Annotated in this window: 99 protein-coding genes and 1 tRNA gene (1 of these 100 running past the window's edge); 31 read left to right on the top strand and 69 right to left on the bottom strand. The window is 66.7% G+C overall.

Annotation, left to right across the window (positions count from 1 at the left end):
• A protein-coding gene (locus tag ABU113_RS01620; protein WP_454557717.1) for a putative bifunctional diguanylate cyclase/phosphodiesterase crosses the window boundary here: on the bottom strand, window positions 1-622 show its start. It extends 1,472 nt beyond the left edge of the window; the window shows 622 of its 2,094 coding nt (coding positions 1-622); the start codon lies at window positions 620-622; its stop codon lies beyond the left edge, outside the window.
• A gap of 269 nt (window positions 623-891) precedes the next feature.
• On the opposite strand from ABU113_RS01620, the gene ABU113_RS01615 reads away from it, so the two are divergent.
• The 6 genes from ABU113_RS01615 to ABU113_RS01590 all read left to right on the top strand — a co-directional run bounded on the left by ABU113_RS01615 (window position 892) and on the right by ABU113_RS01590 (window position 7,103).
• On the top strand, window positions 892-1,257 hold the full coding sequence (locus ABU113_RS01615) for a hypothetical protein (RefSeq protein ID WP_454557716.1): 366 nt from the start codon (window positions 892-894) through the stop codon (window positions 1,255-1,257).
• 82 nt (window positions 1,258-1,339) lie between these two features.
• A complete protein-coding gene (gene moaA / locus ABU113_RS01610; RefSeq protein ID WP_454557715.1) occupies window positions 1,340-2,386 on the top strand; it encodes a GTP 3',8-cyclase MoaA in 1,047 nt (348 codons plus the stop codon).
• Window positions 2,387-2,460: 74 nt separating this feature from the next.
• Window positions 2,461-3,237 carry an NAD kinase gene (locus tag ABU113_RS01605; RefSeq protein ID WP_454557714.1) on the top strand — a complete coding sequence of 259 codons (777 nt, stop codon included), beginning with the start codon at window positions 2,461-2,463 and terminating at the stop codon, window positions 3,235-3,237.
• 190 nt (window positions 3,238-3,427) lie between these two features.
• Window positions 3,428-4,957, top strand: a complete 1,530-nt coding sequence (locus ABU113_RS01600; RefSeq protein ID WP_454557713.1) for a DEAD/DEAH box helicase — start codon at window positions 3,428-3,430, stop codon at window positions 4,955-4,957.
• A gap of 129 nt (window positions 4,958-5,086) precedes the next feature.
• Window positions 5,087-6,136: a GGDEF domain-containing protein gene (locus tag ABU113_RS01595; protein WP_454557712.1), complete on the top strand. Its 1,050-nt coding sequence runs from the start codon at window positions 5,087-5,089 to the stop codon at window positions 6,134-6,136.
• Between the two features lie 169 nt (window positions 6,137-6,305).
• Window positions 6,306-7,103, top strand: coding sequence for an enoyl-CoA hydratase-related protein (locus tag ABU113_RS01590; RefSeq protein ID WP_454557711.1), 798 nt, complete (start codon window positions 6,306-6,308; stop codon window positions 7,101-7,103).
• Window positions 7,104-7,119: 16 nt separating this feature from the next.
• On the opposite strand, the gene ABU113_RS01585 is transcribed toward ABU113_RS01590, so the two are convergent.
• From ABU113_RS01585 to ABU113_RS01575, 3 genes are read right to left on the bottom strand one after another with little or no spacing between them, the layout of a single operon-like run.
• Entirely contained in the window at window positions 7,120-7,461 is a 342-nt protein-coding gene (locus ABU113_RS01585) for a 2Fe-2S iron-sulfur cluster-binding protein (RefSeq protein ID WP_454557710.1), read from the bottom strand.
• Window positions 7,449-8,639 carry a cysteine desulfurase family protein gene (locus tag ABU113_RS01580; RefSeq protein WP_454557709.1) on the bottom strand — a complete coding sequence of 397 codons (1,191 nt, stop codon included), beginning with the start codon at window positions 8,637-8,639 and terminating at the stop codon, window positions 7,449-7,451. Before ABU113_RS01580 ends, ABU113_RS01585 begins: the two co-directional genes overlap by 13 nt.
• Before the next feature lie 10 nt (window positions 8,640-8,649).
• Window positions 8,650-9,771: a cysteine desulfurase family protein gene (locus ABU113_RS01575; protein WP_454557708.1), complete on the bottom strand. Its 1,122-nt coding sequence runs from the start codon at window positions 9,769-9,771 to the stop codon at window positions 8,650-8,652.
• 139 nt (window positions 9,772-9,910) lie between these two features.
• Between ABU113_RS01575 and ABU113_RS01570 the strand changes: the two genes are divergently transcribed.
• On the top strand, window positions 9,911-10,558 hold the full coding sequence (locus tag ABU113_RS01570; protein WP_454557707.1) for an alpha/beta hydrolase: 648 nt from the start codon (window positions 9,911-9,913) through the stop codon (window positions 10,556-10,558).
• A gap of 35 nt (window positions 10,559-10,593) precedes the next feature.
• On the opposite strand, the gene ABU113_RS01565 is transcribed toward ABU113_RS01570, so the two are convergent.
• A complete protein-coding gene (locus ABU113_RS01565; protein ID WP_454557706.1) occupies window positions 10,594-11,697 on the bottom strand; it encodes an anhydro-N-acetylmuramic acid kinase in 1,104 nt (367 codons plus the stop codon).
• Window positions 11,698-11,779: 82 nt separating this feature from the next.
• Between ABU113_RS01565 and tyrS the strand changes: the two genes are divergently transcribed.
• Window positions 11,780-13,003: a tyrosine--tRNA ligase gene (gene tyrS / locus ABU113_RS01560; protein ID WP_454557705.1), complete on the top strand. Its 1,224-nt coding sequence runs from the start codon at window positions 11,780-11,782 to the stop codon at window positions 13,001-13,003.
• Window positions 13,004-13,057: 54 nt separating this feature from the next.
• Here tyrS and ABU113_RS01555 read toward each other — a convergent pair whose 3' ends face one another.
• On the bottom strand, window positions 13,058-16,111 hold the full coding sequence (locus ABU113_RS01555) for a YhdP family protein (RefSeq protein ID WP_454557704.1): 3,054 nt from the start codon (window positions 16,109-16,111) through the stop codon (window positions 13,058-13,060).
• Between the two features lie 74 nt (window positions 16,112-16,185).
• Between ABU113_RS01555 and ABU113_RS01550 the strand changes: the two genes are divergently transcribed.
• From ABU113_RS01550 to ABU113_RS01515, 8 genes are all read left to right on the top strand, one after another.
• The gene (locus ABU113_RS01550) at window positions 16,186-19,071 is read left to right on the top strand and encodes a bifunctional [glutamine synthetase] adenylyltransferase/[glutamine synthetase]-adenylyl-L-tyrosine phosphorylase (protein ID WP_454557703.1); all 2,886 of its coding nucleotides are present in this window, start codon (window positions 16,186-16,188) and stop codon (window positions 19,069-19,071) included.
• Window positions 19,068-19,535, top strand: coding sequence for a thioredoxin-dependent thiol peroxidase (bcp, locus tag ABU113_RS01545; protein ID WP_454557702.1), 468 nt, complete (start codon window positions 19,068-19,070; stop codon window positions 19,533-19,535). The genes ABU113_RS01550 and bcp overlap by 4 nt, the downstream gene beginning before the upstream one ends.
• A gap of 2 nt (window positions 19,536-19,537) precedes the next feature.
• Window positions 19,538-20,362: a ferritin-like domain-containing protein gene (locus ABU113_RS01540; RefSeq protein WP_454557727.1), complete on the top strand. Its 825-nt coding sequence runs from the start codon at window positions 19,538-19,540 to the stop codon at window positions 20,360-20,362.
• A gap of 121 nt (window positions 20,363-20,483) precedes the next feature.
• Window positions 20,484-21,671, top strand: coding sequence for a peptidoglycan DD-metalloendopeptidase family protein (locus ABU113_RS01535; RefSeq protein WP_454557701.1), 1,188 nt, complete (start codon window positions 20,484-20,486; stop codon window positions 21,669-21,671).
• The gene (locus ABU113_RS01530; protein WP_454557700.1) at window positions 21,616-22,098 is read left to right on the top strand and encodes a bactofilin family protein; all 483 of its coding nucleotides are present in this window, start codon (window positions 21,616-21,618) and stop codon (window positions 22,096-22,098) included. Before ABU113_RS01535 ends, ABU113_RS01530 begins: the two co-directional genes overlap by 56 nt.
• 58 nt (window positions 22,099-22,156) lie before the next feature.
• Complete coding sequence (erpA, locus tag ABU113_RS01525; RefSeq protein ID WP_454557699.1) at window positions 22,157-22,492, top strand: iron-sulfur cluster insertion protein ErpA; 336 nt, start codon at window positions 22,157-22,159, stop codon at window positions 22,490-22,492.
• Window positions 22,493-22,520: 28 nt separating this feature from the next.
• The gene (gene xth / locus ABU113_RS01520) at window positions 22,521-23,294 is read left to right on the top strand and encodes an exodeoxyribonuclease III (protein ID WP_454557698.1); all 774 of its coding nucleotides are present in this window, start codon (window positions 22,521-22,523) and stop codon (window positions 23,292-23,294) included.
• A gap of 264 nt (window positions 23,295-23,558) precedes the next feature.
• The gene (locus ABU113_RS01515) at window positions 23,559-24,296 is read left to right on the top strand and encodes a THxN family PEP-CTERM protein (protein ID WP_454557697.1); all 738 of its coding nucleotides are present in this window, start codon (window positions 23,559-23,561) and stop codon (window positions 24,294-24,296) included.
• 133 nt (window positions 24,297-24,429) lie between these two features.
• Here the strand turns inward: ABU113_RS01515 and ABU113_RS01510 are convergent, their stop codons facing one another.
• The 9 genes from ABU113_RS01510 to ABU113_RS01470 all read right to left on the bottom strand — a co-directional run bounded on the left by ABU113_RS01510 (window position 24,430) and on the right by ABU113_RS01470 (window position 36,935).
• Window positions 24,430-26,289, bottom strand: a complete 1,860-nt coding sequence (locus ABU113_RS01510) for a diguanylate cyclase (RefSeq protein ID WP_454557696.1) — start codon at window positions 26,287-26,289, stop codon at window positions 24,430-24,432.
• A 105-nt stretch (window positions 26,290-26,394) separates the two neighbouring features.
• Window positions 26,395-28,110 (bottom strand): dihydroxy-acid dehydratase, encoded by a 1,716-nt coding sequence (gene ilvD, locus ABU113_RS01505; protein WP_454557695.1) that lies wholly within the window; start codon window positions 28,108-28,110, stop codon window positions 26,395-26,397.
• Window positions 28,111-28,184: 74 nt separating this feature from the next.
• On the bottom strand, window positions 28,185-28,916 hold the full coding sequence (locus tag ABU113_RS01500; RefSeq protein WP_454557694.1) for an N-formylglutamate amidohydrolase: 732 nt from the start codon (window positions 28,914-28,916) through the stop codon (window positions 28,185-28,187).
• A 22-nt stretch (window positions 28,917-28,938) separates the two neighbouring features.
• On the bottom strand, window positions 28,939-31,572 hold the full coding sequence (locus tag ABU113_RS01495) for a valine--tRNA ligase (RefSeq protein ID WP_454557693.1): 2,634 nt from the start codon (window positions 31,570-31,572) through the stop codon (window positions 28,939-28,941).
• Between the two features lie 81 nt (window positions 31,573-31,653).
• Window positions 31,654-31,995 carry a DMT family protein gene (locus ABU113_RS01490; RefSeq protein WP_454557692.1) on the bottom strand — a complete coding sequence of 114 codons (342 nt, stop codon included), beginning with the start codon at window positions 31,993-31,995 and terminating at the stop codon, window positions 31,654-31,656.
• Window positions 31,996-32,132: 137 nt separating this feature from the next.
• Window positions 32,133-34,202 carry a prolyl oligopeptidase family serine peptidase gene (locus tag ABU113_RS01485; RefSeq protein ID WP_454557691.1) on the bottom strand — a complete coding sequence of 690 codons (2,070 nt, stop codon included), beginning with the start codon at window positions 34,200-34,202 and terminating at the stop codon, window positions 32,133-32,135.
• Window positions 34,203-34,306: 104 nt separating this feature from the next.
• Window positions 34,307-34,822 (bottom strand): DUF2497 domain-containing protein, encoded by a 516-nt coding sequence (locus ABU113_RS01480; RefSeq protein WP_454557690.1) that lies wholly within the window; start codon window positions 34,820-34,822, stop codon window positions 34,307-34,309.
• 54 nt (window positions 34,823-34,876) lie between these two features.
• Window positions 34,877-36,232, bottom strand: coding sequence for a TolC family outer membrane protein (locus tag ABU113_RS01475; protein WP_454557689.1), 1,356 nt, complete (start codon window positions 36,230-36,232; stop codon window positions 34,877-34,879).
• Window positions 36,233-36,287: 55 nt separating this feature from the next.
• Window positions 36,288-36,935, bottom strand: a complete 648-nt coding sequence (locus tag ABU113_RS01470) for a protein-L-isoaspartate O-methyltransferase family protein (RefSeq protein WP_454557688.1) — start codon at window positions 36,933-36,935, stop codon at window positions 36,288-36,290.
• 180 nt (window positions 36,936-37,115) lie between these two features.
• Between ABU113_RS01470 and ABU113_RS01465 the strand changes: the two genes are divergently transcribed.
• Window positions 37,116-37,189: transfer RNA gene (locus ABU113_RS01465), tRNA-Cys, on the top strand.
• A 272-nt stretch (window positions 37,190-37,461) separates the two neighbouring features.
• Here ABU113_RS01465 and ABU113_RS01460 read toward each other — a convergent pair.
• From ABU113_RS01460 to fdhD, 9 genes are all read right to left on the bottom strand, one after another.
• On the bottom strand, window positions 37,462-37,791 hold the full coding sequence (locus tag ABU113_RS01460) for a PepSY domain-containing protein (RefSeq protein WP_454557687.1): 330 nt from the start codon (window positions 37,789-37,791) through the stop codon (window positions 37,462-37,464).
• Window positions 37,788-38,378, bottom strand: a complete 591-nt coding sequence (locus ABU113_RS01455) for a ferric reductase-like transmembrane domain-containing protein (RefSeq protein WP_454557686.1) — start codon at window positions 38,376-38,378, stop codon at window positions 37,788-37,790. The genes ABU113_RS01460 and ABU113_RS01455 overlap by 4 nt, the downstream gene beginning before the upstream one ends.
• Complete coding sequence (locus ABU113_RS01450) at window positions 38,375-39,058, bottom strand: Fe2+-dependent dioxygenase (RefSeq protein ID WP_454557685.1); 684 nt, start codon at window positions 39,056-39,058, stop codon at window positions 38,375-38,377. The genes ABU113_RS01455 and ABU113_RS01450 overlap by 4 nt, the downstream gene beginning before the upstream one ends.
• Complete coding sequence (locus ABU113_RS01445) at window positions 39,052-40,170, bottom strand: alpha-hydroxy acid oxidase (RefSeq protein ID WP_454557684.1); 1,119 nt, start codon at window positions 40,168-40,170, stop codon at window positions 39,052-39,054. The genes ABU113_RS01450 and ABU113_RS01445 overlap by 7 nt, the downstream gene beginning before the upstream one ends.
• A gap of 15 nt (window positions 40,171-40,185) precedes the next feature.
• On the bottom strand, window positions 40,186-42,639 hold the full coding sequence (locus tag ABU113_RS01440) for a TonB-dependent receptor (protein ID WP_454557683.1): 2,454 nt from the start codon (window positions 42,637-42,639) through the stop codon (window positions 40,186-40,188).
• A 15-nt stretch (window positions 42,640-42,654) separates the two neighbouring features.
• A complete protein-coding gene (locus tag ABU113_RS01435) occupies window positions 42,655-43,410 on the bottom strand; it encodes a TonB family protein (protein WP_454557682.1) in 756 nt (251 codons plus the stop codon).
• Window positions 43,407-43,832, bottom strand: coding sequence for a TonB system transport protein ExbD (gene exbD, locus ABU113_RS01430; RefSeq protein WP_454557681.1), 426 nt, complete (start codon window positions 43,830-43,832; stop codon window positions 43,407-43,409). The genes ABU113_RS01435 and exbD overlap by 4 nt, the downstream gene beginning before the upstream one ends.
• 4 nt (window positions 43,833-43,836) lie before the next feature.
• Complete coding sequence (gene exbB, locus ABU113_RS01425; protein ID WP_454557680.1) at window positions 43,837-44,613, bottom strand: tonB-system energizer ExbB; 777 nt, start codon at window positions 44,611-44,613, stop codon at window positions 43,837-43,839.
• Between the two features lie 264 nt (window positions 44,614-44,877).
• The gene (fdhD, locus tag ABU113_RS01420) at window positions 44,878-45,630 is read right to left on the bottom strand and encodes a formate dehydrogenase accessory sulfurtransferase FdhD (protein ID WP_454557679.1); all 753 of its coding nucleotides are present in this window, start codon (window positions 45,628-45,630) and stop codon (window positions 44,878-44,880) included.
• A 223-nt stretch (window positions 45,631-45,853) separates the two neighbouring features.
• Here fdhD and ABU113_RS01415 point away from each other — a divergent pair, with 223 nt between their 5' ends.
• On the top strand, window positions 45,854-47,176 hold the full coding sequence (locus ABU113_RS01415) for a protoglobin domain-containing protein (protein ID WP_454557678.1): 1,323 nt from the start codon (window positions 45,854-45,856) through the stop codon (window positions 47,174-47,176).
• 96 nt (window positions 47,177-47,272) lie between these two features.
• Entirely contained in the window at window positions 47,273-48,583 is a 1,311-nt protein-coding gene (locus tag ABU113_RS01410) for a UDP-glucose dehydrogenase family protein (RefSeq protein ID WP_454557677.1), read from the top strand.
• 95 nt (window positions 48,584-48,678) lie between these two features.
• Here ABU113_RS01410 and ABU113_RS01405 read toward each other — a convergent pair whose 3' ends face one another.
• The 10 genes from ABU113_RS01405 to ABU113_RS01360 form a co-directional block, all read right to left on the bottom strand.
• A complete protein-coding gene (locus ABU113_RS01405; protein WP_454557676.1) occupies window positions 48,679-50,061 on the bottom strand; it encodes an aspartate aminotransferase family protein in 1,383 nt (460 codons plus the stop codon).
• Window positions 50,062-50,223: 162 nt separating this feature from the next.
• Window positions 50,224-50,976: a gamma-glutamyl-gamma-aminobutyrate hydrolase family protein gene (locus ABU113_RS01400; protein WP_454557675.1), complete on the bottom strand. Its 753-nt coding sequence runs from the start codon at window positions 50,974-50,976 to the stop codon at window positions 50,224-50,226.
• A gap of 58 nt (window positions 50,977-51,034) precedes the next feature.
• Window positions 51,035-52,177 (bottom strand): ABC transporter ATP-binding protein, encoded by a 1,143-nt coding sequence (locus tag ABU113_RS01395; RefSeq protein ID WP_454557674.1) that lies wholly within the window; start codon window positions 52,175-52,177, stop codon window positions 51,035-51,037.
• Complete coding sequence (locus ABU113_RS01390; RefSeq protein WP_454557673.1) at window positions 52,174-53,061, bottom strand: ABC transporter permease; 888 nt, start codon at window positions 53,059-53,061, stop codon at window positions 52,174-52,176. The genes ABU113_RS01395 and ABU113_RS01390 overlap by 4 nt, the downstream gene beginning before the upstream one ends.
• Window positions 53,058-53,951, bottom strand: coding sequence for an ABC transporter permease (locus tag ABU113_RS01385; protein WP_454557672.1), 894 nt, complete (start codon window positions 53,949-53,951; stop codon window positions 53,058-53,060). Before ABU113_RS01385 ends, ABU113_RS01390 begins: the two co-directional genes overlap by 4 nt.
• A gap of 37 nt (window positions 53,952-53,988) precedes the next feature.
• The gene (locus ABU113_RS01380) at window positions 53,989-55,107 is read right to left on the bottom strand and encodes an ABC transporter substrate-binding protein (protein WP_454557671.1); all 1,119 of its coding nucleotides are present in this window, start codon (window positions 55,105-55,107) and stop codon (window positions 53,989-53,991) included.
• A 160-nt stretch (window positions 55,108-55,267) separates the two neighbouring features.
• Window positions 55,268-56,656, bottom strand: coding sequence for a glutamine synthetase family protein (locus ABU113_RS01375; protein ID WP_454557670.1), 1,389 nt, complete (start codon window positions 56,654-56,656; stop codon window positions 55,268-55,270).
• Complete coding sequence (locus tag ABU113_RS01370; RefSeq protein WP_454557669.1) at window positions 56,649-58,025, bottom strand: aspartate aminotransferase family protein; 1,377 nt, start codon at window positions 58,023-58,025, stop codon at window positions 56,649-56,651. Before ABU113_RS01370 ends, ABU113_RS01375 begins: the two co-directional genes overlap by 8 nt.
• Complete coding sequence (locus ABU113_RS01365) at window positions 58,022-59,326, bottom strand: NAD(P)/FAD-dependent oxidoreductase (RefSeq protein ID WP_454557668.1); 1,305 nt, start codon at window positions 59,324-59,326, stop codon at window positions 58,022-58,024. Before ABU113_RS01365 ends, ABU113_RS01370 begins: the two co-directional genes overlap by 4 nt.
• On the bottom strand, window positions 59,323-60,693 hold the full coding sequence (locus ABU113_RS01360) for a glutamine synthetase family protein (RefSeq protein WP_454557667.1): 1,371 nt from the start codon (window positions 60,691-60,693) through the stop codon (window positions 59,323-59,325). Before ABU113_RS01360 ends, ABU113_RS01365 begins: the two co-directional genes overlap by 4 nt.
• A 290-nt stretch (window positions 60,694-60,983) precedes the next feature.
• Between ABU113_RS01360 and ABU113_RS01355 the strand changes: the two genes are divergently transcribed.
• The 6 genes from ABU113_RS01355 (at window position 60,984) to ABU113_RS01330 (ending at window position 68,374) form a co-directional block, all read left to right on the top strand.
• Window positions 60,984-62,309: an aminotransferase class III-fold pyridoxal phosphate-dependent enzyme gene (locus ABU113_RS01355; RefSeq protein WP_454557666.1), complete on the top strand. Its 1,326-nt coding sequence runs from the start codon at window positions 60,984-60,986 to the stop codon at window positions 62,307-62,309.
• A gap of 164 nt (window positions 62,310-62,473) precedes the next feature.
• Complete coding sequence (locus ABU113_RS01350) at window positions 62,474-64,144, top strand: arylsulfatase (RefSeq protein ID WP_454557665.1); 1,671 nt, start codon at window positions 62,474-62,476, stop codon at window positions 64,142-64,144.
• A 174-nt stretch (window positions 64,145-64,318) separates the two neighbouring features.
• Window positions 64,319-65,842, top strand: a complete 1,524-nt coding sequence (locus ABU113_RS01345) for a fumarate hydratase (protein WP_454557664.1) — start codon at window positions 64,319-64,321, stop codon at window positions 65,840-65,842.
• Window positions 65,843-66,040: 198 nt separating this feature from the next.
• On the top strand, window positions 66,041-66,310 hold the full coding sequence (locus tag ABU113_RS01340) for a helix-turn-helix domain-containing protein (protein WP_454557663.1): 270 nt from the start codon (window positions 66,041-66,043) through the stop codon (window positions 66,308-66,310).
• Between the two features lie 28 nt (window positions 66,311-66,338).
• A complete protein-coding gene (locus ABU113_RS01335) occupies window positions 66,339-68,012 on the top strand; it encodes a SulP family inorganic anion transporter (RefSeq protein ID WP_454557662.1) in 1,674 nt (557 codons plus the stop codon).
• Window positions 68,013-68,149: 137 nt separating this feature from the next.
• The gene (locus ABU113_RS01330; RefSeq protein WP_454557661.1) at window positions 68,150-68,374 is read left to right on the top strand and encodes a hypothetical protein; all 225 of its coding nucleotides are present in this window, start codon (window positions 68,150-68,152) and stop codon (window positions 68,372-68,374) included.
• A 17-nt stretch (window positions 68,375-68,391) separates the two neighbouring features.
• Here the strand turns inward: ABU113_RS01330 and ABU113_RS01325 are convergent, their stop codons facing one another.
• Entirely contained in the window at window positions 68,392-70,410 is a 2,019-nt protein-coding gene (locus tag ABU113_RS01325) for a GMC family oxidoreductase N-terminal domain-containing protein (RefSeq protein WP_454557660.1), read from the bottom strand.
• 125 nt (window positions 70,411-70,535) lie between these two features.
• Window positions 70,536-71,042 carry a MarR family winged helix-turn-helix transcriptional regulator gene (locus tag ABU113_RS01320; protein WP_454557659.1) on the bottom strand — a complete coding sequence of 169 codons (507 nt, stop codon included), beginning with the start codon at window positions 71,040-71,042 and terminating at the stop codon, window positions 70,536-70,538.
• An 83-nt stretch (window positions 71,043-71,125) separates the two neighbouring features.
• Here ABU113_RS01320 and ABU113_RS01315 point away from each other — a divergent pair, with 83 nt between their 5' ends.
• Window positions 71,126-72,004, top strand: coding sequence for a branched-chain amino acid aminotransferase (locus ABU113_RS01315; protein WP_454557658.1), 879 nt, complete (start codon window positions 71,126-71,128; stop codon window positions 72,002-72,004).
• Window positions 72,005-72,185: 181 nt separating this feature from the next.
• Here ABU113_RS01315 and ABU113_RS01310 read toward each other — a convergent pair whose 3' ends face one another.
• The 16 genes from ABU113_RS01310 to murI form a co-directional block, all read right to left on the bottom strand.
• Window positions 72,186-74,285 carry a sodium-translocating pyrophosphatase gene (locus tag ABU113_RS01310; RefSeq protein WP_454557657.1) on the bottom strand — a complete coding sequence of 700 codons (2,100 nt, stop codon included), beginning with the start codon at window positions 74,283-74,285 and terminating at the stop codon, window positions 72,186-72,188.
• Window positions 74,286-74,505: 220 nt separating this feature from the next.
• The gene (locus ABU113_RS01305) at window positions 74,506-75,027 is read right to left on the bottom strand and encodes a hypothetical protein (protein WP_454557656.1); all 522 of its coding nucleotides are present in this window, start codon (window positions 75,025-75,027) and stop codon (window positions 74,506-74,508) included.
• A gap of 18 nt (window positions 75,028-75,045) precedes the next feature.
• The gene (gene thiL / locus ABU113_RS01300) at window positions 75,046-76,020 is read right to left on the bottom strand and encodes a thiamine-phosphate kinase (protein ID WP_454557655.1); all 975 of its coding nucleotides are present in this window, start codon (window positions 76,018-76,020) and stop codon (window positions 75,046-75,048) included.
• On the bottom strand, window positions 76,017-76,505 hold the full coding sequence (gene nusB, locus ABU113_RS01295; RefSeq protein ID WP_454557654.1) for a transcription antitermination factor NusB: 489 nt from the start codon (window positions 76,503-76,505) through the stop codon (window positions 76,017-76,019). Before nusB ends, thiL begins: the two co-directional genes overlap by 4 nt.
• A gap of 7 nt (window positions 76,506-76,512) precedes the next feature.
• Window positions 76,513-76,953, bottom strand: a complete 441-nt coding sequence (gene ribH / locus ABU113_RS01290; RefSeq protein ID WP_454557653.1) for a 6,7-dimethyl-8-ribityllumazine synthase — start codon at window positions 76,951-76,953, stop codon at window positions 76,513-76,515.
• Between the two features lie 11 nt (window positions 76,954-76,964).
• Window positions 76,965-78,101 (bottom strand): 3,4-dihydroxy-2-butanone-4-phosphate synthase, encoded by a 1,137-nt coding sequence (gene ribB, locus ABU113_RS01285; protein ID WP_454557652.1) that lies wholly within the window; start codon window positions 78,099-78,101, stop codon window positions 76,965-76,967.
• The gene (locus ABU113_RS01280; protein ID WP_454557651.1) at window positions 78,098-78,700 is read right to left on the bottom strand and encodes a riboflavin synthase; all 603 of its coding nucleotides are present in this window, start codon (window positions 78,698-78,700) and stop codon (window positions 78,098-78,100) included. The genes ribB and ABU113_RS01280 overlap by 4 nt, the downstream gene beginning before the upstream one ends.
• Window positions 78,701-78,710: 10 nt before the next feature.
• Entirely contained in the window at window positions 78,711-79,745 is a 1,035-nt protein-coding gene (gene ribD, locus ABU113_RS01275) for a bifunctional diaminohydroxyphosphoribosylaminopyrimidine deaminase/5-amino-6-(5-phosphoribosylamino)uracil reductase RibD (RefSeq protein WP_454557650.1), read from the bottom strand.
• Window positions 79,746-79,802: 57 nt separating this feature from the next.
• Window positions 79,803-80,297, bottom strand: coding sequence for a transcriptional regulator NrdR (nrdR, locus tag ABU113_RS01270; RefSeq protein WP_454557726.1), 495 nt, complete (start codon window positions 80,295-80,297; stop codon window positions 79,803-79,805).
• A 69-nt stretch (window positions 80,298-80,366) separates the two neighbouring features.
• Entirely contained in the window at window positions 80,367-81,677 is a 1,311-nt protein-coding gene (gene glyA, locus ABU113_RS01265) for a serine hydroxymethyltransferase (protein WP_454557649.1), read from the bottom strand.
• A gap of 16 nt (window positions 81,678-81,693) precedes the next feature.
• Window positions 81,694-82,146 carry a ribose 5-phosphate isomerase B gene (gene rpiB, locus ABU113_RS01260; protein ID WP_454557648.1) on the bottom strand — a complete coding sequence of 151 codons (453 nt, stop codon included), beginning with the start codon at window positions 82,144-82,146 and terminating at the stop codon, window positions 81,694-81,696.
• A 123-nt stretch (window positions 82,147-82,269) separates the two neighbouring features.
• A complete protein-coding gene (locus tag ABU113_RS01255; protein WP_454557647.1) occupies window positions 82,270-82,533 on the bottom strand; it encodes a DUF6898 family protein in 264 nt (87 codons plus the stop codon).
• A gap of 1 nt (window position 82,534) precedes the next feature.
• Window positions 82,535-83,749, bottom strand: a complete 1,215-nt coding sequence (gene hemA, locus ABU113_RS01250; protein WP_454557646.1) for a 5-aminolevulinate synthase — start codon at window positions 83,747-83,749, stop codon at window positions 82,535-82,537.
• Between the two features lie 154 nt (window positions 83,750-83,903).
• Entirely contained in the window at window positions 83,904-84,941 is a 1,038-nt protein-coding gene (locus tag ABU113_RS01245) for an enoyl-CoA hydratase/isomerase family protein (protein WP_454557645.1), read from the bottom strand.
• Between the two features lie 10 nt (window positions 84,942-84,951).
• Window positions 84,952-85,404: a PaaI family thioesterase gene (locus ABU113_RS01240; protein ID WP_454557644.1), complete on the bottom strand. Its 453-nt coding sequence runs from the start codon at window positions 85,402-85,404 to the stop codon at window positions 84,952-84,954.
• 70 nt (window positions 85,405-85,474) lie between these two features.
• The gene (murI, locus tag ABU113_RS01235) at window positions 85,475-86,272 is read right to left on the bottom strand and encodes a glutamate racemase (protein ID WP_454557643.1); all 798 of its coding nucleotides are present in this window, start codon (window positions 86,270-86,272) and stop codon (window positions 85,475-85,477) included.
• 85 nt (window positions 86,273-86,357) lie between these two features.
• On the opposite strand from murI, the gene hemB reads away from it, so the two are divergent.
• Window positions 86,358-87,365 carry a porphobilinogen synthase gene (gene hemB, locus ABU113_RS01230; RefSeq protein ID WP_454557642.1) on the top strand — a complete coding sequence of 336 codons (1,008 nt, stop codon included), beginning with the start codon at window positions 86,358-86,360 and terminating at the stop codon, window positions 87,363-87,365.
• Between the two features lie 18 nt (window positions 87,366-87,383).
• Here hemB and ABU113_RS01225 read toward each other — a convergent pair whose 3' ends face one another.
• Complete coding sequence (locus tag ABU113_RS01225) at window positions 87,384-88,727, bottom strand: M20/M25/M40 family metallo-hydrolase (RefSeq protein WP_454557725.1); 1,344 nt, start codon at window positions 88,725-88,727, stop codon at window positions 87,384-87,386.
• A 14-nt stretch (window positions 88,728-88,741) separates the two neighbouring features.
• Window positions 88,742-90,463 (bottom strand): amidohydrolase, encoded by a 1,722-nt coding sequence (locus ABU113_RS01220; protein WP_454557641.1) that lies wholly within the window; start codon window positions 90,461-90,463, stop codon window positions 88,742-88,744.
• A 101-nt stretch (window positions 90,464-90,564) separates the two neighbouring features.
• Between ABU113_RS01220 and ABU113_RS01215 the strand changes: the two genes are divergently transcribed.
• From ABU113_RS01215 to ABU113_RS01200, 4 genes are all read left to right on the top strand, one after another.
• Window positions 90,565-92,991 carry a penicillin acylase family protein gene (locus ABU113_RS01215; protein ID WP_454557640.1) on the top strand — a complete coding sequence of 809 codons (2,427 nt, stop codon included), beginning with the start codon at window positions 90,565-90,567 and terminating at the stop codon, window positions 92,989-92,991.
• An 86-nt stretch (window positions 92,992-93,077) separates the two neighbouring features.
• A complete protein-coding gene (locus ABU113_RS01210; RefSeq protein ID WP_454557639.1) occupies window positions 93,078-94,352 on the top strand; it encodes a threonine ammonia-lyase in 1,275 nt (424 codons plus the stop codon).
• 107 nt (window positions 94,353-94,459) lie between these two features.
• Window positions 94,460-95,371: a flagellar motor protein MotB gene (locus tag ABU113_RS01205; protein WP_454557638.1), complete on the top strand. Its 912-nt coding sequence runs from the start codon at window positions 94,460-94,462 to the stop codon at window positions 95,369-95,371.
• 134 nt (window positions 95,372-95,505) lie between these two features.
• The gene (locus ABU113_RS01200; protein ID WP_454557637.1) at window positions 95,506-96,249 is read left to right on the top strand and encodes an arginyltransferase; all 744 of its coding nucleotides are present in this window, start codon (window positions 95,506-95,508) and stop codon (window positions 96,247-96,249) included.
• Between the two features lie 41 nt (window positions 96,250-96,290).
• On the opposite strand, the gene ABU113_RS01195 is transcribed toward ABU113_RS01200, so the two are convergent.
• From ABU113_RS01195 to ABU113_RS01125, 15 genes are all read right to left on the bottom strand, one after another.
• Window positions 96,291-98,051, bottom strand: coding sequence for a hypothetical protein (locus ABU113_RS01195; RefSeq protein ID WP_454557636.1), 1,761 nt, complete (start codon window positions 98,049-98,051; stop codon window positions 96,291-96,293).
• Between the two features lie 23 nt (window positions 98,052-98,074).
• Window positions 98,075-99,016: a right-handed parallel beta-helix repeat-containing protein gene (locus ABU113_RS01190; RefSeq protein WP_454557635.1), complete on the bottom strand. Its 942-nt coding sequence runs from the start codon at window positions 99,014-99,016 to the stop codon at window positions 98,075-98,077.
• Window positions 99,017-99,021: 5 nt separating this feature from the next.
• Window positions 99,022-101,640, bottom strand: a complete 2,619-nt coding sequence (gene metH / locus ABU113_RS01185) for a methionine synthase (protein WP_454557634.1) — start codon at window positions 101,638-101,640, stop codon at window positions 99,022-99,024.
• Window positions 101,641-101,648: 8 nt separating this feature from the next.
• A complete protein-coding gene (locus ABU113_RS01180; protein ID WP_454557633.1) occupies window positions 101,649-102,701 on the bottom strand; it encodes a homocysteine S-methyltransferase family protein in 1,053 nt (350 codons plus the stop codon).
• A complete protein-coding gene (metF, locus tag ABU113_RS01175) occupies window positions 102,698-103,630 on the bottom strand; it encodes a methylenetetrahydrofolate reductase [NAD(P)H] (protein ID WP_454557632.1) in 933 nt (310 codons plus the stop codon). Before metF ends, ABU113_RS01180 begins: the two co-directional genes overlap by 4 nt.
• 23 nt (window positions 103,631-103,653) lie before the next feature.
• The gene (locus ABU113_RS01170) at window positions 103,654-104,583 is read right to left on the bottom strand and encodes an ArsR/SmtB family transcription factor (protein WP_454557631.1); all 930 of its coding nucleotides are present in this window, start codon (window positions 104,581-104,583) and stop codon (window positions 103,654-103,656) included.
• A 75-nt stretch (window positions 104,584-104,658) separates the two neighbouring features.
• Window positions 104,659-106,278 carry a PAS domain-containing sensor histidine kinase gene (locus ABU113_RS01165; protein WP_454557630.1) on the bottom strand — a complete coding sequence of 540 codons (1,620 nt, stop codon included), beginning with the start codon at window positions 106,276-106,278 and terminating at the stop codon, window positions 104,659-104,661.
• Window positions 106,265-107,386, bottom strand: coding sequence for a DUF2336 domain-containing protein (locus ABU113_RS01160; protein ID WP_454557629.1), 1,122 nt, complete (start codon window positions 107,384-107,386; stop codon window positions 106,265-106,267). Before ABU113_RS01160 ends, ABU113_RS01165 begins: the two co-directional genes overlap by 14 nt.
• A gap of 101 nt (window positions 107,387-107,487) precedes the next feature.
• Window positions 107,488-108,411: a flagellin gene (locus ABU113_RS01155; protein ID WP_454557628.1), complete on the bottom strand. Its 924-nt coding sequence runs from the start codon at window positions 108,409-108,411 to the stop codon at window positions 107,488-107,490.
• Window positions 108,412-108,435: 24 nt separating this feature from the next.
• Window positions 108,436-110,556: a flagellar hook-associated protein FlgK gene (gene flgK / locus ABU113_RS01150; protein ID WP_454557627.1), complete on the bottom strand. Its 2,121-nt coding sequence runs from the start codon at window positions 110,554-110,556 to the stop codon at window positions 108,436-108,438.
• A gap of 231 nt (window positions 110,557-110,787) precedes the next feature.
• The gene (locus tag ABU113_RS01145; RefSeq protein WP_454557626.1) at window positions 110,788-112,290 is read right to left on the bottom strand and encodes a capsule assembly Wzi family protein; all 1,503 of its coding nucleotides are present in this window, start codon (window positions 112,288-112,290) and stop codon (window positions 110,788-110,790) included.
• A gap of 40 nt (window positions 112,291-112,330) precedes the next feature.
• Window positions 112,331-113,626, bottom strand: coding sequence for a hypothetical protein (locus ABU113_RS01140; protein WP_454557625.1), 1,296 nt, complete (start codon window positions 113,624-113,626; stop codon window positions 112,331-112,333).
• Window positions 113,627-113,709: 83 nt separating this feature from the next.
• Window positions 113,710-114,225 carry an Hpt domain-containing protein gene (locus tag ABU113_RS01135; RefSeq protein WP_454557624.1) on the bottom strand — a complete coding sequence of 172 codons (516 nt, stop codon included), beginning with the start codon at window positions 114,223-114,225 and terminating at the stop codon, window positions 113,710-113,712.
• Window positions 114,218-114,766 (bottom strand): response regulator, encoded by a 549-nt coding sequence (locus ABU113_RS01130; RefSeq protein WP_454557623.1) that lies wholly within the window; start codon window positions 114,764-114,766, stop codon window positions 114,218-114,220. Before ABU113_RS01130 ends, ABU113_RS01135 begins: the two co-directional genes overlap by 8 nt.
• A 207-nt stretch (window positions 114,767-114,973) precedes the next feature.
• Window positions 114,974-115,324, bottom strand: coding sequence for an Hpt domain-containing protein (locus tag ABU113_RS01125; protein WP_454557622.1), 351 nt, complete (start codon window positions 115,322-115,324; stop codon window positions 114,974-114,976).
• Window positions 115,325-115,343: the final 19 nt, after the last annotated feature.

The following is a 115,343-nucleotide window of genomic DNA, read 5'->3' as shown; positions in this document are numbered from 1 at the left end:
TTTCGACGTCGGCAGGCTGTCCGCTTTCCACCACCGCGCGCATGGTCTGGAACACCCGTCGCTGCTGGCGGGGTTCGACGAAGCGCAGCAATGCCTCGATGCCGACGACGAATGACGGCAGGCCGAGGGGGAACGTCCTGACAAGGCCGGGCGACACCGTCACCAGGCTGGTCGCACTGTCCCACTCCCAGCCCGGCACATTGCCATGATCGTCGCTCGGGGTGGTCAACGCCGGCAAGCTCTGGCACGCCTGGGCGGCAACGGATATGGCGCAACGCACTGTCGTACCGAGTTCGATCGGCCGGAACGGACTGATCAGGAAATGTGTCGCCCCGGCCTCTGCCACCGCGCCGAGATGTCGCTCATCCCGGGCACCCAGCAACGCGATCAGCCCGCCCCTCCGCGCCTGCACATGCGGCGACAACGCCCGCAGGCCCGCCAGGCCCTTCTCAATCGCGCCGCGCATGTCGACAACGACCACGCGCGCCCCGGAATGGACGTACTGGCGCTCCAGAGGACTGCCGGTGTGTCCGGCCTCTAGGTCGAAGCCCATGGTCTCCAGCGACGCCACCAGGTCTCGCCGGTAGCGGAAGGAGATCACGAAGACGGGCGGCTCTGTCACAGCAGTCCCTACGGCCAGCACACTCGGGATCGTCATACAACGCCATGACGACCACGGCACCCTAGAGCCAGACCCTCGGTGATGGAAGGGCGATGATCGTCGTGTTTCTCCCCGCCACGGCGGGGGCAACCTGTTAAGACGATGTTAACACCTGACTGACAGTCTCGGGGTCTGGACTGCCAAAGAAGCAGCCGACTTTCATTCAGCAGACGCCCGATGGTCACGACAAGATGACCGGGGCACAAGGGTGGTGTTAGGTGATACCGGCGTTGACCATTGCGGTCGCCGGGCTGGTTGATGCAACGAACCGCGCCAACGGCGCGGCAAGCAATATCGTGCAACGACCGGCCAGAGAGGCCAAGTACAGCGCGCAGGCGGCAAGCGCCTACGGTCAGGCGTCGGAACAGCCTGTCGCCGGCGAGCCCGGCCGTGGCTCGATGGGCCCCTTGAGCACTGCCGCTCCCGCTTATGGCACGCCACGCTATGTGCCGTCGCTGGCCGAGGATATCGTCATGATGCGCGAGGCGGTGCATGCCTACAAGGCCAATGCCAAGGTCATCCGCGCTCTTGATGACGTGACGCGGGAGCTGATCTCGGTTGTCGGCAATGGTCAGGACCGGGACCGCTCGGCCTGATACTCCCTCTGGCCTGATACTCCCTCTGGCCTGATACCCGCCCTGGCTTGATGCGCATCGGCAGCATGCTAGATGTTGATGCATGTGGCAGAGCGGAATCACGTCCCACGACACCCAGACCCGGCCCGGTGCCACCGGACCGCTGGTGGATCCGTTCGGCCGTACCATCCGCTACCTGCGCGTCTCGGTCACCGACCGCTGCGACTTCCGCTGCCAGTACTGCATGGCCGAACACATGACCTTTCTGCCGCGCCAGGAACTGCTGACGCTGGAGGAACTGGACCGGCTGTGCACAGCGTTCATCCGCCGCGGCGTCCGCAAGCTGCGGCTGACCGGCGGCGAGCCGCTGGTGCGCCGTGACATCATCGGGCTGTTCCAGTCGCTGGGCCGGCATCTGACGACCGGCGCGCTCGACGAACTGACGTTGACCACCAACGGCAGCCAGCTCGCGCGCTTCGCCGACGACCTGGCGCGTGCCGGTGTGCGGCGGGTCAACGTCTCGCTGGACACGCTGGAGGCCGAGCGGTTCCGGCAGGTTACCCGCTGGGGCCGGCTGGCGCCGGTGCTGGAGGGCATCTTCGCTGCCCGCGACGCCGGGCTGGCGGTCAAGATCAACACGGTGGCGCTGCGCGGGGTCAATGACGACGAGACCGACAGGCTGGCCGACTGGTGTGCCGAGCACGGCTTCGACCTCACCTTCATCGAGACCATGCCGCTGGGCGACGTCGATGTCACACGGGCCGAGCAGTACCTGTCGCTCGCCGAGGTGCGCGCCCACCTGGCCCGGCGCCGCACGCTGATCGACCTGCCGCTGAGCACCGGCGGCCCGGCCCGCTATGTCCGTGTCGCGGAAACAGGGCAGACGATCGGCTTCATCACGCCTATGAGCCACAATTTCTGCGAGTCCTGCAACCGGGTCCGCGTCACCTGCACCGGCATGCTCTACATGTGCCTGGGTCAGGAAGACCGCCTGGACCTGCGCGCGCCGCTGCGCGCCAGCGCATCGGACGATCTGCTGGACGCCGCCATCACGGCGGCGATCGCCGCCAAGCCGCACGGGCATGATTTCCGCATCGGCAGCGGCATCGCGCCGGCTGTCCCTCGCCACATGAGCGTCACCGGCGGGTGATTGCGCCTGTGGCGCGAACCTGCCAGAACTTCGCCTGCGGGAGCGTCCCGGATCACCACAGCGCACAGGCTTTCATGTTCGATCCACAACGTCACAAACTGGCCATCGTCGCCAGCTCCGCGCCGGAGGCCCAGGCGGCACTGGTCGACATGCAGGCGCGCTATGACTGGGTGGTGCCGGCGGAGGCCGATATTGTCGTCGCCCTGGGCGGCGACGGCTTCATGCTTCAGACGCTACATGCCTCGCTCAAGCGTCGGGTGCCGATCTACGGCATGAACCGGGGCACCATCGGCTTCCTGATGAACGAGTATGAGCCGGACCGTCTGCACGAACGATTGACGAAAGCCGAACGCTTCATTCTCAATCCGTTGCGGATGGAGGCTCAGACCATCGCCGGCGAGCGCGTGTCATCGTCGGCGATCAATGAAGTGTCGCTGCTGCGTGAAACCCGCCAGGCCGCCAAGATCGAGATCGCCATCGATGGCCAGGTGCGGATGCCGGAACTGGTGTGTGATGGCGTGCTGGTGGCGACGCCGGCCGGCTCCACCGCCTACAACCTGTCCGCCCACGGCCCGATTCTGCCGCTGGGCTGCGACCTGCTGGCGCTCACCCCGATTTCCGCCTTCCGGCCGCGCCGCTGGCGTGGCGCCATCCTGCCCAGCAGCTGCAGTATCGAGTTCCGTGTCCTGGAGGCGCACAAGCGCCCGGTCAGCGCCGTCGCCGACCAGACGGAGGTGCGCGATGTGGCGCGAGTTCGCGTCGAGACCGACCAGTCGATCCGACTGGAACTGCTGTTCGACCCCAATCACACGCTGGCCGACCGCATCCTCATGGAGCAGTTCATCGCCTGAAAGGCGCTGGATTCAGGGCCTGCGGACGTCGGCGCTCGGGCAAAATGCGCATTTTCCTCACTTATCGTTCGTTTCGGCCAATTGCTGCATTGCAAACTTGCCACATTTCTTTCTATATGCGCCCAGCTAGAGCTAGGTTTCGATACATGGGATCGAGGCGGTCTGGCAGCCCCAATGATCTGGAACCTCGATGTCTTTTGAATTTCTTGGCTTGTCTGAAGAGTTGCTGCGCGCAGTGGCCGATAGTGGCTACACCGAGCCGACTCCGATCCAGCGCCAGGCCATCCCGACCGTGTTGCAGGGTCGCGACGTGCTGGGCATCGCCCAGACCGGCACCGGCAAGACCGCCAGTTTCACCCTGCCGATGATCGACATTCTGGCCCAGGGGCGTGCGCGGGCGCGGATGCCGCGGTCGCTGATCCTGGAGCCGACCCGCGAACTGGCGGTCCAGGTGGCCGAGAACTTCGAGAAGTACGGCAAATACCATAAGCTTTCCATGGCGTTGTTGATCGGCGGCATGGCCTTCGGTGAACAGGACCGGGCGCTCGACAAGGGTGTTGACGTGCTGATCGCCACGCCGGGCCGGCTGATCGACCAGTGCGAGCGCTCGAAGGTCATGCTCTCGGGCGTCGAGATTCTGGTGATCGACGAGGCTGACCGGATGCTCGACATGGGTTTCATCCCGGATGTCGAGCGCATCGTCTCCCTGATGCCGCCGCGCCGTCAGACCCTGTTTTTTTCCGCGACAATGCCCCCGGTCGTGAAGCGACTGGCCGACCAGTTCCTGCGCGACCCCAAGGCGATCGAGGTTGCACGCCCGGCGACCGCCAACACCTCCATCGCCCAGTCGCTGGTGGTGGTGGGCGAACGGGCCAAGCGCGAGACACTGCGCGATCTCATCCGCGAGCTCGATGTCACCAATGCCATCATCTTCTGCAATCGCAAGCGCGACGTGAAGGTGCTGCAGGAGTCGTTGACTCGCCATGGCTTCAAGGCCGGCCAGCTGCACGGCGACATGGAGCAGGCCGAACGCCTGCAGGTGCTGGAGCGGTTCCGCGCCGGCGACCTGCCGCTGCTGGTGGCCAGCGATGTTGCCGCGCGCGGCCTTGACGTGCCGGGCGTCAGCCATGTGTTCAACTTCGATGTGCCGATCCATGCCGATGACTATGTGCATCGCATCGGCCGCACCGGCCGCGCCGGTCGCAGCGGTGTCGCCGTGACGCTTGCCACCCCGGCCGAAGCCGAGGCGGTGGCGGCGGTAGAGGCCTTGACCGGACAACCGATCCCGCGGCGCGAGGTCGCCCAGAGCGTGGCACTGGAGGCGCCGGAGGCCGGTCGCCGCGGCGGTGACCGGCGTCGGAGCCGGGGCAAGGGCGGCGCGGACAAGTCGGCCGACAAGGCCTTGGAAAAGGCCGCCGAGAAGCCGGCCAGGGAAAAGACCGCCGAGAAGCCGGCCGGCGCCAGCGAAAGCCGGGGCCGCCGTGATGGCCGGCCCGAGCGCGAGTCCCGTCCTGAGCGTGAGCGCGAGTCACGTCCTGAGCGTGAGCGCGATTCCCGGCCGGCGCGCGAGGCGCGGCATAGCAGCGCAGGCGATCGCGGCCGCGGCCGCCGGGGTGATGATCGTCGCGACCGCGATGACGCTGACGAGCCGGTTGTCGGCCTTGGCGCGCATGTTCCCGCCTTTCTGCTGGTCTCCGCCCGTGGCAAGGAAGCCGCCTGAGTTAATCGATTTTCGGGCTTTCTTAACTTCCGACCCTCTATCTTCCTGGTCATCGACAGGTCGCCGCGCCGAGGGGTCGGCGCGGTGTGCCGTATTTGTGTAGCCGCGACAGAGGGGTGCGGAACTGCAATGAGCATGTGTGCAGACAGCGCACTGGGCGCGCGTATTCTCGAACTGGCTGGGCGACTTGGGGTCGATCCGACGCCGGAGACCTACGCCCTGTTCTACCGTTATCTGTCGAAGTCCGATGACAAGCTGTGCGAGGCTCTCGATGCCGCGCTTGCCCGCCCGATTCTCCCCAGCCAGCTTGATCTCGACCGGATCTGGCGTCAGTTCGGCAATGCCAGTGACGGTCAGCGGCTGACCAGCCTTTACGACGCCAGCCAGATTCAGCTGCAGCGCCTGTCGCTGTATGTCGAGAGCGCCGGCGATGATGCCCGGCAGTACCGGGACGCCCTGAATGAAGGCAATGACTACCTGCAGGCGACCGATGATGTGGTCACCCAGCGGGAACTGCTCAGCCGGCTGATCGAGGCCACGTCGGCGATGATTGAAAAGACCCAGCGGCTTGAGTCGCAGGTGGCGATTGCCAGCCGGGAGATCCAGGCCCTGCGCAGCGACCTTGAGCAGGCCCGCGCCGAATCGCGAACCGATCCGCTCACCGGCCTGCCCAATCGCAAGGCCTTCCAGAGCTATCTGGAGATCCATTCCGCCCGCGCCATCGCCGATCGCAAGCCGCTGTCGCTGCTGTTTTGCGATATCGACCGCTTCAAGCAGTTCAATGACACCTGGGGTCATCGGCTGGGAGACGAGGTGCTCAAGCTGGTGGGCAACAGCCTTGAACAGCTGTGTCAGGGTATTGGCTTTCCCGCCCGCTATGGCGGCGAGGAGTTCGTCATCGTTCTGCCCAACCGCGATACCCGGGCGGCCACCGATATTGCCGAACAGATTCGTGATTTCGTCGGCTCGCGCACGCTCAGGGTCAAGAACATGAACCGGACCGTCGGTCAGGTCACCCTGTCGCTGGGCATTTCCCAGCTGCGATGGCAGGACAGTCTCGACGACCTCATCGAGCGTGCCGACGCGGCGCTTTATCTGGCCAAGGAGACCGGGCGCAACCGCGTCTGCACCGAGGCCGATACCACCAGCGTGACCAAGCTGGCAGCCTCGGCAGGTTGACCGCTCGTCACCCCCTCCCCACCCTGCGCTTTGACAGCCATGGTCAGGCATCGCATAGACCACCCATGGTCGGGCGTACCTGACCTGTCGCGTGGCAGCTTTATGCATCGAGATCCGCCCAGGTGCCGGGAGAGTGGCACCGAGCGGTGACTATATTGGGAGGATTATCATGTCATTTCAAACCATTACGCTGGAAATCTCCGACAATGTCGCGACCGTGACGCTCAATCGTCCGCAGTCGCTCAATGCCATCGTGCCGGAAATGTCCGACGAGCTGCTCAAGGTGCTCGACCAGATCACCGCCCCGGAGTCGACCGTGCGCTGCCTGCTCATCACCGGCGCCGGCCGCGGCTTCTGCTCGGGCGCCGATCTCGCGGCGGCGGGGGGCATCCAGGTCGGCGACGGCCCGATCGATGCCGGCAAGATTCTCGAACTGCATTACAATCCGCTGCTGGAACGACTGATGGAGCTGCCGATGCCGCTGGTGACCGCGGTCAACGGCGTTGCCGCCGGTGCCGGCTGCTCGCTGGCGCTGGTCGGCGACATCGCCATTGCCGGCTCCTCGGCGCTGTTCCTGCAGGCCTTCGTCAACATCGGCCTGGTACCGGACGTTGGCAGCACCTGGCTGCTGCCGCGCCTCGTTGGCAAGGCGCGCGCCCAGGCGATGATGATGCTGGGCGAGAAGATCCCGGCCCAGACCGCGCTGGAGTGGGGCATGATCTACAAGGTCGTCGAGGACGCCGAGTTGCAGGCGACGGCGCTGGGCATCGCGAAGAAGCTCGCCCAGGGGCCGACGGTCGCCCACACGCTGATCCGTACCGGTGTGCGTCGTGGCCTGGAGATGTCGCTGACCGAGTCATTGCAGCTCGAACGGGTCAACCAGAAGAAAGCCGGCCAGACCGCCGACTTCGCTGAAGGCGTCGCCGCGTTTCTTGCCAAGCGGCCGGCCCAGTTCAGCGGCCGCTGACCGGGCGGTACCGGCCTCAGCGGTTCATCATGTTGCGGGATTCGGATGGCAGGCGGACTTCCAGTTCGCCCCATCCGGCTTCCAGCCACACCTGGCAGGCCAGCCGCGAGGTGCCGGTGACGCCATAGGCGAAATCCAGCATGTCCTCTTCCTCCGGGCTGGCCGGCGGCAGCTTGGCGAAATCGGCCTTGCTGATGATGACATGGCAGGTCGAGCACGCCATCTGCCCCTCGCAGGTGCCTTCCAGCGGCATGTCGTGGGCCTGCGCCACATCCAGCAGACGCTCGCCCGGCTGCGCATCCACCGTGCAAAGCGGCGTCCCGTTGGCCGCGAGGAAACGAATGTTCACCGACGCCATGCCACCTCCGTCTGTTCCCTGACGGCCTGAACAATCACCGTCATCGCCGTCGCCACATCGTCAGCCGTTGTCGGGCGCCCGAGGCCGATACGCAATGTCGCCTGCGCTGTGCTTTTGTCCAGCCCCAGCGCGTCGAGCACGTAGGATGGCTTGCCGACGGCGGACGCGCAGGCCGCCCCCGACGACAGCGCCAGACCGCGCAGGTCGGCGAGCAGGCGAGCACCATCGACGCCCGGAAACGAGACATTGAGATTGCCGGGGAAGCGCGCCGCCGCCGAGCCGTTGAGCCGCCATGCGATGCCCGAAGCCTCCAGCATTGTGCGGGCCTGATTGAACAGACCCCACAGCCGATCGAGGTCAGGCCCCAGTCGTGCCGCCGCCAGCCGCGCCGCCTCGCCGAAGCCGACGCACAGGGCCGGCGCCAGCGTGCCCGAGCGCAGCCCCCGCTCCTGCCCGCCGCCATGCATTTGCGGCGCCAGCGGCGTGCGGGCGCGGACATAAAGCGCCCCCACGCCCTTGGGGCCGTAGATCTTGTGCGCCGACAGGCTCATCAGGTCGATGCCCATGGCCTCGACATCGAGCGGCACCTTGCCGAACGCCTGGGCGGCGTCGGTGTGGAACAGCGCCCCCGCCGCCCGGCAGCGCCGGCCGATCTCGGCCAGCGGCTGCGCGACGCCGATCTCGTTGTTGACCGCCATCACCGACACCAGTGCCACCTGGTCGTCGAGCACAGTGTCCAGTTCATCAAGGCGGATGAGGCCGTCGCTGTCCACCGGCAGCACCACGACGTCGTAGCCCTGGTGGCCGAGCCAGGCGGCGGTCTCGCGCACGCAGGCATGTTCGGTGACCAGCGTCACCAGCCGCCGCCGCGCCGGTGGCGCCGCCATCAGCGCCCCCTTCAGGGCCAGATTGTTGGCTTCCGTCGCGCCGCTGAGAAAGATGATCTCCTCCGGGCTGGCGCCGATCAGCCCGGCGACATGGCCGCGCGCCACATCAACACCGGCCATCGCCTCCCAGCCGTAACGGTGGGTGGAGGAATGCGGGTTGCCGAAGCGGGCGCCGAAGTAAGGCAGCATCGCCGCCAGCACCACCTCGTCCATCGGCGTTGTCGCCTGATAGTCGAGGTAAAGCGGCGGGCCACGGCGGGCGGCTGCGGGTTCGGGGGCGGATGACATCATCACCGCCACCCTACTCGGCAGCCGGACGGCGCGCCACCCGGGCGGCAATTCGTCGCCATTCGGCGACCAGCCGGTCGATCTCCGCCGCCGTCGTGCCCCAGCCGAGGCTGATCCGGATGGTCTCGCCGGCGGACGCGTCGTCGAGCCCCATGGCACGCAGGACATGGCTGACCCGCACCTTGCCTGACGAGCAGGCGGCCCCGGCGCTGACGGCGATGCCGGCCAGATCGAAGGCCATCACCTGGGTTTCGGCCTTGACGCCGGGCATCCGCACGGCCGTGGTGGTCGGCAGGCGGTCGATGGCGCGCGCGAATACGCGGCCCCCGGCCTCCATGAGTGCCGCTTCCAGGGCATCGCGCAGTGTCGCCGCGCGGGCCGTCCACTCCGGCATCGCCGCCAGGGCATCAAGCGCGGCGGCGAAGCCTGTGATACCGGGCACGTTCTCGGTGCCGGCCCGTCGGCCCAGCTCCTGCCCGCCGCCGCCGTAGAGCGGCGTCAACGTCAGCAGGTCGTTGGCGATCACCAGCGCGCCCACCCCCTTGGGACCGCCAATCTTGTGGGCGGAGACGGTCAGCAGGTCAGCCCCCAGTGCGGCCACGTCGACGGAAATACGCCCGAGCGCCTGGACGGCATCCACATGCAGCCAGGCCCCGCCGGCGCGACAGCGCGCCGCCAGCGCGGCGATCGGCTGGATGACGCCGGTCTCGTTGTTGGCCAGCATGATCGACACCAGTTTCGGCCCCGGTCCAGCCGTCGCGAGCGCCGCCGACAGCGCCTCGCCGTCCACCACCCCGGCGGCGTCCACCGGCAGACGGACGGCATCGCCGGCATTGGCCAGCACCGACTCATGTTCGACCATCGAGACAAAGCGGCGCGCCGCCGGCAGACCTCGCAGCGCCAAGGCGTTGGCCTCGGTGCCGCCGCTGGTGAAGACGATCTGGCGCGGCAGGCAGTTGAGCAGCGTCGCCAGTCGACCGCGCGCGGCCTCCACCAGATCGCGCGCATGCCGGCCGGCCTGATGGACCGACGACGGGTTGCCGACCTCGGTCAGTGTCGCCGCCATGGCGTCGACCACCGCCGGATGTACCGGCGCGGTCGCGTTATAGTCGAGATAGGTCAAGGCGTTGGTCATCCGTTGGTTCGTCCCGGTGCGGTTTTCATTGCATCCGTATCCTTGCCCCCTATATAGCGGGCGCTCTCGTGGTGCGAAATCTCGTGCCATGGTGCGCCCATGGTTTTCTGTCTCCCACCCCTTGTTGCGCCGAGGTTACATGCCTGATGTGATTTTCTCCGGCCCGGAAGGTCGTCTGGAAGGCCGCTATCAGCCGGCCACTCAGCCGCGTGCGCCGCTGGCGCTGATTCTCCACCCGCACCCCCAGGGCGGCGGGACGATGAACAACAAGGTGGTCTATCACCTCTACCAGGCGTTCGCCCAGCGGGGCTTCGCCGTGCTGCGCTTCAACTTCCGGGGCGTCGGCCGCAGCCAGGGCACGTTCGACAGCGGCATCGGCGAGCTGTCCGACGCGGCCTCCGCGCTCGACTGGATGCAGCAGTACAACCCCGATGCGTCGAGCTGCTGGGTCGCCGGCTTCTCGTTCGGCGCCTGGATCGGCATGCAGCTGCTGATGCGCCGGCCGGAAATCCGCGGCTTCATCTCGGTGGCGCCGCCGGCCAACCTCTATGACTTCTCGTTCCTGGCGCCCTGCCCGTCCTCGGGCCTGATCGTCCAGGGCACGGCCGACGAGATCGTCACCTCCTCGGCGGTGCAGAAGCTGGTCGACAAGCTCAAGACCCAGAAACACATCACCATCGATTACGACACCGTCGATGGCGCCAACCATTTCTTCGAGAATGAAATGGAACTGCTGATGGGCTCGGTGAACCGCTATCTCGACAAGCGGCTGTCCGCCGGCCACTGAGGACCGGTCCACCAGACCTTCCTGAGCAGGCTCGATCAGGCCCGGAACAGCCGTCCGCCGGTGCGCGGCCGGTCGATGCCCGTGGTGCCGGGGAAGGAAATCGGCAGGCCGCGCAGGTGGCGGGCCGCCATATAGGCGAATGCCTGCGCCTCGATGGCGTCGCCATTCCAGCCGATCGCCTCGACGGCGCGGACATCCCCCAGCCGCTCGGCCAGCATCCGCATCAAGGTCGCGTTATGACGCCCGCCGCCGCACACCAGCCAATGGTGTGGCGGGGCGGGAAGATGCGCCAGCGCGCGCGCCACACTGGCGGCGGTAAAGGCCGTGAGCGTCGCGGCGCCGTCGGCAAGGTTCAGCCCGGCGACCGGATCGGCGCTGAACGACTGGCGGTCGAGCGATTTGGGCGGCGCGGCGTCGAACCACGGATTTGCCAGCAATTCGCGCAATGCCGCGTCGTCGACGCGGCCCGCGGCGGCGGTCTGACCGCCGGCGTCATGGGGCTGGCCGGCATGGGTGCGCATCCAGTCATCGATCAGCGCATTGGCGGGCCCGGTGTCGAAGGCGAGGATGTGCTCGTCGCCATCGCCGATCCAGGTGACGTTGCCGATGCCGCCGAGATTGAGGAAGGCCACCGGCGGGTCGAGCCGGGCGGCGGTTGCCAGCGCGCGATGAAACACCGGCGCCAGCGGTGCCCCCTGTCCGCCACCGGCGACGTCATGCGAGCGGAAGTCCGCCACCACATCGATGCCGGTGAGCCGCGCCAGCAGGTCGCCGTCGCCGATCTGCCAGGTCCAGCCACGCTCGGGCCGGTGCGCCACCGTCTGGCCGTGAAACCCGACGACCTGAACCTCCGCCGGCTTGACCGACGCCGCCGCCAGGGCCGCGTTGACCGCCTCGGCATGGAGATGGGTCAGCTCCTCGGCCACGGCGTCGATCTGCGGATCGTCCGCCGGCGCCGGCAGGTCCATCGCCCGGCGCATCGCCGAACGGATGCGCCGGTGCTGGTCGGGCGTATAGCCGAGGCTGTGAAAGGCGAGCGGCCGGACATGGCCGGCACCGTCGGTCTCCACCACCGCGGCATCGATGCCGTCGGCGGACGTGCCGGACATCAGCCCGACGGCGATTGCGGCGTTTCCCACATCCCTGTTCCCGTGCTATCAGCCCGGCCCGGTGATACGCCGTCGGCCATCGCGCCGGAAGCCTGAAATCGAGAGTAGCCCCATGACGTTCCGTTCCGAATTCCTCGCCCGCCTGGAAGCCCGCGGCTTCATCCACCAGCTCACCGACGCCCAGGGCCTCGATGACCTGGCCGCGCGTGAGCCGATCCGGGCGTATATCGGCTTCGACTGCACCGCCCCGTCGCTGCATGTCGGCCATCTCACCCAGATCATGATGCTGCGCCACCTGCAGCAGAGCGGCCACAAGCCGGTGGTCATCATGGGCGGCGGCACCACCCGCATCGGCGACCCCTCGGGGCGCGATACCTCGCGGATGCTGCTGTCGGACGCCGACATCGCCGCCAACATGGCGAGCATCAAGGCGGTGTTCGAGCGCTTCCTGACCTTCGGCGACGGCCCGACCGACGCCATCATGATCAACAACGCCGACTGGCTGGACGGGCTGGAATACATCCCCTTCCTGCGCGAGGTCGGCCGCCACTTCTCGATCAACCGGATGCTGACGTTCGATTCCGTCAAGCTGCGGCTGGACCGCGAACAGCCGCTGACCTTCCTCGAATTCAACTACATGATCCTGCAGGCCTATGATTTCATGGAGCTGTACCGCCGCCACGGCGTGCGGCTGCAGATGGGCGGCTCGGACCAGTGGGGCAACATCGTCAACGGCATCGAGCTGACCCGGCGCATCGAGGGCGGCGAGCTGTTCGGCCTGACGACGCCGCTGCTGACCACCGCCGACGGCGCCAAGATGGGCAAGACCGCCGGCGGCGCGGTGTGGCTGAACGAGGATCAGCTGTCGCACTACGACTACTGGCAATTCTGGCGCAACACCCACGACGCCGACGTCGGCCGCTTCCTCAAGCTGTTCACCGACCTGCCGCTGGACGAGATCGCCCGTCTGGAAGCCCTGGGCGGTGCCGAGATCAACGAGGCCAAGAAAGTGCTGGCCAACGCGGTGACGACGCTGGCGCGTGGCGCCGAGGCCGCCGAGGCGGCCGCCGAGACCGCCCGGCGCACCTTCGAGGAGGGCACCGCCGGCACCGATCTGCCGCGGTTGACGGCTTCTGGCGCTCTGCCGTTGGTGGACGCGCTGGTGGGCCTGGGGTTCGCCGCCTCCAAGGGCGAGGCACGCCGACTGATCAAGCAGGGCGGCGCCCGTGTCGACGGCGAGAAGATCGTCGACGAGGCGCATGTGCTGACCATCGGCAACGGCTCGGTGAAAATCTCCGCCGGCAAGAAGCATCACGGCCTGGTCGAGCCGGCCTGAACGGCTGGCCAGGCCGGCGCGGCATGAGCCGACCGCCGGCTTTTCCGTTCGCCGTCAGTCGGTCGCCGGCTCCGAGGCCACCTTCGCCGGCCCGCCGGAGAACAGGTGGCGCAGGAAGCCCGGCGCCAGCCCCGAGGCCGGATTGACGCTGACCTTGGGGTTCAGCGCGTTGCCCTCGATGCGGTAATTGAAGCCGATCACCCCCTCGTGCCGGCCGCCGACCACCAGCCTGCCCACCAGCGGAATTTTGCCCAGCAAGCTGTTGAGCGTGTAGGACGGCACGATCACGCCCTTGAGGTTGGACTGGTGCAATGACTGCTGGAACTGCCCTTCCATGGTGATACCCATGGCCGGCCCGACCGCGCTGGCGTTCTTCAGGGTGATGACGCCGTTGCGCAGGCTGAACGGCACCTTGACCGTCTCGAACACGATTCCCCGCCCCTGCAGGGTGTCGCGCAGCCCGGTCAGCGAGGCAATGGTGAGCAGCTTGGCCAGCCCCGGCGCCTGACTGACACGGAAATCGGTCATGCGGGCATGGCCATCCAGCTCCAGCGTCGCGCCGGTGCCGCGCGCGGTGCCCTGCACTACCAGTCGTCCGTTGGCACCGCTGTTGTAGATGTCGAACGCGCGGGCCAGCCGGCCGGCGTCGGGTGACTCGATGGCGAACTGGCGCGTGGTGCCGAGACTGCGCACGGTGGCGCTGATCCGTTCGGAAGGGCCAAGCTTGGCGGTGAAACTGAGCTGGGAGAGCAGATTGCCGCCGGTCTCGAAGGCGATCTCGGCGCCCTCAAGGGATTCGTCGTTGTACATGCGCACGTCATCAAAGCGCGCGGTGCCCTTCATGTCGGGCCAGCGCGAGCCGGGCCCGGCGGGTGGTGGCCCCGGTCGGGCCGCGGGCGCGAACAGCCGGCCCAGCATCGGCTTGAGATCGAAGGAGTCGCCCCGGACCGTGACCAGCGTCGGCTTGTCGTCGGTATCGATGATGTCGGCGCTGGCGGTGAACTCGCGGGTCTGGATGCGCTTCAGAAACCAGCGGCGCGTCCCGGCGCCGGGGTTCATCTCGCCGCGGCCGGACAGGCTGAATCCGGGCAGCGACACCACCAGGTCATCAATCCGGTAGCGGTCGTTCTGACGGGTGAGCGACAGGCGCGTGGCGCCGGGCTGGCCAATGGCCTTGCTGACGCCGAGGCCCGGCAGCACAATGAGGGCATCCTTGAAGTCGGCCGTGACGCGGCCATCATCAATGGTCTGGCCGCGACCGGCAAGGTCGAGCGACAGGCCGATCGGTCCTTCGATGAGATTGCCGAGATCGACGCCGAGTGCCCGCAAGCGGTTGAGATCGGTGCTGGCGTTGATCTGGTAGCGGCTCGGCCGGGATGCTTTGGCATCAAAGGATTCGCGCCAGCGGATATGCGCCATCTGTGGCCCGATGCGACCGGTCCCCGTGGCGGTCAGGCCATTGCCATCGACCGTTACCACCATATCGCCGTCCTTGAGATCGTGGCCGTCGAGTACGTCGGGCACGCTCAACGCCTTTCCATTGGCGCGGGCGTTGAAGGTGACCTGATCCATCCGGACGTCGACCAGCAGCGGGATCCGGATGCCGCCGCGCAAGGTGAACGCGCCACCAACGTCGGCGGGTTTCAGGCCGAAGGCGCTAATATAGCCCAGCGGCGGGCTGTCCAGCACGTGCAGCAGGTTGCGCACGACGCCGCGCCCCGCGAGGTCAATGGTTGCCGCCTCGCCATCGCGCCCGAGATTGACCAGCCGCACCTGCGATCCCTTGACGTCGAGGCCATTGATCCGGCCCTTGTCGATGGTGAAGCGCAGGGTGCTGCCTTCGAGCACCGCGTGTCCGGCGCCATCCAGCACTGGCGGCATGGGCCGACGATAATGAACCGTAAGCCCCTGATAATCAAAGTCCAGTTGCACGGCTTCCTGCCCAGCGGCGTCCCGGCTGTAGCCGAGGCGCGCCGTGTTGACGCGTCCGTCGGCGACGTTGGCGATCACCCACTGGCGCCCGCCCTCGGCGACCCCCGCGGGCCACAGCCTGTGCAGGTCGGCTACCCTCACCTCGGACAGCGCGGCCTGGATGGCGCTGCCTTCGGCCGCGTGCCACCGGGCGGTTGCCGCCAGCCGGACCCCGCCGGAGCGCAATCGCGCCTCGTTCAGATTCAGTGCGCCAGCCTCGCCGTTCCACTGGAACGGCATGGTCCCGTCCAGCGCCACCGGTGTCTGCCATCGCTGGTCGAGCGCCAGCGTGGCGCCGCGCAGCGTCGCCGTACCATCAACCATGATGTCACGATCGCCTTTGACGGTCAGGTCGATGTCGAGGCCGCCGCGCAGGTCGACGCCTTTGAGCGCCGGGGCGGCCGGCCCCAGCAGGGCACTGGGATCCTGCACGCTGACCGTCCCCGCGAGTGTCCAGCGGCCTTGCGGCACTGCCGTGCCGTCGACGCCGACATCCGCCCTGGCGTCGTTCGATCCCAGCAGTCGCGCCTTTCCGCGAATGCGCAGATCGCCGGTATCGTTACTGGCGGCGATGGTCAGTTTGTCCAGCCGCAGCTGGTGGCGCGTCCGCGGGGAACCGCCGTCGAGCCGGAGCGCAAGGTCGCTCAGGGTTACCTCGCGCAGGCCCGTCATCCACGGAAAGCGGGCAGGACCACGCTCGTCCTGACGGGCCAGCAGGCGCTCCAGCGTGTCGGCGGTCCAGCGTGCCCGGGCTGAGGCACCGTGCACGCTGAGGGATTTCAGCACCGCCGTCCGCCCGAAGATCACGCCGTCATTCAGTTCCAGCACGATGCGATCGACGGTGCCGGCGATGTCGTCATGATAGGTAAAACGGGTGTCCGATGCCGTCACCTCGATGCTGTCCCGCCAGGGGATGCGGCGGGCATGAAGCGCGCCCGGCGCGAGCGTCAGGCCGGGAACCACTTCTCGCGCCTGGGCGGTGACGACGCCACGCAGCCAGCCACTGTTGACGTCGACGCGCGAAAACCACCAGAGGCCGCCGCCACCGGCGAGGACCACCAGCAGCAGCGCGCCGGCTGTGGCCAGCGCCCTGCGCCCCAGCCAACTGCGCGCCCGCCAACTGCGCTCTTGCGTCAAATCATCGACCTTTCCGTGGGACTGGGTTAAGCGCTGGAAAAATCAGAGAGCCGACCAGGCGGATACAACGCACCATGACCCAGTCCAACGCATCTGTTCTGTTCCCACTCGTCCTGCCGGACATCAAGCTGACGGAGGCCCTGGCTGGCGACATGCTGGGCGACGAGACGTGCCTGACGCCGGATCAGCTCAAGGCATCGCCGCTGGCACCGGCACTGGCCCACGCCTGGGCGCACTCCTCCTACCTCAAGGGACTGATCCGCGACAACCCGGAACGACTGGCCCTGCTGCTGACCCAGGGGCCGCGTGCGGTCGTCGACCGGGCGCTGGCCGGCGTGCGCGCCCTCGATCTTGACGGCGTCGAACTCGACGACGCCATGGCGGCCCTGCGCCAGGCCAAGGCCGACGTGGCGCTGGCGGCGGCAATCGCCGACATCGGCGGCCAGTGGGCGCTGGAGGACGTGACAGGCGCGCTTTCCGATGTCGCCGCCGTGACAACCGATGCCGCAATCAGACTGGCGGTCCGGGAAACCAGCGGTGTAGCCAGCAGTGACGGCTTCGTGGCACTGGCACTGGGCAAGCTCGGCAGCGGCGAGCTCAACTACTCCTCCGATATCGACCTGATTCTGTTGTTCGACCCGGAGCGGTTGACCTGTCGCAACCGCGATGATGTCGATACCGCCGCCGTCAAGGTGGCCCAGCGGCTGGTGCAGATTCTCACCCTGCGCACCGGTGATGGCTATGTGTTCCGGGTCGACCTGCGCCTGCGCCCGGATCCCGACGTGACTCCGCCGGCGCTGCCGGTGCGCGGCGCGGAGAGCTACTACCAGTCTTCCGCCCTGCCCTGGGAGCGTTCGGCGTTCGTGCGTGCCCGGGCCATCGCCGGCGACATCGCGCTCGGTCAGGCCTTTCTCGACAGCATCCGGCCGTTCATCTGGCGTCGCTCGCTCGACTACACCATCGTGCGCGACATCCGCGACATGTCGCTGCACATCCGCGAGCATTTCGAGCAAAGCGAGATCCGCCTGGAGGGCTACGACGTCAAACGTGGCCGTGGTGGCATTCGCGAAGTCGAGTTTTTCGTCCAGATCCACCAGATGATCCACGGCGGGCGCGACCCCAGCCTGCAATTGCGCCCGACCCTGCAGGCGCTGGCCGCCCTGGTGGCCGCGGGCAAGGTGGCGCCCAGGGACGCCGTTCAACTGGAAGCCGCCTACCGTTTCCAGCGCGCCGTCGAGCACCGGCTGCAGATGGTGGACGATGCCCAGACCCACAGCATCCCGACCAGTGCCGCCGCCGTGCGGCACATCGCCCGGTTCTGCGGCTTCAAGTCGGCGCGTGAGCTGGCGGCGACGATCCGCCGCCACGGCAACGCCGTCGCCAGGCTGTACGACCGCCTGGTCGAGCCGGTGGCGGCACAGACAGCGATGGTGCCTGCCGACCCCGATGCGCTGGCCAGCTGGGCGATGAACGAGGGCCTGCCCGCCAGCGACGCCGTGCCGGCGATCGAGCGCTGGCGCTCCGATCGCTACCGCGCGCTGCGCTCGGAGCGCGCCCGCGATCTGCTGGAGGCGATGCTGCCGGCCATCGCCAGGGCGCTGGCGCGCACCGACGACCCGCGCGCCACCCTGCTGCGCTTCGACGACTTTCTGTCCGGCCTGCCCAGCGGGGTGCAGATCCTGTCGCTGTTCCAGACCAACCCGCGCCTGCTCGACCTGGTCGCCCGCCTGCTCAGTGTCGCGCCCCCGGTGGCTGACGCGCTGCGCCGGTCGCCGGAGCTGCTCGACGTGGTGCTGGTCCCGGACCAGCAGGCGGTGTTCCAGGACCGCGATGCGCTGGAGAGCGCGCTCGCCCGCCGGCTCGGACGGTTTGCGACGCTGGAGGAAAAGCTCGACGAGGCGCGGCGCTGGACCGCCGAGTACCATTTCCTGCTGGCCGTCCAGCTGCTGGACCGCGCCCTGACCCCGGGGGATGCCCGCCGGCTCTACACGCTGATCGCCGACCTGGTGGTGCGGGCGCTGGTGGAGGTGGTCATCGCCGATTTCTCCGCCAAGCACGGCCGGGTGCAGGGCGCCGATCTGGTGGTGCTGGCATTGGGCCGCTACGGCAGCGCCAATCTGACCGCAGGCTCCGACCTCGACCTGGTGTTTCTGTTCACCGGCGGCAATGACGGCCAGTCCGACGGCAAGACGCCGCTGCCGGCGGTGCATTATTTCAACCGGCTGGCCCAGCGCGTGGTGACGGCGGTGTCGGCCCAGACCGCGGGCGGCACGCTCTACGAGGTGGACACCCGCTTGCGCCCGTCCGGCCAGCAGGGGCTGCTGGCGGTGACCATCGACAGCTTCCTCGACTATGAGCGCGATCAGGCCTGGACGTGGGAGCATATGGCCTTGCTGCCGGCCCGCGTGGTGCATGGCCCGCCGGCCGCCGCCGACGCATTGATGGCCGGAATCGAGGCGGTGGTGCGGGCCCGTCGCGACCTGAAGAAGCTCAAGGCCGACGTGTTGGAGATGCGCGCCGAGATGGATGGCCATCTGCCGGCCCGCACGACGTGGGATGTCAAGCGCCGGCCGGGCGGTCTGATCGACCTGGAATTCATGGCGCAGTATCTTGCCTTGCGCGAGGCCGCGGGCGGCAGCTTTCCGGCATTGGCCTCGCCGGCGGCCATCCTCGCCGCGCTCGGTCCGGCGAATGTGCTGCCCGAGACGACGGCACGGACCCTGGTGGAGGCCTATGATCTGCTGTCGGCGCTGCAGACAGTGGTCCGGGTGGCGTTCGCCAGCCCGCCCGAGTCCGCGGAGATTCCGCCGGGCATGCGTTCGATCCTTGCCCGCACCGCCGGAAAAGCTAACTTGCGCGCGGTCGAAACGCTGCTGACCACCACCTGCAATCAGGTTGTCGCCCTCTGGCCGGCGGTCTTCGGTGGCAAGCGGCCCAAGCAGAGCAAGGACAAGTCATGAGCGATCTCGCCATCGGACAACCGGCCCCCGCCTTCACCCTGCCGCTCGACGACGGGCGCACCGTCAGCCTCGCCGATTTCAGGGGGCGGGCGGTGGTGCTCTACTTCTACCCCAAGGACGACACGCCGGGCTGCACCACCGAGGCACGGGACTTTTCCGCCCACCTGGATGCTTTCACGGCGGCCGGCGCGGTCGTCATTGGCGTCTCGAAGGACACCCAGGCCAAGCACAACCGCTTTCGCGCCAAGCACGGCCTGAGCATCCTGCTGGGCACCGACGAGGATGGCCAGGTGCTGGAGGCCTATGGCAGCTGGGTCGAGAAGAGCCTCTATGGCCGCCAGTATATGGGCATCGACCGCTCGACCTTTCTCATTGATGGCGAGGGCGTGCTGCGTCAGGTCTGGCGCAAGGTCAAGGTGGCCGGCCATGCCGAGGCGGTACTGAAGGCCGTGCGGACGCTTTGACCATGCTCGCCACCGCGCCGGCCGCCGACGGCGAGCCGCCCCGCTCCATTGCCGGGGCGGCGGTCAACGTACTGATGACGGCCGGCGCGGCGGACAAGGCCGCCCTCTCCCGCCGACATGCCGCCGCGTGGCGCGCCGGCGCCTTGACAGCGGCGTTCGACGTCCAGCCGCCGGACCGCCCTGCCCGACCGGCGCGCCCCGAACTGCTGCCACCCAACCGGATGCCCAAGCGCGGCAAGGCCGGCTCGGAGGCCGCCCGGTTCGCGCTGCTGCATGCGCTGGCACATATCGAACTCAACGCCATCGATCTCGCCTGGGACATGGTTGCCCGCTTCGGCGACGGGATGCCGCGTGCCTTCGTTGACGACTGGGTCAAGGTAGCCGACGACGAGGCGCTGCATTTCTCGCTGCTGGCCGAACGGCTGGCGGTGCTGGGTGGCGGCTATGGCGATCTGCCCGCCCATGACGGCCTGTGGGACGCCGCGCGCGCCACCCGCGAGACGCTGCTCGGGCGGCTGGCGATCGTGCCCATGGTGCTGGAGGCGCGCGGACTGGATGTGACGCCGCAGACCATCGAGCGCCTGCGCAAGGCCGGCGATGACGAGAGTGCTGCCATCCTGGAGAGAATATACACCGACGAGATCACCCACGTGGCGGCGGGCGTGCGCTGGTTCAATCACCTTTGCGAATCGGCCGATGGCGATTCGCAAGCAATGTTCCATGCTGCAGTGCGGCAATTCTTCCGGGGCGACCTCAAGCCGCCCTTCAATGATTCCGCGCGTTTGCAGGCGGGGATGATGTCGGGTTTTTACCATCCTCTTGCCTAAGTCGGGTTTTCCTGTCTACAACTCCGGCTCCCGTTTCTGAAGCTTAACGGGTGATTAACAAGATGGGGTCACACCGGCGCGCAAGCCGGGCCGCAGTCAAGAACAACAAGGAGCGACCGCTGTGCGAAAACGAGAAGGCCTGCTCCGGGTCTGGCAGGCACGAATTACGCGGTATTTTCCCGAGCATCAGATTTACTTCCGGACCAATGGCAACGTCCGCTTCCTGCGCATTAGCACAGGGGCCCAGATTGTCGGTGCGAGCATCGCCCTGGTGCTGACCTGTTCGTTCCTGACCGCGGGTGCCACCGTCCTTTTCCGGCAGGAGCAGCTGGAGAGCAAGCAGGCCGCCATCGCCCTCAAGGAGCGCGAACTGGCCCAGCTCGCCGGTCATGTGGCCGCCGTGAAGTCCGATGTCAGCGAAGTCGCCCAACGCATCGAGAAGCGACAGCAGTTTCTCAACCAGCTTTTCCTCAATCGTCTTCAGGTCTCCGCGCGGACGGCCAAGAGGCAGAATACGGATCTGGCCTCGGCGGCTCCGGCGCCGGATGAGACGGCCGCGCTGAACCCGGCCGCGCTGGAGGAGATGCAGCTGTATCGCGGACTGGAGTCGCGTCAGCTCGCCTTTGTCGAAACGGCGACCGACGCCGCCGATGCCCGCTTTCGCGAAACCGAGGCCGTGTTGCGCCGCCTGGGCCTCAATTCTTCGCGGCTGATCGGCCAGTCCCGCGCGGTTGGCGGCCCCTATGTCGAGGCCAGTTTCAAGCAGGGTGCGTTCGCGGGCCTCGGCACACAGTTCAAGGATCTGTTCATCGCGTGGAACCGACTGGATTTGCTGGAGAAGGCGTCGCTGTCGATTCCATCCCTGCATCCGGTCCAGCGCTTCACCTACAGCAGCGGCTTTGGCGTGCGCTACGACCCGTTCAATGGCTCCGCCGCCATGCACACCGGCGTCGACCTGACCGGCAGCCACGGTGCCCCGATCCGCGCCACGGCCGACGGTGTCGTCACCAGGGCAGCCTACTGGGGCGCCTATGGCAAGGTGGTGGAGGTCGACCACGGGCGTGGCCTGGTCACCCGCTATGGCCACATGTCGAAAATCAATGTGCGCACCGGCGAGCGCGTGAAGCGCGGCCAGGTGGTCGGCGCCATGGGCAACACCGGCCGCTCGACCGGCACCCATCTGCATTACGAGGTGCGGGTCGATGGCCGCGCGGTCAATCCCAAGCCGTTCCTGGAGGCTTCCGCCGATGTTCTTGAAATCCAGAAGCGCGCCATCGAGCAAGCGCGGCAGCCGGTCGGGCGCGGCTGACGCTGTCAGCCTGTCGATCATTGCCGCCGATGTCCGCATTCGTGGGGATGTCACCGCCGAGGGTGAACTGCATCTCGATGGCGCCATCGACGGCGACGTTCGCTGTCATGGTATCATTCAGGGCGAGACCGGCCGCATCGCCGGCTCGCTGACCGCCGATTCCGTGGTGCTGCGAGGACGTGTCGAGGGCAGTATCACTGCCCGCACCGTCACCCTGGAGCGCACGGCCCAGGTGCTGGGCGACATCACCCATGAATCCATCAGCATTGAGGCAGGCGCTCACGTTGACGGTCGCTTCACACCCCGGCCCCAACCGGCGGCGGCGCTGACGACCTCGGGGACGACCGCGGGGACGACCGCGGGGACGACCACAGGCGGGGCCGATGTGGCGCCCGCCACGGCATTGCGGGCGATTGCCAGCAACTGATTGAATTATGACCGCGCCAGTCCTAACTGTGTCAGGCAGCAGACTGGAGATGTGGACGATGGATCAGCCTCAGGTAGCCTTGTCAGCCGCGGCGGCGGCCCGGGTGGCGACGCTGGTCGCCAAACAGGGCAAGCCTGGCCTCAAGCTGCGCCTGTCGGTGGATGGTGGCGGTTGTTCCGGGTTCCAGTACCGGTTCGGGTTCGACGAAACAGCGCAGCCCGACGACCTGGTGGTCAGTCGCGACGGCGTTTCCATGGTGGTGGATGCCGTCAGTCTGCCGTTCCTTGAAGGCGCCGTCGTCGACTATGTGGAGTCGCTCGGCGGTTCGTCGTTCCAGGTGATCAATCCCAACGCCCAGTCGTCGTGCGGCTGCGGCTCCTCCTTCTCCATCTGACCTCTGGCGGGTCCGACGAGGCTTTCGCGTGCGCATCGCCACCTTCAACGTCGCCGGCATTCGCGCCCGTCTGCCGCGCCTGCTGGACTGGCTGGACAGCACCCGGCCCGATGTCGTGTGCCTGCAGGAAATCAAGACCGTCGATGACGGTTTCCCCGCGCTGGAGATCGAGAGCCGCGGCTACCACTGCGCCGTTCATGGCCAGAAGGGCTTCAACGGTGTCGCCATCCTGAGCCAGCGGCCGCTGGCCGACGTCCGCACCGGTCTGCCGGGCGACGATGGCGACGAGCAGGCCCGCTTCATCGAGGCGACCGTGGCGGGCGTCCGCATCGCCGGGCTTTACCTGCCCAACGGCAACCCGGTGCCCGGTCCCAAGTTCGACTACAAACTGGCATGGATGGACCGTCTGATCGCCCATGCCCGGCACGCGCTGGATAGCGAGCAGCCCTATGTGCTGGCCGGCGACTTCAATGTCTGCCCCGCCGACGAGGATGTCTGGGACCCCCGGCGCATGGCCGACGACGCCTTGTGCCAGCCTGAATCGCGCCAGCGGTTCCGCCGCCTGCTCGGCCTCGGCTTCACCGATGCCATCCGGGCCGTACAGCCGACCGGACGCGCCTATACGTTCTGGGACTATCAGGGTGGCGCCTGGGCCAAGGACTGGGGTCTGCGCATTGATCACCTGCTGCTGTCACCACCGGCCGCCGACCGGCTGGAGGCCGCAGGGATCGACCGCACCACCCGCGCGCTGGAGAAGGCGTCGGATCACGTGCCGGCCTGGTGCGTCCTGCGCGAGCCGTGAGCGTCACCCTGACGTTCATTCGCATTACGCAACGCTAACAGTAATTATCCGAAACAATATTCATTGCGATGCCGTATTACTTTGGCGTCGGAAAATATTACTCCGTTTCATGTGTATCATGATTATTTTCGATAAAAACACATATATTTCAATATATTAAAATGATGGCACGGTTGTTGCTCCTTGAAATTACGGGTCCAATCCAATTTCCGACCCGAAGTAGTCAGGGCCACAAGGAGACTAAAAGTGTTCAGTCGAAAATTCATGATGGGCATCGCTACAGCCGCGATGACTTTGGCGATTCCTTCCGTCGCGTCGGCGGCGTTCATCCAGTTCTGGGATTTCGACGTCACCAGCAACTGGGACAATGTCGTCCCCGGTTCCATCGTGCCGACCCTCGACGGCGACGACAGCGTCATCTCCTGGGGTACGTCGTCCAATGGCGGCGAGCAGAGCAGTCTGCGTGTCACCAACAACGTGCTGGGCACGATCGAGGTCAACGACGGCGCGGCGCCGGCGGTGATGATCACCCACAACAATTTCACCATCAGCGGCGCGTCCCTCACCTCGACCGACCTGCTGACGCAGATCACGCTTACCCCCGGTGGTGGCGGGGCCTCGGAGTTCTTCAGCCAGACCTTCAACATCGAGTTCACCGAAACGCCCAACAGCGGCAGCTGCCAGGAAGGATCGGTTTCGGTGTGCGACGACATTTTCGCGCTGCTGAATCCCAACGCCCTCAGCGTGTCGTTCTCCCGCGATGGCTATCTCTATACCGCCCAACTGGTGGTGCTGGGTCTGTCCGGCGGCACGCTGCACAACGCGGATGTCAATGAGGACGGCAATGTCGATCTCGTCTTCTTCACCGAGGAGGGTCAGAGCGCGATGCTGAGCACCGGCATCATCATGACCGCGCGCGCCATCCCCGAGCCGGCCGCTCTTGGTCTGGCGGGCGTCGGACTGATGGGTGTCGGGCTGGCCGCCCGTCGCCGGCGACGCTGACCTCTCTGCCCCGCTAGCTGCAATGGGCGTCTCCCACCCCGGTGGGAGGCGCCTTTCACGTTGCCCGTCGGCTGAACGCGCCCCGGAGCGACCGGCTGGGCGGCTGGCGGGTGGCTTTGCAGGCGTTCGGGGGTCAGGAGGTCAGCGCGGCTTCCATCGCCGGCTCGTAGGCCAGCGCCCGGTCGCGCCCGCGATGCTTGGCCTCGTACAGCGCCGCGTCGGCGCAATGGGCGAGCTGCTCCAGCGTACGGCCGTTGAGCGGCGCCATTGCCAGCCCCGCCGAGATGGTGGGAAAGTCGATGACCAGTTCGTTGACCGTCTCGTGGATGCTGCCGATGCGCCGGCGCAGATCGTCCAGCTTGGCCAGCGCGTCCGCCTGGGTGGTGCCCGGCATCACCAGCATGAATTCCTCGCCGCCGAAACGGCAGACCATGTCGCTCTGCCGGCAGCTGGCCTGCAATACCTGCGCCACGCGCGACAGCACCAGATCACCCACGGCGTGCCCATAGGTGTCGTTGAAATGCTTGAAGTGGTCGAGGTCGAGCAGCGCCACCGCCAGCGGCTGCCCCGTGCGCTCGACGTCCGCCAGATCGCGGTTGATCGTCTCGTTGAGATAGCGACGATTGTACAGCCCCGTCAGCGGGTCATGCAGCGCCTGCTCCTGCAGACCCTCCCGCAGCTTGATGGATGACAGCGCCATCTCGATCATGTGGTGCATGGTGGTGATCAGAGCCGACGCCCGGTCGCTGTCTTCCGGTGACGGCAGCCCCGTGAGGTGCCAGATGCCCTTCGACTGCTGCATCCGAACCGGCACGCACAGCGTCTCGCCAGCCCCATCGAGCAGGCAGGACGGACAGCTGGCTGCCTGTAGGGGGACGCCGCGGGCAAGCGCCTGGCAATCGGCGAGCGTCGAGGCGCCGGAGCAGGTGATCCCGCCCCAGCGATTGAGCATGGCGAGCGTGCCACTTTCCTGGATGACGGCGATATAGCCCGGATAGGCCGCGAACAACTCCGCCGAGACCTCATTGACGGCCGCATAGACGTCTTCGGACTTACTGGCCGCCAGCAGACTCTGACCGAACACGCGCAACAACCGGCCTTCCAGCTCGTAACGTTGAAGTTGCCGCAATGAACGGGTGAGTTCCGCGTTGCTCGTTTCCAGCTGACGCTCGGCCAGCTTGCGATCGTTGATGTCGCAATAGGTGCCGATCACCCGTACCGGCATGCCGGCATCGTCGCGTTCGATCACGGCACCGGCGCTTTCGACCCACAACCAGTCGCCGGTGGTCAGCCGCACACGATATTCCAGGCGGTATTCGTCGATCGTGCCGGCAACGTGGCCGCGATAGACCGTGACCGCCGCCTGGCGGTCTTCCGGATGCAGCCGGGTCCAGAAGCGGCGCAACGGAATACTGTTGGTGTCGGTGAGCAGGTTGGGAATGCTGTTGAGTTCCACCACCATGGTCAGCGTGTGCGTGCGCAGTTCCACCTCGTACAGCCCGCGCCGCGAGGCCGACAGGGCGCTGAACAGGCGCAGCTGACTGTTGGCCAGCGCCCGCTGGGTCGCCACCCGCTCGCTGAGGTCGATGAAGGTCGCCAGCATCTGGCCGGTGGCGGGAATCATGATACCCGTCATCGCCACCGGCTTCATCGTGCCGTCCAGACAACGCAGCATGATGTCGGCCGGCGTCACCTCCACCGGCACGTCGAGCCCGGCGGCCCGCTCGGGCGACCACATCTGCTTGAGGCGTCGGATGTTCGCGTCGCCACTGACGAAACGCTCCAGCCACGCCGGCACCGTCATCGGCCCGGGATCGCCGCCGATCAGGTCGTGAAAACGCTGGTTGCCGTATAGAATCCGGCCGCTGCGGAGGTCCGCGTAGGAGACGCCCATGGGCATGAGATCGACAGCAATCTTCAGCTGATCGAACGCCGCCTGAAGATCGGAGACGTGAGGGTCGGACAGCGAGTCACGCGGATACACTTTTGCCATACCTTTATCCTGTCGGATAAAGGTTGACAGACCGTAACGAGGCGCTCGCGCTGCACGGTGCGGACGCCGGCGGGCGCCCGCCGCGTTTCGTAGCGCGGCCAGAGCCTAAATGTCGGCGTAGACGTGGGTTTCCGCCTTGGCGCCAGGATGGGTGACAGCGCCGGTGCGGGCCGGGCCGACATTCCGGGCATAGCGCCACAGCGCGCCGGACTGATAGTCGGTCTGCCGCGGCGCCCAGGCGGTGCGGCGGATTTCCATTTCCTCCGCGCTGACGTCGACGTCGATGGTGCCGGCCTCGGCGTCGATGGTGATGATGTCACCATCCTTCACCAGCGCGATCGGGCCGCCCTCGGCCGCTTCCGGCCCGACGTGGCCGACACAGAAACCGCGGGTGGCGCCCGAGAAGCGGCCATCGGTGATCAGCGCCACCTTCTCGCCCATGCCCTGGCCGTAGAGCGCCGCCGTGGTCGACAGCATCTCGCGCATGCCGGGGCCACCCTTGGGGCCCTCGTAGCGGATCACCAGCACCTCGCCTTCGTTGAACTTGCGGGCCTCGACCGCCGCGAAGGCGTCCTCCTCGCAGTCGAACACGCGCGCGGGACCGGAGAACTTGAGGTTCTTCATGCCGGCGACCTTGACGATGGCGCCATCGGGCGCCAGCGAGCCGCGCAGACCGACGACACCGCCGGTCGGCGTGATCGGCGCCTTGGCGTCGTAGATCACCTTCTGGTCGGGGTTCCAGGTGACTTCCTCGATATTCTCGCCCAGCGTCTTGCCGGTGACGGTCATGCAGTCGAGGTGGAGCAGGCCGGTGGCTGCCAGGCTCTTCATCAGCATGTAGATGCCGCCGGCGTCATACATGTCCTTGGCGACATATTTGCCGCCTGGCTTGAGGTCGGCCATGTACGGCGTGGTCTTGAAGATTTCGGCGACGTCGAACAGGTCGAAGTCGATGCCGCACTCGTTGGCCATCGCCGGCAGGTGCAGCGCGCCATTGGTCGAGCCACCGGTGGCGGCGACGATACGGGCAGCGTTCTCGAAGGCTTCCCGGGTGCAGATGTCGCGCGGGCGGATGTTCTTCTCCAGCAGGGTCATCACCTGGCGGCCGGCGGCCACGGCGATCTCCTGGCGGCTCTTGTAGGGCGCCGGCGCCATGTTGCTGTTGGGCAGCGACAGGCCGATCGCCTCGCCGACGCAGGCCATGGTGTTGGCGGTGTACTGGCCGCCACAGGCGCCATGGCCCGGACAGGCGACCTTCTCCAGCGCCGTCACTTCCGACAGCGGACAGGCGCCGGCGGCGAATTTGCCGACCACCTCGAACACGTCGACGACGGTGACGTCGCGGTCGTGGAAGCGGCCGGGCAGGATCGAACCGCCATAGACGAAGATCGACGGCACATTGAGGCGCAGCATCGACATCATCATGCCCGGCAGGCTCTTGTCGCAGCCGGCGAAGCCGACCAGCGCGTCGTAGCAGTGGCCGCGCACCGACAGCTCGACGGAATCGGCGATCACCTCGCGGCTGATCAGCGACGACTTCATGCCCTGGTGGCCCATGGCGATGCCGTCGGTGACGGTGATGGTGTTGAAGCGGAACGGCGTGCCGCCGGCCGCCAGCACGCCCTCGCGCGCCCAGTCGGCCTGCTGATCCAGCGTGGTGTTGCAGGGCGCGGAATCATTGCCCGCCGAGGCCAGCGCCACGAACGGCTTGGCGATATCCTCTTCCTTCCAGCCCATGGCGTAATAGTAGCTGCGGTGCGGCGCCCGCTCCGGACCCACGGAAACGTGGCGGCTGGGCAGCTTGGACTTGTCGATGGCCATGACTTTTCTCCTCGGACACGCAGCAAGGTACGCCGGCGTCTGTTAACTGCTCCACGCAATAAACGAAAGCTGTTTCAGGCCGGCTGCGACAGAAAATGATGCAGCATCGCCCCCAGACGCGCCGCCCATTGCGCGATGCCGCCTTCATCCGCGAGCAAATCCTGACGGATCTCCAGGCTGATGTAGGGCAGACCGCGCGCCTCGGCATGGCGGTTCATGGTGGCGTTGAGCACGGTGCCGGCATAGGGCTCATTGTCGCCCACCACCAGCTCGGGATGATAGTCGCGCAGCCAGGCGATCGCCCGGCGCGCCAGCCGGTCGTCCCGGTTGTAGAGAATACCGACATGCCACGGGCGCTGGTGCCCGTTCATCGCCGGCGTGAAACTGTGCACGGCCACCAGCAGCGGGCGGACGCCCTGCTTCAGCAACGCATCAACTTCCCCCTCTATCGCCTTGTGGTAGGGGTGAAAATAGAGCGCGATCCGTCGCGCCCTCTCGGCCTCGCCCAGCCCCTGGTTGGCCGGAATGACGGTGCCGTCGCTGGTCTCGGGCACCAGACCCGGATGGTCGGCATCGCGGTTCTTGTCGATCACCAGCCGCGACACGCGGGAAAGCACCGCCACGCCGCCGACGGTGGCCACCAGCGCCCGCGTCAGGGCATCGGTGCCGATGTCCCAGGCGATGTGGCGCGCCATGTCGGCGGCCGGCACGCCGAGGTCGCCGAGCGCCGCCGGCACCCGGTTGGAGGCATGGTCGGCGACGAACAGCACCGCCGCCGGCGCACCGCGAAGAACTTCAAAGGGCATGACCGTGCCGATGCCCTCCCCCTCAGCCCAGCGCGTTGAGCGCCGCGTCGAGCCGGTCGGCCTGGGCGGTGAGTTCGGCGAGCTTCTCGCGCGCGTCCTCCACCACTTCCGGCTTGGCCTTCTCGATGAACTGGGCGTTGCCGAGCCGGCCGGCGATGCCGGCGGCCTCCTTGCGGGCTTTCTCCGCGCTCTTGGCCAGCCGCGCCTTCTCCGCCGCAAGGTCGATCAGGTCGGCGACCGGCAGCACGAACGTCGCCTCGTCCACCACCACCTGGATCGCGCCCTGGGTATCGACCGGCGCCGTCGACACGCCGGACAGCCGGGCCAGCCGCAACAGCGCCGCCTGATGGCGTTCCAGTCGCGCGGCGGTCTCGGCCGAAGCGCCGGCCACGTGGGCGCCGATCTGGGCCGACGGCGGCACGTTGAGCTCGGTGCGGGCCGAGCGGATGGCGGAGATCAGCCGCACCAGCCAGTCGACCTCGGCGACGGCGGTCGCGTCCACCACGTCGGCCGGCACCACCGGCCAGCGGGCGGTGATGAGATCGCTCGTCCGGTCCGCCAGCGCGTGCCACAGCTCCTCGGTGAGGAACGGCATGACCGGGTGGAGCAGCACCAGGATCTGGTCGATCACCCAGCCGGCGACCGCCTGGGTCTCGGCCTTGGCCGGCCCGTCCTCGCCCTGCAGCGCGGGCTTGGACAGCTCGACGTACCAGTCGCAGAAGCTGTTCCACACGAAGCCGTAGAGGGTGTTGGCGATGTCGTCGAAGCGGTAGGCGGCATAGGCTGCCTCCACCTTGGCGACGGTCGCCGCCACCTCGCCGATGATCCAGCGGTTGACGGTCTGGTGGGCTGCCGGCGGCGTGGCCGAGGCCGAGCCGCTGACGCCGTTCATCTGGCAGAAGCGGGCGGCGTTCCACAGCTTGGTGCCGAAGTTGCGGTAGCCCTGGATGCGGGCCTCCGACAGCTTGATGTCGCGGCCCTGGCTTTCCATGGCGCACATGAAGAAGCGCAGCGCGTCGGCGCCGTATTTGTCGATCAGCGTCAGCGGATCGATGACGTTGCCCTTCGACTTCGACATCTTCTGCCCCTTCTCGTCGCGGACGAGACCGTGGCAGTAGACGGTGTGGAACGGCTCCACCCCCATGAAGTGGATGCCCTGCATCATCATCCGGGCGACCCAGAAGAAGATGATGTCGAAGCCGGTGATCAGCACCGAGTTCGGGTAGTGGCGGGCGAGAATCTGGTTGTCCTCCGGCCAGCCCAGCGTGCCGAACGGCCACAGGGCGGACGAGAACCAGGTGTCGAGCACGTCCTCGTCGCGGCGCAGGGCGATGCCCGCGCCCGCCTGGGCCTGGGCCTCCTCGGCCGTCTCGGCGACGTAGACGTTGCCGGCGTCGTCGTACCAGGCCGGAATCTGGTGGCCCCACCACAGCTGGCGGGAGACGCACCACGGCTCGATGTTCTCCATCCAGTTATAATAGGTCTTGGACCAGGTCTCCGGCACGAACTGGGTGCGGCCCTCGCGCACGGCGGCGATCGCCGGTTCGGCCAGCGTCTTGGCATCGACATACCACTGGTCGGTCAGCCACGGCTCGATGACGACGCCGGAGCGGTCGCCATAGGGCATCTGGATGGTCTTGGGCTCGATCAGCTCGATCAGGCCCAGCGCCTCAAGGTCGGCGACCACCTTCTTGCGCGCCTCGAAACGGTCCAGCCCCACATAGTCGGCCGGGATGCCATCGGCGGCAAGAATGCGCGCGTCCGCGTCCAGAATGTTGATATAGCCGATGTCCTTGTGGCGCTCGTACACCCGCCAGTCGTTGAAGTCGTGCGCCGGGGTGATCTTCACCGCGCCCGACCCCAGCTCCGGATCGGCCCACTCGTCGGCGACGATGGGGATCAGCCGGCCGGTGATCGGATGGCGGATCATCTTGCCGACCAGCGCCTGGTAGCGCGCGTCGTCGGGGTGGACGGCAACCGCCGTGTCGCCCAGCATGGTCTCCGGCCGCGTCGTCGCCACCACGATGTGGCGGGTGGCGTCATCGGCCAGCGGGTAGCGGATGTGGGTGAACGTCCCCTGCACTTCCCGCATTTCGACCTCAAGGTCGGAGATCGCGGTCTTCAGCTTGGGGTCCCAGTTCACCAGGCGCTTGGCGCGATAGAGCAGCTTCTGGCGGTAGAGCTCGACGAACACCTTGAGCACCGCCTTGGAGAAGCCCTCATCCATGGTGAAGCGCTCGCGGCTCCAGTCGCACGAGGCACCGAGCCGGCGCAGCTGGCCGGTGATGGTGCCGCCGGACTCTTCCTTCCAGGCCCAGACGCGGGCAAGGAACTGCTCGCGGCCCATGTCGGTGCGCTTGAGACCCTCGGCGTCGAGCTGGCGCTCGACCACCATTTGCGTCGCGATGCCGGCATGGTCGACGCCCGGCTGCCACAGCACGTCATAGCCCTTGAGGCGATGGTAGCGCACCAGCACGTCCTGCAGCGTGTTGTTGAGGGCGTGCCCCATGTGCAGGCTGCCCGTCACGTTGGGCGGCGGGATGACGATGGTGAACACGTCGTCGCCCTTGCCGGTGGGGCGGAACGCGCCCGACTGTTCCCAGTGGGCGTACCATTTGGCCTCGATAGCCGACGGTTCGTAGGTCTTTTCAAGCATGTGCAATCCTCTCAGGGTCGCTCCTGTGCCAGACTTCGCGCGCGCGGAAAAGGCCGGACGTCACGCCGGGCACCCCGTCGGCTACTTCTGGAAGATCAGCACGGCGGCGACGATGATGAGACCGAAGCCCACCGCCTGCTTCGCCGTCACCGGCTCGCCGAGCCAGACCCAGGAGAACACCGCGAACACGCCCAAGGTGATGATCTCCTGCAACCCCTTGAGCTGCGGCGCGGTCAGCACCCCGTGGCCGATGCGGTTGGCTGGCACCTGCAGGCAATATTCGAAGAAAGCGATGCCCCACGACACCAGGATCACCAGCCACAAGGCGCTGTGCTTGAACTTGAGGTGGCCATACCAGGCGATGGTCATGAAGATGTTGGAGGCCAGCAGCAGGCCAGCGGTGGCCCAGACGGCGGATGGCATGGGGAACCTCTCGCGGAGACGGGTCGGCAGCGCCCGTGCCCGATTTCAAGCGCCTCGCGATAGCCTTGGCAAGCGCCGTCTGAGCGGCTGGCTCCGCCCGGGTGGCGGCGTGCCGCGCCCGGGCGGATCAGGTGAGGCTAACGGGTCCAGCGGTTGAGCCAGGCCAGCACTTCCTCGTACCACTGGATTGAGTTGGCGGGCTTCAGGATCCAGTGGTTCTCGTCGGGGTAGACCAGCAGCCGGCTCGGGATGTCGCGCCGCTGCAATGCCGTGAAGGTGGCGATGCCCTCCTCGAACGGCACCCGGAAGTCCTGCTGGCCGTGGATGACCAGCGTCGGCGTTTTCCAGCGGTCGACGAAGTGGACCGGGTTGTGCTTCTCGTAGTTGGCGGGGACTTCGTAATAGGCGCCGCCATGCTCCCATTCATTGAACCACAGCTCCTCGGTGGCATAGGCCATGTGGCGGGCGTCCAGAATGCCGGCGTGGTTGACGAGACAGCGGAAGCCGTCGGGCCACTGGCCGGCGATCCAGTTCATCATGTAGCCACCGTAGGAACCACCCAGCGCGCAGGCCCGATCGCCATCGATCCAGTCATGCCTGGCGAGCGCCGCCGCCAGCCCCTTGCGCAGGTCTTCCAGTGGCTTGCCGCCCCAGTCCTGGGTGATGGAATCGGTGAACGCCTGGCCGTAGCCAACCGAACCGTGGAAATCGACGAACAGCACCGCGTAGCCGGCCCCGGCCAGCACCTGGGCGTTCCAGCGGTAGTGCCACTGGTTCGACAGGGTGGACTGCGGCCCGCCATGGACGACGAAGGCCAGCGGATAGCGCTTGCCGGCCTCGAAACCCGCCGGCTTGACCAGGAAGGCATGCACCGGCTCATCGTTCCAGCCCTTGAAGGTGAAGGTCTCGGCGCGGCCCAGCGCCCGCCCGGCAAGCAGTGCGGCGTTGACCGCCGTCAGCGGCCGGGTCCTGCCGCCTTCCAGCACATGGAGGTCGGCCGGCGCGTCCAGGCCGTGGCGGACGTAGACCACACGTTTGCCGGCCTCGGTGAAGCCGTCGATGCTGCCGCCACTCACCAGCACGGCGACACGGCCGGTGGCGGCCTCGACGCGCACCAGCGGCACATTGCCCTCGTCATTGGTGGTCGCCAGCAGCGACTTGCCGTCGGCGGCCCACTCGAAACTGTTGACCGACCGGTCCCAGCCCTTGGTCAGCGCCCGGGTCCGGCCCGACTTCAGGTCGCGCAGCATCAGCACCAGCCGGTCGGCCTCGAAACCGGGGCGCGCCATGGCGACCCAGGCCAGCGTCCGCCCGTCCGGCGACACCCGTGGCAGACTGTCGGTGGCGTCGTTGGCGTCGGTCAGATTGACCGCCGGCGCCGAGCCATCGGCGGGAGCCGCGAAAATGTCGAGGTTGGTCGACAGCGCCTCGATGCGGCCCGCTTCGCGCAGCGCGAAGTACAACGTGCGGCCATCGGGCGAGAAGCTGATCTCCTCGGCCCCGCCATGGGGCTTCGACGGCGTGTCGCCCACCAGTTTGCCGGCGATGTCGGCGACGGCGCCCGTCACCTTGCCGTCGGCACCCAGCGCCGCGGTGAACAGGCGAGACCGGGTGCCATCCGCCCAGCTATCCCAGTGACGCACGAACAGCTGGTCGTGCGCGTGCCCGCTCGTCTTGGCCGCCGCGCGCGCGTCCAGCCGGGCCTTGGTGCAGGCGAGGTCGGCGCCGCAGTCGGGGAAGGCATCGGCCCAGAAGGCCAGCCGGTCGCCGGCGGGCGACAGATGGAAGCCGCCCAGCGCCAGCGGCAGGTCGGTGACCTGGGTCAGCCCCTGCCCGTCGGCGCCGACGCGCCAGACCTGGGCTGAACCGCTGCGCCCCGAGAGGAAATAGACCCAGCGACCGTCAGCGCTCCACTGCGGCTGGCTGTCGTTGGCGGGATCGGCGGCCAGTCGACGCGGCGACGCGGTGCGCGCGCCAAGGTCGAGCACGAACAGGTCGGTGCGGCCCTTGTTCGCCGCGATGTCGGTTTCCCGCTGGACGAACACCAGGGTGCGCCCGTCGGGCGATGCCTGCGGGTCGCTGACCCGGTTGAGCACGTTGAGGTCGGTCGGGCTCAGCCCCGGCAGGGCCATGGCGGGCATGGCCGCCAGCAGCGCCGAGAGCGCCATCACGATCAGTCCGACAATCCGCCGCCAAACAATAATCATGCGCAACATCTCCCCGCGCGACTCACTTCGACGGGGACCATATCGCGACGATGGCGTGTAGGACAGCGCCGCGGCGGATTCAGGCTAATATTATGTCGCGAATGTTACTTGGCGCGGCCGGAGATGCGGGCGATCTCGCGGGAGACCATCTGTTCGACCATGTCGGGCAGATGCGCGTCCAGCCATTCCTTCAGCATCGGGCGCAGCATCTCGCGCACCAGACCGTCGAGTGTGTTCTCGGCGCCCGGATAGCTGCGCACCAGCAGGCCCGACAGCGACGACAGCGACTGCGAGGCAACCTCGACCGTCGATTCCGACACCAGCGCCTCCTCGGGCGCCCGGCTGACCGGCGTCGCGCGCGGTGGCGCCACTGGCGCGGCCGGTGGTGTCAGCGAGTCGGTGAGTTCAAGTACGTCGTTGCTCTCCTCGTCGAAGAACACCGAATCCTCGTCGTCCTCCAGCGCGGCGGCCTGGGCCTCGATGTCCTCGGGCGTCTCTTCCTCGATCGCCGGTGCCGGCGCCGCGGCCTCGGCGCCGGCCTCGCCTTCCTCGGAGATGATGCGCCGGATGGAAGCGAGGATCTCCTCCATCGTCGGCTCTTTCGATTCGGCCGTGCTCACGGTCGTCTCTCCCTTTTCATCCCTCCGGCGTGGTTGCCGACGTCAGTGGCGGTTTCAGTTCTGCCCTTCCCAACCGAATAACCGCCATTTGCTCTTCTTATAGTGCTCGGCCGGATCGTAAATGTCGACCGACAACGCGAGTTCGCGCGCGCCCAGCCGGCCGATCGCGCCCAGCAGGGCATAGGCGGCCACCACCTCGTTGCGCTCCGCCGTCACCAGCTCGGAGCGGGCGACCAGCAACTCCTGTTCGGCGTTGAGCACTTCCAGAATGGTGCGCGAGCCGACTTCCTGTTCCTGCTTGACGCCTTCCAGCGCGATCTCGTTGGCCGTCACCGCCGAGCGGGCCGACGTGATGGTCGAGCGGGCGGTGCGCAGGCCCTCCCAGGCATTGCGAACACCCTCGACCACCTGGCGTTCGGCCGAGGCGATCTCCAGCATCCGCTGGCTGCGGACCTGCTGGGCACGGCGTACCGACGCATATTCGGCGCCGGCCTGGTAGAGCGGCACGGTCAGGGTCAGCCCTACCGTCGAGGTCACCCGGTCATCGTCGATGGTGGTGACGGCGGCGGTGGTGTCGTTCTTGCGGTAGGACAGGCCAAGATTGGCGGACAACGAGGGGAGTACGGCGCCCTTGGCGACCGCGACATTATGACCGGCGGCCTGCTCGGTGTAGCGGGCGGCCAGCGCGACCGGGCTTTCCTTCAGCGCGACCTCGATCGCCTCGTCCACGGTTGCCGGCAGGGCCGGCAGCTGCCCCGGCTTGCCAAGCGTGCCGGGTGCCTGGCCAATGACGCGGCGATAGGCCTCGCGGCTGGCGGTCAGGTTGCCTTCGGCGGCAATGCGGGCACTGACAGCCGACGACAGGCGGGCCTCCGACTGGGCGACGTCGGTGCGGGTCAGTTCGCCGACCTCGAAACGGTCCCGGCTGGCCTGGAGCTGCCGCTGCAGCACCTCGACGTTGTTCTGGTTGAGCCGCAGCACTTCCTCGTCGCGCACCACGTCCATGTAGGCCGCAACGGCGTCACGCAGCACCGAGATTTCGCTGAAGCGCAGTGATTCGCGCCCCGCGAGCACGGCGGCATCGGCGGCCTTGACGCTGTTCACGGTCCGCAGGCCGCTGAACAGCGACTGCGACAGCTGGCCGCTTACCGACTTGGTGGTGGCGGCGTCGGTGCCATCATCGACGTCGGTCCGGGTGATCGCGCTGGTGACGCCGATGTCCGGCCGGTAGCCGGAAACCGCCGACGCCACGTCCTCGTCGACCGCCCGCAGGGCCGCTCGCTGGGCGGCGAGGTCGGGATTGCTCGAATAGGCAAGGCCAAGGGCCTCCTCCAGGGTTTCAGCGCCGGCCGTGCCGCCTGTCAGCGCGGCGGCGACCGTCGTCAGGAGGATGAGTCTGCGTATCGTCATGAGGGATCCTTGCACCCGCGCTGATGCGCAGCGCCATTCAACAGATAGATGGTTTCTAGAACGTAAAGGACGCCGGCCGGCCGAAGCCCGGCAGCGGCTGCACCTGAGCGTCCATAAAGGGCATTACGCCAAACCCGGTCCCGGACCTTCGGCCGACCACGCCCCTGCCAACGCCATGATCGTTGATGACCGTGACAAGACGACCATTGCCCGACAGCTGTTCGACGAGCGCGTCGGGAATGAAGTCCACCGCGCCCTCGATGACAATGAGGTCGTAAGGGCCGTCGGCGGCGGCGCCTTGCGTCAGCGCGCCTTCAACCAGCTTGACGTTGCCCAGCGCCGCAAGCTGCTGGCGCGCCGTTGCCGCAAGCGCCGCGTCCTGCTCCAGCGCCACCACCTGACCGGCGACACGCGCCAGGATGGCCGCGCTGTAACCGGTGCCGGCGCCGACAATCAGCACCTTGTCCCGCGGCTGGACCTCTGCCTCGTCCAGCAGCCGGCCGAACACCATCGGCTCCATCAGGAAGCGGCCACCACCGAGTGGCAGATCCTCGTCGATGTAGGCGAAGGCGCGGCGCGTTTCGGGGACAAATGTTTCCCGCGGAATGGCGCGCAGGGCGGCGACCAGGCGTTCATCGGCGACGCGGTTGGTCCGCAACTGACCGGCGACCATGTTGGCCCTGAGCTGTTCGGCTGTCGGCATCGTTCGTTATCCATGCTGCTGAGTCCAAGGGCTTATAGTGCAGTGCGGTGAAGACTGGCAACTGATCCCGCGTCCAACATCGCTGCCTGCGACGTCACGCAACAGGTTGCCATTGTATCAGCCCCCGTTGCACCGGCTGTGGTGACCTGCTAAGAGCCGGCCTCTCGACGCGCACCCAGGGGCCCGATGGCGGAGTGGTGACGCAGCGGACTGCAAATCCGTGCACGCCGGTTCGATTCCGGCTCGGGCCTCCATTTAACCACCTGGTGATCGGCTCAGGGCCGGGGCGGTCGTTCAGCATCAGGCAATGCCAGGGCCTGCCAATGTCAGGGCCTGCCGACATCGGCAAGTGCCCGCCTCCTCCCTTGCCGACGACATCTGCACGGCTTGGCACGCTGGCGGATCGCCCGGTTGCCGTCCGACGGAAACGTCGGTCAGCCGCTGCTCAGGACGCGCCACTGCTCAGGGCGTGCCGCTGCTCAGGACGTGCCGGCGATCTTGATCGCACGTCCTGAGCAGACAGGCGCTATTGCGGCTTGAAGTCCGGCGCGCGGTAGATTTCCTTGCCGCGCCGGTACACCACCAGCTTCTGCAAGGTTACGGGATGAAAGAAGGCCTCGATGTTCTGGCCACCTTCGGTCCGGGCATAGACTTCGTAGCAGTCGCCTTCGATCTGGGTCTTCTGAACGGTCCAGCCCTCCAGCCAGGCCTTTTTCTTCAGTTCGCCCATCGGCTTCCAGTTCTCCACCGGGCCGGAGTCGCAGCGCACATCGCCGTGCGCGTGCGCCGCGGTGGACAGCAGCAGCGGCGCGACCGGAACAAGCGCGAGAACGAGAAGGCGGTTCATCGGGATCATGGCATACTCCTTGCCAGTTTCACTTTCCTGTAGCCGGCGCCGACGCGCAATGCCCAGGCAATCGCCAGCGGCGCCAGATGGATGATTGCCGGCAGCCAGTCCCGCTCCAGCAACGCCCAATGTAGCAACGCGATCAACAGGGCAGGATAGACGAGGCGCTGCACGGTTTTCCATCTGCGACCAAGCGCCCGCATGGCGGCGTCGAAACTGATGGCGGCCGGCGGCACCATCAGCCCCAGCGCCAGCCATCCCGTCCAGATGCCTGGCAGCGGCAGCTCGCCCAGCAGGGCTGGCAGCGACCCCATGTCGACGACATAAAGCGCCAGATGCACAAGGGCATAGGCAAATGCGGCAACACCGAGGTTGCGCCGGATCGCCAGCCAGCGTCGCAGGACGCGGTTGCCCCGGAAGGCGTCGGCCAGCGGCCCCGGCAGCATGGCGAGAATCATCAGCCGGATCGCCATTTCGCCGCTGGGGTGCAGCAAGTCCATCACCAGCGCCGACCCGGTGGCCAGTCGCGTCAGCATCAGCACCGCCGGTACGGCCAGCACACACCACAACAGATACCGGCCGACCCGGTTGATCATACCGCAGCCCAGCGTCGCAGCAGGTTATGATAGACGTGGGTCAGGCGATCGATGTCCGGGTCGTCCTTGGCCCGGCCGACCGACAGCGCCTGGATCGACTGATCGAGATCGAACAGCAAGGTCCGCGCCCGCTCGTCGGCCACCGCGCTCTGTATCCAGAAAAAGCAGCCGATTCGCTGGCCGCGCGTGACCGGCGCCACCCGGTGCAGGCTGGTGGAGGGGTAAAGCACCATGTCGCCCGCCGGCAGCTTGACGTCCTGCGCGCCGTAGTGGCCCTCGATGGTCAGTTCCCCGCCATCGTAATCTTCCGGCTCCGACAGGAAGATCGTGGCGGACAGATCGGTGCGGATGGTCAGATTGGCATCCGTCACCCGCATCAACGCGGCATCGACGTGCGTGCCATAATGGCCGCCATTCTGATACAGGTTGAACTTGGGCGGGTGGATGCGTTCCGGCAGCGCCGCCGAGATGAACAACGCATGTCCACCCAGCTTGCGCAGCACGTGGTTGCCCAGTTCGATGGCAACCGGCGACATGTCATTCAATTGCAGGTTCTGCTTGACCGCGATCGAGCGCGTTCCCGCCGTCCTGGCGCCATCCTCCCAAACCGCGCCGGACAGTGACTGCCTGAACCGGGCCACCTCGTCCTTGCCCAGCACATTCTCGATGACGATCAGCACGGCACGCCCTCCGCTCTGAACAGGCAGGCAGGGGTGATCGCCTTGATGGTCGGGCATCCGGACAGGGCCATGGCGATCTCCAGTTCCTCTCGCAACAATTTCAGCATGTGCGCGACCCCAAGGCTGCCGGCAACGGCAAGCGCATGAAGCTGCGGGCGGCCGATCATCACGGCGTTGGCGCCAAGCGCAATCGCCTTGAGGACATCGCTACCGGTACGGATGCCGCCGTCCATCAGAATGGTGGCGTCGCGGCCCAGCGCCTCCCGTACCGCTGGCAGGGCGTCAATGGCCGCCGGTGCCGCCTCCAGCGAGCGGCCGCCATGGTTCGAGACAATGATGCCGTCGAGACCGGCACCGATCAGCATCCGCGCATCGTCGGGATGACTCACGCCCTTGGCCAGGATTGGCAGCCGGGTCTGGCCGCGCAGCCAGTCGATGTCGCCAAGCTGCGGCGCATAGGCCATCACGCCTTGAAAGATGAAACTGTCGGCGCGCGTCAGACGCACCGGGCTGGTTGGGGCGAAGTCGGCGACGTTGACCGACGACACGGACTCAGGCAGCGCGAACCCCGCCTTCTGGGCGGCGACACCCTGCGGCTTCACGGGGGTGTCGAGCGTGACGACAAGAGCCTGATAGCCGGCCGCCTCGGCACGGCGGACCAGCGCCAGCGTCTGGTGTCGCTCGGGCTGGAAATAAAGCTGGAACCACAAGGGGCCGGCTGCGGCGCCGGCAATGTCCTCAAGCGGACAGGAGGCCAGCGTGCTGACCACCAGCGCGGTATCGAGCGCGCCGCGCGCGCACGCGACTTCACCCTCGGGGTGAACAAGCCGCTGAAAACCGATGGGCGCGAGCAGGACAGGATGGGCGACATCCTGCCCTAGCAGCCGGATTGCCGTGGTGCCGTGCCGGCACTCCACGAGCAGCCGATTGTAAACGGCAAGACGCTGGAGCGCGTTCCGGTTCGCCTCCAGCGCCTGCAATGATCCACTACCGCCCTGCAGCCAGGCCCAGACGGGAGGATCGACATAGCTCTGCGCGAGGCGGGCATAATCCTCCAGCGTCAGCAGATCGGCCGGAAGTGAATCCAGCTTGGCCTTGCCGCTGTTGATCATGCCCGCCCGCTCCGATCAGAACTTGCCCGACAGGGTCAGGCGCACCGTCCGCCCGTCGCCGAGATAGGCGAAACCACCCGAGCGGTAAGCCGCTGTGTAGTAGCGCTTGTCGGTCAGATTGAGACCGTTCAGCCGCAGACTCAAGTTCTCGTTGACCTTGAAGCTGACGAAGGCGCCGAAGGTCGTGTAGTCGGGAATGCGGATGTTGGGTTTGCCGAAATTCGGTCCCGGCACCAGCACCGTCGGACTGGAGTCAAGATCGGCGGTGTTGAGGGTCGCCGCCGAGTCCGGCTGGCCGGCGTACATCGCCGACTGGTAGGTGGCGGTGCCGCCGATCGCCAGCCGCTCGGTGATCTGGTAACGCAGCTGGGCGTCGACCGAGTTGTTGGCGAAGTTGGAGATGCGCTTGCCGACGTTGGTCAGCCCGGCCGCGATCTGCTGGGCGTTGAAGTTGTTGTCGATAGACTTCAGCACCTTCGACTTCATCAGCGATACGCTGACCTGGCCGCTGAGCTGATCGGTAATGTTGCCGGCCAGACCCAGTTCGACGCCGCGCACACGCAGCTTGCCCGAGTTCAGCGAGCCCGTGGCGACATAGCTGTTGGAGCCGCCCTCGAAGATGTTCTTCTTGACCGTCTGGAACAGTGCCGCGGTCAGCAGCAGCCTGTCGTCGAACAGCTCCCACTTGGTGCCAAGCTCAAGATTGTCCGACCGTTCCGGCTCGCCCTGGTAGACGACAGAGCCGGTGTCCGGGTCGGTCACCGTGCACAGGCCGCCGTAGCCGCAGTTGGTGCCGACGTCGGACTCGCCGCCATTGACATCGGCGCCGGTGGCCCAGGCAAAATAAACGATGCCTTCCTCGTTCGGTTTGAGCGCGATGCTGGCGTTGTAGCTCCAGATGGTGTCGCTGCTGTTGTAGTCCTGCGTCAGCACACCGGTGGTGGTGTTGTAGCTGCGCAGGCGGTAGTCATAGGCATCGAAACGCAGACCGCCGGCGATGGTGAGCCAGTTGGTGATGTCGATGCTGTCCATCAGGTAGCCCGCAAGGGTGTCGACCTGCCAGCGCAACGATGGCTGGGTGTTGCGGGTGATGCCGGTACGCTGCACCAGGTTGGTGTAGTTATCCAGCAGGTTGCCGGCGCCGTCGGTCACGCACCAGGCGTTGAGGGCGGTGCCGGAACCGTTGATGCAGTTGAAGCCGCCCGACGATGTGAACGAGTAGCCGCCCCCGGCGGTCCCACTGCGACCGTCGACGTTGTAGGTGGAGTACTCGACGCCGGCGACCAGATTGTGCTTGACGCCGCCGGTCATGAACTCGCCCACCAGGTTCAGCCGATCAGCGAAATAATCGATGTCCTGCCAGCCGGTACGGGTGTTGCTGATGCGGTAATCCACCGCGCCCGGCGCGGTCGGATCGTTGGCGCCGCGCGTGAAGCGGGAGACCTGCGACGCGATGTAGTTGCCGGTGGTACGGCCGTAGCGCGCTGCATTTTCGATCCTGAAGCCCTCCCAGGCTTCGATCCGGATGCGCCCGGTCAGGATATTGACCTTGGCGTTCTGGAAATCCTCCCGCTGGGCGTAAGGCGGAATGTCGCTGAAGGGTTTGCCGCCGTTGTCGAGATTGGCGATCGCCTGGCCGAGGTCGGCCCGATCGCGCACCGTCACGTGATAGTAGTCGGCCAGAACGCTGACTTTCTCCGACACGTCGGCCTTGATGGCCAGCGCCGCGCCGAAGCGCTTGCGCCGCGCAGGGTCGCGATCGGGGACATCCTCGTTGGTGTACAGCAGGTTGGCCCGCAGCGCGAGATTGTCGGACAGGCGCAGATTGCTGTCGATCGTCGCCCGCACATGGCTTTCGGTGCCGGCGGTGAGATCAACGTTGTGGAAGTTGTAGTCGGTGGTCGCCTGCTTGGAGATGGCGTTCACCGCCCCACCGGAGGCGCCGCGGCCGGCAAAGGTGGCACTGGGTCCCTTGGTGACTTCGATCTGATCGACCGCGAAGCTTTCCCGGGCCTGCAGGCCGGGGTCGAGCAGACCGTCGACATAGACGGCGCTGCGGGCCTCCTGGCCGCGAATGATGTAGCGATCGCCGAACTGGTTGCCGCCCTCGCCCGTGCCGACGGTGATACCCGGCTGAGCATCGAGGATTTCGCGGAAGTTGTTGCGACCTGACTCCTCGATCTGGGTTTCCGTCACCACGGTGATCGTCGCCGGCGTTTCAGCGAGCGGCTTCACGCGACGGGCGTCGCCGGAGCGCGCGGCCTTGTAGGGTGCGCCGGGCGTCGCATAGGGGTTCACATCGGCGGTGCGATCCTCGATCTTCAGCGTATCGAGCGCGATCTCGCCCTGGTCGGCTTCCTGCGCCGCCAGCGACGGCGCGAAAAACGCGGCAGAAACACCGATCGCCACCGCTGCCGTACCCTGGCGCAGACTTGCCGGCCGTCGGACCCCTGGCTTGACCCCATTCATGGCGATTTCCTTTCCTTAGTTGGTTTTCAGCGAATAATCGATCGGCAGCGAGAGCGTGACGCTGTCGCGCTGCATGGATGCGGGCATCGATGGCAGTGGCGCGACCTTGGCGAGCAGGGCGAGGGTCGCCTGATCAAGAAGCTCGTGTCCGCTGCTGCGTTTGATGGAAACGTTGGAGACGCCGCCATTGCGGTCCACGGTGAAGCGCACCACCACGACGCCCTGCTGGCGGGCCTGACGCGCCTCGACCGGGTAGGTTTTGCGGCGATTGAGGTGCGCGCTGATGAGGGCGAAATAATCCGCCTCCCGCTTGCGGGCACGCGGGTCATTGCCGGGCACCGCGCCGGAACCCGCGTTGGGTTCCGTGTTCGAGGCCGCCGCCGGGCTGACGGGTGCCGAGGTCGCCACAGCGGGGGAAGTTTCCGCGGCGGGCGGCGGGGGTTGCGGCTCGGATGGCGCCGGCGGTGGCAGCGTCACCGGATCGACGGGCAAAGGCGCACGCACCGGCGCGATCTTCACCGGCGGCGCCACGGGCTGTGGCGCCTTGTATTCCGGCCGCGGCGGCGTGACAGGCTGGGGCGATGCCACCGCCGTTTCCGGTGCCGCCTCGGGTGGCAGGTCGACCAGCACCACCGGTTCCGGGACAGGAGGTTCGGCGGGCCGAACCCATGCCAGCATCAGCGCCACGACGCTCACATGCACCAGCAGTGCCACCGAACCGGCCAGGGTCCACTGCTGCTGTTCATCCCGGGTGAGCGCCAGCAGGCTCATCGGGGCGCCCCAGCCTCCGCGCCCACCAGCGCGACATGGAGATAGCCCGCCGACCGCAGCGCGTTCATCGCGCCCATGATGGTGTCGTAGGTGATGCTCTTGTCGGCCCGCAGGAAAATGCGCTGCTCGCGATCGGCGTTGGTCGCCGCCGCAACGGCGGCGCCGAGTTCGGCGCGGGAGACCGGGCGCTCGTTGAGCAGCATCCGGCCATCGGCCTGGATGGACAGGAACACCGGTGTCGCCGGCCGGGGCGCCGGCTTCGCGGTGGACACCGGCAGGTCAACCTTGACATCGACCGTCGCCAGCGGCGCCGCCACCATGAAGATGATCAGCAGCACCAGCATGACGTCGATGAACGGCGTGACGTTGATGTCGTGATTGACCGGCAGGTCGTCGCTGGAATCGGATAGGCGGATCGCCATGACCTTACCCCTGCCCGATGACCACGGTTCCGCGACTGAGGTCGCGCGAGACAAGCCTGAGGATGGCGGCCGCCGTGTCGGAGACCAGGGCGCGGTGCGCCGCGATGCGACGGCTGAAATGGTTGTAGATGACCACCGCCGGAATGGCGGCCACTAGCCCCAGCGCCGTCGCCAGCAGGGCTTCCGCGATGCCCGGCGCCACCACGGCAAGGTTGGTGGTCTGCTTCTCGGCAATGCCGATGAAGCTGTTCATGATGCCCCACACGGTCCCGAACAGGCCGACGAAAGGCGCGGTGGCACCGATGGTGGCGAGGATATTGATGCCGCGGGTCATCAGGCGGGCGCTGGCCGCCTCGTAGCGCTCGAAGCGGGATACCACCCGCTCTTTCACGCCCTCGGCATCGGACAGCGCGTCGGCGGAAAGCTCCAGCTCCGTGAGCGCCTCGCGGATCAGCGGCGAGCCGGCCAGTGCCGGAATGCCGCTGGCCTGCGCGAGCGATCGCAGCGTGACCACGCTGTCATGCGCCGCGCGCTGAATGGCCGTCGCCTTGCGCAGTTCCATGGCCTTGGCGATGAAGACCGTCCAGGTGGCCACCGAGGCCAGCAGAAGGCCGATCATGACCAGCTTCACCACCCAGTCGGCCTGCATGAACATGCCGCCTACCGACAGGCTGGCGTGCACATTCTGCCCCACCGGACTCGCCATGGCGCCCGCGGGGATCAGCACGCCAAGCACCAGTACACCCCAGCCGCCGGACAACCGCCCCAACACTGCCGCCACTCTGACCTCCTCTACGCACGGTGAAATGCGAATTATTCGCAATACTATTCGCCGCGTCGCATTGGCATAGGGTGTGTCTTGTTGCAACTGATTTTTATGAACCAGATGTGACCGGGCAGGTCCGAAATAGAGTTCCGGCACGGCGCAGCCTGATCACAGGCCTGGGCACGCCTGGGTGCCATGCCGGGCGCTATTGTGCGACCACATGCCGCCCGATGTCGGGCCATGCTCAGTTGTCGGCGGCTGTCGGGGCGCTTGTGGTGTTCAGTCCTGCCGTCCGCCACCGGTCTGCCGAGCGAACAGGCCTGCCGGATCATGGCAGACGATCACCGAGTCCTCCCGGGCCAGACACAGCAGGGTCAAGCCGGCGTCTCGCGCCAGCCGCACCGCGAGGTCGGTTGGCGCCGACAGGGTTACGAGCATCGGAATGCCGGCCATCATGGCCTTGGCAACCAGTTCATAACTGCAACGGGCGGTCAGCAATGCAAAGCCGGATGCGCGGTCAATGCGGGCGCTGGCGAGCGCGCCGATCAGTTTGTCGAAGGCGTTGTGGCGACCAACATCCTCGCGCACCAGGCGCAGATCGCCTTGCCAGCCAACAAAGGTGGCGGCATGGGCGGCGCCCGTGGCCTGATTGAGCGACTGGCGGTCGCGCAGTGCCGTCAGCGCCCGGAAAATCACGTCCGGCATCACCGGACCCGGTGACGGGACCTTGCGCGCCGCAGGCACTGCCTGCTCAAGCTCGATCACGCCGCAAAGGCCGCAACCGGTCTGGCCCACCATGCCACGCCGCCGCTCGTTCAAACGTCCCGCCAGCCGGGCCGGCAGGTCGATCCGCACCAGCAATCCGGGGGACACCTCGCGCACCTCGACGTCCGCGATGTCGTCGAACGTATCCGCCAGGCCATCCGTCAGCGTGAATCCGACGGCAAAATCCTCGACATCCAGCGGGGTTGCCATCATCACCACATGAGCGACGCCGTTGTAGGTCAGCGACACCGGGACTTCCGCGATCATTCGGCGAACCTGGCGATCCGACGCCCTCGCGGTATCAGAAAACAGCTCCAGCACTTCGACGGCGGTACTGCCCTGCCCCATTTCGGTGCACTCGAACGTTCGCCCGTGAGCGGCCATGCCACACTCCTGTTTGCGCCAAAACTCCAGCACCTTAGAGGCTTGTTAATCGTTGTCGTACACTATGGCGCACGGTTGGGGGACCATCGCAAGGAGTCTTGCCATTATGTCGACCAACCGGGGCATCGTTGATCGGGTGCGTTTTTTTGGCATAAGTGAATCGGACTGTCAGCTGCTGCGCGCGGCCCGCGAGCGCATCGACAACCGTATCGCCCCGCTCCTCCAGTCCCTTTATGTGCACATGCTGGCGGAACCCGCCCTGGCGCCGATGCTGCACGGGCGGGTTGATGGACTGCAGAAAGCCCAGCACGCCCACTGGCTGACCTTGCTGGAAGGTCGTTTCGACGACGAGTATCACAACCGTGCAACCGCTATCGGGAACGCGCACGAACGCATCGGCCTGGAGCCGAAATGGTACATTGGCGCCTACGCCCGGGCCCTGGATGGCCTGACCGACATCATCGCTGGTGAAGCGCTGGCGCACCAGCCCGACGTGCTGGCGACACTCAAGGCCGTGCAGAAGGCAACGCTGCTGGACATGGAGCTGGCGGTGTCGGTGTACATCGAGGCCGGTCAGGCCAAACTCGATCGTGAACTTCAGGCCGTCGCCGACCGGATCGAGCAGGAGGTGCAGGGGGCAGTGTCTCTGGTCAGCGCGCAGGGGGAGACCATGCGGCAATCCGCCCATGCCATGGCAGGCGATCTCGCCGAAGCCTCCAGTGCCTCGTTGTCGATGGTCGACGCCGTGACCGAGGCCTCCTCCTATGTTCAGGGCTGTGCGGTCGCCATCGAGGAAATGACGGCATCGGTTCACGAAATCGCCCGCCAGGTTCACGAGGCGCGCGGCGTCTCCGGGAAGGTGTCGGCGGAGATCGACGCGATCACGCACACTGTCGCGCAGCTGGGCCAGGCCGCCAGCCAGATTGGCGAAGTCGTTCAGTTGATCTCCCAGATCGCCAGCCAGACCAATCTGCTGGCGCTCAACGCCACCATCGAGGCGGCACGCGCCGGCGAGGCCGGTCGCGGCTTCGCCGTCGTCGCCTCCGAGGTCAAGACGCTGGCGACCCAGACCGCCCAGGCGACCAAGAGCGTGCATGAGCAGGTGGGCTCGATCCAGTCGATCGCCGAGCGGGCTGCACAGGCCGTCGCCGCCATTGCCGATACCATCGAGCGCAACAACACGGTGACATCGACGGTCGCCGCGGCGGTCGAGGAGCAGAACCACGCCGGTGTCGAGATCAGCCGCAACATCCAGAAAGCCGCGCAAACCGCGCAGCGGGCCGCGGACGGTATGAGCAAGGTGGCCGGCGATACCCGGCGCTCAGGTTGCCAAGCCGAGAACATGGTCGGCAATGTCGCTGGTGTAAAGGACGGCGTGGATGTGCTGGAATCCAGGGTCCGGGACCTGCTGGTAAGCCTGAGGCGCTGATATTTCACAGGAACTTCAACAATCAGCAAACAGTCACACTGAGGTCACATTGCTGGAACACAGCCTCGGCATCAGTCACTTACCGAGGCACAGATCATGCGCATTGCAGTCGTTGGCACCGGCTATGTTGGCCTGGTTTCGGGCACCTGCCTTGCCGAGTTTGGCCACAGCGTCACCTGCGTCGACGCCAATCCCGAGATCGTCGCCAAGCTCAAGACCGGCGCCTCGACGATATATGAACCCGGTCTTGACGACATGCTGGCCCGCAACATCCGGGCTGGCCGCCTGGCCTTTACCACGGCGCTCGCCGAGGCGGTGAGCACCGCCGAGGCCGTGTTCATCGCCGTCGGCACGCCATCGCGGCGTGGCGATGGCCATGCCGATCTCACCTATGTTTACGCCGCCGCCCGTGAGGTCGCTGCCGCCGCGCCCGATGGTTGCGTTATTGTCACCAAGTCGACCGTGCCGGTGGGCACAGCGGCCCAGCTGCGCGCGCTGATCGCCGAAGTGGCGCCCGGCAAACGGCTGGAGGTCGCCAGCAACCCCGAGTTCCTGCGCGAAGGCTCGGCGATCCAGGATTTCACCCACCCCGACCGGGTGGTGGTCGGCGCCGTCGGCGATAACGCCCGCAAGGTGATGCGCGAGGTCTATCGACCGCTGTTCCTGCGTGACACGCCGATCCTGTTCACCTCAAGTGAATCGGCGGAGCTGATCAAGTATGCCGCCAACGGCTTCCTGGCGATGAAGATCAGCTTCATCAACGAAGTCGCCGACCTGTGCGACAAGGTCGGCGCCAATGTGCAGGACGTCGCCCGCGGCATCGGCCTCGACAAGCGCATCGGCGACAAGTTCCTCCACCCCGGCCCCGGCTATGGCGGCAGCTGCTTTCCCAAGGACACGCTGGCGCTGCTCAAGACCTCGGAGGACGCCGGCAGCCCGCTCAAGCTGATCGAGGCCACGGTCGCGATCAACGCCGCCCGCAAGAAGCAGATGGCCCAGCGGGTCATCGAGGCCTGCGGCGGTTCGGTGGCCGGCAAGGCGATCGCCGTGCTCGGGCTCACCTTCAAGCCGAACACCGACGACATGCGTGACGCCCCGTCGCTTGACATCATCCCCGCCCTGCAGGCCGCCGGCGCCAGCGTGCGCGCCTACGACCCAATCGGCATGGACCACGCCCGGCCGCTGCTGCCTGACGTTGACTTCGCGCAGGATCCCTATGAGGCCATGAAGGGCGCCGCCGCACTGGTCATCATCACCGAGTGGAACGAGTTCCGGGCGCTCGACCTCACGCACGTCAAGCGACTGCTGGCAGCACCAGTGTTCGTCGACCTGCGCAACATATACCGCCCGGAAGACATGGCTGAAGCCGGGTTTACCTACGTCTCGATTGGCCGGCCGCACGCCTGAGGCTTGACTGCCGGGCAGAGTTCAGTTGTCCCGCTGCCGTTGCCACACCGACACCGCCGTCGCTGCGCCGACGGCGGGCGGTGCACCGGTGGATGTCAGAGCGCGCGCAGCTTGGGCGTGGCCTGATCGAGCGACTTGCCAATGATGTCGACCAGCCGGTCGATCTCGGCGTGGGTGATGATCAGCGGCGGGCACATGACAATGGTGTCGCGGATGCCGCGCACCATCAGGCCGTTGGCGATGCACAGGTCACGCACCATCGGGCCGGCCGTGCCTTCCGCGCCGCCGAAGCGCTTGTTGGTGCCCTTCTCGGCGACGATCTCGACCGCGCCGATCAGCCCCAGCGAGCGCACCTCGCCGACCAGCGGATGGTCGGCCAGCCGCGCCAGCGCCTTGGCGAGATAGGGGCCAACATCCTCGGCGACCCGCTCCACCAGATGCTCGCGTTCCATGATCTCGATGTTCTTCAGTGCGACTGCCGCCGCCGCCGGATGGCCGGAATAGGTGTAGCCATGCACGAAATCGCCGCCCTTTTCCTTCAGCAGGGCGACGATATGGTCGGCGACGCCCACCGCCGAGATCGGCAGGTAACCCGACGACAGGCCCTTGGCCATTGGCACCAGGTCCGGCTTGACGCCGAAATGCTGATGGCCGAACCAGCGGCCAAGCCGGCCGAAGCCGCAGATCACCTCGTCGATGACCAGCAGGATGCCGTACTTGCGGCAGATGGCTTCCACCCGCGGCCAGTAGCCCGGCGGCGGGATGATGACGCCGCCAGCACCCTGCACCGGTTCACCGATGAAGGCCGCCACATTCTCCGGCCCCACCGCCAGAATGCGCTCCTCGATGGCGGCCGCCGCCCGCTCGGCGAATTTCTCGGGGTCCTCGCCGAAGGCCTCGCCGAACAGGTAGGGCTGCATCACATGCTCGACACCGGGGATCGGCAGGCCGCCCTGGGCGTGCATCGCCTTCATGCCGCCGAGACTGACGCCGGCGACGGTGGAGCCGTGATAGGCGTTCCAGCGGCTGATGAAGATCTGCCGCTTCGGCTCGCCCTTCAGCGCCCAGTAATGGCGGACCATGCGGAACACCGTGTCGTTGGCTTCCGAGCCCGATGAATTGAAAAAGACATGGGACAGGTTGCCGCCCAGCTTTTCAGCGATCTTGGCCGCCAGCAGGACGGCCGGCGGCGTCGCGGTCTTGAAGAAGGTGTTGTAGTAGGGCAGCTCCAGCATCTGGTCGTAGGCTGCCTTGGCCAGTTCGTCACGGCCATAGCCGACGTTGACGCACCACAGGCCGGCCATGCCGTCGAGGTAGGCGTTACCGTCGGCGTCATGGATGGTCGAGCCTTCCGCGCGGGTGATGATGCGGCTGCCACCCAGTTCCTGGAGCAGCTTGTAGTCGGCCTGGGCCGGTAGATGATGTTCAAGGTCCAGCCGGCGCAGTTCGGCGGCGTCGTAATTGCGAAGACGGGTCATGAAAAGACTCCTGACGGATACGGAGCGCCCCGCAGGACGCGAAAGGGCATTGAGGCGGCATGGGAGCGCGGCGCGAACAGGCCAGAACGCACCGCGGAGCCCGGCTCAGCCGAGCCGGGCGCTCATCGTGAAAAGGGCTTCATGCGCCAGATCATGGCCGCATCATACGCCAAGCGGGCCGCCGCGCAACACCCTGCCCATCAGACCAAAGAAGGCCTGGGAGTCGGGGTGTTGATCGGTATCCCACTCCGGGTGCCACTGCACCGCCAGCACCGGGGCGCCGTGCCGGGTACCGGAAAATGCCTCGACCACGCCGTCGGGCGCCCGCGCCTCGACGGTCAGGCCATCACCCAGCCGGTCGACACCCTGGAAATGCACGCTGTTGACCGTTGCCTGAGTTCGCCCCAGAGCTTGGGCGAGCGCCCCGCCCTCCCGCAACGTCACGTCGTGACCATGGGCGAACATGGCGTCATAGCCGACATCCGCCGGCGCGTGGTGGGCCAGCAGGTCGGGATGGGCCGACATATCGCGCCGCAAGGTGCCGCCGAACGCGACATTGAGTTCCTGAAAACCGCGACAGATGCCGAACACCGGCTTGCCGGCCCGGGTCATCGCCTCGACCAGATCAAACACCATGCGATCGCGGCCGGGATCGAACGGCCCGTCGGCGTCCTCGATCATCGGGTCATAGTGGGCGGGACTAACGTTGGAGGGACTGCCTGTGAGCAGCAGGCCATCGAGCCGGGGCGCCACCTCGTCGGCGCGCATCAGCTCCGGCAAAGCAGGCACCAGCAGACCGGCGGCGTCGGAGAAACGAAGGGCCGCCCGCACATAGCGATCGAGCACGGTCTGGGCGGGCACGCCGCCGACGTCGCGGGTGCAGCAGATGATGCCAAGGACAGGACGGGCGGTCATGGGCGGGATGATAGTCAGTGCTCGGTGTTCAGGCCATAGACGATCGACTTGCCGGCGATCAGGACAGCAGTACGGCCGGCGAGCAGGCATGCCACGCCAGCCACACCGGCTCGTCCCAGCCGAAGTCCTCCTGGTCCCAGCGGGTGAGGTTGGGCCGGATCACACGCACCGTGCGACCACTCTCCAGCCGCACTTCATAGACGGATTCACTGCCGAGATAGGAGATATGGGTGATCACACCTGGCGTCACGTTGGCGCCTTCCGGCGCGTCTTCCATCTTCGGCATTGGTCCGCCGTTGCGCTTGGCCAGCTCGATCTTTTCCGGCCGGATCGCTACCCACACCTGGGAATCGAGCGCGCCGGTGACACCGTGATCGAGGTAGATCGGGCAATTGACCTCCGGCACCGTCACCACCGCGTGGCCTGGTTCGTCGACACTCAGCCGCCCCTCGAACATGTTCACCGAGCCGATGAAGCCGGCGACGAAGCGGGAGTTGGGGAACTCGTAAAGGTCCGACGGCGTCGCCACCTGCTGCAACATGCCCCGGTTCATCACCGCGCAGCGGCAAGCCATCGCCAGCGCCTCGTCCTGGTCGTGGGTGACCATGATGAAGGTGATGCCCACCTTCTCCTGCAATTGCGCCAGCTCGAAACGCATCGCCTCGCGCAGTTTGGCGTCCAGCGCCGACAAGGGCTCGTCAAGCAGCAGCACCTTCGGCCGTTTGACCAGCGCGCGGGCCAGCGCCACCCGCTGCCGCTGGCCGCCGGAGAGCTGGTCCGGCATCCGCTCGCCAAAGCCCTCCAGCTTGACCAGTGCCAGCGCCTCCTCGACGCGGGCGCGTCGTTCGGCGGCGGGTACGCCGTCGATCCTGAGGCCGTACCCCACATTGTCGGCGACCGTCATGTGCGGAAACACGGCATAGGACTGGAACACCATGTTAATCGGCCGCTTGTTGGGCGGCACATGGCTCATATCGTGGCCATCGATCAGGATCTGCCCTTCGGTCGGCACCTCGAAGCCCGCCAGCATCCGCAGCAAGGTGGTCTTGCCGCAGCCCGACGGCCCCAGCAGCGCGAAGAACTCACCCTCCCGGATGTCCAGGTTGACGTCATCGACCGCGGTCACCCGGCCAAACCGCTTGGAGACGTTGCGGAAGCTGATGATGGTGCGAGGCTCGGTCGCGGGCGTGGTCTCGGTCATGCGAGGTCCATGGTTTTGGCGCCCATGCGGCTTTGCAGACGCAGGGCCAGGAAGGTGAGCAGGATGGTGAGCACGATCAGCAGCGTCGAGGCGGCATTGACCTCGGGCGTCACCGAGAAGCGCACCATCGAATAGACCTTCACCGGGAAGGTGATGGTGTCGGGGCCGGACGTGAAGAAGGTGATGACGAAATCGTCGAGGCTGAGCGTGAACGCCAGCAGCGCGCCGGACACCAGGCCCGGCTTCATGTGCGGCAGCAGCACGTCGCGGAAGGTCTGCCATTCGCCGGCGCCCAGATCCTTGGCTGCCTCCTCCAGTTCGCGGTTGAACGACGCCAGCCGCGCCCGCACCACCGTCGCCACGAACGGGAAGCAGAAGCTGACGTGGGCAATGATGATCGGGGTCAGGTTGAAAGGCCAGATCCAGCCGCCCGACCAGTTGAGGGTGCCGAACACGCTGTTGCCGAACCAGGCGAAGAAAGCCAGCAGCGCCACGCCCATGCAGATTTCCGGCACCACGATCGGCAACGCCATGGCGCCTTCCACCGCCGTCTTGCCCGGAAACCGGAAGCGCCACAGCATCACCGCCGCCAGCGCGCCGAGGACGACGCTGACCAGTGTCGCGATGAAGGCAATGGTCAGGGAATTGGCGAAAGCGATGAGCAGCGTGTCGTTGTTCAGTGCCTTTTCGTAATATTTAAAGGTGAATCCCTGCCAGACGATGTTGCGCCGGCTGTCGTTGAAGCTGAACACCATCAGCGTGATCAGCGGCGCATAGAGAAACACGAACACCGTCAGCAGCCACAGGCGCAGCGGCCAGCGACGCAGATACTCCAGCGGCGCGGGCGGTGTCCTGGCGGGCTTGGCGGAAACGGCCGTGCTCATGAGCGTGCATTCTCCCGTCGGTGCCGGGCGACAACCGCCTGAATGGCGATGGCGATGAAGGTAAGATACATCAGCAGAAACGACAGCGCGGCGCCGAACGGCCAGTCGTTCGCGCGCTTGAACTGGCGTTCGATGACGTTGGCGATCATCTGGCTGTCCGGCCCGCCCAGCAGGTCGGGCGTCAGATAGGCGCCAAGCGCCGGAATGAAGGTGATGATGATGCCCGAGACAATGCCCGGCATCGCCAGCGGCACCACCACCTTGAGGATGGTTTGGAGATGACCGGCGCCAAGATCGAGACTGGCCTCGATCAGCGAGCGGTCCAGCCGGTCGAGCGCGGCATAGAGCGGCAGTACCATGAACGGCAGGTGGACATAGATCAGCCCGAAAATGACGGCGAAATTATTGTAGAGCAGCTCCATCGGCTGATAGGGGCCAAGGAGCTGATCGAGCCCGCCGAGCTGCCAGAACCACTCGACGGTGGCGTTGACATAGCCATTGGTCCGCAACACCGCGATCAGGGCGTAGGTGCGCACCAGCAGGTTGGTCCAGAACGGCAGCATGATCAGCAGCAGCAGCCAGCCGCGCCATTTCTCCGGCGCGAAGGTGATGGCCAGCGCCACCGGGAACCCCAGCACCAGGCAGAACAGCGTGGTGAGCGCCGCCACCCACAGCGACTTGCCGAAAATCTGCAGGTACAGCGGCTCCAGCGCGCGGGCGTAATTGGCGAAGGTGCCGGTGATGGCGATGTCCTTCAGCCCGTCGTTCTGGCCGAAGCTGAACAGCCAGACCAGTGCGAGGGGAGCAAGGAAGAACAGCACCAACCAGGCCATCGGCGGGATCGCGATTGCCGCGAAAGCCTGCTTTGCCCGGTTCCAGCTCTGTTCCATGGCCCTGCCCCTCGCCCTGGTCCTGACCGCCGCTATTTCACGCCGCGCGGACGCGGGTCATCGCCTCCTCATAGGCCTGCGCCTTTTCCGCGCCCTCGAAAATGCCGTATTCGCACTTGGCCATCACCTCTTCAGGCGGGAAGATGATCGGGTTGTTCTTGTAGTCGTCGCCCATCAGCGCCTTGGCGGCGGCATTGGGGGTCGGGTACAAGATGGTTTCGGTGATCTTCTTGCCGGCTTCGGCATCCAGCAGATAGTTGATGAAGGCGTGTGCGTTCTTGGGATGCGGCGCTCCCTTGGGAATGCACAGGCAGTCGGAGTTCAGCAGGCTGCCTTCCTTGGGCACCACGAAGTCGACATCGTCGTCCTCGGTTTTGATCTGGGCGATGTCGCCGTTGTATTCGAGCACGATATCGACTTCCTTGGACAGCAGCATGTCCTGGCCGTTATCCTCGTGGAACGCCTTCACAAACGGCTTCTGCTTGATGAGCATGGCCTCCACCTGCTTCATCAGCTCCGGCGTCGCGCCATTGAGGGAATGGCCGAGATACTTGAAGCCGAGCCGGAACAGGTCGGCCGACTCCGACAGGAGCGCGATCTTGCCCTTGTAGGCGTCGGAGTCGAACAGCCACTTCCAGCTGTCGGGCACCCCGCCCTTCATCGCCGACTTGCGGTAGCCGATGCCCAGCACCAGCCAGGTGTAGGGCATGCTGAACTTGCGCCCCTTGTCGAAATCCGGGTCCATGAACGCCGGATCGACGTTCTTGATGTTGGGAATCTGCGCATGGTCAAGCGCCATCAGCATGTCCGCTTCGGCCATGCGGGTGACGAATTCGTTGGACGGCACGATGACGTCGAAGCCAGGGTTACCGGCCTTCAGCTTGGCGAACAGTTCGTCATTGGTGGCGAACAGGCTCATGTTGACGTCGATGCCGCTGCCGGCCTTGAAGTCCTCCAGCGTCGTCTCGCCGATATAGGTGTCCCAGTTGTAGAAGTTGAGCTTCGCCTCCTCGCCGGTACCGGCGCCGGGGGCGCCCTCCTCCTTCTTGCCGCAACCGGAAAGCGCGCCGGTGAAGGTCAGGCCGACCGCCGCGACGCCCATCGACGACAGCAGCGAACGGCGATTCATGCTCCGGAAGAAATCCCAGCTGGTCATGCGTAACCCCTTTTCTCTGGCCGGATACCGGCTTGCCCTAGCCGACAGTCTGCCCGACTTCCCCGCCCTGTTGTCAACCGGGCATTTGAGGAAATGCGTGCCAATCCTCCCCAGTTTCGACCAATGACGCAGGGGCGTTGTGCCGCCCTCGTCAACGCCCTCAGGCGTTGCGCAGATACCAGTCGTAGTCCAGCGCGGTCACCACCTCGAAGAATCGGGCCTGTTCAGTGCGCTTGACGCAACTGTACATGTGAACGAAGCGTTCGCCGAGATACTCCTTCATCAGCGCCGATTGCTCGAACAGGTCAACTGCCGCGAACCAGTTGTTGGGCAGCCGCTCACCCGACGTCTCGGCGACGGCGTAGCCATTGCCAACCACCGCCGGACCGGGATCGAGACGGTTGCTGATGCCATGGTGAACCGCCGCCAGCACGCAGGCAAGCGCCAGATAGGGGTTGGCGTCGGCACCCGCGACTCGATGTTCGATGTGGCGGGTGCTGGGCGGGCCGGCCGGCACCCGCAGCGAGACGGTGCGGTTGTTCACCCCCCAGGTCGGCGCCACCGGCGCGTAGGAATTGGCCTTGAACCGCCGGAAACTGTTGGCGTTGGGGGCGAAGATCGCCATCCCCTCGCCCAGCATCGCCTTCATGCCGGCGATCGCCTGCTTGAGCGCCGGCGAGCCTTCCGGGTCCTCGCTGGCCATGACGTTGCGCCCCTGCGCGTCGTTGACGCTGACGTGGATGTGAAAACCGCTGCCGGCGTGGTCGGCGAACGGCTTGGCCATGAAGGTGGCTTCACAGCCATGGCGGTTGGCGACGCCCTTGGCGGCCCGCTTGTACATCACGCCGTCATCGGCGGCCCTCAGCGCGTCCGGCTTGTGCTTGAGCGTCAGCTCCAGCTGGCCCGGCGCATATTCGGAAATCGCGCCTTCCAGCGGAAGGCCCTGGGCATCGGCGGCCGCGTAAAGGTCACGCAGGAAGGCCGCGGCATCTTCCAGCTCGCGCAGGCCATAGACCTGATGGCCGTGCGGCCGGGCGCCACTGACCGGCGAGCGCGGCAGCTGGATGCCGCCGTCGGCGGTGCGCTCGGCGTCGACCAGATAATATTCCAGCTCGCAGGCCACCACCGGCGTCAGCCCGTCGGCGGCGAAGCGGTCCAGCACCCGACGCAGCACATGGCGCGGGTCGAGGTCATTGGGCCGGCCATCCAGCTCGTAAAGCGACAGCATGACCTGAGCGACATCGGCCCCCAGCCAGGGCGCCGGCACCAGCGTGCCGGGTACCGGCCTCGCCAGGCGGTCGGCATCGCCATCCTCCCACACCAGGCCGGTTTCCTCGCAGTCCTGGCCGGTGGTGTCGACGACGCAGATCGAGCCGGGCAGGAAGCGGCCATAATCATAGACCGCCTGAATCTCGTGACGGCGCAGCCGCTTGCCCCGCGGCACGCCGCACATGTTGGTGAAGAACACCTCGATGAACTGGATGTGCGGGTTGTCGGCGAGGAAGCGTTCGCACTCGGCCGGGTCGGCGATCAGGGCAGTGTCAGTCATGGTCGTTACTCGCAAGAAGGAGCGCGGCGATATCATCGACGGCCGCCGCCAGCCGGTCCACCTGCGCCGGCAGAGTCGCCGGCGACAGCAGCATCATCATATGAAACGGCGCGATGAGCACGCCGCGATTGATCAAACCCAGGTGCAGTACGTCGAGCAGCGGCCCGTGCAGGCTTGCCCGCATGGCCGCGGCATCGCGCGGCGCCGGGCGGGCCAGCACCAGCTCGACCCGCGCGCCGACATTGACCGTCGACCACGGCAGGCCGTGGCGGGTGATCACCGCCTCCAGCGCGTCGACCAGCCGCACGGTCATCGCCCGCATATGGGCATAGGCCGCCGGCGTCATCACCTGTTCCAGCATGGCGCGCATCCCGGCCACCGCCAGCGCGTTGCCGGACAGGGTGGTGCCGATGCCCGAACTGCCCGTCTCGGCAGTGCGCTGGTAGTCCCGGATGCGGTCTGCGATGTCCGCCGTCATGCCCCAGACTGCGGCGGGAATGCCGCCGGCGATCGGCTTGCCCAGTGTCAGCATGTCGGGCGCCAGCCCGAAGGCGCCCGTATAGCCGCCGGGGCCGGTGGAAATGGTGTGGGTCTCGTCGAGGATGAGCAGGGTGCCGTACCGCCGGGTCAGGGTACGCAACGCGTCATGGAAGCCGTCATCGGGCAGGATCATGCCGCAATTGGTCATCGCCGGCTCGGCCAGCACGGCGGCCACCGCGCCATCGGCGAGAGCCGCCTCCAGCGCCGCGATGTCGTTAAAGGCGACCACCCGAGTCGTGGCCGTCATGTCATGGACCTGGCCGACCAGCCCCGGCTTCATCCGGGCGCCCTGCGGCCCCTGCACCACGTAGGCGTCATCGACGGCGCCATGATAGCAGCCGTCGAACACCAGAATCTGGCTGCGGCCGGTCAGCGCCCGGGCCCAGCGGATCGCCGCCCGGTTGGCATCGCTGGCGGTGGTCGCCATCTGCCACACCGGCAGGCCGAAGCGCGCCGCCAGCAGCCGACCGACCGCCGGCACGTCCTCGGTGGGCAGCATGAAGCTGCTGCCGCGCGCCAGCTGGGCGGACAGCGCCTCGGTGATCGCCGGCACGGCATGACCGTACATCGACGGCGTATCGCCCAGGCAGAAGTCGTCGTAGCGGTGCCCGTCGACATCGTGGATCACCGCGCCTGCCGCATCGCGGGCATAGAGCGGCACCGGCGAGGCCCAGTCATTCATCCAGTGCATCGGCACGCCGCCCAGCCAGTGCTCGGCCGACTGTGTCGCCAGACTGGCGGCTTTCGGATGATCCTGCAGAAAGCGGTCCCGCTCGTCCGCCAGCACCGCCGCCAGGCGGGCGGGGTCGATGCCGGCAAGACGGCTCACAGGCGATCCCGCAGCGCGTACCACAGCATGGCCGCGACATAGAGCGGCGAGCGCAGCAGCCGGCCACCGGGAAACGCCCTGGTCGGCAGGTTCGCCACCAGATCGAAGCGCTCGGCGGTGCCGGCCATCGCCTCGGCGATCAGCTTGCCCATGAAAGAGGCGAGGATCACCCCCTGCCCTGAATAACCGTGGGCAAAGAAGATGTTGCCCTGCCGGCCGACGTGGGGGTAGCGGCTGGTGGTGATGGAAACCGGCCCGCCCCAGGCATAGTCGACTTCGGTCTCCGCCAGTTGCGGGAAGACCTTCAGCATGTGCCGGCGCACGAAATCCACCGTGTTGTCGGGCGGGGTCGGCGTGTACTTCTCGCCGCCCCCGAACAGCAGCCGCCGGTCAGGTGACAGCCGGAAATAATTGACCACGAACCTGGTGTCGGACACCGCCACGTCACCGGGGATCAGCGACCGCGCCAGGTCTTCTTCCAGCGGCTCGGTGGCGATGTTGTAGTTGGCGACTGGCATGATGCGCTTGGCCAGCCCCGCGTCAAGTTCCTCGACATAGCTGTCGCAGGCGACCACCACATATTTGGCGATGATCCGGCCCCGATTGCTCTCGCAGACAATGCCCGCGCGCGTCTGCTCGAACTTCTGGATGCGGGTCGTCTCATGGACGGCAGCGCCAGCGGCTTCCGCCGCGTCGGCGAGCCCAATTGCCAGGTTGAGCGGGTGCAGATGGCCACCGCTCTTGTCGATCAGGCCGCCATGGTAGCGCTCGCTGGCCACTGTCGCGGCAGCCCCCGCACGGTCGAGCAGACTGGTGTAGCGATAGCCCATCACGGATTCGAGGCATTCCTGCTCATCCGCCAGCCAGTCGAGATCCGCTTTCTTGGCCGCGGCGAGAAAATGGCCCCGCTTGGCATCACACTGAATGTCATGGCGGGCAATGCGATCCCAAAGGTGATCGCGCGCCTCGATGGCCAGCCCGAACAGTGCCTTGGCACGCTCGACACCGAACTGGTCGACCATGTCGCGCGCGCCGTGGCGCCAGCCGGGGATGGCCTGGCCGCCATTACGGCCGGACGCCCCCCAGCCAATCCGCTTGGACTCGACCAGCGCTGTTGAAAAGCCGCGCTCGGCACAATGCAGCGCCGCCGACAGGCCGGTATAGCCGCCGCCGATGATGCAAACGTCCACCTGCTTCTGGCCCTCCAGCGCCGGTCTGACGGCATGCGGGTTGGCCGTATCCGCGTAATAGGACAGCGGATAATCGTGATGGGTGATGATGGCGACGGGACTTGGACTCATACCTTCAACAACAAATGCTCGCGTTCCCAGGAACTGATGACCGCCTGATAGGCATCCAATTCCGAATATTTGATGGCGTAGAACGCCTCGAAGAAATCTTCACCCAGATATTTACGCACCAGCTTGGCGTGACTGAAGCGATCGAGCGCCTCATAAAGGTTGCGCGGCAGGGTGCGGGCCATGCGGTAGGCGCTGCCTTCCACCTGGGCGCGTGGCTGCATCCGTTCCACCATGCCGATGTAGCCGCACACCAGACTGGCCGCGATGGACAGGTAGGGGTTGGCATCGGCGCCCGGCAGCCGGTTCTCGATCCGCCGGTTCTGCGGATCTGAGATCGGTACCCGCAGGCCGCAGCTGCGGTTGTCGACACCCCATTGGACGTTGATCGGCGCGTCGAACTGCGGCCGCATCCGTCGAAAGCTGTTGACGTTGGGGGCGAACAGCGGCGCCACCTGTGGCAGCAGCCGCTGCAAGCCGGCGACATGGCTCTTGAACAGCGCCGAATCCCGCCCGTTGGGAGTCGAGAAAAGATTGCGCCCGCTGTCGACGCTGACCACCGACTGGTGGATGTGCATCGCCGAGCCGGGCTGGTTTTCCATCGGCTTGGCCATGAAGGTGGCATAAACGTTATGCTGCAACGCCACTTGGCGGACGATCCGCTTGAACAGCAGCGCCTGGTCGGCCTGCTCCAGCGGGTCGCCGTGATTGAAGTTGATCTCCAGCTGGGCCGCGCCGGCCTCGTGGATCATCGTGTCAATGTCGAGACCGGCCTTCTCGGCATAGTCGTAGATCTGCTCGATGATATCCTCATACTCGTTGATCGCCTCCATGCCGTAGGGCTCGGAAGCGGTCTCGGCCCGCCCAGAGCGGCCGATCGGCGGCTGCAACGGCAGGTCCGGGTCGGTGTTGACACTGGTGAGGAAAAATTCCAGCTCGGGCGCGACAATCGGCCTCCAGCCCTTGTCGGCGTAAAGCTTGAGCACCTTCTTCAGCACCTGGCGCGGCGAGATGCCGATCGGGTCGCCGTCGTTGTCGTAGGTGTCGGTGATGACCATGGCGGTCGGGATTCGGGAGCCCGGCATCAGCCGCAAAGTCCGGCAATCCGGGACCAGCACCACGTCGGGATCGCTGTAAGGCGCGACGCTGGTATCTTCGGGGTAATCACCCGTCACCGTCACCACCAGGATCGAGGAGGCGATGCGCAGCGAGCCCGACTTGATGCTCTTGAGAAACTTCTGCGCCGGCAGCACCTTGCCGCGGATGACACCGTTCATGTCCGGCACCATGCATTCGACTTCCTGGATGCCGCGCTCGGTCAGCCAGCTCTGGATGGCAAGATAGTCGGCTTCAGGGAGTGGCGCATACATAGGACACCTGTCGGGCAAATGTGGATCGCAAATCTGCGAAGAAGGCATGGTGGCGCTGCATGCGCGCCAGCGGCACCCCCCTAATCGTCGACGATCCACGCCGGCGCACGTCGCCCATTCGCCGCGCGCCAGGCCAATGCTGTGTCAGATGTCCCCATGGCGGCAGTGACGCACACTCCCCCCCGTCTTGTCAACGTGGACCATGCTCGCAGCCCCGCCACCACGCGGGGACTGGACAAGCCCCGGGGGGATGTCCCAGCCTGTACCCACCACATCATCAGGAGTCAGTCATGGACACCGCGCTGTCCGGCCCCAACGCCCTCGAACCCTACTGGATGCCCTTCACCATGAACCGCCGCTTCAAGGCGGACCCGCGCATGGTCGCTCGCGCCGAGGGCATGTTCTACTACACCCCGGAAGGCCGCCAGGTACTCGACGGCACCGCCGGGCTGTGGTGCTGCAACGCCGGCCACGGCCAGCGGCGGATCGTCGAGGCGATCCAGGCCCAGGCGGCGGTGATGGACTATGCCACCAGCTTCAACCTCGGCCACCCGCTGGCCTTCCAGCTGGCCGGCCGGCTGGCCGCCATGTTCACCGGCGACCTCGACCACATCTTCTTCACCAACTCCGGCTCCGAGTCGGTGGATACCGCGCTGAAGATCGCGCTGGCCTACCAGCGGACCCGCGGCAAAGGCACCAAGACCCGGCTGATCGGCCGCGAGCGCGGCTATCATGGTGTCGGCTTCGGCGGCATCTCGGTGGGCGGCATCGCCAAGAACCGCATGTACTTCGGCGGGTTGCTGACCGGCGTCGACCATCTGCCGCACACCCACGACCTCGCCCGCAACGCGTGGTCGCGCGGCGTGCCGGCCCATGGCGCGGAACTGGCCGACGCGCTGGAGAAGATCGTGCAGCTGCATGACGCCTCCAACATCGCGGCGGTCATCGTCGAGCCGGTGGCCGGCTCCACCGGCGTGCTGATTCCGCCGCGCGGCTATCTGGAGCGGTTGCGGGCGATCTGCGACAAATACGACATCCTGCTGATCTTCGACGAGGTCATCACCGGCTTCGGCCGCCTCGGCACGCCGTTCGGCGTCGACTATTTCGGCGTCCAGCCAGACATCGTCACCATGGCCAAGGGGCTGACCAACGCCGCCGTGCCAATGGGCGCGGTCGCGGTCTCCAAGCGCATCTACGACACCTGCATGGAGCAGGCCGACGCGCCGATCGAGCTGTTCCACGGCTACACCTACTCCGGCCACCCGCTGGCCTGCGCCGCCGGCCTCGCTACGCTGGACACCTACGCCGAGGACGGGCTGTTCGAGCGGGCGGCCCAGACGGCGCCGCTGTGGGAGGATGCCCTGCATGCGCTGAAAGGCACCCGTCACGTCATCGACATCCGCAACATCGGTCTGATCGGCGCCATCGAGCTGGACTCCCGCCCCGGCGCGCCGGGCGAGCGGGCCTATGAGGCCTTCCGCGCCTGCTTCGATGCCGGCGTGATGGTGCGCGTCACCGGCGACATCATCGCGCTGTCGCCACCGCTGATCATAGAGCCCAACCACATCGACCAGCTGATGCAGACCATCCGCGACGTGCTGACCGCGCTGGACTGACGGGCCAGGCTCAGGCGCGGAAGGGGCACACGCGGCCGGCGGTTCGCCGCCGGTCCGTGCGACCCCGTCCACCTTGATTTACCCCGCCGACCTGTTCAACCTGCGGTAATCAGCCGCCCCGCCACAGACAACAAGCAGGCTGGGGGCACAGGGGGAGAATGCGCATGTTCACACGCCGGTCGGTGGTGACGGGAATGGCGGGCGCCGTGATGGCGGCACCGCTGGCGGGCAACAGCAGCTGGGCGGCCAGACCGCAGCGCCGGCCGAACCTGCTGCTCATCCTGGCTGACGACATGGGGTTTGCCGACCTCGGCTGCTACGGCTCGGAGATCCCCACCCCGCACATCGACAGCCTGGCCGCCGCGGGCCTGCGCTTCACCAACTTCCACACCGCCGCCACCTGCTCGCCGACCCGCGCGATGCTGCTCACCGGCCAGGACAACCACCGGGTCGGCCTGGGCAACATGCTGGAGATCATGGCCGACAACCAGTTCGGCCGGCCGGGCTACGAGGGCTACCTCAACGACCGGGCGACCACCGTCGCCACCCGGCTGACCGCCGCCGGGTACACCTGCCTGATGGCCGGCAAGTGGCACCTGGGGCAGCGGCCGGCCAGCCTGCCGGTGGCGCGCGGCTTCAAGCGGTCGGTGGCGCTGATGGAAAGCGGGGCGGACAATTTCCAGGCCAAGCCCTATCTGCCGCAGAACCGCGAGGTGCACTGGTACGAGGACAGCAAGCGCATCGACCTGCCGCCAGACTTTTATTCCTCGGACTATTACACCAGCCGGCTGATCGAGTTCATCGACGCCGAGCGCGCCAGCGGCAAGCCGTTCTTCGCCTATCTGCCGTTCCAGGCGGTGCATTACCCGCATCAGGCCCCCACGGCGCTGATCGAGAAATATCTGCCGGCCTATGAGGCGGGCTACGAGGCCGTGCGGCAGATGCGGTACGACAAGCTGGTGATGCTGGGACTGATGCCGGCCGGCCTCAATTTCCTTGCCGACCCGAGCATCGCCGCCTGGGCCGACCTGCCGGCCGACGAGCGCCGGCGCCGGGTGCGCCAGATGGCGGTCTATGCGGCCATGCTGGACTCGATGGACAGCAATATCGGCCGACTGCTCGACTATCTGCGCACCACCAGCCAGCTCGACAACACCCTGATCCTGTTCATGAGCGACAATGGCGCCGACGCCGCCGAACTCGACCGCGTGTTCAAGGACTATTACGCCAAGAATTTCGACCTCTCGACCGACCGGCTGGGAGAGCCCGGCAGCTATTCCAACTACGGATCGGGCTGGGCCCGGGCGTCCTCCACGCCGCTGCGTGCCTTCAAGAGCTCAGCCTACGAAGGTGGCATGCGGGTGCCGCTGATCATCCGGCCGACCGCCGCCATGGCCGCCCGCACCACCGACGCCTTCGGCTACGTTACCGACATCACCCCCACCCTGCTCGATGCCGCCGGCCTCCCGGCCGTGGGCGACCTCGATGGCCAATCGCTGCTGCCGCTGGTCGATGGCCGGTTGGGGCGCATACATGGTCCCGACGAAGTCATCGCCTACGAGCTGGCGGGCTCGGTGGCGGTGTTCCAGGGCGACTACAAGCTGACCCGCAATGTGCCGCCACTGGGCGATCGCCAGTGGCAGCTGTTCAACCTGGCTGACGATCCGACGGAGACCACCGACCTCGCCGCCGGCATGCCCGACCTGCTTCAGCGGCTGCAGCAGGCTTACGCCGACTATGCCGCGCGCGTCGGCCTCGTCGAGGTGCCGGCGGACTATAATCCGCTGGTTCAGGTCGGCCGCAACATCGGCCGGGTCGGCCACGACCACCACTGAAACCCACGAGATGCGGGGGCCGTGGCGCCCCGGCCAGCAGACCGCCGGCCGACCTTGGTAGAGCGCGGCACAAAAGCGGTTTGACGCGCGGGCCCGCGCACGGCAAAGGCTTGGCCGCGAGAGCGGGCGCCATCCGCGAGGCCCCCCGCCGCGACTGTGAAGGTGAGGACGACCATGACCGTGATCCGTCAAGACGATGTCATTGAATCGGTGGCCGATGCGCTGCAGTACATCAGCTACTTCCACCCGATGGACTATATCCGTGCGCTGGGCCGGGCCTATGAGCTGGAAGCCTCGCCGGCCGCCAAGGACGCCATCGCCCAGATCCTCACCAACAGCCGCATGTGCGCCGAGGGTCACCGGCCGATCTGCCAGGACACCGGCCTCGTCGTCGTCTTCGTCAAGGTCGGCATGAATGTCCGCTGGGACGCCACCATGAGCCTGGAGGAGATGATCAACGAAGGCGTCCGCCGGGCCTATATGAACCCGGAAAACCGCCTGCGCGCCTCGATCGTCGCCGACCCGGCGTTTGGCCGCAAGAACACCAGGGATAATACGCCGGCGGTCATTCACACCCAGATCGTGCCCGGCGACCATGTGGAGATCGCCGTTGCCGCCAAGGGTGGCGGCTCGGAGAACAAGTCCAAGTTCGTGATGCTGAACCCGTCGGACGACATCGTCGACTGGGTGCTGAAGACCGTGCCGCTGATGGGCGCCGGCTGGTGCCCGCCGGGCATGCTGGGCATCGGTATCGGCGGCTCGGCGGAAAAGGCCATGCTGCTGGCCAAGGAAGCGCTGATGGAGCCGATCGACATGGCCGAACTGAAGGCCCGCGGGCCGAAATCGGCCATCGAGGAGCTGCGCATCGAGATCTTCGACAAGGTCAACGCGCTGGGCATCGGCGCCCAGGGTCTGGGCGGCCTGTCGACCATCCTCGACGTCAAGATCCACGACTATCCGACCCACGCCGCCTCGAAGCCGGTCGCGATGATCCCGAACTGCGCCGCCACCCGGCATGCCCACTTCACGCTGACCGGCAACGGCCCGGCCTTCCTGGAGGCGCCGAAGCTCGCCGAATGGCCGCGGGTCGAATGGGCGCCGTCGCCGCAGGCCCGCCGCGTCAATCTCGATACCCTGACGCCGGCCGACGTCGCTTCGTGGAAGCCGGGCGAGCGGCTGCTGCTCAACGGCCGGATGCTGACCGGCCGCGATGCCGCGCACAAGCGCATCGCCGATCTGCTGGCCTCGGGCGAAGGGCTGCCGGCCGGCGTCGATTTCACCAACCGCGTCATCTACTACGTCGGCCCGGTCGATCCGGTGGGCAACGAGGTGGTCGGCCCGGCCGGTCCCACCACCGCCACCCGCATGGACAAGTTCACTGAAATGATGCTGGCCAAAACCGGGCTGATCGCCATGGTCGGCAAGGCCGAGCGCGGCCCGGTTGCCATCGAGGCGATCAAGCAGCACAAGGCCGCCTATCTGATGGCGGTGGGCGGCGCCGCCTATCTGGTCTCCAAGGCGATCAAGGCGAGCCGTGTGGTCGCTTTCGAGGACCTCGGCATGGAAGCGATCTACGAGTTCGAGGTCGCCGACATGCCGGTCACCGTCGCGGTCGATGCCACGGGCGAGTCGGTGCACCACACCGGCCCGCTGGTGTGGCGCGAAAAGATCGCCAAGGGCGAGCTGCAACCGGCCTGACCCACCATTACCGGCAGCTGAAACCAGCCGCGCGGCCTCATGCCGCGCGGCTTTTCCGTGGCCCGGCGACTTCTTCCGTGGTTCGGCCACCCACTGTTCAACGGGCGGCTGACTGTCGACTAAAGATGGATTTTACATGTAATATGATGTATTATACATCATAAGTTACGCTTTATCGCTCACCAGGGGTGACAGGCCATGATCACCGCGGCCCAGATGCGCGCGGCGCGCGCCCTGCTTGGCATCGACCAGGCCCGGCTTGCCGACCTGGCGGGGCTGTCGCTGCCGACCATCCAGCGCATGGAAGCCTCCGATGGCATCGTGCGCGGACAGGTCGATACCCTGATGCGGGTGACCGAGGCCCTGGAACGGGCCGGGATCGCTCTCATCGGCGACGAGGCGACGAGTAACGGCGGCGGCCGTGGCGTACGGTTGCGCCAGCCGGAGAACGCAACGCCAGAGAGCTAGACAAGCGAGGCGGACGATGGTCGAGCGAATGCTGAAACGTCGGGACTGGCACCTCTTCCTGCCCAAGACCGTCACCGTTCTGGCCCGAGGCTATAATGGCGCGGATTTCCGTGCCGACACTCTTGCCGGCCTGACGGTCGCCATTGTCGCCCTGCCGCTGTCGATGGCGCTGGCCATTGCTTCTGGCACCACTCCCTATGTCGGCCTGGTCACCGCCGTCATCGCCGGCTTCCTGATCTCCGCGCTGGGTGGCAGCCGGTTCCAGATCGGTGGCCCGACCGGCGCCTTTGTCGTCGTCGTCTACGGCGTCATGGCCCAGCACGGCATGGACGGGCTGATCGTCGCCACGCTGATGGCCGGCGGCATTCTGGTGCTGGCCGGCCTGCTACGACTGGGCACCTGGATCAAGTACATCCCCGACCCCGTGGTCACCGGCTTCACCTCGGGCATCGCGGTCATCATTTTCGCAAGCCAGGTGAAAGACATACTGGGCCTTTCCACCCCCAGGCTGCCGGCCGAGTTCCTGCCCAAGTGGTCGATGATGCTGGCCCACCTCGACACGGTGTCGCCGGCGGTGCTGGGGCTGTCGCTGACCTGTCTCGGCGTCATTCTCGCCCTGCGTGCCTATGCACCACGGGTGCCGGCATTCCTCGTCGCCGTGGTGCTCGGCGCCGTGCTGACCGCCCTGCTGAAGTTGCCGGTGCCAACCATCGGCTCGACTTTCGGCGCCCTGCCCGGCAGTCTGCCGGCCCCTCACCTGCCGCAGATCGATCTCGCCATGGTCAAGACACTGCTGCCGTCGGCCTTCACCATTGCCTTTCTCGCCGGCGTCGAGTCCCTCCTCTCGGCCGTGGTCGCCGATGGCATGACCGGTCGCCGCCATCGCTCCAATTGCGAACTGGTGGCCCAGGGCGTGGCGAACGCCGCCAGCGCAATGTTCGGCGGCCTGCCCGCGACCGGTGCCATTGCCCGCACCGCCACCAACATCCGCTCCGGCGCCCGCTCGCCGGTGGCCGGCATGTTGCACGCGGTGTTTCTGCTCGCCTTCATGCTCGCCTTCATGCCACTGGTCGCCTATGTGCCCCTGGCGAGTCTGGCCGCCATCCTGGTGGTGGTGGCCTGGAACATGAGCGAGGTGCATCGGTTCATCAGCCTGCTCAAAGGAGCTTGGGGCGAACGACTGTTGCTGGTCACCACTTTCGTGCTGACCATCGCTGTCGATCTCACCGTTGCCATCGAGGTCGGCGTTATCGGTGCCGCCATCCTGTTCATGCACCGCATGGCCCAGGCGGTATCGGTTGAGACCGGCGTCAGTCTGGTCGCCGAGGATCGCGACGATTTCAGTGAACCCGGTGCCGACATTCGCTATGAGGCCCGCCCCCACCTGCCGGAGGGCGTCGAGCTGTTCCATTTCCGTGGGCCTCTGTTCTTCGCCTCCGCCGGCACCCTGCGCGACCTCGCCGAACTGCTCGACTCGCGCATCCATCACCTGGTGCTCGACCTCGCCGACACGCCTTTTATCGATCCGTCGGGGCTGGCGGCACTTGATGACCTGCACCAGCGCCTGCACGGCCGGGGTATCGCTCTGACCATCACCGGCGCCCAGGGCAATGCCCGCAAGGCATTGAGACGACACTACCGCTTCCATCCGCCGACCGGGCTGCGCTTTGCCGGCGGCGTCGCCGAGGCGTTGAGCCAGTGAGATACCTCATCAGTCATTGGTCGCATCGGCAACAGGTTGTTAACCCCCCGGGTAAATCCTGACGGCCGCATCCCCGATCTCCGGACATCGATGGCCCCCGTCGCTGTTCCGGCGCCAATTTGATGTGGAGTCGCTACGTGAAGAAGAAGAAGTTTGAAGTCGGCGTCTTTAACCAGGCGGTGCGCGACGCGCACAGCCAGGGCGACCGCCACAAGAATCTCTCCGATTCATGGGCGGAGACGCATTACATTGAAGTCGAGGCGACATCCAAGATCGAGGCCGTCAAGCAGCTGCAGCTGCGCTACCCCGCCAGCCACGGCTTCCGGATCGTCGGCGCCATGGAGATTCCGGCGCTCGAATAGAGCCGCCGGAACCGTCCTCAACAGCCCCGGAACGGCTCGCCCAGCGCCATGGCGTAATGGGACATCGCCATGGTCGTCAGCTGGGCATTGACCCGGATACAGCTGGGGAACACGCTGGCGTCCGTCACATAGACATTGCTGGTGCCATGCACGCGGCATTCAGGGTCGACGACACCCAGATAGGGGCTGGCGTTCATGCCGTTGCCGCCATGGGGGTGCGAGCTGGACAGGGTCACGTCGTCCGCTTCGCGCAGATGGCGTGCGAAAAAGGCGTCGATGTCGGCGTCGTCGCGAGGGCGCGGCAAGGCGATGCCGCGCGACAGCGCCGGATAGACAATCTCCGCCCCTTGCGCGAAATGCACCCGGGTCAGCGCCGCCAGGCCGCGGCGCAGCAACGCCAGATCGCCCTCGGTCAGCTTGAAGCGCAGCTTGCCGCGCACCAGCCGGCCCCGCCGGTCGGCGGGAAACAGCACGCCGGCCGAGACCACCCGGTTCCAGTCGCGCATACGCCGGGCGTGCTCGCCGAACCAGCCCGGCATCAGCACCGACATGCTCATCGGTGGCTGAAAGTGCGACTCCAGCAGAAAGTCGCCATGGTCGACATAGGTCGCCATCTGGTCCTCGTCCCAGGCCCGCTGCATCTGCCCTTCCGGCATCAGCGCCGGGACCGGACAGGCGATGTTGAGCGAGATGTCGGTGCCCGCGCTCTCGATGCCGCTGGCCAGCAGCAACCGGCTCGACGCCAGCGCGCCTGCGGCCACCACCACGCCGCGCCGGGCGCGGATGCGTCGGGTCCGCCCGGCATGGTCCCTGACCACGACGCCAGCCGCGCGCCGGGCGCCAGTGTCGTACTCTCGGTCCCACTCGATATGCTGTACGGCGGTATCGGCGAGGATGCGTCCGCCGGCCACCGCCAGATCCTTGAGAAAGGTCTGCGGCATGGCGCGCTTGCGGCCGTAGGCGCAGCCGGTGTTGCAATAGCCGCAGTATGAGCAGCCGGTATCCCCGACATGCGGCCCGTAGTTCTTGGTGAACCACAAAGCGGGGGATGCCCGGTCACGCGGGTCAGCGCTGGCGGCGGCGTGCTTGCTCCAGCCCTCCAGCAGATGCGGGCCATTGTGCCGCCCGGCACGCGGCGGCACCACGCTCACCGCCAGCCGCTCCTTGACCGCGGCATAGGCCTGTTCCAGCCGGGCGCGCTCCACCGGCGCACCCAGCGCCCGCCAGGTCCCCAGCACATCCGGTGCGTCGGGGTGGGTGAGGCCGGGGGCCGCCAGCGGCAGGCAGATGCCGTTGTTCAGCATGGTCGAGCCGCCGACCAGCCGGCCCTGGAAGATCACCACGTCATGGTCGCGGCTGTCCTGCAACGCGCCATCGATGAACAGCCGGGCGGTCATGTCGGCTTCCTGGAAGGTGAAGCCCGCCGTCTTCACATGCGGGCCGGCCTCGACCACCAGCACCTCGTGCCCCTTGGCCGCCAGCGCGGCGGCCGCCACCGCGCCACCGGCGCCGGAGCCGACGACGATGATCTCGGCCTCGGCCGGGAAATCGCCGGGCGCGACAAAGGCGGCGTCCGGCAGATCGCTGTCGGGCAGCGGTGCCAGCTGCGGCGTGCCGGCCGGGCGCGCCGGACGATCCGCCGGCAGGGTGAAATCGATCTCCCGCAGCACCGGGTTGTCCCGGTTGTCAGCCTCGCTGTGGCCCTGCCAGTGGCCGTAATAGCCGGCGTAGATCACCGCGCGCAGGCGGGCGAGGTCCTGCATGAAATTCAGCTTGGCGCGGCGCAGGCAGGCATCGATGCGGCGGGCGCGGCGCTCGGGCGAGGCCGCCAGGAACCACGGCCCGCCCAGCAGCACGCCCATCAGCAGCAGCGACCAGCCGACCTCGGCGGGCTTGCCGCCGACCATCTTGCTGAACTGGGACTGGATGTTCTCGACCACCTGGTCGGCGCTGATGCGCATCTCGGTGTCGTGAAAAAAGGCTTCCGCCAACGCCTTCAGAATAGCGGCCTGCACCGCATTGAACGGCTTGCCCACGCCGTGTTCCCCCTCTGCCCCTCGACTGGCAGCGACGCTACAACGACGGCGCGAGGATTGCACCTTTCATGACGCTCGCGACTCGAGGGGGCTTGTGGAAACGGCTTTGGCCATGCGCACGGGCGTCAACGTCCGCTGGTGTTCTCGCGGATGAACTGATCAAGCGCCGCCTGCTGATCCTGATCGATCAGCCCCAGCAGCACCGCCCAGAAGCCGGTTACCGCCTGCTGGCCGGCCTGACCGTAGGCCTGAATCATACGCTCGCGCTGGATCTCGAAAACCTCGCGCTCCAGCGCGGCGCCGGCCTCGGTGACGGAGAGCAATCGCTGGCGCTTGTCCTCGCGGCCGACCTCGCTGGTGACATATCCCTTGGCCTGGAGGTCGTTGAGCACCCGGCTCAGGCTCTGCTTGGTGATCGACAGCAGCTTGAGCAGGTCGGAGACGGTCAGGCCCGGCCGGCGGGCGATGAAATAGAGCGCACGATGATGGGCCCGGCCGAAGCCATACTGCTCCAGCAGCTTGTCTGGCCCCTTGGTGAAATCGCGGTAAGCGAAGTATAGCAGTTCCACCCCGCGGCGAAGTTCGGCTTCGCGGAGAAACAGCGGTGAGGCAACTGAATTTGCGTCAGCCATGTTGACTTATATCGCTCAGAATGTTACCGGACCAAGCCTGAGATTAGCAACATTATTAGCAACAAACCGCCGAGAGAAGTGCCATGACCGAGCGTCCCTTTCATGATCGCGATGGATTCATCTGGTTTGACGGACAGTTGGTGCCGCATCGCGATGCCAATGTCCACATCTTGACGCACGCCCTGCACTACGCCTCCTCGGTGTTCGAAGGCCAGCGGGCCTATGACGGCGAGATTTTCAAGCTCGACGAACACAGCCAGCGGCTGATCGAGTCGGGCCGCATCCTCGGCTTCGAGGTGCCCTGGACCGTCGAGCAGATCAACGAGGCCTGCTATCAGGTGCTCAAGGCCAACAACCTGACCAGTGCCTACATGCGGCCGGTCGCCTGGCGCGGGTCCGAGCAGATGGGCGTCGCCGCCCAGAAGTCGAAGATCCACCTCGCCATCGCCGCCTGGGAATGGCCGAGCTATTTCTCGCCGGAAGCGAAGCTGAAGGGCCTGCGCCTGTGCATCGCCAGGTATCGCCGGCCGGCCCCCTACACCGCCCCCACCAAGTCGAAGGCGGCGGGCCTGTACATGATCTGCACCATCTCGAAGCACGAGGCGGACGCCCAGGGCTATAACGATGCCCTGATGTTCGACTGGCGCGGCCAGGTGGCGGAAGCCACCGGCGCCAACATCTTCTTCGTCAAGGATGGCGTCATCCACACGCCGACGCCGGACTGCTTCCTCGACGGGATCACCCGGCGCACCGTCATCGGGCTGGCCAAGCAGCGCGGCATCGAGGTCATCGAACGGCCGATCTGGCCGGAGGAGCTGGAAGGCTTCCAGCAGGCCTTCCTGACCGGCACCGCGGCGGAAGTGACGCCGCTGTCGGAGATCGGCCCGTGGAACTTCGAGGTCGGCAGCCTGACCCAGCAGATCATGAAGGACTACGAGGACCTGGTCTGGCGGCGCGGCTGACCGGCCCATTTCCCCAAGACCATCAGAACAGCCCCGGCGGGCAACCGCCGGGGTTTTCGTTTGGGCGCACCCTTGCCCTTGATGGCCCGGTGACGGCTGGATGCCAGCGACAGCGCGAACAGAAAAAGCCCCGGTGGCATTGCCACCGGGGCCGCGCAGTCCGGCAACGTGACGGGTCGGCTCAGCCGTGGGCGAGAGCCGCCAGCAGCAGAAGCGCCACGATGTTGGTGATCTTGATCATCGGGTTGACCGCTGGACCCGCGGTGTCCTTGTACGGGTCGCCAACGGTATCGCCGGTCACCGCCGCCTTGTGGGCGTCGGAGCCTTTGCCGCCATGGTGGCCGTCCTCGATGTACTTCTTGGCGTTATCCCAGGCGCCACCACCCGAGGTCATCGAGATGGCGACGAACAGACCGCCGACGATGACCCCCAGCAGCAGCGCGCCGAGTGCCGCGAAGCCCTGGGCCTGACCGGCGATGGCCGAGATCACGTAATAGACCACGATCGGCGCCAGCACCGGCAGCAGGCTGGGGATGATCATCTCCTTGATCGCCGCCTTGGTGACGAGATCGACGGTGCGGGCATAGTCGGGCTTGGAGGTCCCTTCCATGATGCCGGGGTTGCCGCGGAACTGGTCGCGCACTTCCTGCACCACCGCGCCGGCCGCCCGGCCGACGGCGGTCATACCCATGGCGCCGAACAGATAGGGCAGAAGCGCACCCAGCAGCAGACCGACCATCACATATGGATTTGACAGCGAGAAATCGACCGTCAGATCGGTGAAGTAGGTCTTGAGGTCGGTGGTGTAGGCACCGAACAGCACCAGTGCCGCAAGACCGGCGGAGCCGATGGCGTAGCCTTTGGTCACGGCCTTGGTGGTGTTGCCGACAGCGTCGAGCGCGTCGGTGTTCTTGCGCACGTCCTTGTCGAGGCCCGCCATCTCGGCGATACCACCGGCGTTGTCGGTCACCGGACCATAGGCGTCGAGCGCCACCACCATGCCCGCCAGCGCCAGCATGGCGGTTGCCGCGAAGGCAATGCCGATGAGGCCCGCGATCATGTAGGTGACGATCATGCCGGCGCAGATCACCAGTGTCGGCAGCGCGGTCGACTCAAGGCTGATGGCCAGGCCCTGGATGACGTTGGTGCCATGACCGGTGACGGAGGCCTGGGCGATCGACTTCACCGGACGGTAGCCGGTGCCGGTGTAGTATTCGGTGATCCAGACGATCAGTGCGGTGACCACCAGACCGGCGACGGCACAGATAAACAGGTCCTGCCCGGTGAAGGTGATGTCGCCGGCGGTGACACTGGTCGACATGCCGAAGGCATAGTCAATGACGCCATAGATGGCGCCAATCGATAGCACCGCCGTGGTCCAGAAGCCCTTGTAGAGGGCGCCCATGATATTCTGCGAACCGCCGAGGCGGACAAAGTAGGTGCCGATGATCGAGGTGATGATGCACACGCCGCCGATGATCAGCGGCAGGCCCATCAGCTTGGCGAGGACCGCCGGATCCTGGCCGGCGCCAAACAGCAGCGCCGAGAGCACCATGGTGGCGCCGACGGTGACGACATAAGTCTCGAACAGGTCGGCCGCCATGCCGGCGCAGTCACCGACATTGTCGCCCACGTTGTCCGCGATCACCGCCGGGTTGCGGGGATCATCCTCGGGAATGCCGGCCTCGACCTTGCCGACAAGGTCGGCACCGACGTCGGCGGCCTTGGTGAAGATGCCGCCGCCCAGACGGGCGAAGATGGAGATCAGCGAGGCACCGAAGCCCAGCGCCACCAGTGCGTCAATCACGACGCGGTCGCCGCTGGCGAAGCCCAGCACCTGCGTCAGCGCATAATAGTAAACCGCGATCGCCAGCAGCGCGAGGCCGGCCACCAGCATGCCGGTGACGGCGCCGGAGCGGAACGACAGCGTCAGTCCCTGCTGCAGACCATGGCGCGAGGCTTCCGCCGTGCGCACGTTGGCTCGCACGGAAACGTTCATGCCAATGTAGCCGGCTGCACCCGAGCACAGGGCACCGACAACGAAGCCGACGGCCGGAAATGTGCCGAGCGCGACGAAGATGACAATGGCGACGACCACACCGACGATGGCGATGGTGGTGTACTGACGGCCGAGATAGGCGCCGGCGCCTTCCTGGATGGCGGCGGCGATCTGCTGCATCCTGTCGTTACCGGCCGGTGCGCTCAGCACCGAACGCGCCGTCACGATGCCGTACAGCAACGCAATGACGCCACATATGATTGACGCAATTAAAATGTCCACGAACGATCCCCCTTGTGATGCCGGCGCACCCCTACGCGATACGTCCGGCGTTAAGCGTCGTTTCCCTGTGCGGGCTGGCCCGGTATCCGGCGCGACATCGCGCCGCCCCGGGCTCTGGGGCGGATCGTGGCAAAAGCGGGGCGAACTGGCAAGCGGCGTTAACGGGTGGTGAACAGACGCCCCTCTGGCAATCGCCGCGATTGCACGTTCCGGCGAGCGGCTACAACGGCAGCGCGGAGACGATCTGAGTTGAAATCACCACCTCTCTGCCCAGCGCCCGGTTAGCGCTGTCGGTCAACAGCTTCTCGGCGCGGGCATAGTCCAGCACCCGCGGCTTGCCCTCGACGGTGACGGCGGTCTGCGACAGTGCCTCGTTGATGGCGTGACGGATCATCGGCAGGCGGGCCTTGGCGAACTCGGCATCCGGGCCGCCCGCCACCTGGAAATTGAGATCGACGCCCATATATCCGGTCAACCGGCCGGTAGAGTCCAGCATCGGCACGGTCATCCGCTTGATTTCAATGAACTCGGGCGGAATGGCATCCAGCGCGGCCTTTTCCTTGGCGGCCTCGGCCTCGGCGTCATGCTCGCCCTTGGGCGCCAGGAACAGAAAGTAGCTGGCCGCGCCGCCGCCGCCCAGGATCAAGCCCAGCAGCAGCAGCACGATCATCAGCGCCAACGGCTTCTTGGGCTTCGCCGGCGCATTCGCAGCCGCGTCTTCCTTGGGTTTGGCCTGCGCCATGATCACCCTGCTCCGCGCTCATCCATGCTGATAGCCGGCTCGGTCAACCGTCAGGGGGCGCCCTCTGTCATCAAGGACCACCACGCCCGTGCCGCCCTCGACCCGGCCAATGGCGCTGACTCTGACGCCAAAGCGTTGACAAACCGCCAACACCGCCGCGTGCGCCGATGCGGGCGCCGTGAACACCAGTTCGTAGTCGTCACCGGCGGTCGCCAGCGCCAGCCGGCGGGCGACATCGGCGCCGCTCCAGCGGACACCCGCCGGCGAGCGCGGCACCGCCGCGAGATCAATGACCAGCTTGAGGCCGCTGGCCTCGGCGATGTTGCCGGCATCCGCCAGCAGGCCGTCGGACACATCGGCACAGGCGTGCGCCAGCCCCACCAGCGCCGGACCCAGGCCAACCCGAGGCTCCGGGCAACGATAGCGCGCGATGCAGGCGGCCCGCTCGTCCGGTGACAGCAGTTCGACCGATGCCTCGCCGGTCAGCGCGTGGAGCCCCAGCAGCCCGTCGCCGATGCTGCCCGTGACGTAGAGGGTGTCGCCGGCACGCGCATCCATCCGGCCCAGCGCGCCGCCGGATGGCACCTGGCCGATGGCGGTCAGGCTCAGGGTCACCCGGTCGACGCCGCCGATAGTATCACCGCCCCACAACGCGACCCCGAAGTGGTCGAGATCGGCGCCCAGGCCGGCGACGAACGCCTCGATCCAGGCATCCGGCGTTGCATCCGGCAGCCCCAGCCCCAGCAGCACGCCCTGCGGCACCGCCCCCTTGGCGGCGAGATCGGAGAGGTTCACCCGCAGCAGCTTGGCGGCGATGGCGGCGGGCGGATCGTCGGGCAGGAAATGGACGCCGGCGGCCATCATGTCCTTGGTCAGCACCAGCGCCTGGCCGGCCGGAGGCTGCCACACGGCCGCGTCGTCCAGCAGGCCGCGCGCGGCGGTGGAACGGGCGATCGGCGCCAGCAAGCGGCCGATCAGCGCCCGCTCCTTCATGATGCGGCAGGCGCGATCCGGCCGATGGAACGGGCGACGCGGTCCAGCAGGCCGTTGACGAAGGCCGCCTCGCGCGCCTCGTAGAAGGCGTGGGCGACATCGACATATTCGCTGATGACCACCGCGGTCGGCACGTCGGGCCGGGCCAGCAGTTCGTAAAGACCGGCGCGCAGCAACTGCCGCATCGGCCGGTCCAGCCGGTCGAGCGCCCAGCCCTCGGCCAGATGATCACCGATCAGCCGGTCGATCTCCTCGCGCCGGGCCATGACGCCGCTGACCAGATCATCGAGCAGCGCCCGATCGGCGGTGACGTAGACATCGCCCTCGATCTCGCCGCCCAGCCGGTGGTCGTGGAACTCCTTGAGCACCTTGGGCGCGGTCTCCTTGCCCATTTCGATCTGGTAGAGCGCCTGCACGGCGGCCAGTCGCGCGGCCGAGCGCGACGAGCCGGATTTGGGGCCTGGTTTGGAGGGAGCAGAGGTCATGATAGGATCAGCTGGCAGCATTGAAGCGGGTGCGCAGGTCGATCATCGCCAGCGCCGCCTCGGCGGCCGCCTTGCCCTTGTTGCCAAGACCGATGCGCGCGCGCTCCCACGCCTGGCGGAAGTTCTCGGTGGTGAGGATGCCATAACCGATAGCCAGCCGTTCGCGGGTCGCCAGGTCCATCAGGCCGCGGGCACTCTCGCCACAGACATAATCATAATGCGTGGTCTCGCCGCGCACGACGACGCCCAGCGCGATATAGCCGTCAAACCGGCCCGAGCGCGCCGCCATGGCGATGGCGCCGGGAATCTCGAACGCACCGGGCACGGAAATGCGCTCGCAGGTGCCGCCGGCGGCCAACACGGCCGCTTCGGCGCCGGCGACGAGCTCATCCGCCAGATCCTCGTAGAACCGGGCCTCGACAATGAGAAGATGGGGGGATTTGGTCATGGGCGCGGCTTTCAGATGGCGGGGAACGGCGGGATTTTCCGCTCGTCGACAATGTTGAGCCCGTAGCCTTCAAGGCCGACGAGCGTATGGCGGGGCGAGTTGGTCAGCAGCACCATGTCCTTGACACCCAGGTCGAGCAGGATCTGGGCGCCGATACCATAGTCGCGGATGTGGCCGTCACTGGCGGTCTCGCCGGCGCGGACCTTCATGGTTTCCGACAGCCGGTCGGGACGGGCGTCGCGGATCACGACGACAACGCCGGCGCCTTCATCGGCGATCGCCTTCATCGCGGCCTGCAGCTGGCCGGCGCGCGGACCAACCTCGCCCAGGATGTCGTCGAAGATCGACATGGCGTGCACACGCACCAGCACCGGCTTCGAGGCATCGATGTCGCCCTTGATGAGCACCAGGTGCTCGGCATATTCGGCCATGTTGGCGTAGGCCTTGACCGTCCAGTCACCGCCAATAACGCTGGTCATCCGGTGTTCCGCCACGCACTGCACCAGATTGTCGTGCCGCCGGCGGTAGGCGATCAGATCGGCGATGGTGCCGACCTTCAGGCCATGAAGCTGGGCGAAGCCCACCAGGTCCGGCATCCGGGCCATGGTGCCATCGTCGTTCATGATCTCGCAGATCACGCCGGCGGGGATGAGGCCGGCCAGACGGGCGATGTCGACCGCCGCCTCGGTGTGGCCGGCGCGCACCAGCACACCACCCTCGCGCGCCATCAGCGGGAACACGTGGCCGGGGGTGACGATATGCTCCTTGCCCTTGGTGGCGTCGATGGCGACGGCCACGGTGCGGGCACGGTCGGCCGCCGAAATCCCGGTGGTCACGCCCTCTTTGGCCTCGATGGAGACGGTGAAGGCGGTCTGGTGGCGGGTGCCGTTGTCCTGGCTCATCAGCGGCAGTTCGAGCTGCTTCACCCGGTCGACGGTCAGCGTCAGGCAGATCAGGCCACGGCCGTATTTGGCCATGAAGTTGATCGCTTCCGGTGTCGCCATCTGCGCCGGGATGACCAGGTCGCCCTCGTTCTCGCGGTCCTCGTCGTCGACCAGGATGAACATCCGGCCGTTGCGGGCATCCTCGATGATCTCCTCGATCGAGGACAACGCCGAGGAATAGACGGATGGAGCGGTTTGCGTCATGCGGCGACCTCCTTGAGCCGGGCGACGTAGCGCGCCAGCACGTCAATTTCCAGATTGACCCGATCGCCGACCTTGGCTGTCCCGAACGTGGTGCACTGCTGGGTGTGGGGAATGATGTTGACCCCGAAGGTCACCGCCTCGGCGCTGTCGGTGACAGCGTTGACGGTGAGCGAGGTGCCGTTGATGGTGATCGAGCCCTTCGGCGCGATGAAGCCGGCCAGCGCGCGCGGCGCGGCGAAGCTGAAGCGCCGGGAGTCGCCCTCGGGGGTGATGTCGGCGATGGTGCCGACGGCATCGACATGGCCGGTGACGATGTGGCCGCCCAGCTCGTCGCCGATCTTCAGCGCCCGCTCCAGATTGACGGCACTGCCCACCTGCCAATCGCTCAGATTGGTCTTGGTCAGCGTCTCGGCGGACACATCGACGGCGAACCAGTCGTCGCCCTTGTCGACCACGGTCAGGCAGGCGCCGGAACAGGCGATGGACGCGCCAATCTCCACCCGCGACAGATCGTAGGCGGTGGCGATGACCATGCGGGTGTCGCCGCGATGCTCGATGGCGCGCACGGCGCCGACGTCGGTGATGATTCCTGTGAACATGGGCGTCCTGTTAGCGGATACGGGCGAAGACCGCCAGCCGGTCGACGCCTAAAACACTGTCCTCGATCCGGCGCCAGCGACCGTGGGCGTCGGCCAGCCGGGCAAGACCAAGATCGCCCACCGCATCACGGCCCCGCCCCAGCAGGACGGGCGCGGTGTACCACAGCAGGCGATCCACCAGATCGGCCTTCAGCAGGCTGGTGGCAAGCCCCGCCCCCCCTTCGACCAGCACCCGCAGCACCCCTTCACCGCCCAGACGGGCCAGCAGGGCAGCAGGATCGGCTTCCGGCGCGACGGTGGCGCGCCCGCTCAGCCGCAACGCCGGCGGGATGGCGGCCAGTGTCGTACTGGCGACCAAAGGGCGCGGCGCGCGATTCTCCAGCCCCGGCAGACGCACGTCCAGCGCCGGATCGTCGGCCTCCAGCGTACCGCGGCCGATCAGGATGACGTCATGATGGGCGCGCTCCAGGTGGGCATGAGCCCGGGCCTGGGCGCCGGTGATCCAGCGGCTCTCGCCCGAGGCCAGCGCAATCCTGCCATCGAGCGAGGTCGCCAGTTTCAACGTCACTTGCGGCCGGCCGAGGCGCAGCCGGCAGCGGAAGCCCGCCTGCTGATCGATGGCCGCCGCCTCGCCGACGCCGACGGTGACGGCGATACCGGCTACCGTGAGGCGGCGGATACCGTCACCGTCGGTGCGCGGATCGGGGTCGTGCGCGGCGATGACCACCCGGGCCAGCCCCGCGGCGATCAGCAGATCGGTGCAGGCGGGCCCACGCGGGCTGACATGGGCGCACGGCTCCAGCGTGACATAGGCGGTAGCGCCCCGGGCCCGGTCGCCGGCCTCCGCCAGCGCCATCGCCTCGGCGTGCGGTCGCCCGCCCGGCTGGGTCCAGCCACGGCCGACGACAACGCCCTCGGAGACGATCAGGCAGCCGACCGACGGATTGGGCTGTGTGCGGCCGACGCCGCGCTCGGCCAGCGCCAGCGCCGCGCTCATCCAGCGCCGATCGGCCTCGCGGACGGATGTGGTTGGGGCCTGGGACATCAATGCGCCGTCCTTGACCTCAGGCTGTGACCTCAGGGCGCGCGGCGACCGTGGTCGTCAGTCGCGCTCACCCCAGACGTCGAGACGACGGCGGTCGGTGATTTTTTCACCCAACTGCCCAACAAACGTCTCGAAGTCTTTGGCTTCACGAAAGTTTTTATAAACGGACGCGAACCGGACATAGGCCACCGGGTCGAGCGTCTCCAGGCCTTCCATGACCATCTCGCCGATCACATTGGCGGGAATTTCGTTCTCGCCCATGGATTCCAGCCGGCGCACCAGGCCGTTGACCAGGCGCTCGATGCGCTCAGGCTCCACCGGCCGCTTGCGCAGACTGATGCGCACCGAACGTTCCAGCTTGTCGCGATCGAACAGCTCGCGCTTGCCTGACTTCTTGACGACGATGAGTTCGCGCAGCTGCACGCGCTCGAAGGTGGTGAACCGCGCGCCGCACGCCGGGCACTGCCGCCGCCGCCGGATCGCCGAGCTGTCCTCGGTCGGCCGGCTGTCCTTCACCTGGGTGTCTTCGTGACTGCAAAACGGACAACGCATGAGCGCCCCGGCCTTCCCCCTGAACGATGGATACAAGATATGGGGGCCTGAGGCCCCCATTCGTCAAGATCAATCCTGATAAATCGGGAAACGCTGGCACAGCGCGCGCACGCGCTCGCGTACCGCCGCCTCCACCAGCGGCGCGCCTTCCGGCCCGCTCTGGACCAGGCCGTCGAGCACGTCGGCGATCATGTCGCCGATCGCCTCGAACTCGGCGACGCCGAAACCACGGGTGGTGCCGGCCGGGGAGCCGACGCGGATGCCCGAGGTCTTGGTCGGCGGCAGCGGATCGAACGGCACGCCGTTCTTGTTGCAGGTGATGCCGGCCCGCTCCAGCGCCTCGTCCGCGTCCTTGCCGGTCAGGCCCTTGGGCCGCAGGTCGATCAGCGCCAGATGGGTATCGGTGCCCCCGGCGACGATGTCGCAGCCGCGCTGCTTCAGCTTGGCCGCCAGCGCCTGGGCGTTCTTCACCACCTGGGCGGCGTAGGCCTTGAATTCGGGCCGCAGCGCCTCGCCGAACGCCACCGCCTTGGCGGCGATGACATGCATCAGCGGGCCGCCCTGCAGGCCTGGGAACACCGCCGAGTTGATCTTCTTGCCGAGATCGACGTCGTTGGAGAGGATCATGCCGCCACGCGGGCCACGCAGCGTCTTGTGCGTGGTGGTGGTGACGATATGGGCATGGGGCATCGGGTTGGGATGCACGCCACCGGCCACCAGACCGGCGAAGTGGGCCATGTCGACCATCAGATAGGCGCCCACCGAGTCGGCAATGGCGCGGAACTTGGCGAAATCCAGCGTGCGCGGATAGGCCGAACCGCCGGCGATGATCAGCTTCGGCTTGCTCTCGTTCGCCAGCCGCTCGACCTCGTCGAAATCGATCTGGTGGGTTTCCGGGTGTACGCCATACTGCACCGCCTTGAACCACTTGCCCGACAGCGCCGGCGGCGCGCCGTGCGTCAGGTGACCGCCGGCCGCCAGCGACAGGCCCATGATGGTGTCACCCGGCTGCAGCAGCGCCAGCATCACCGCGCCGTTGGCTTGGGCGCCGGAGTGCGGCTGGACGTTGACGAACTCGGCGCCGAACAGCTGCTTGGCCCGGTCGATCGCCAGCTGCTCGGCGATGTCGACGTGGTGGCAGCCCTGATAGTAGCGCTTCGACGGATAGCCCTCGGCGTACTTGTTGGTCAGCACCGAGCCCTGCGCTTCCAGCACCGCCCTGGAGACGATATTTTCCGAGGCGATCAGCTCGATCTGCTCCTGCTGGCGAACCAGCTCGCCGTGAATGGCCTCGGCCAGCGCCGGGTCGGCGGCCTCAAGACCGGCGGTGAAGAAATCCGCGCTGCGGATGTCGGCGGACTGGGCGGCAGCTTGGGTCATGTGAAGCTTCTCCTGCTTACGCCGGCGGGTTCGACAGCTTGTCGATCCGCCGTTGATGGCGCCCGCCTTCGAAGGCGGTCGCCAGAAATTCCTTGAGGCAGTCACGGGCAACGTCGGCGCCGATCAGCCGTTCGCCCAGCGCCAGCACATTGGCGTCATTGTGCTGGCGGGCCAGGCGCGCCATCAACCCGGAGGTGCACAGGGCTGCCCGGATGGCCGGGTTGCGGTTCGCGGCGATGGAGATGCCAATACCGGAACCGCAGACCACCACGCCGCGCCAGACGCGACCGGATGCCACGGCTTCGGTCACCGCATAGCCGAAATCCGGATAATCGACCGACTCCGTACCGTTGGTACCGCAATCCAGCACCTCAAACCCGGCCGCCTTCAGGTCATCGATCAGCAGGTTTTTCAACGTGACGCCGGCATGATCGGAACCGATGGCGACAATGCGAGGGGTGTCAGACATGGTAACGCGCGACTCCGCGGCTCGTGACTCGTTATGCGGCGCGCTCCTAGCACAGGGGGGGCGCCGCCGCCATAGCCTGATGGCGCCCGAGTGCGGAGAGTGCAGACCCCACGGCCCGCCGGCTCAGACGATGATACCACCCCGTCGACCGGCAGGCCCTTTAGATGACGCATCGCCGCCAGACACATCCGTGTGGTCCGGCGCGCCTCGCCCCAGCGCCCTGTCGAGCTTGCGGGCGGCAAGCCGCGCCAGTTCCCCATGCGCCGCGGTCGCCGGACCGACGATGGAAACTTCCAGTCCGGTCAGCGGATCAACGGCCGACACCTTGACGGCGTTGCCGATCGGCGTGAATTCGATGAAATATCCCTGATCGTCGTCCGTCGGCATCTCAGGCCGCGAGACGCAGGTCCAAACGATCCCAGATTTCCAGCAGCGCGTCGCGCAGGGCCGCCATCATCTCGTCCGAGTGATTGGGCGACGGCGTGAAGCGCAGGCGCTCGGTGCCGCGCGGCACGGTGGGGTAATTGATCGGCTGGACGTAGATGCCATACTCGACCAGCAGGATGTCGGAGATCTTCTTGCAGCGCACCGGATCGCCGACCTTGACCGGCACGATGTGGCTGACCGACGGCATCACCGGCAGGCCGGCCTCGCCGAGCATCTGCTTCAGTCGCGCCGCGCGCTCCTGATGCATCTGCCGCTCGACCTGGCTCTCCTTCAGGTGACGCACGCTCGCCAGCGCACCGGCGACCAGCACCGGCGACAGCGAGGTGGAGAAGATGAAACCGGGCGCGTAGGAGCGCACGACGTCAACGATGGTGCGCGAGGCGGTGATATAGCCGCCCATCACGCCGAACGCCTTGCCCAGCGTGCCCTCGATCACCGTCAGGCGGTCCATCAGGCCCTCACGGTCGGCGACGCCGCCGCCGCGGTTGCCGTACATGCCCACCGCATGGACCTCGTCGAGGTAGGTGATGGCGTTGTACTTGTCGGCCAGATCGCAGATTTCCTTGATCGGCGCGATGTCGCCATCCATCGAATAGACGGACTCGAATGCGATCAGCTTGGGCTTGTCCGCCGGCGTCGCCGCCAGCAGCTCTTCCAGATGCACCAGATCATTGTGGCGGAACACATGGCGCTCGGCGCCGGAATTGCGGATGCCGGCGATCATCGAGGCGTGGTTCAGCTCGTCGGAGAAGATCACGCAGCCCGGCAGGATCTTGGCCAGCGTCGACAGCGTCGCCTCGTTGGAGACATAGCCCGAGGTGAAGGTGAGTGCCGCTTCCTTGCCGTGCAGATCGGCAAGTTCGTTTTCCAGATCAAGGTGATAGTGGGTATTGCCGGAGATGTTCCGGGTACCGCCGGAGCCAGCGCCGACATCGTGCAGCGCCTTTTCCATGGCCTCGATCACCTTGGGGTGCTGGCCCATGCCGAGATAGTCGTTGGAGCACCACATGACGATGGGCCGCTGGCCGTTGTGGCCGGCGAAGCAGCGGGCGTTGGGAAAGGCCCCGCGGTTACGCAGCACGTCGATGAACACCCGGTAGCGACCTTCCTGATGCAGGCGATCGATCGCTTCCTGGAAAACGCGTTCGTAGTTCATGGGCCGCTCTTCCCTGGGCCGTTTCTCACTGGCGCGACCCTAAGACTCGTCGGGGCGGCCCGCAATAGCCGAAATGTCGCAACCAAAGGTGAAATTTTCCCTGACTGCAAATGACTTTCTCTATTACTGGCCGCCCCGATGACGCAGGCGGGGATCAGAACTCGAAGGTCAGTTCACCACCCGGCAGCGGCGCGAAGTGGCCATCGACCGTCTCCGCACTGATGTCGGCCAGCGCCGCCGGTTTCCACTTGGGCGACTTGTCCTTGTCGATCAGCAGTGCCCGCACGCCCTCGAAGAAGTCATGACCGTGCTTGATGTGGCCAACGATACGGTATTCCTGGACCAGACAGGCCGCCAGGTCGAGCCCGCGGGCGGCGCGTACCGCCTTGAGCGTCAGCTTCATCGAGATCGGCGAGAAGCCCAGCAGCTTGTCGCGGCAGGCCACCGCCCAGTCGTCGCCCATCGACAGCTCACCCAGAATGGCCTCGACGGTCGCGCCGGCGAACGCGCGGTCGATGTCAGCGAGCCGGGCCTTGAGCGGCGCCTCGCCCGGATCAGCCGCGAAGCGGGCCAGGATGTCGTCAACACTGCAGGCCTCATCGGCCAGCGCGGTCACCAGCGCCTCGATGTCGCTCGCGCCCACCACATGGGTGGCGACGCCGGCGAACAGGCAGTCGGCGGTCTTCAGCCGGTCGCCGGTCAGGCCGAGATAGACGCCGAGTTCGCCCGGCATGTGCCCCAGCAGGTGGGTCCCGCCGACGTCGGGGATCAGGCCGATGCCGGTCTCCGGCATGGCGAACAGCGTCTTTTCGGTGGCGACGCGGTAGGGGCCGTGCACCGACAGGCCGACGCCACCACCCATGGTGATGCCGTCGATCAGCGCCACATAGGGCTTGGGGTAGACACTGGTCAGGTGGTTGAGGCGGTATTCGTCGAAGAAGAAGCCCTCCCAGCCCGGAGAGTCGCTCTTGCCGGCGTTGTGCAGGCCGATGATGTCGCCACCGGCGCAGAAGGCGCGGTCGCCGGCGCCGCGGATCACCACCCGCTCCACCGCCGGTTCGTCGATCCATGCCTTCATCTGGTCATAGATGGCGACACACATGGCGTGGTTGAGCGCATTGAGCGCCTGCGGGCGGTTCAGCGTGATGAGGCCGGCGCGGCCCCGGATTTCAAACAGAACGTCGTCGGTCATGGCTCTCGCTTCACTGTTCACGTGTTACAAATGTCGGGTTTTCCGGTGCGGCGACCGGCATGCCGGTGGCGGTCATCACCGCCAGCTTCTTGCCGCCGGCATCCAGCAGGGTGGATTCCATGAAGGCGATGGTACGCCCCAGCCGCAGGCAGCACCCCTCGGCGAACAGCACGCCCATGCGCGCCGGCGCCAGAAAGCTCACCTTGAACTCCAGCGTCGGAATGCTGATGCGGGCGCGTGACTTGACGATGACCGCCAGCGCGGCGGCATCGTCGAGCATGGCGGCGACGAAACCGCCCTGGACATTGCCCATCGGGTTGCAGAACTCGGCCTTCGCCTCGTAGCTGATGCGGATGGTGCCTTCATCCTGATCGAGGTCGAGCACCTGCATGCCCAGCAGCGCGCCGGTGGGCGGCAGCCGCCGGTTCAGGCGCTCGATCATTTCCTGCTTGTTCAAGACCACGTGGCTCGTTCCTCCCCCGGATGCCTGTTCCTGTTATCGCGCGCCCTGCCTTATGGTGCAGGCGGTGGCGCTACAAAATCTCCATCTGCGCCAATCCGTAGTGCAGCAATGCAGGGCGCAGCGCCACCAGGCTGTCGTCGTGGCGGGTGAACACCGCCAGCCCTTGCGGCGCATCCTGCCAGACATGGCCGGCGCTCAGATGAGCCGCGCGGCGGGCGATGCCGGCGCCGCTGTCGATCCACTGCACCGGGTGGGGTGCGACCGCCGTCAGTTCCTCGCGCACCAGCGGGAAATGGGTGCAGGCCAGCACCACCGTATCCAGCCGGTCGCCGCCGGGCTGGCCGAACAGGCCATCGAGCACCGCCCGGTAGGCCTCGGGCGCGGTTGGCTGGCCGCGCAGCTTCTGTTCGGCCAGCACCACCAGTTCCACCGAGCCATGGCGCAGCACGGTGCAGTCGGCGGCGAACTCGGCGACCAGATTGTCGACATAGGCCTGCCGCACCGTCGCCGGGGTGCCGAGCACGCCGATCACCCGCGTCTTGCTGGCCAGGGCCGCCGGCTTGATCGCCGGCACCGTGCCGACCACCGGCAGATCGAGTGCGGCCCGCACATGGCCGAGCGCGATGGTGCTGGCGGTGTTGCAGGCAATCACCACCAGCAGCGGGTCGTAGCGTTCCACCAGCCGGCCGAGCAGCGCCGGCACCCGGGCCGCCAGCTCGGCTTCCGATTTGGCGCCATAGGGAAAGCCGGCGTTGTCGGCGCAATAGACGATCGGCGCGGTCGGCAGCAGTGCGCGGATTTCCGCCAGCACCGACAGGCCGCCGACACCGGAATCGAACACCAACAGGGGCTTGCGACTGCGCGACACGTGGACCCGACGCCCGCTTGGTTGTAGATGGGCGGTGTCTAGCAGGTCCTGCCGCGACCTCAACCTCAATCAAGGATCCGGCCCCGTGCCCACCAGCTTCCCGCTTGCCCCCTTCCCGCTTGCCCGCCCGCGCCGGGTGCGCGCCACCCCCTGGTCGCGCGCCATGGTCGCCGAGCACCTGCTGACCCCGGCCGACCTGATCTGGCCGCTGTTCATCATCGAGGGCGACCAGGCCCGCGAGGCGGTGGGATCAATGCCGGGCGTCGAGCGGCTGTCGGTCGACCTGTGCGTCGAGGCGGCCCGCGAAGCGGCCAGCCTTGGCATCCCCTGTCTGGCGCTGTTCCCCAACACGCCGCGCGAGCGCCGCTCCGACGACGGCGCCGAGGCGCTCAATCCCGACAATCTGATGTGCCGGGCGACCCGGGCGATCAAGGACGCGGTGCCCGACATCGGCATCCTCACCGACGTCGCGCTCGACCCCTACACCGCCCACGGCCACGACGGCCTGCTGTCGCCGGAGCGCTATGTGATGAACGACGCAACGGTGGAGGTGCTGGTGGGCCAGGCGCTGAACCAGGCGCGCGCCGGCGCCGACATCGTCGCCCCCTCCGACATGATGGACGGCCGCATCGGCACCATCCGCACGGCGCTGGAGGCCGAGGGCTTCACCAACGTGCAGATCATGTCCTACGCCGCCAAATACGCCTCGGCCTTCTATGGCCCGTTCCGCGACGCGGTGGGCTCGGGCGGGCTGCTCAAGGGTGACAAGAAGACCTACCAGATGGACCCGGCCAACAGTGACGAGGCACTGCGGGAAGTGGCGATCGACCTTGCCGAGGGCGCCGACACGGTGATGGTCAAGCCCGGCATGCCCTATCTCGACATCATCCAGCGTGTGAAAACCACCTTCGGGGTGCCGACCTTCGCCTATCAGGTGTCGGGCGAGTACGCGATGATCCAGGCCGCCGCCGGCAACGGCTGGCTCGATGGCCGCGCCGCCATGCTGGAAAGCCTGCTGGCCTTCAAGCGCGCCGGCGCCGATGGCGTGCTGACCTATTTCGCCCGCGATGTCGCGCGGCTGCTCAACGCCTGACCGAAAGGCCGGGGCCGGCTATCGCGCCCGCTTCTCGGCCGCCAGCCGGCTCATCAGGATCGCCGCCCGCTTGGCCTGCCGGTCGAGGCTGGCGAGCTCCACCGTCTCGCCGGGCGCATGCGCCCCCTCGCCGGCAGCACCGGTGCCCACCAGCCCGTCGACATAGGCCGCGACGAACGAGATGTCGCCGGCGCCGCGCTTGAGCGGATCGAGCGCCGGCATCTCCGGCAGCCCGAGGTCGCGGTTGACCCCGTTCAGCCGGTCGAGCAGCGCCCGGTTGCCGGCGGTCGGCGCCATCGCCGGATAGCCTTCGTAGAAATCAATCTCGGCGCCGGTGCCCGGCAGATGGCGGGCGACGATCGCCCGCATCCTGGCCTGCACCCGCGCCGTCTGGCCGTCGTCGAGCGTGCGGATGTCGCCGCGCGCTTCCGCCTGTGCGGGGATGATATTGGGCTTGCCGGCGGCCGTGCCGCCGGTGTCGTCGGCGCTCAGGCTGGCGCGCGCGCCGCCCACCAGCAGGCCGACGTTGAAGGTCAGGTTGGGTTCCGGCAGCTCACTGCGGAAAGCCGCCAGAATGCGGGCCATCTCGTAGATGGCGCCATCTCCCGTGGTGGCACTGAAGATGCCCGATGAATGGCCGGACTTGCCGGTGGTCACCAGCCGCCAGGTGGTGCTGGAGCGCCGGGCGATCGAGCCCATGTCCCGGCCGTTCTCCCGCGCAAGTCCCTCGAACTCCAGCGCGATGTCGCTGGCCTTGGCGGCGGCGACGAGGTCGGCGCGCGCCTCGGCCTGGGGATTGCCTACCCGCTCCTCGTCGCCGGTCAGCACGATGGTGATGTTGGCGTCCTTCAGGGTGCCGGCCGCCTGCATCGCCCGCAGCGCCTCGACCATGATGACCAGCCCACCCTTCATGTCGTTGACGCCCGGCCCCTCGGCGATGTCGCCACGCCGCACGAAGGTCTGGAACGGACTGTCCGGTTCGAACACAGTATCAAGATGACCGATCAGCAGCAGCCGCTTCGTGTCGGCCCGCCCCTTGCGGGTGGCGATCAGGTGTCCGGCGCGCCCGGTCCCGGCCATCGGCACCCAGCGCACCGTGAACCCCAGCGGTTCCAGCTCGGCGCGCATCATGGCGCCGACCTGAGTCACGCCGGCGAGGTTCATGGTGCCGCTGTTGACGTTGACCAGCTGTTCCAGCAGACTGATCGCCCGCTCGCGGCCGGCCTCCACCGTGCGCACCATCGTCTGCTCCCGCGCGCTCAACCCACCGGCCTGCGCCGGCCCGGTCGCCGCCACGCCCAGCGTCAGCAGTGCGGCCCCCGCCGCCCGGCGCCAACCTGTCCTGCACCGACCCGCCCGCATCATCCGCTCCCCCGTCACTGTTGCCCCTCCCGCATGAACACCCGCGTCCCGGCGACCCAGGTCTGCAGCACCTTGGTCTGCCACAACGTCTCCGGCGCCACCTTGAAAATGTCCTGGTCGACCAGAATGAAATCCGCCCACTTGCCAGGCACCAGACTGCCGACCTGCCCCTCCTGGAAGCCGGCGTAGGCCGCATCCAGGGTGAACGCGCGCAGGGCCTCCTCGACGGTAAGTTTCTGCGCCGGCATCCAGCCGCCTTCGGGTTCGCCGTCGTGCCCCTGCCGGGTGACGGCGGCATGCAGGCCGAAGAAGGGGTTGGCCGGCTCCACCGGGAAGTCGGAGCCAAACGCCAGCCGGCCGCCGTGCGCCAGCACCGTGCGCCAGGCATAGGCGCCGGCCAGCCGTTCGGGGTCGAGGCGGGCCTCGGCCATCACCCGGTCGGACGTGGCGTGGGTCGGCTGCATGGAGAAGATCAGCCCAAGGTTGGCGGCCCGCTCGATGTCCGCCGGTGTCATCACCTGGGCATGTTCGATGCGATGGCGCAGGCCGTTACCGGTGTATTTGAGGATCGAGGCGAAGCTGTCGATCACCTGGGCGTTGGCGGCGTCCCCGATGGCATGGACATTGACCTGGAAACCCGCGCCGATGGCGCGCGACATCCAGTTGGCCAGCCGGGCATCGGTGTTGAACAGCAGCCCCTTGTTGGGCGGGTCGTCGGCGTAGGGCTCTGTCAGCGCCGCGCCGCGCGACCCCAGCGCGCCATCGGCATAGAGCTTGACCGCGCGCAGCGACAGCCGGTCGTCATAAAGCGAGGCCACCGGCCCCTTCCTGGCCAGCACATCAAAGTCTCGCCCCATGCCGCCGATCATGGCGCCGATGCGCACGGTCAGCCTCCCCTCGTCGCCGAACTTGCGATACAGCGCCCAGGTTTCGGCATCGATGCCGGCATCATGCACCGAGGTCAGGCCGACCGAGGCCAGCTCGGCCAGTGCCGCCGTCAGCGCCGCCGCGCGCTGCTCGGGTGTCGGCGCCGGCACCACCTTGTTCACCAGATCCATCGCCGCATCCACCAGCACACCCGACGGCGCGCCATCGGCATCGCGCTCGATGCGCCCGCCTGCCGGATCAACGGTGGCGGCCTTGACCCCCGCCTTGCTCAGCGCGGCGCTGTTGGCCCAGCCGGCATGACCATCCACCCGTTCCAGCCACACCGGGCGGTCGGCGATCACCGCATCCAGTTCGGCGGCGGTGGGAAAGCGCTCCAGCCCCCACCGCACCTGGTTCCAGCCGCGCCCGCGGATCCATGGCAGGTCGGGGTGGGCCTCGGCATAGGCCTTGAGGCGGGCCAGCGCGTTGTCGAGCGACGTGGTGTCGGCGAGATTGACCTCCAGCGCCTGGAAACCCAGGCCCATCACATGACCGTGGGCGTCGATCAGTCCCGGCAGCAGCGTCGCGCCGCCGCCGTCGATGCGGATGGCCGTTGTTGCACGATCGCCCATCGTCTTGAGGCTGCCGGTGGCCGCCACCCGCCCGTCGTCATCCACCAGCAGCGCCTCGAAGCGCTGCAGCCGGCCAAGTTGATCGAAGGTGTAGCCCTGCACGTTATCGATCAGGGTCGCGGCCAACGCCGGCGCCGCCAGCAGGGCCGCGAGACCCACCGTCAGCAGCAAGCCGCCCAACCGCCTTGCCGGCATCACGCGCCGCCCCCGTGCGCCAACAGCCTGATAGATGCGCATAATGTCACATGTCCTCTCGCCAAGACGCCGTTGCGGTCTTAGCATGGCGCGCGACGGAGGGGCGAGACCGGAAACCGGCTGCCCGCGGATTGGGGGTGGGTATGCGGCGATTGCTGTGGGTGCTGCTGTTCGTTCTGGTGCTGGCGGGTCTGGCCGCCGGTGGGGCCTACTACACCGCACGAGACAGCCTTCCCCGCACCGAGGGACATCAGACGATCGCTGGCCTGAAGGCCAAGGTGGAAGTGCTGCGCGACCGCCATGGCATTCCCCACATCTTCGCCGCCACGCCTGCGGACGCCTACCGGGCGCTGGGATACGCGCACGCCCAGGATCGGCTGTGGCAGATGGAGATGAACCGCCGTATCGGCCAGGGCAGACTCGCCGAGTTGTTCGGCCGGGAAGTGCTCGACACCGATCGTTTCATGCGCACGCTGGGGCTCTATCACCGCGCACGCCAGGACGTGGCGGCGCTGGACCCCGAGACCCGCCAGATGCTTGAGGCCTACGCGGGCGGTGTGAACGCCTTTCTTGAGACCCGCCGGACATCGCTGCCGCCCGAGTTTCTCATCCTCGGCACCAAGCCGGAGCCCTGGCAGCCCGCCGACACGCTGGTGTGGCTGAAGCTGATGGCGCTCGACATGGGGTACAACTGGCGGGTGGAACTCGGCCGGTTCCTGCTGCTCTCCCGCCTGACCCCCGAACAGGTGGCGCAATTCTACCCCGCCTACCCCGGCGAACCGGCCCACGACTTCTCCCGCATCCCGGCGCTCTATGCCGAATTGCCCGAGGCCGTGCTGGGTGCGTCGGCGCCGTCGGCGGCGGCCGATGGCGCAACGCCATTGGGACCGGAGGCCACTGGCGGCGGCTCGAACAACTGGGTGGTGGCCGGCAGCCGGACGGCCTCCGGCAAGCCGATGCTGGCCAACGACCCGCACCTGGCACTGACGACCCCCTCCATCTGGTACCTCGCCCACCTCAACGTCGCCGGCCATAATGTGGTGGGTGCCACGATGCCCGGCGTGCCGTTCGTGGTGCTCGGCCGCAACGACCGCTTCGCCTGGGGATTCACCAATACCGCGCCCGACGTGCATGACCTCTACATCGAACGTGTACGCGACCCCGAGGCGGGCACCTACGACACGCCCACCGGCACTGCGACCTTCACCCAGCGCGTCGAGGTCATCCGGATCAAGGGTGGCGCCAACAAGGTGCTGACCGTGCGCACCGGCCGGCACGGCCCGGTGATCTCGGACGTTCTGCCGGAGCTCAAGCAGAGGCTGGGGGATGGCTATGCGATGAGCCTGCAATGGGTGGCGCTGCAACCGGGCGACACCACCGCCCGGGCGGGACGGCTGATGGCGGCGGCACGGGACTGGCCGGGATTCGTCACCGCCGCGCGGGATTTCATCTCGCCCCAGCAGAACATCGTCTACGCCGACGTGGACGGCAACATCGGCTATGTCTCTCCGGGCAGGGTGCCGGTGCGTGGCCCCGACCACCCGACGCGCGGCCTGCTGCCAGCCCCGGGATGGCTCGCGGCGTCCGAGTGGACCGGCTGGATTCCGCCCGAGGCGATGCCAATGACCGCGAATCCGGCCAGCGGATGGATCACCACCGCCAACCAGAAGGTTGTGGACGCGGACTACCCCTATCACCTGACCGCCGACTGGGAGCTGCCTTACCGCTACAACCGCATCGCCCGACTGCTGGAAGCGACCCCGCGCCACGACATGGGAAGCTTCCGGGCCATTCAGGCCGATGTGGTGGATGGCGGCATGCACGACAGCGTGCAGGCACTTCTCTCGGTGCTGGGCGAGGTGCCGGACGATCTGCGGCCCGTCTTACAGGCCCTGCGCGCCTGGGATGGCGCCATGACCGCCGACCGGCCGGAGCCGCTGATCGCGGCTGCCTGGAATCAGGCCTTCTCCGCCCTGCTCTACCGCGACGATCTGGGGCCGCTTTTCGCCGAGCGCTGGAAGCCGCGCCCCGAATTCATCAAGTCCGTGCTGGCGGACCCGGCAAGCGGAAGGATCTGGTGCGACATCCGCCTGACGCCGCGCGCCGAGTCCTGCGCCGACCTCGCGCGACAGTCGCTCACCCAGGCGATGGATGCCCTCGGCCAGCGTCATGGTCGACACTGGGACCGCTGGCGCTGGATCGCAGCGCTGCGTGCCGACCAGCAGCATCGTCCGATGTCCGAGGTGGGCTGGTTGCGCAAGTGGTTTGCCTCGTCGACCGCGATCGGCGGCGGCCCCGACAGTCCCAACGTCGCGCTGTTCGATTACAGCGGCAGTGTTGACTTCAAGGCGCGCGTCGGCCCCAGCTACCGGGCCATCTATGACCTCGCGGACCTGGATGCGTCGCGCTACATCATTCCCACCGGCCAGTCGGGCCACCCGTTGTCGCCGCACTATCGCGATATGGAGGATCACTGGGCGCATGTGCGATCGATCACCATCGCCACCCAGCGCCCGTCGATCGAGCAGGCCCGGCCCCGGCGGCTGGAGCTGCTGCCTGTGCGGGAGTAAGGCGCGCCCTGGCCCGACAAGCGGATTGCCGTTTCCATCGCCCCCCGCTTTGGGCTAGAGCGGTGCCCTTTGATGATGATGGGAAGATGACCGTGGCACAGCCCGAGCTCAGCGACGCACGCACAGCCAATGATCGCCCGGATACCGGCCTGCCGGTGACCTTCAGCGACATCGCGGCCGCCCGGGCGATCATTGGCGATGCGCTTGTCACGACCCCCTGCCTCAAGAGCCGGACACTCAGCGAGATCGTGGGTGCCGAGGTTTACCTGAAGTTCGAGAACCTTCAGTTCACGGCCGCGTTCAAGGAGCGCGGCGCGCTCAACCGGTTGCACAACCTGTCGGCCGATCAGCGCCGACGCGGTGTCATTGCCATGTCGGCGGGCAACCACGCCCAAGGCGTCGCCTACCACGCCAGCCGTCTCGGCATCCCCGCCACCATCGTCATGCCCCGGAGCACGCCGATCGTGAAGGTGCAGCAGACGGAAGGTCATGGCGCCAGCGTCATTCTCCACGGCGAGAAGCTGGAGGAAGCGGCGGCGCACGCCAACAAGCTGGCCGAGGAGCGCGGCCTGACCTTCATCCATCCGTTCGACGACCCGCTGGTGATCGCTGGCCAGGGCACCGTGGCGATGGAGATGCTGGAAACGGTCCCCGATCTCGACTGCCTGTGCATCTCCATTGGCGGCGGCGGGCTGATCTCCGGCATGGCGGTTGCTGCCCGGGCCATCAAGCCGGATATCGAACTGATCGGCGTCCAGGCGGAACTGTATCCGTCGATGGCGGCCAAGGTGAAGGGCTTCGAGGCGATCTGCGACGGGGACTCGCTGGCTGAAGGCATCGCGGTGAAATACCCTGGCGAGCGCACCTTCCCGATCGTCAAGGCTCTGGTGGACGACATCCTGCTGGTGTCGGAGCCGGAACTGGAGCGCGCGGTGTCGCTGCTGCTCACCATCGAGAAGACCGTGGCCGAAGGCGCTGGCGCGGCCGGCCTGGCCGCCCTGCTCGCCCGCCCCGAACGGTTCCGCGGCAAGAAGGTCGGCCTGGTCATCAGCGGCGGCAACATCGACACCCGCCTGCTCGCCAACGTGCTGCTGCGCGAACTTGCCCGCGAGGGCCGGCTGGCCAGGCTGCGGGTGCGCCTCAAGGATCGGCCGGGCGAGCTGTATCACGTCGCCAAGGTGTTCCACGAACAGCAGGTCAACATCGTCGACGTCAGCCATCAGCGGGTATTCACCAAGCTGCCGGCCAAGGGCACCTACGCCGACATCGAAGTAGAGACCCGCGACCGCCGCCATCTCGACCGGCTGATGGAGGCGCTGCGCGAGCAGAGCTACGATGTGCGCCTGATCGAGGCGGTGTGAAGCAGCCCTGGAAAGACCAGGTCGGGGCTCGTGCCGGCGATACTAACTCGGCCTTAACCACCCGCGCGGCAGACTGATCGGAGAAAACTCCGACCAGCAGCTGGATCATGGCCAAAAAAGGCGACGAGAAACCATCGATCTTCATCAAGAAGGTCAAGAAAGTGGCGGGCGGCCATCACGGCGGCGCCTGGAAGGTGGCCTATGCCGACTTCGTGACCGCGATGATGGCCTTCTTCATGCTGCTGTGGTTGCTGTCGGTATCCGACAAGGTGACGCTGCAAGGTCTCGCCGACTATTTCACGCCGTCGAACTCCACCATGTCCAACTCTTCCGGCTCCGGCTCCATTCTCGCCGGCACCGCCATGGAAAGCGAAGGTGCCAAGTCATCGGGTTCGGTCACCATGGCCATGCCCAGCGCCTCGCCGCAGAAGGAATCGGAGGCCGAGCAGGCATCAATGGAAAGCCAGAGCCAGAGCGCGTCGTCGTCGTGGCAGACCAAGCTGCCGCCACAACCCGACGCCAAGCTGCTCCAGGCCGAGGACGAGCTCAAGTCGGCGATCCAGAGCACGCCGGAACTCAACCGCTACAAGGACCAGATCTCCATGGAGCAGACGCCCGACGGTCTGCGTATCCAGCTGGTGGATCGGGATCAGCGACCGATGTTCCGCCCCGGCACCGCCGAGTTGTACCCGTTCGCCGAACGCATGATGCGGGTGGTGGGCGGAGTCATCCAGGGCCTGCCCAACCGCATCTCGATCCAGGGACATACCGACAGCACGGGTGCCCAGAGCGAAAGCCTCTATGGCAACTGGGAGCTGTCGGCGGACCGCGCCAACGCCAGCCGGCGGGCGCTGCGCAGCGCCGGCGTGCCGGTGGACCGATTCGCCGAGGTCACGGGCCGAGCCTCCACCGACCCGCTTTACCCGGACGATCCGCTGCGCCCGGAGAACCGGCGCATCTCCGTTCTGATCATTCGCGAGGCACCAGTGATGGCGCCCAACTTCGGGGCCACCTATTAACGCTTTTTTTACGGGTCCGCGGTTCCGTTAACTCTTCATCCCCCTTCCCCAAGTGTCCAACGGCCTGATACTGTGGGCTAATCGCCTGCCGCACCCGCGGCCTGGCGGGCAAACAGGCGCTCAGGGCACGAGGGATGAACGACCAGTTCCTGCAATTTCCCCGGTTTTTCGTGACCGCTCCCGGCGCCTGCCCCTATGTCGAGGGGCGGACCGAACGCAAGCTGTTCACCGAATTGCGGGGCCCCGACGCCGCGACCTTCAACGAGGCGCTCGGCCGCATGGGGTTCCGGCGCAGCCAGAACGTCGCCTACCGGCCTTCCTGCGACGGCTGCACCGCCTGCCGTTCGGTGCGGGTGCGGGCCGCGGAGTTCCAGCCCAATGCCAGCATGCGCAAGCTGATGAAGCGCCACGACGACCTCCAGGTCTCGGCGTGCGAGCCCTGGGCGACGGCCGAGCAGTTCGATCTGCTACGCCGCTACCTCGCGGCACGCCATCCCGGCGGCGGCATGAGCGAAATGGACAGCGACGACTATGCCGACATGGTGGAGCGCACGCCGGTCGATACGGTGGTCTATGAATATCGCGAGCCCCATCCCGACAACCGGGGGGCGCTGGTAGGGGTGTGCCTGACCGACCACCAGTCTGACGGACTGTCGATGGTGTACAGCTTCTACGCCGCCGACGGCCAGCGGCGCGGCCTTGGCACCCATATCATCCTCGACCATATCCGCCGGGCGGTGACCATGGGCCTGCCCTATGTCTATCTCGGCTACTGGATCGCCGACTGCAAGCAGATGGCCTACAAGGTTCGTTTCCAGCCGATCGACGTCCTCTCGGGCGAGGGCTGGCACCCGATGATGACCGATACGCCCGCCTAACCACCGGTCGCCGGCTCACATCAGGCCATCTCTTACGTCCCTCACGGCAACCGGATAGCGCAGCTGTCCGGACGCGCGAACGGGCCCAGCGGTGGCTGGCGGGCCGACATCATCCCGCCGCAGATGTCGGGCAGTGGCGCGGGCAGCGGCCGGCCGGCAGGGGTCGCGCCGGCACCGGAAAACCACTCGCCATCGCCGCTGAACGGCGCACTGACGGCCCCGGTCACGGCGGCAAGCCAGCCGCTGGTCGCGTTGTCCTGCGCCGTCAGCGCACCGCCCTGGCGCGCGCGGATGCCGCCATCGACGACGCTGTTGAAGACCAGTGCGCTGCTGCCGGGCCGGCGCAGGTCGAGGCCACGGGTGCCTGCGATCAGACTGTTGTGCACCACGGCGCCGATTGCCCCATCCAGATCGACGCCGACCTCGTTGGGGCAGGCACTGACGATACTGTTGCGCACCACCCCGCCCTCACCGCCCAGCGCGATGCCGATGCGCAGACCGCCGCGATGGCGCCACTGGCAGGCAACCAGCGTACGCTCCACCAGATTAGGCCCCCGCAGGTTCACCCCATAAGCGGTCCGATCACCGCCATCGCGGGCAAAGTCGGCAATGACACTGGCGTGCAGACGCCACCCCTGTGCTGCAATGTCCACCATCTTCACCGCCGCATCAGTGACACGCGGGTGACCGTTGAAGATCAGCGCATATTCGATCAGGCCGTTGTCGGGGGAGATGCCCGACGATCGGTTGACCTTGATGGGGCTGCTGAAATCCCGGATCACCAGATCCCGCAGGGTGACCCCGCGCGCCTTGCCGGTGACGTGAACCGCATGCTCGCAGGCGTCCGCCGCGCAGGCGCCGCGCAGCTCCACGCCTTCGATCACCCAGTAGGGTGCCGTAACGCGCACGGCCTCGCTGGCGATCGACCGCAGTGTCACGGTGCCGGACGTTTCCGCCCTGAGCACGATCGGCGCCTCCGGGCGACCGGCCCTGGCCAGCGACAATCCCCGCACCAGGCGATAGCTGCCTGGAGCCAGGGAGATGACCTGACCAGGCCGGGCACGCGTGACCGCCCGGAGCAACGATTGGATGTCGGCGACATGAATGATCTCCAGGTCGGGCCCGATGGCGCCGGCCGCCGTCATGTCGCCGCGCAGCGCGCCGTCAGGGCCGGTGGGCAGCGGTACCCCCGCCGAATCGTAGTAGAGCGTCCGCGGCGTCCGCGCACGCGGACCGATGGGCCCGAAGGCGCCGGCCACCGGCGCCTCCAGCGTGTCGGCGGCGGCGGAAAACACCCGCGTCACAACATAGTGACGGCCAGCGGCAACACCGGCGACCAGCACCAGTGCCGCCGTTGCCGCCACGCCAAGCCGGCGGGCTTTCAGGGGCGCCCGGCGGAAGCGTTGCCAGACGATGTTCGCGAGCACAGCGCCCACGGCCGCCGGCACGCCGGCAGCCATCATGCCGATGCCGTTGGCCACCACATCGATGATGCTTGGCAAATCCTCCGGGTCGCCCAGGCGGACAATCTGGATCACCAGCGCCGTGAGCAGGCCCAGCGCCAGCAGCGCCCGGAGTGCCATGCCGCGTCGGCGCTCAAGCGGCGAGCGCAGCGCCATCATGACGCCGTAGGGCATGGCGATGAGGATATTGCGCGCGATGTCCCGCAGGCCCTCCGGCGGCCAGTTCAGACCGAAAATCGCGAGATCAAACGCCTCGCGCTCGAAGCGGAACGGCTTGAGGCCGAACCACACCAGCAGGCCCCAGGCAACCGCCAGCCCCGCCAACATCAGGCCACGCATGATGATCGCCGGGCCTGCCATCATCAGTCCGCCGGACCGACGGAGGAGAGGATAAAGCCCTCGGTGCGGTTCGCCTCCAGCCGCGCCACGGTACGCGTCTGATTGAACAGCAGGATCGTCGGGCCGCCGGTCGCGTTCTCGACCCTGTTGCCGCGTACGAGGAGGGGCGCCGGAGGATTGGTGACGCCCTCGGCGCCAACCCGGATGATGCAGCAGCGGTTGCTGGCTCCCGGACCCTTGATCAGGGTGTTGCCCTCGATGCGCGCACCGCCGCCGTTGGGGATGTCGACAAGGTAGCTTGCCGTCCCCAGGCGGTCGTCAATGACCGACTCCACGACTTCCGTTTGTCGGGCCCGGCTCTTGATATAGTGGCCGGCCTTCACCCGCTCGAACCGGCTGCGCCGGACGATCAGCCGGCCGATGCCGTTGGCGTAGATGGCGTGACTGAGGTGGACCGTCCCGCATTTGGGGGGGCACAGATGGATATCGCTGAACCGGCTGTCCTCGATCACCAGCTCGGCGATGTTGCGCCAGATCTCCTTGCCCGCCGAGGTCAGCACGCCCATTTCGGTCCCGGCGAAATCTGCGCGGCGGATCAGCGCCGAGCCTCGCTCGACCCGGATGCCTGCGCCGTTGAGGTCACGCACCCGGATATCGCGAAACCGCAGGCCGTCGATGACAAAGCGCGATTCCGGCTTGCCGCGCAGCACCAGCGCCGCCTTGGCCTCGCACGCCACATCCCGGAACGTTACGGTACCCGGCGTCTGCGCGCGCAGCGTCAGCGACTTTCCCAGCACCGCGCATTGCCGGTAGTCGCCCGGTAGCAGCGTGATGACGACCCCTTCAGGCGCGGTCCTGGCCGCCCGCGCCAGCGAGTCTCGCGGCCCGATGACAATCTCGCCGGGGATGCCAGGATCCGCCGGCGCCGCCGCCGGCAATGCCAGCAGCGCGGCGATGGCAAACACCCGTCTCAATAGCCGAGGTTGGGCCGCAGCCATTTTTCCGCCTGTTCCATGCTGACGCCGCGCCGGCGGGCGTAGTCCTCCACCTGGTCACGGCCGATCCGGGCCACGCCGAAATACTGCGCCTGCGGATGGGCAAAGTAAAAGCCGGAAACCGCGGCCGTCGGCACCATGGCGAAGCTCTCGGTGAGCTGGATGCCGGCGTTCCGGCTGGCGTCCAGCAGCCGGAACAGCTCGACCTTTTCCGAATGGTCCGGACAGGCCGGATAACCGGGCGCCGGGCGGATGCCCCGATATTTCTCGCGGATGATGTCTTCGTTGCTCAGCGCCTCGTCGGCGGCATAGCCCCAGTGGCGCGTGCGCACTTCCTCGTGCAGCGTCTCGGCCAGTGCTTCCGCCAGCCGGTCGGCCAGCGCTTTCAGCAGAATGTCGGAGTAATCGTCGTGGGCGGCCTTGAAGCGCGCCAGATGCGCCTCGATGCCATGGCCCGCCGTCACCGCGAACCCGCCGAGATAGTCGCCTTGTGGCGCCACGAAATCCGCCAGGCAGAAATTCGGCCGGCCATCGCGCTTGGCGATCTGCTGGCGCAGAAAATGCGCCCGGCTGAGCTCCTGCGTGCGGGTGTCGTCGGTGTAAAGCACCACGTCGTCGCCATCGCGGGCCGCTGGCCAGAGACCGATCACCGCCTTGGCGGTGAGCCATTTCTCGCTGACAATCTGCGCCAGCATTTTCTGCGCGTCGGCGAACAGCTGGGAGGCGCTCTCGCCGACCACCGGATCGGTGAGGATGGCGGGGTAGGTGCCGGCCAGCTCCCAGGAGCGGAAGAACGGCGTCCAGTCGATCCGTTCGACCAGCTTGTCGAGCGGGTAATCGTTGAAAACACGCGTGCCCAGGAAGCTCGGCACCGGCGGCGTATAGCCCGCCCAGTCGATCGCGACGCCATTGGCGCGCGCGGCCTCCAGCGGCAGCAGTTCGCTTTCGGTGGCCCCGGCGCGCTTGCGGCGGATCTCTTCGTATTCCGTCGCCGTCTGGCTGGCGAAGGCGTCGCGCTGGGTGTCGGAGGTCAGGGCGGAGGCCACACCGACGGCACGGCTGGCGTCGAGCACATGAATGGTGGGGCCGCTGTAGTGCGGCGCGATCTTGAGCGCGGTATGCACCTTCGAGGTGGTGGCGCCGCCGATCATCAGCGGCATCGTCAGCCCGGCGCGCTCCATCTCCTCGGCGACCGTGGTCATTTCGTCGAGCGACGGCGTGATCAGGCCCGACAGTCCCACGATGTCCGCCTTATGGTCGACGGCGGCCTTCAGGATATCCTGAAACGGCACCATAACACCCAGGTCGATGACCTCGAAATTGTTACACTGAAGCACGACGCCCACAATGTTCTTGCCGATGTCGTGAACGTCGCCCTTCACCGTCGCCATCACGACACGCCCCTTGGCCTGGGCGCCAGCGGCTTTTTCCGCCTCGATGAAGGGAATCAGGTGAGCCACCGAACGCTTCATCACGCGCGCGGACTTCACAACCTGCGGCAGGAACATCTTGCCGGCGCCGAACAGATCGCCGACCACGTTCATGCCGGCCATCAGCGGCCCTTCGATGACCTCGATGGGACGCGCGAAATGCTGGCGGGCCTCTTCGGTATCCTCGACGATATGGGCGTCGATCCCCTTGACCAGCGCGTGTGACAGCCGCCTGTCCACCGGCCAGCTCCGCCACTCCTCGGTGACCGCTTCCGCCTGGGCGCCGCTGTCGCGGTATTTCTCGGCGATCTCCAGCAGCCGTTCGGTGGCGTCCGCACGGCGGTTAAGAATGACATCCTCCACCCGCTCGCGCAGCTCGGCGGGGATTTCGTCATAGACGTCGAGCTGGCCGGCATTGACGATGCCCATGTCCATACCCGCCTGGATGGCGTGATAGAGGAACACAGAGTGCATGGCGCGGCGCACCGGCTCATTGCCGCGGAAGCTGAACGAGATGTTGGAGACGCCGCCGGAAATCTTCACATGCGGGCAACGCGCCTTGATGTCGCGGCAGGCCTCGATGAAGTCGACCGCGTAGTTGTTGTGTTCCTCGATCCCCGTCGCCACCGCGAAGATGTTGGGATCGAAGATGATGTCCTCCGGCGCCACATGCGCCTTGGTGGTCAGCACATCATAGGCGCGCGCGCAGATTTCCACCTTGCGGGCGCGGGTATCGGCCTGGCCGGTCTCGTCGAAGGCCATCACCACCATCGCAGCGCCATAGCGGCGGACCTTGCGGGCATGTTCGAGGAACGCCGCCTCGCCTTCCTTCAGGCTGATGGAGTTGACGATCGCCTTGCCGGCGACGCATTTGATACCGGTCTCGATGACGCTCCACTTCGAGCTGTCGATCATGATCGGCACCCGCGCGATGTCGGGCTCGGCCGCCACCAGCTTGAGGAAGGTCTCCATCGCCAGTTCTGCGTCAAGCAGGCCCTCGTCCATGTTGATGTCGATGATCTGGGCGCCGGCTTCCACCTGCTGGCGGGCGACGTCGAGCGCGGCGTTGTAGTCGCCGGCAAGGATGAGCTTCTTGAATTTCGCCGAGCCGGTGACGTTGGTGCGTTCGCCGACGTTGATGAAGGTTGCGGTCTGGGTGCTCATGTTGGCTCTTACGCGGCAAAGGCTTCAAGGCCGGAAAGGCGCAGCTTCGGCTCGATGACGGGAATGGCGCGCGGTTTCAGGCCGGCGACAGCGCGGGCGATGGCGGCGATATGCGCCGGCGTGGTGCCGCAGCAGCCGCCGATGACGTTGATCAGCCCCTGCTCCGCCCAGTCGTGGATGAGGCGGGCGGTCATCTCCGGCAACTCGGCATATTCGCCCATTTCATTGGGCAGACCGGCATTGGGGTAGATGCACAGCAGCGTATCCACCGTCTTGGCCAGCGTGGTGACGTAGGGCCGCAGCTCGGTGGCGCCGAACGAACAGTTGAGGCCGACGGTCAACGGTCGGGCGTGGCGCACCGAATTCCAGAAGGCTTCCACCGTCTGGCCCGACAGATTGCGCCCCGACAGATCGGTGAGCGTCATCGACACCATGACGGGAATGTCCTCGCCGCGCGCTTCCGCCAGTTCGTCCACCGCGACCAGCGCCGCCTTGGCGTTGAGCGTGTCGAACACCGTTTCGACCAGGATGAAATCGACGCCGCCTTCCAGCAGGCCTTCGATCTGCGCCTTGTAGACGTCGCGCACGAAATCGAAGCTGACCTCGCGGTGGCCGGGATTGTTGACGTCCGGCGACACCGACAGCGTCTTGTTGGTCGGCCCCAGCGCACCGACGACGAAGCGCGGCTTGTCCGGCGTGTCATAGGCGTCGGCCATCCGGCGGGTCAGCCGGGCCGCGGCGACATTGACCTCGCGCACCATGTCCTCGACGCCATAGTCGGCCAGGCTGATGGCGTTGGAGTTGAAGGTGTTGGTCGCCAGCACGTCGGCGCCGGCCTCCAGATAGGCGCGGCAGATGCCGGCAATGGCCTCGGGCTGCGTCAGGTTCAGCAGGTCGTTGTTGCCCTTCTGGTCGTGGGCGAAGTCGCGACCGCCACGAAAATCCGCCTCGCCCAGCTTCAGCTTCTGGATCGCAGTGCCGTAGGGGCCGTCCTTCACCAGAATCCGGTCATGGGCCAGGCGCCGGAACAGGGCGGCTTTTTGTGCCCGCGTGGTGCTCATGCCTTGGTCTCCGCCTTGATCGCCGCCGTGGCCGCAGCGGGCCGCACACCGAGCAGGTGGCAGATCGCCGAGGTCAGTTCGGCCCGGTTGAGGGTGTAGAAATGGAACTGGCGGATGCCGCGTTCATACAGACGTGCGCACTGCTCGGCGGCGACGGTCGCCGCCACCAGCTGGCGGGTCGCCGGCCGGCCGTCGAGGCCCTCGAACAGGCGGGCCATCCAGTGCGGTACGCTGGCGCCGCACATGCCGGCCATGCGTTCCAGCTGGGCGAAATTGCTCACCGGCAGAATGCCCGGCACGATGTCGACATCGAGGCCGGCCGCACCGGCCAGATCGAGAAAGCGCAGGTAGACGTCGGGATCGAAGAAGAACTGGGTGATCGCCCGCGTCGCCCCGGCATCGAACTTGGCCTTGAGGTTCTCGATGTCGGCGATGCGCGACGGGCTGTCGGGGTGGCATTCGGGATAGGCCCCGACGCTGATCTCGAATGGCGCGATACGGCGCAGGCCGGCCACCAGGTCGGCGGCGTTGCGGTAACCTTGCGGATGCGGCTGGAAGCGCGCGTCGATGCCTTCCGGCGGATCGCCACGCAGGGCGACGATATGTCGAACACCAGCCTCCCAGTAGGCGCGTGCCACGGCGTCCACCTCGTCACGGCTGGCGGCGACACAGGTCAGGTGCGCCGCCGGCGCCAGTGAGGTCTCCGAGAGAATGCGCGTCACCGTGTTGTGGGTGCGCTCGCGGGTCGAGCCGCCGGCGCCATAGGTCACCGAGACGAACTTCGGCGCCAGCGGCGCCAGCGCGGTGATAGACTCCCACAAAGTGCGCTCCATCGCCTCGGTGCGCGGCGGGAAAAATTCGAACGACACCTCGATGTCGCCGGGCAAATCGGCGAACAACGGGCGATAGCTGGGGGTAACGACATTCATCGGCAAGGTTCCAGATCAAGCAATCAGGCGGCCGGCTTTTCGCCGAGCCACAGGGTGACGGTGAGTTCGCCGCCACTGAGATGATCGGCGACGCCCGCCTTGAGGCCGGCCGCTTCCATCCAGTCGACGACCTGGCGGTCCGAAAACCCCAGGCGGCGATGCGCGTGGGTCTCGCGCAGGAATTCCTTGTCGTGCGGCGCGAAGTCCACCACCAGCAGCCGTCCACCCGGCCGCAGGGCCCGTGCCGCCTCGGCGATCGCCGCCTGCGGCATCTCGGCATAATGCAGCACCTGATGCAGCACCACCGCATCGACATGAGCGGCGCCATTGAGGGCATACATGTCGCCCAGCCGCACCTGGACATTGGCGAGCCCCGCCGCTTCCAGCCGGGCCCGCGCCGCCTTAAGCATTTCCTGGCTGGCGTCGATGCCGATGGCGCGACCGACCTTGGGCCCCAGTATTTCCAGCATTCGGCCGGTACCGGTGCCGACGTCGAGCAGATTGTCGATCGGCCGATCGAGCAGATGGCGGACAACCGCCTCCTCGACCTGCTGCTCGGGCACATAGAGCGAGCGCACACGGTCCCACTCCGGCGCATGGGCGGCGAAATAGCGATCCGCCTTCTGCACACGCTCCGCCTGTACTTCGCGCAACCGGATAAGGTCACCCGCCACCAGCGGTTCATCGGGCGACAGCAACGAGTCGAGCAGACCCCCCACCATCGTTGCCACAGCGCCTTCCGCCAGCCGGAAGAACACCCAGGCGCCCTCCTTGTGCCGCTCGATCAGCCCGGCCTCGGCGAGAATCTTCAAGTGACGGGAAACACGGGGCTGGCTTTGGCGCAGGATGCGTGTCAGATCGCTCACCGCCAGCTCGGCATGACGCAGCAACGTCAGAACCCTGAGTCGGGTCGGGTCGGCGGAGGCCTTGAGAACGGTCAGAGCGGTTTCCATCCATCAAGACATAAAGATGTCTTTATGTCTTGTCAACGCGCCGCCGGCCTGTCGGCGAACGGTTCTCCCGGCCTGTCAGACCGCCGCCACCGGCAACGCCACGGTGAACCTTGCGCCCTGCCCCAGCTCGCTTTCCAGCGAAATGTCACCGTGCATCAGCCGGGCCAGCTGTCGCGAGATGTGTAGCCCCAGACCGGTGCCCTCCGGCTTGCCATGGTAGGCGTCATTGACGCACTGCTGGAATTTCTCGAACACACGCTCGTGATTGGCCGGCGCAATGCCGGTGCCGGTATCCCAGACGGTGCAGGTCACCAGGTCTCCCTTGCGACCCACGTCAACGCCGATCCGGCCACCCTCGGGCGTGAACTTGACCGCGTTGGTGAGCAGGTTGACGAATATCTGCAACGCCCGGCGCTCGTCGGCCAGCACCCGGATATCCTCGGCACACCGGACGGTACTCATGTCCAGCCGCTTCGCCTCCGCCCGGAGCACCAGCAGGCTGCGCGCCTGATCCAGCAGATTGGCCAGCGACACCGTCTCGATGGTCAGCGCGATTTCGCCGGTCTCGATCACCGAGACATCAAGCACGTCATTGATCAGGCCGAGAAGGTGATGGCCCGCCGTCACGATATCGTTGGCATAGGCCACGTAATGCGGCGTCAGGTTGCCAAACACCTGCATCTGCATGGCTTCGGCGAATCCGATGATGGCGTTGAGCGGCGTGCGCAGCTCGTGGCTCATGGCGGCAAGAAACTCGTTCTTGGCGTGCAGCGCGGCTTGCGCTTGGGCGGACGCGGCGTCCAGCGCTACGTTCTTCCGGCTCAGCTCCCCCATCGCGGTCTCCAGCGACCGCCGCGTCGAGCGCGCCTCCTCTTCCATCATGTAGACGCGGGTGACGTCCATCCCGGCGCCGCGATAGCCGATGAACCGGCCCTTGTCGTCAAACATCGGCACGCCGGAGAGATGGAACAGCGCGGCCTCGCCGACATCGGTCTCAAGCACGAACAGCTGATCACGAAACGGCGCATGTTCCAGCATCGCCCGATCGATGGGGCGCTCTCCGGCGATATTGGCCTCCAGCCTGCCCAGCGACAGCACCGGCTTGCCGATCAACCCGAAGGTGGGCTGCCCCAGAACACCGGTGAGGCGATCGGAAACCGCGGTCAGGCGCCATGCCGCGTCAGTCTCCCAGAACCAGTCCGAGGAGGCCCGGGCAAAGTCGCGAAAGCGCGCCTGATCGAGCATGGCAGAGTTCAGTCGCCCCAGTTGAGCCGTCCAGTCCTGGCAGGCTCCGCCGACACCCACGACCATACCATTGTCGTCGATGATCGGCACGAAACGCAGCCAGTAATGCCTTGTCTCGCCATCGACCTCAAGTGCTTGCGGCCTCGTAACGGTTTGCGCCAGCAGGGCGCAGCGCTGCACGCCGGCGCGGACACCCGGCACCGCCGCCATGGTCTCGCTGCCACCCAGCGACGCGTTCAGGCGCTGGAACGCCGGGTTGGCCTCGACGAGGTCACCTGACGGCTGGGCACGGAACACCGCGACATCCGCCGCGTCCATGATCATCGTCGTTAGCGCCGCCAGTTCGGTCTCGCCAGTGACCGTCCAGGCCGGAATGAAGCGCCGTCCAGGCCGCAGACTGACCACGTTATCCGTGGCCACCGCGTCGGCGCGAGCGTCAGGCGGCGTCATCGGTCACGTCATCGAGTGCGCGCACCAGGGCGGTATCGCGCTGCCACACCCGCAGCACGTCGCGGGCCTGGGCGGTCGACAGATCATCGAACAGTTTCAGGATGGTCGTGATGACATCCGGCCGTCGGGCCGACTCCGGATTATTGAATTCCGCCAGCAGCAGCACCAGCGAGGTCATGGTCTGGCGATCCATGTCGATCGCCTTGGCCAGCACGATGAAGCTCTCGGCGCCACGATCGCTGATGAGACGCCAGGCCATCTGGAAGGTGATTCCCGCCCGCTCGGCCAGCCCGGCGGCGAACACCGTGACCCGCTGCTGTCGCAGCGCGCTGAGCAGGAACGGGTCGGTCAGTTCACCAAGGTCCATCAGCCGGCGGGCCAGCCGCAGCGCGCGGGCCTGCGCACCCTGGCCATGATCATGCTCGGCGACCGCACGGCGGGTCGAATCTTCCAGCGCCCGGTCGAGCACATCGGCCGGAATGGTGAAGTGGCGCAGGATATGCCGGCGCAAGGCCGCCGAAACCCACCAGTACATCCGGTGGGCAAGGTCGCCCGGAAGGTCGTTGCGACCCAGCAGCGGCTCCTGGAAGCGGTCCACCCGGCGGCTTTCCGCCACCAGATACTCCATCGCCCGGCGCGACAGCACGGCGTCCTCGTTGCGGATGAGCCGTTCGATCACGTCATTGGACCCGTGCTCGATCAACGCATCGGAAACCTCGGCGCTGACGTGGTCGCGCACGGCAATAGCGAGCCGATGCTCGTCGCTGCGGGTCCGGATGATCTCGATGAGTTCCGGATCGCGTAATGCCTTGCTCTTTTCCAGAACGGGACGGGCGACCTCGATCTCGTCACTGGCCAGAAGGCGTTCCAGCTCCGGCAATTCCACGCCCGAGCGCTGCAGCGCCGCCACCAGGTTGCGCCGCACGTCCATCTCGATGGAGCCGATGAGCTTGCACAGCACATCGGTCATCAGCGCCCGCTGCTGTTCGGTCAGACGGTCATTGTCGGGCAGGAAGAAGTCAACGATGGTATTGACGAGCTGCATCCTGGCCTCGCGGGAGCGATCCGCGGCCAGCACCAGCAGTCTTGTCACATCCTCGTTACTCATCGCAGCCACCGGTCAGATCCCCTCTCCCGATACCGGAAGAGTTAACGCAGCGACCTTAACAAGCTCTAAACTGTAGGTTGGCCGTCACGGGCGGCGCGACCTCAGATATACTTCGACAGGTTGAGTTCGCTCAGGGAGCCAATCACCCGATACGACACCTCGAGCGCCGACTGGTCGTTCTGCAGCCTGGTGATCGCCTCGGCCATGTTGACGTCCTCGATATTGGAGACGAAATCCTCCAGATAAGCGCTCCGGTTGCTCATCAGGTCGCCAATTTCCTCGACCCGCTTCTGGCGCAGGCCGTTGGCCACCTGATACTGCTGGATGCCCTGAATGGCGCTGTCCAGTGCCGCGAGTTCGCTTTCCAGATAAGCCTTCTCGGTGTCGTCAAGCTGCCCGTTCAGGCCGCCCGGCGTGGTGTCGTGAAACTGCTTGATACGCTGGATGACCTCCATCAGCGGCTGGGCCACCTCGTCGGCAAGGACGCCATACTGCATCTCGTAGGTATCGGCGATGCGGACGGTGGCCTTGATCTGGTCGTTGTTGAACGCATCCGCGACGTTGCCGAGCGCGGCCAGGTCGTCCAGGGTTTCGGCGGAAAACGGCTTGGTCGTGGTGCGCGACCCCGAGAACAGGTAACTGCCGCCCACCATGGTGTTGAGCGTCGATTTCAGCATTTCGAAGCTCGTCTCCAGCGTCTGCTGAAACCCCTGGGCATCACCGGTGGCAACCACCTCCAGCACCGACTGGCGCAGGGACCGCGAGGAATCGATGAACGCTCCAATCTGAAGATCCAGGGTCGACAGTGTCTGGTTGAGATAGGTGCCGGTCTTGATGAACGAATCCGTCTGCGCCTTCAACGCCTTGGCTGAAACCAGCGTGGAGGTATCGGAGGCAATGCCGGCATAGTCCTGCGACTTCTTGCCGGTGTTCACCTGCTGTTGCGCCTTGAACAGATCGGTCTGGCTCTTCAGCACCGACGACAGCAGGGCCTGGTTCTGGGAAAAACTCGCGACGCGGGTCATGGCTCGGTCTCCTGATGCCAGCAGTTACTGGATGACGGTAAGCAGCGTGTCGTACATGTCACGCGCGGTGGTCATCAGCCGTGCGGCCGCACTGTAACTGTTTTGATAGATCAGCATGTTGCTCAGTTCCTCATCGAGGTTGACCCCCGAATAGTCGTCGCGGCGCTTGGTGACGTTGGACAGCAGCGCCTTGGCATCGTCGGACGAGGCGGAAGCCTGCGACGCCATGATGGCGGAGTCGCCGAGCACGAAGCCGAGATACTGCGACAACGTGCCCGACAGGCTGGCGATATTGCCCGCTGCCTCGAAGGTGAAGGCGGCGTTGGCGAAGTCACGCAATGCGGCAGCGCCGCGCTGGTCGCCGGTGCCCAGCGCCGTCTCGCCGATGGCGGCGCCGGTGTCGAGCTTGGCCAGGGACAGTTTGTAGGGGTCGGAAATGATGTCGTCGCGCACGCCCAGCCCGGTGACCGCCGAGGCCTTCACGCTGTGACCGACGCCGAAGAAACTGCTGATGGTGGTGCCGGTGCCCGCCCGGTTGGTGGTGTCAGACACCACCCGGATATCCGCGTTCTCATATCCCGGCTTTGGCGTCGAGATCAGCTGCCCCTCGGCATCGAGCGAAAAGGTCATGAACCGGCCCATGCCGGCCGGATCGTTGAGCTGTGTCAGCAGGTCATCGAAGGTGGCGCCAGCAACGGTAAGGGTATAGTCGCCGACGAGGCGGTTGCTGGCGTCGCGCACCTGCATGTAGGTGGTGCCGCCCAAGGTGAAGCCGTGCGCGTCGCTGCCCTGCACCCCGGTATTGTAGTTGCTGGTCTGGTCGGCGACGATCAGGTCGTTCATGCCGAAGAAGTGCGAGAAGCCGCGCCCGCCGCGATCGCTCGGATTGGTCTCGTCGTCCGCGATCACCACGCCATTGCCGCTATTGGTCGCGCTGAAGGACAGCTGGCCATTGGTCAGGCTGAGCGTGCCGGCACCGCCAAGGTCGGCGTTCACCTGGGCCAGCAGCGCCGAGATCGGCGTACCGCTGCCCAGGGCATCAAAATCCACGGTGCTCTTGGCCACGATGACGCCGTTGGCGTCCACCACCGCGAAGGTGGAAACACCGGTGAAATGCAGCGGATCGCTTGTCGCCAGCGACGTCTGTCGCCCGGTCAGTGCATTGGCCGGCGGCACTGCCGTGCTGGCATTGTGAATGGCGTTGATCTGTTCGGTGAATTGCCGGGCAAGCTCGCCCAGCTCTTCCGCCAGCGCCGGCAACTGCTGGTCACGCAGCGTCAGCAGACCCTTCAGGCGACCGGAGCGAATATCGCCATCCAGCACCGTGCCGGTGTCGACCTTCTGATTGGTCCGGGGATCAAGGTTGTAGATCTTGATCTGCGAGAAGTTGGTTTCCGGCGCCGCCGAGCCGGGAGACAGATATTCCAGCTGGCGCAAGGTCTGGTCGACGAGCACGACACCCGTGGTCGTGGCCACCTGCACCGAGCCGTCATCGGCCTCCTCGGTGCGAATATCGATCAGCTGGGACAGCTGCTGCAACGCCTGGGCCCGCTGCTCCTGCAAGCCGCCGCTGTTGCCGCTGATCATGTTCTCACGCACGATCAACGGGTTGAGGCTGTGGATACGCTCCAGCAGGGAATTGATGGTGGTGACGGTCTCGACGATCTGGTTGCTGGCGTCGGCACGCAACTGCTGGATATCCGAGGAGATGCGGCTGATCTCGTCGGTCATGCTCTGGACGCTGTCGATCACTGCCCGCCGGCGCACGGCGTCGGCCGGGTCGGCCGTCACGTCGGCGATCGCGGAGGTGATGTCGTTCAGCCGCGCCGCCAGCCCGCTGTTGGAGTCAGGACTGCCGATCAGGCCCTGCAGACGCGAGTGGAACTCGGCCATCTTGTCGTACTGGCCGGCGTCGCCGTTGGCGGCGTAGACCGCGCTCTCCAGGAACTTGTCGGTGACCCGGCGGATCGCCGCCACCTGCACGCCGCCATTGTTGGCGCCGTAGGCGAGTGCCTGGAGACTGACGGTCTCGCGGCCATACCCTTCCGTGTTCACATTGGCGACGTTGTTGGAAATCGACCGCATCACCGTCTGCGAGGCGGACAGTCCGGTGTAGGCCATGTGCAGGATATTGCTGATCGACATGCGCGCCCCCTCAGTCCTGCCGGCCGGCAGGAATTGCCGGGCCGATCGCGTCAGCGATAGCGGACCTCGAAACCACGGGCGGGGCGGTCAATGCTTTGATTTGGTTCAGTTTCAACATGTCGGCACCAGGTTTTCCCCTGAGGTTCGGGAAAACATGAGCAAGTCTGATGCCAACTGCGCCAACGCAGGCCGCTCGCTGCCGGCGACCGGGCTCGCCGCGAGCCCTGATCTTCAGAACTGGGTGCGCCAGCCGATCTCAAGCTGCGCCTTGGCCGGCGAGCGGCCCGGCGTATCAGGGGCATCGGTCTGCCAGCGCGCCTCCACCCGCACATCGCCCCATTCGGTCGGCCACTGCACGCCCGCCTCGCCGATCCACAGGCGTTCGGCGTTGCGGCTGATCCGGTAGCGCGCGGTGTTGGTCACGTTGATGCTCGCCCGGCGCACGGCGCTGTAGAAGCGGCGGTTGCCCGGATCGGTCCACGATCCGGTCAGCGAGAACAGCCGGCTGTCGCCATCAAGGCTAAAGCCGATGGGCCGACCTCGGTAGGTATAACCAGCCGAGTAGATGAAGTTGTTGTAGGTCGAGCCTTCGGCGCGGTTGTTGTTGTCGGTGGCCGGCTTTTCCACCAGGTAGAAGGCATAGGTGTCGGTGTATTCCACACCCGCCTTCCAGGTCGAACCGTCGCGCAAGCCGCCGCTGGCGGTACCGCCGACGGTGTAGGAAAGCTGCTCGATGCCGATGCCGTCGCCGTCCTCGCCGATCACCTCGCCGTAGAGCGATGTCGCGACCGGACCCAGTCGCCCGGCGATACGCAGGTCGACGCCGGCAATCTGGTTGCCCGGCTCGTCAAGCGTGCCGGTATTGTCGCGGGTGCCCACCGGCAGCAGGGCATCGCGCCAGATCTTGAGACCGCACGGACGGCCCTCGCCACACAACTGCATCATCCGGCTGAAGCCAATCTCCACCTGACGCGCCGGCTGGAACGACAACCGCATCGCCGCCACCAGCGGATTGTCGTAATCGGTGCGGTTTTCGTTCAACTGGCCGACGAAGGCCTCGAACCGCCACGGCCCCAGCCAGTTGAGCACCGGCCAGGTGAAGGCGTCCGGCGACAGCCGCTTGAACCCGATCTTGGGAAACGGCCGGCTGCTGTTGGAGAACAGCAGGCCGCTCTCCTGACCCGGCCCCCACCAGGTCTCGACAAAGCCGGCGTAAAGCGCCCAGTTGCCCAGTGCGTGCGCAAGATAGGCATCCTCGAAATGCACATCATCGCCCCGCTGCCCGGAGCGCCAGCCGACGCCGTAGCCGATGGTGGTGCCACCGAACTCATGCTCGACATGGGCCGCCACGTCGCCATCCTCGCGCGCCGTGTCGGCGAAATCACGCACCAGCGCCGCACCATTGGTGGCCGACGCCTCGATGACATAGCGGGTGCGGGCCTCCGCCAGCCCGAGGTGGATGCGGATGCGTTCCAGGGCCGCGCGCGCATGGGGCGGCACCGCCCCCGGGTCGACACCATCAAGACCGGCGGCAATCTGCGCCCAGGGCAGCGGCCAGCTCGACACTGGCCCGCTGATGACCCCGTAAGCCTGCAACAGTTCGATGTCATCGCGCAGCTGGCGATCCCCCGCCGTGGCCCAGGGGGCGGCATTGGCCGCGGGCACCACGGTGGCCAGCAGCATCGCGGCGGCGAGCGCGACGCGGCAGCCGTAATGAAAGGGTGACTGTTTCAAGCTGATTTCCCCTGTGTCGAAGTCATTGCCGCCGCCATGGTCAGGAGACGGCGGCATCCCGGCCACCGGCCAATCGCCGCCAGAACACGGCCATCACCGCCGCATAGGTGAGCAGCGCATACCCGGCAAGGCACCACAGGCCGGCATACCAGCTCTGGGCAACCGCGAACGGCAGCAGCATCCACAGGTTCAGCCGGGCGCCGCTGGCCAGCAGGCGCAGCAGCGCCGGCCAGCGTCCGCCCTCGTCCAGCGCCATCCTGAACAGTCGCTCATGGTAGAGCCGGTGCGCGTCGGCCGACCCCCGCACGACGATCAGCAACAGGGCGAGCACGACCGGCGCCAGTCCATGAGTCTCATGCAGGAAAGCCGCCAGCGCGCCATACCAGGCGGCCTCCAGCACCGGTTCGGCATGGCGGCGCAGCGCCCGCGTCCGGTCGGGCTCCAAGCGGATGCGCGCCAACCGGTCGGTCAGCTCGAACGTGAAGCCGCCGCAGACCGCCAGCAGCAGCCCCATCAGCGGCCAGCCGAAAACCGCGCTCGTGACCGCCGACACGAACAGCAGCAGTCCGCCGATGGCCATGTGGACGACCCGAACCGGCCAGCCCTCGACCCAGCCCATGACCAGGCCGGCCAGCGGTGCGTAGATGAAACGGGTCGGCGCGTCGCCGGCACGGGTCTCGACCGAGGCGGAAAGGGCCAGACCGGCGCGTTCCGCCGCCTGCCGTCCGTCCACCACCTGCCACAGCAGCGGCACGTGCGCCCGCTGGGCCGGATCGTAGGTATCGATGCGATTGACGTCGAGAAACCCCGTCTCCGACCGTGCCACCGCTGCCCGGATCAGTGTCTGCTCGAAATCCCAGTCACCCAGCCCCTTGGCGACCTGACGCACCAGATGGCCGGGAAACAGGCCAACCGCCGCCGAGAAATGCTGGGCATCAAGGCGGACCGCCCGTTCGGGAATGGCCGGACCGGCAGGCCAGATCGCCACCACGCTGTCGGCGGCAACCTGGGCCACCGCCTCGACAAGACGGCTGTCCACCAGCACGCCCTCATCGATCAGCAGCACCCGGTCATGCCCCTCGACCATGGTGGCCAGCACCTCCGCCTGACGCACTACCTCCAGCTCGGGGTGATCGTCCCGCAAGGCGTCGATCTCGGCGGCGAGACGTGGCGGCAGCCGTTCGGCCAGCACCATCAGCCGTTCGACGCCGGCGCCCTGGGCCAGGCGCAGATTGCGCGCGAGCAGGCTGACGCCGCCGACCGTCAGCAGGCCCCGGGGTTCGCCCTCGCCATCGACGTCGGGATGATTTGCACAGAACAGCCCGATCAGTGCCATTGCACCCTCATGCCTGTAGCCGGCCGCCCGGCGGGCGGCGTGAATCCAGCGTGCCAGTCGTCATCCGACTGCCGACGCCTGGCTCAGTCCCGATACTTGCTGATGACCTGTTCCAGCCCCCGGGTCAACGCCGCGCCGATGGCACCGCCGTCGCCCTTGATGCGGTCGCGGATCACCGCGCGCATGGCATCGATATGCGCCTTGATGATCTCGACATGGCTGTCGCGGATATCGTTGCGCAGCGTGGAAAAGCGATTGAGCGAGGTGGCGAAGGTGGTCACCAGCGGATAGCCGAAGGTACCGCCCTGCCCCTTGAGGTCGTGCGCCATCGCGGTGATCTGCTCGAACAGGCCGCGCCGCTGCTCCGGGGTGTCGACGCAGCGCCGGTGCAGTTCGTACAGCTGCGCGATCTGGTTGCTCACCCAGTCGGGGTAATCCTCGGCCATCTCCTCGAAGATCTTCTGCGCGGCCTCCAGCGCCGCGGTATCGATCTCGATGCCGCCGTCCATGCCGGAACCCAGGCCGGCGGTCTTGTCCTTCAGGCGGTTGCGCAGCCGGTAGAAGCGCACCTTGACGCCGGGTTTTGCCGCCTCAGCCATGGATGATCTCCACTTCCGGGCTCTTGTCGGTCAGGCTGCGACGGTCCTTGCCGTCGAACGGCAGGTTCTGGCGGCGCCGGTCCGGCCCGAAATAATCCCGCGTATGCACGAACTGCCGGTTCCGGTTGATGACGGCAATCAGCTTCTCGCCCAGCGTGCGGATGGTGAACGGCTTGGTCATCACCTCGTTGACGCCCAGCTCGCGCGCCTCCTGAACCCGGGCCCGCTCGGAATAGGCGGTGATCATCAGGAACGGCATGAAGCGGTCCGGGCTGTCCTTGTGCCGGCGCAGCCAACGCAGCAGCATGGCGCCATCGACCGGCGACATTTGCCAGTTCGACAACACCAGGTCGACGTTCATGGTGCCGGCACGCACCGGGTCTTTCTTGACCAGCTGGAGGAATTCGATGGCCCGGCTGCCGTCCTCGGCCAGCGACACCTGACCGACCCCGAGCACCTTGAGCGAATTGGCCAGAAGCGAGCGAATGAACGGACTATCTTCGACAACCAGCACACTCAAACGCTGTAAATCAAGCTTCATACCACCCTCGCCAGGACCGGTCCGCGACCGATCCGATGCTCCCCCCGGCCACGACCATGGCTAATTGGACTTAACCTATAAGCATCGCCGCGCCGGCGATGCAACTGGCGATGCGCGATGATGTTAAGAATGATTTCACTTCGACGCGACGGGGCAAACAGGCATTCCACGCCGCCCGCGGTCCGGGAGACTGGCTCAGCCGCAAGGTCAGGACATCACAACGAACAGGCCGGCGCAATGCGCGCGCAACGCCGCCAGTTCCGTCGCCAGGGCCTCGGCGACCGCCGGACGCGGCGTTGTTTCACGTTCGGCACGGGCCGCCAGCGCACCCAGCCGGCGCGCGCCCACGCTGTTGGCGGCCCCCTTCATCCGATGTGCCAGCGCGCGCCACTGCGAGATGTCGGCGGCATCGGCCATCGCCTTGAGTTGTATATCGAAGTTCTCAAGAAAATCGCTGAGGATCGAGAGCGTCAGCGCCGCGTCGTTGCCGGTCATTTCCAGCAGCACAAGGGAATCGAAAAGCGGCAGGCTGTCGCTGTCGGGCGTATCAGGGATCATCGACACATCTCTCCGGTGA

This window comes from Parapedomonas caeni, from assembly GCF_041060555.1.
GTDB lineage: Bacteria > Pseudomonadota > Alphaproteobacteria > Sphingomonadales > Sphingomonadaceae > CAUJIW01.
The sequence above is the reverse complement of the archived record's forward strand: the minus strand, read 5'-3'. Positions and strand labels throughout refer to the sequence as shown.

Excerpts from the sequence above, each read along its gene's own strand:
- moaA (WP_454557715.1), top strand. The coding sequence starts at position 1,340 with ATGTGGCAGAGCGGAATCACGTCCCACGACACCCAGACCCGGCCCGGT.
- ABU113_RS01605 (WP_454557714.1), top strand. The coding sequence starts at position 2,461 with ATGTTCGATCCACAACGTCACAAACTGGCCATCGTCGCCAGCTCCGCG.
- ABU113_RS01600 (WP_454557713.1), top strand. The coding sequence starts at position 3,428 with ATGTCTTTTGAATTTCTTGGCTTGTCTGAAGAGTTGCTGCGCGCAGTG.
- ABU113_RS01595 (WP_454557712.1), top strand. The coding sequence starts at position 5,087 with ATGAGCATGTGTGCAGACAGCGCACTGGGCGCGCGTATTCTCGAACTG.
- ABU113_RS01590 (WP_454557711.1), top strand. The coding sequence starts at position 6,306 with ATGTCATTTCAAACCATTACGCTGGAAATCTCCGACAATGTCGCGACC.
- ABU113_RS01585 (WP_454557710.1), bottom strand. The coding sequence starts at position 7,461 with ATGGCGTCGGTGAACATTCGTTTCCTCGCGGCCAACGGGACGCCGCTT.
- ABU113_RS01580 (WP_454557709.1), bottom strand. The coding sequence starts at position 8,639 with ATGATGTCATCCGCCCCCGAACCCGCAGCCGCCCGCCGTGGCCCGCCG.
- ABU113_RS01575 (WP_454557708.1), bottom strand. The coding sequence starts at position 9,771 with ATGACCAACGCCTTGACCTATCTCGACTATAACGCGACCGCGCCGGTA.
- ABU113_RS01570 (WP_454557707.1), top strand. The coding sequence starts at position 9,911 with ATGCCTGATGTGATTTTCTCCGGCCCGGAAGGTCGTCTGGAAGGCCGC.
- tyrS (WP_454557705.1), top strand. The coding sequence starts at position 11,780 with ATGACGTTCCGTTCCGAATTCCTCGCCCGCCTGGAAGCCCGCGGCTTC.
- ABU113_RS01550 (WP_454557703.1), top strand. The coding sequence starts at position 16,186 with ATGACCCAGTCCAACGCATCTGTTCTGTTCCCACTCGTCCTGCCGGAC.
- bcp (WP_454557702.1), top strand. The coding sequence starts at position 19,068 with ATGAGCGATCTCGCCATCGGACAACCGGCCCCCGCCTTCACCCTGCCG.
- ABU113_RS01540 (WP_454557727.1), top strand. The coding sequence starts at position 19,538 with ATGCTCGCCACCGCGCCGGCCGCCGACGGCGAGCCGCCCCGCTCCATT.
- erpA (WP_454557699.1), top strand. The coding sequence starts at position 22,157 with ATGGATCAGCCTCAGGTAGCCTTGTCAGCCGCGGCGGCGGCCCGGGTG.
- ABU113_RS01515 (WP_454557697.1), top strand. The coding sequence starts at position 23,559 with ATGATGGGCATCGCTACAGCCGCGATGACTTTGGCGATTCCTTCCGTC.
- ABU113_RS01510 (WP_454557696.1), bottom strand. The coding sequence starts at position 26,289 with ATGGCAAAAGTGTATCCGCGTGACTCGCTGTCCGACCCTCACGTCTCC.
- ilvD (WP_454557695.1), bottom strand. The coding sequence starts at position 28,110 with ATGGCCATCGACAAGTCCAAGCTGCCCAGCCGCCACGTTTCCGTGGGT.
- ABU113_RS01500 (WP_454557694.1), bottom strand. The coding sequence starts at position 28,916 with ATGCCCTTTGAAGTTCTTCGCGGTGCGCCGGCGGCGGTGCTGTTCGTC.
- ABU113_RS01495 (WP_454557693.1), bottom strand. The coding sequence starts at position 31,572 with ATGCTTGAAAAGACCTACGAACCGTCGGCTATCGAGGCCAAATGGTAC.
- ABU113_RS01490 (WP_454557692.1), bottom strand. The coding sequence starts at position 31,995 with ATGCCATCCGCCGTCTGGGCCACCGCTGGCCTGCTGCTGGCCTCCAAC.
- ABU113_RS01485 (WP_454557691.1), bottom strand. The coding sequence starts at position 34,202 with ATGATTATTGTTTGGCGGCGGATTGTCGGACTGATCGTGATGGCGCTC.
- ABU113_RS01475 (WP_454557689.1), bottom strand. The coding sequence starts at position 36,232 with ATGACGATACGCAGACTCATCCTCCTGACGACGGTCGCCGCCGCGCTG.
- ABU113_RS01470 (WP_454557688.1), bottom strand. The coding sequence starts at position 36,935 with ATGCCGACAGCCGAACAGCTCAGGGCCAACATGGTCGCCGGTCAGTTG.
- ABU113_RS01460 (WP_454557687.1), bottom strand. The coding sequence starts at position 37,791 with ATGATCCCGATGAACCGCCTTCTCGTTCTCGCGCTTGTTCCGGTCGCG.
- ABU113_RS01455 (WP_454557686.1), bottom strand. The coding sequence starts at position 38,378 with ATGATCAACCGGGTCGGCCGGTATCTGTTGTGGTGTGTGCTGGCCGTA.
- ABU113_RS01445 (WP_454557684.1), bottom strand. The coding sequence starts at position 40,170 with ATGATCAACAGCGGCAAGGCCAAGCTGGATTCACTTCCGGCCGATCTG.
- ABU113_RS01440 (WP_454557683.1), bottom strand. The coding sequence starts at position 42,639 with ATGAATGGGGTCAAGCCAGGGGTCCGACGGCCGGCAAGTCTGCGCCAG.
- ABU113_RS01435 (WP_454557682.1), bottom strand. The coding sequence starts at position 43,410 with ATGAGCCTGCTGGCGCTCACCCGGGATGAACAGCAGCAGTGGACCCTG.
- exbD (WP_454557681.1), bottom strand. The coding sequence starts at position 43,832 with ATGGCGATCCGCCTATCCGATTCCAGCGACGACCTGCCGGTCAATCAC.
- fdhD (WP_454557679.1), bottom strand. The coding sequence starts at position 45,630 with ATGATCGCGGAAGTCCCGGTGTCGCTGACCTACAACGGCGTCGCTCAT.
- ABU113_RS01415 (WP_454557678.1), top strand. The coding sequence starts at position 45,854 with ATGTCGACCAACCGGGGCATCGTTGATCGGGTGCGTTTTTTTGGCATA.
- ABU113_RS01410 (WP_454557677.1), top strand. The coding sequence starts at position 47,273 with ATGCGCATTGCAGTCGTTGGCACCGGCTATGTTGGCCTGGTTTCGGGC.
- ABU113_RS01405 (WP_454557676.1), bottom strand. The coding sequence starts at position 50,061 with ATGACCCGTCTTCGCAATTACGACGCCGCCGAACTGCGCCGGCTGGAC.
- ABU113_RS01400 (WP_454557675.1), bottom strand. The coding sequence starts at position 50,976 with ATGACCGCCCGTCCTGTCCTTGGCATCATCTGCTGCACCCGCGACGTC.
- ABU113_RS01395 (WP_454557674.1), bottom strand. The coding sequence starts at position 52,177 with ATGACCGAGACCACGCCCGCGACCGAGCCTCGCACCATCATCAGCTTC.
- ABU113_RS01390 (WP_454557673.1), bottom strand. The coding sequence starts at position 53,061 with ATGAGCACGGCCGTTTCCGCCAAGCCCGCCAGGACACCGCCCGCGCCG.
- ABU113_RS01385 (WP_454557672.1), bottom strand. The coding sequence starts at position 53,951 with ATGGAACAGAGCTGGAACCGGGCAAAGCAGGCTTTCGCGGCAATCGCG.
- ABU113_RS01380 (WP_454557671.1), bottom strand. The coding sequence starts at position 55,107 with ATGACCAGCTGGGATTTCTTCCGGAGCATGAATCGCCGTTCGCTGCTG.
- ABU113_RS01375 (WP_454557670.1), bottom strand. The coding sequence starts at position 56,656 with ATGACTGACACTGCCCTGATCGCCGACCCGGCCGAGTGCGAACGCTTC.
- ABU113_RS01365 (WP_454557668.1), bottom strand. The coding sequence starts at position 59,326 with ATGAGTCCAAGTCCCGTCGCCATCATCACCCATCACGATTATCCGCTG.
- ABU113_RS01360 (WP_454557667.1), bottom strand. The coding sequence starts at position 60,693 with ATGTATGCGCCACTCCCTGAAGCCGACTATCTTGCCATCCAGAGCTGG.
- ABU113_RS01355 (WP_454557666.1), top strand. The coding sequence starts at position 60,984 with ATGGACACCGCGCTGTCCGGCCCCAACGCCCTCGAACCCTACTGGATG.
- ABU113_RS01350 (WP_454557665.1), top strand. The coding sequence starts at position 62,474 with ATGTTCACACGCCGGTCGGTGGTGACGGGAATGGCGGGCGCCGTGATG.
- ABU113_RS01345 (WP_454557664.1), top strand. The coding sequence starts at position 64,319 with ATGACCGTGATCCGTCAAGACGATGTCATTGAATCGGTGGCCGATGCG.
- ABU113_RS01340 (WP_454557663.1), top strand. The coding sequence starts at position 66,041 with ATGATCACCGCGGCCCAGATGCGCGCGGCGCGCGCCCTGCTTGGCATC.
- ABU113_RS01335 (WP_454557662.1), top strand. The coding sequence starts at position 66,339 with ATGCTGAAACGTCGGGACTGGCACCTCTTCCTGCCCAAGACCGTCACC.
- ABU113_RS01320 (WP_454557659.1), bottom strand. The coding sequence starts at position 71,042 with ATGGCTGACGCAAATTCAGTTGCCTCACCGCTGTTTCTCCGCGAAGCC.
- ABU113_RS01315 (WP_454557658.1), top strand. The coding sequence starts at position 71,126 with ATGACCGAGCGTCCCTTTCATGATCGCGATGGATTCATCTGGTTTGAC.
- ABU113_RS01305 (WP_454557656.1), bottom strand. The coding sequence starts at position 75,027 with ATGGCGCAGGCCAAACCCAAGGAAGACGCGGCTGCGAATGCGCCGGCG.
- thiL (WP_454557655.1), bottom strand. The coding sequence starts at position 76,020 with ATGAAGGAGCGGGCGCTGATCGGCCGCTTGCTGGCGCCGATCGCCCGT.
- nusB (WP_454557654.1), bottom strand. The coding sequence starts at position 76,505 with ATGACCTCTGCTCCCTCCAAACCAGGCCCCAAATCCGGCTCGTCGCGC.
- ribH (WP_454557653.1), bottom strand. The coding sequence starts at position 76,953 with ATGACCAAATCCCCCCATCTTCTCATTGTCGAGGCCCGGTTCTACGAG.
- ribB (WP_454557652.1), bottom strand. The coding sequence starts at position 78,101 with ATGACGCAAACCGCTCCATCCGTCTATTCCTCGGCGTTGTCCTCGATC.
- ABU113_RS01280 (WP_454557651.1), bottom strand. The coding sequence starts at position 78,700 with ATGTTCACAGGAATCATCACCGACGTCGGCGCCGTGCGCGCCATCGAG.
- ribD (WP_454557650.1), bottom strand. The coding sequence starts at position 79,745 with ATGTCCCAGGCCCCAACCACATCCGTCCGCGAGGCCGATCGGCGCTGG.
- nrdR (WP_454557726.1), bottom strand. The coding sequence starts at position 80,297 with ATGCGTTGTCCGTTTTGCAGTCACGAAGACACCCAGGTGAAGGACAGC.
- glyA (WP_454557649.1), bottom strand. The coding sequence starts at position 81,677 with ATGACCCAAGCTGCCGCCCAGTCCGCCGACATCCGCAGCGCGGATTTC.
- rpiB (WP_454557648.1), bottom strand. The coding sequence starts at position 82,146 with ATGTCTGACACCCCTCGCATTGTCGCCATCGGTTCCGATCATGCCGGC.
- ABU113_RS01255 (WP_454557647.1), bottom strand. The coding sequence starts at position 82,533 with ATGCCGACGGACGACGATCAGGGATATTTCATCGAATTCACGCCGATC.
- hemA (WP_454557646.1), bottom strand. The coding sequence starts at position 83,749 with ATGAACTACGAACGCGTTTTCCAGGAAGCGATCGATCGCCTGCATCAG.
- ABU113_RS01245 (WP_454557645.1), bottom strand. The coding sequence starts at position 84,941 with ATGACCGACGACGTTCTGTTTGAAATCCGGGGCCGCGCCGGCCTCATC.
- ABU113_RS01225 (WP_454557725.1), bottom strand. The coding sequence starts at position 88,727 with ATGCGGGCGGGTCGGTGCAGGACAGGTTGGCGCCGGGCGGCGGGGGCC.
- ABU113_RS01220 (WP_454557641.1), bottom strand. The coding sequence starts at position 90,463 with ATGCGCATCTATCAGGCTGTTGGCGCACGGGGGCGGCGCGTGATGCCG.
- ABU113_RS01215 (WP_454557640.1), top strand. The coding sequence starts at position 90,565 with ATGCGGCGATTGCTGTGGGTGCTGCTGTTCGTTCTGGTGCTGGCGGGT.
- ABU113_RS01210 (WP_454557639.1), top strand. The coding sequence starts at position 93,078 with ATGACCGTGGCACAGCCCGAGCTCAGCGACGCACGCACAGCCAATGAT.
- ABU113_RS01205 (WP_454557638.1), top strand. The coding sequence starts at position 94,460 with ATGGCCAAAAAAGGCGACGAGAAACCATCGATCTTCATCAAGAAGGTC.
- ABU113_RS01200 (WP_454557637.1), top strand. The coding sequence starts at position 95,506 with ATGAACGACCAGTTCCTGCAATTTCCCCGGTTTTTCGTGACCGCTCCC.
- ABU113_RS01195 (WP_454557636.1), bottom strand. The coding sequence starts at position 98,051 with ATGCGTGGCCTGATGTTGGCGGGGCTGGCGGTTGCCTGGGGCCTGCTG.
- metH (WP_454557634.1), bottom strand. The coding sequence starts at position 101,640 with ATGAGCACCCAGACCGCAACCTTCATCAACGTCGGCGAACGCACCAAC.
- ABU113_RS01180 (WP_454557633.1), bottom strand. The coding sequence starts at position 102,701 with ATGAGCACCACGCGGGCACAAAAAGCCGCCCTGTTCCGGCGCCTGGCC.
- metF (WP_454557632.1), bottom strand. The coding sequence starts at position 103,630 with ATGAATGTCGTTACCCCCAGCTATCGCCCGTTGTTCGCCGATTTGCCC.
- ABU113_RS01170 (WP_454557631.1), bottom strand. The coding sequence starts at position 104,583 with ATGGAAACCGCTCTGACCGTTCTCAAGGCCTCCGCCGACCCGACCCGA.
- ABU113_RS01165 (WP_454557630.1), bottom strand. The coding sequence starts at position 106,278 with ATGACGCCGCCTGACGCTCGCGCCGACGCGGTGGCCACGGATAACGTG.
- ABU113_RS01160 (WP_454557629.1), bottom strand. The coding sequence starts at position 107,386 with ATGAGTAACGAGGATGTGACAAGACTGCTGGTGCTGGCCGCGGATCGC.
- ABU113_RS01155 (WP_454557628.1), bottom strand. The coding sequence starts at position 108,411 with ATGACCCGCGTCGCGAGTTTTTCCCAGAACCAGGCCCTGCTGTCGTCG.
- flgK (WP_454557627.1), bottom strand. The coding sequence starts at position 110,556 with ATGTCGATCAGCAATATCCTGCACATGGCCTACACCGGACTGTCCGCC.
- ABU113_RS01140 (WP_454557625.1), bottom strand. The coding sequence starts at position 113,626 with ATGGCACTGATCGGGCTGTTCTGTGCAAATCATCCCGACGTCGATGGC.
- ABU113_RS01135 (WP_454557624.1), bottom strand. The coding sequence starts at position 114,225 with ATGGCTGAGGCGGCAAAACCCGGCGTCAAGGTGCGCTTCTACCGGCTG.
- ABU113_RS01130 (WP_454557623.1), bottom strand. The coding sequence starts at position 114,766 with ATGAAGCTTGATTTACAGCGTTTGAGTGTGCTGGTTGTCGAAGATAGT.
- ABU113_RS01125 (WP_454557622.1), bottom strand. The coding sequence starts at position 115,324 with ATGATCCCTGATACGCCCGACAGCGACAGCCTGCCGCTTTTCGATTCC.